Source organism: Kluyvera fluvialis (assembly GCF_059725275.1).
In genome coordinates, this window is record NZ_AP046142.1 from 3,843,653 (window position 1) to 3,958,995 (window position 115,343).

Sequence of the window (115,343 nt, forward strand, 5' to 3'; positions counted from 1 at the left end):
ATAATCAACGCAGAAGCGGGCGGACAATTCGCTAAAAGAGGCTCTTGATTCCGGTGAATTGAGAACCGTACTTAACGATGATATTTCTCACATACCCCCCTTTCATCTCCACTGCCGAATACGCGACAGATGACGGCCAAAGTCCGTGTGTTTGTCGATTATATGGCGGCAACCTTTGACAAATTCATGGTGAAATAACAAACAGGGAATAATCGCTAACAAACCTGTTCTCAATTTATAAATCCACTTAGATGTTGATAATGTCAGCGTCTCCCCCGCGTTTAAGCAAGAGTTTTCTCAACCGATTGTTGATAAGAGCGACTCATATCATAAAGCTCGGGTTAATACCTGAGTATCACGCCCTCTGCAACCCCTATAATACCCGAAGTACAGCGCATTATTGAGCTGAATAAGCCGTTTTGCCACCGGATGTGATGTTTCATCGTTATTAGGGGAAATCGTGCTGTTCTAACTGTAAAACCGTGGCAATATTATTCAACCACGACAAAAGAGAAAACTTAATGTTAACGAATAAATACATACTTACTAATGAAATAGATTTAACAATACGTCAACCTACTCATAGCGGAATAAGCCCGGTTATCATTCTTTGCCACGGATTTTGTGGGATTCAGGAAATCCTGCTGCCAAAGTATGCTGAGGCATTCTCTGATGCAGGCTATACAACCATCACGTTTGATTACCGAGGTTTTGGAGAAAGCGGTGGTGAGCGAGGCAGGCTACGCCCCCAAATGCAAATCGAAGATATCTGTAGCATTATTGACTGGATCAGCACCAAGCCTACGCTAGATAAAAATCGTATTGCTCTGTGGGGAACCTCACTAGGAGCCTGCCATGTATTTGGCGCGGCGGTGGCACGTCCACAAATAAAATGTATTATCAGCCAGATGGGCTTTGCCGATGGGGAAACTATCGTCACCGGCAAGATGGACGAAAATGAAAAGCAGGCTTTTGTTGGCACACTTGAAAAAATGGTCGAGAAGCGTGAGCGTTTAGGCAAAGAAATGTTTGTCGCCATCACCAAAGTCCTTGGGGATAAAGAGTCAAAAGCATTTTTTGATGACAATAAAGAAAAATATCCTTCAATGGATATAAAAATTCCATTTCTGACAGTCTATGAAACACTTCAGTACAAACCTTATCTGAATGCTCAACAAGTAACCTGCCCAACGCTTGTCGTTGTCGCTGGTGAAGATACCGTCAATAGTCCGCAACAAGGTATTGCATTGTACAAATCAGTGCGTTCAGAACAGAAAGAGTTATTTATCGAGAATGGTGCCAAACATTACGATCTATATGATGGTCAGCACTTTGATAACGTATCACTTAAACAAGTCGATTGGTTAAAGAAACATCTCTGACTCTAGTAAGTTAATATAAATAGCACTGGTACATTAAATCAATATATCGGTGTTATTTTACATCATTAAACGACCATAATTAAAACCAGGGGTTTCAATTCATGTCATTTATTTTAGAAGATAGTGGCCACTATCTATTTATTATGACCACTTTATAAGATTAAAAAATCTGCCATAATGACAGATTTCTTTAATTTATAATTAGAGATTCGCAACGTTATGATATACTTTTTGAACATCATCATCATCTTCAAGGGCATCAACAAGTCCTTCAAAGATTTCTAAATCTTCTGGTGAAAGTTCAACTTCTGATTGAGCAATCATTTCTAATTCTGTTGTTGAGAACTCAGTAATCCCAGCAGCTTTTAGAGCTGAAATACCTTTATGAAGATCTGTAGGCTCAGTATAAATAACGATGTTACCTTCTTCTTCGGTTACATCACGAACATCAACTTCTGCATCAAGCAAAATTTCAAAGACATGGTCAGGATCTGTTCCTTTAAATACAATCACACCCGTATTTTCGAACATATAGCTGACAGAACCCGCCGCTCCGATATTCCCGCCTTTTTTATTGAAAATTGTGCGGACATTAGCAATCGTGCGGTTAACATTTGAAGTCAACGTTTCAGCGATAACCATTGAACCATTCGGCCCAAAGCCTTCATAACGCCCTTGTACGAACGTTTCATCGCCGCCGCCTTTGGCTTTATCAATGGCTTTATCAATAACGTGTTTTGGAACTTGCGCTTGTTTCGCACGTTCAATAACGAATTTTAAAGATGTGTTTAATTCTGGGTCTGGCTCACCTTGTTTAGCTGCAGCATAGATTTCTACACCGAATTTTGCATATACTTTAGACGTTGCACCGTCTTTAGCCGTTTTTTTAGCAACAATATTGGCCCATTTACGTCCCACTGGAATAGTCTCCGCGAATATTTATTTACATTAATGGCAGATTAATAACCTGCGTATTTTCTCGCCGCATTATATCATAATATATAAATTTTCGTCCATGAGAAATAAAATAACCTAATTTTACGGAATGTTACTTTAATTTCATCAATAGTTAACATTACAGCCAAGCTATTTCCGAATTATTTTCTGGTTCTATTCTTTATTCTTAATAATGGAAGCGCAGCAATACCGTCCAGAATACCTCAGCGTTTGTTGAGGAAATTGCAAAAATGGTTAAGCGTAAGAATAGATACGTAAAGCACAACGATGTCTGCGGATGCTATCAGAACTGCATCGTCTTGGTTATCAGCATCTCAGGGGGATGCCTTACTTCAATGCTCAGGGGTTTGGGTTTGCAATCGCTCTTCGAAGCTATTTTGCCGAAAATGGTATTTCGATTCTTGCCGATAAAGCTTTCAGACGCCTTAGTGGCAATCACTGGTGCCGGTTGCCAACATCGCGGAACAGGGTAATCAACTCCTGTTGGCGAGCCTCAAAGGCATCGGATACATACTTCAGGAAGATGAGCCCCAGCACCACGTGCTTGTAGTTGGTGGCATCCATATTGACGCACAGTTTATCAGCGCTTTCCAGAATTTATTATCCAACTCGTTCAGAAACAGTTGTTCAGCGTTGTTCATGAAAATCCTCGGGGACGATCGCAGCCAGCATGCAATAACAGGCTGGCATCAATTCGGTATTGGAGTGCAGTTCGCAAAATCATCCCCGGAAAAGGAGTGATTACAAACGACATAACGTAAAGAAATTTGCATTTGATCAGCAAATAATAGGAAACTGAACCGCCGTTCTGTTTGCACAAATCAGCCCTGTCGCCTTCATCAGCAGCCCATCCTTTGCGCTACAAGGCCTGTCCTGCAATCATAGAAACGAAAAATTGAGAGATGTTTAGAGTGAGTAGCCGTATGAAGTTTTGATTAAAGGTAATCAAAATGTTGTCGATGGCTATTCTAACGTTACGTTTTTGAATATATAACAGGTAATACTATGTCGTGGCTTAATTCCGTTTTATTGGCACTTACCTCTGTGCAACCGTATATGGTGCCAGCAACCGTTATCGGCCTCGTCAGTTTTGCATTTGTTTGTTTTATTATTTTTTATCTTTATCGGTCTATTCGAATTGTTAACAGACTGAAAAAATACACACAGTCAATTAATAGCATCAAGAATAATGAGCCGGAGAATCAACTCGAGCATCTGAAAACCCTATTTGTTCAGCCTGAACTAAAGCATGCCTGGAGCGAGTTTGCCGAATCCCTGCACTCGCAGCATGAGCTGGTCGGCAGCGAAGAAAAAGTGGTTAAAATCCGTGCTACCGCGCCCAGTGCCAGCTATTTTTCAGAACAGCAACTGGTAGATATACCACTCAATACAGAATTTTTTAAACATCTGCCCGGTATTCTGACCGGTGTCGGGATTATCGGAACGTTCTATGGGTTGATGATTGGCCTGAATCATTTTGACCCCAGCACGCCGGAGCAAGTCACTAGCAGCGTCAATAATCTGCTGCACGATGTGCTGTATGCTTTCCTGGGGTCAGCATTCGCTATTTTCGCCTCTATTCTGATCACCTGGCTGGAAAAAATGTCCATCGCCTGGTGCTACAAACATCTTGAAAAGTTCACCGCAGCACTCGATTCCCTCTATGACAGCGGCGTTGGCGAGGAGTATCTCGCCTCGCTGGTGAAATCTAGTAACGAAAGCGCAACCCAGGCTCGTCACCTGAAGGAGAGTCTGGTCACCGATCTTCGTGACATGTTGCTGCATCTCGCCGAAAGTCAGAAAGTTGAAAATGAACGCCTCGCGAATACATTGAGCAACACCTATCGCGAATCAGGCGCACAGTTTGCTGACCAGGTGAGCGGCGCAATCGAAAATAGTCTGAAGTCACCGTTGGATAAAATTGCCGGTGCGGTTCAGACCGCCAGCGGCGATCAAAGCGGCATGGTTCAAAACATGCTGCAGGATGTGCTGACCGCATTTATGGCGAAACTCGATACCACGTTTGGCCAGCAGTTTACGAACCTCAACGAGATGATGGGCCAAACCGTGGGTGCTATCCAAACGATGCAAAGCGGTTTTTCTACCCTGTTGCAGGACATGCGTCAGGTCAGCGACGATTCCCGCCAGGGAAGCGCCCAGCTCATTGAACAGCTGTTATCTGAAATGAAGTCGGGCCAGCAAGCCATGCAGGCAGGCATGAACGACATGCTTGTTAGCCTTCAGGCATCCGTCGCTAAAATTGGGGCGGAAGGTGAAGGTGCGGGTGAACGTATGGCCCGTCAGCTTGAGAAAATGTTTGCCGATAGCGAAGCGCGCGAGAAGGCCCAGGCAGAACATATGTCCGCCTTTATTGAAGCCATTCAGAATTCAGTGCAGCAGGGCCAAAGTGCCACGATGGAAAAAATGGCAACGTCTGTTGAAGCACTCGGTGAGCAGTTGGGTAGCTTGTTTGGGCAAATTGATAAGGGCCAGCAGCAGATTTCGGCCAATCAGCAGGCTAATCAGCAGTCTCTACACCAACAGACCCAGCAGGTGATGAGTGAAGTGGACGATCAGATTAAGCAACTGATTGAAACGGTTGCCAGCCAGCATCAGGGGACGACAGAAACGCTCAACAAACTCGCAGAACAAACCAACCGACAGATTCAGGATATGCAAAACGGGGCCGATAAAATGCGTGTGGCGGCCGAGCGCTTTGAACATGCGGGCGATCGCGTATCGGAAGCCAATCACCTCACCGCAGATGTGCTGAATAAAGCGCAATCAGCCGGTTCATCGCTTTCCCTTGCCACCAGCGAACTCTCCTCCGTTGTGGCTGATTATCGAAACAATCGGGAAGCCGTCAGCAAATCCATTGCCATGCTGGAATTGCTTGCAGCCAATACGCAGTCTGAACAGACTACACGCAGCCAATTTATTACCGATCTCAAGCAGCACGGCGAGCGTTTGCAGAGCTATAACCGTGAAGCGCAAGACTTCATGGAGAACGTCAGCAACGTACTCGGCAAAGGCTTTGAAGACTTTTCCGAAGGTGTCTCACGCAGCCTGGATAAAACGCTAGGCAAGCTGGATGTTGAAATGGCGAAAGCCTCTAATCTGCTTGCCGGCTCTGTCGAACAGATTGGTGAAAGCGTCAGTGAGCTTGACGATGTTCTGTCACGCGTTCGAGCCTAAGGGGTGACGTCTGATGTTTGGAAATGCATTTGGCGTTAAAAAGCGCCGTGGTGATGAAGCTGAGAAGCCCTTCTGGATTTCTTACGCCGATCTGATGACTGCCATGATGGTCTTATTTCTAGTGGTGATGGTCGCGTCGCTGAGCTCCGTTACACAACGTATTCAACGCGCAGAGCAAGGGGAAAAAGTCAGGGGACAGGATATCGCCAGATTATGTGAGCGACTGGAGCTGCATGCCCGTAGTGTGAACAAAACCATCGTGGTGGATTGTCACGATAACCGCATCAGCTTTGGCGAGGCAGGTCGTTTCGATCACAACCGATTCTTCCTGAATGCCGAAGGGCAAAAAGCACTGCAGGATGTCGTTCCGCTGGTGCTGGAGGCATCCGATAGTGACGAAGGCAAAAAGTGGTTCAAGCAGATCGTCATCGAAGGTTTTACCGACACCGATGGCTCGTATCTTTACAACCTGCATCTCTCCCTTCAGCGCTCTGAATGGGTGATGTGCAGTTTGCTCGATAGCCGCAGTCCTCTGCAAAACAGCATTTCTGCAGAGCAGCAGATCCAAATTCGTAAGCTTTTCCTTGCTGGTGGCGTCTCATTTAACAACGCCAAAGAAAGCAAAGAAGCCAGTCGCCGCGTTGAGTTGCGCATGCAGTTCTTTGGGCTTAAGGATAAACGAGATGGGGCCGAAGAGGTAGATTTCCCTCCGGTGGTCAACAAAGAAGTTTGCCAGTTGGTAATGCCGCAATGACACCCGCGCTGAGTTCTCTATCGCAACGCATTGCAGCGAAGCTGTCTTCCAGACTGCAGGATGATAATTACCTGCGTAATGATTTTCACGCGCTGGCTTCTGCAGGCCGCGAGATGGAAACGCGGTTTGATAAAGCAGAGAAAATCCCGACACCTCCACATGAAATGCGGCTGGCAGCCCTGCGTCGTTTCCGCCTTGCGGAAGAACTGACTGAACGTGAATGGCGGATGGTGTTTTATGGCCTCGCCGATGCTGATCCGCTCTACCCCGACCAGCCAGTATTACTGGAGGATGATACATACTTCCCCCATGTCGACAGCGCTATCAAAAAACAGATTGAGTCTAAGACACTGAAGCGCAAGGACTGGGCAGCACTCTGTTCAAGTTATTTTGCCTACAAACACGAATCGCCAGAAAGAAACCCACACTGGTGTGTACTGCGCGGTCATATCGCCAAGGGATACCCCGTAGTAAAAGCCGCTATCCGTAGAGAAAAGTCGTGGATGAAAACTATTGAGTTTTATCACGACATTTTTACACCTCAGGCTGGCGGTGTAATATCCCAACAGCTCCTTTCCGGTGAGAGTAACTCTTTATCATCATTAGAAAAAATAGCACAAATCCCCGATAGCAGCTGGTTGTGGAAGCGTATTTTCACGGTGTTGCTGGCGCAGCTTGATACTCTGGATGATCCTCATTATCTGGAGAAAATCAGTTGGCTATTAGGTCTGGCGGCGCAGTGGATACGTTTTCGTGATGACATTATGACGGCGACGCTAACCCGCTATTATCATTCGATTTATCGTGATCAAGCACATTCAGCCTTGAAACAGGCGGCGCTGGAATTCTGGGATAACCCTCAGCTGAAAAGCCAGCAGAACAAGTGGCACCAGTATGTTTCTGAACCCGTCGCAGCGATGGTGCGGGGTTGGCTAGCAAAACAAGACCTGATGCACTTCTTTGAACTGCTTCGCGGCAATGGTGATGTTGATCAGGCACGACTCCACTATTGGCTGCGGTTTGCCAACCAGATGGGATTCACCCGCATCGTTATGGGGCCGGATGCCTGGCACGATCGTGGAGGTGATTTTGTGAAATTCCGTGAGGAAAACAAAGGTCGGTTAAGCTATTTACGAGGTGGACGTAACCTGGATAACGCCATGATTATGCAAATCAATGATTATCTGTTCGTTGAGTTTTCCGGAACAGGTAATGCAATGTATGCTTATCGGATCGGCCATTCTCCCTTTAACCCTGAATCACATACCCTGGACATCAACCATCTCAAGGACCAGGGACGCTGTGCGCTCCGCATGCCACATATGCCTCGAGCAGAGGGCTATAACAAGGTCCGTATCACCGGCTGGATGTTGAAATATGACGATGAACTGCGCAAGCTTGGTATCCGCTGGATGGCAGAAGAACCGGTGAAATTCATCGACAAAAAAGTACCTTCTTCGCCCTCTACATCTGAGCTCAAAATCATCAATCCGTTGCGTGATACGGCAATACAGCACCTGGTTGAAAACACCTCATGCATCGTCAGCGATAACCGGCAAAAAGGTGGGGTGCTGTCTGTTCAGCTCAAATCACCGAATGACACGACGGAAAGAGAGTTGCTCCGACTCGGTTTTGCCCCTGTGACTAAAGAACCACATCGCTACTGGATCAAATAATGCTCAAACGTCTGTTAAGTAAACTGACGGGAAACCGTCAGCAGATAGAACGCCATCTAAAGAATCAGTACCAGGTTGAGGAAAACGGCCTCAGTTTTCCTCAATCTTTGGTGAATGATCCTGATCTTTGGGCTCTGGCATCCTGGCTTGAGCAATTGGTTGAAGAAGACTATCTGATATCACTCAAAGACCGGTGGTTGTTGAGCTGGGAGGCGTTGTACCGCCTGCTGGAAGATCAAGAGCATGCAAGTAGCCTGCCTTTGATTGGCGTCCCTGAGGTTTTGCCATTACGCGCAAGTTTGAGTTCACGAGGGGCATTAAGCGATGGTGATTTTCGCGTCTGGATTACTGAATGGGCCACTCTTCCGACGCGCCACCCCATCCGTCTCAGCCGTACAGGTGCTATTTTTACCCATGAAAATAAGCAGCATTTGTTATCGCGGGAAAACTGGGCGCTCTTGCAGTCAGTTGAGCAACTCGGTGCATTGCAATTACAGTCTCCCGGTGAAACAACCAATCAGCTGGGATGGGCAGCTATCCGTAAATGCGCAAAACAAGCCGCCGCAAAATTTGATGATTATTTAGAAAAAACGCACGTCATCAAACCAACGTCATTATCGTTACGCCTGCGCAAAGCAACAATTGCTGATACTGCCGTTATCGAGATTGAACCTCACTTCGAGGACCAGCCCGTCAACTGGCTTGGCAGTTTTGACAAAAACTCGCAGGTTCATGATAGCTACCGCATCCCCGGGGAGAATGGCGAACTCAGCCATGTCATCATCCCTTCCGAAGTGAAAGACGTCCTGAATTCAATACACTCAATCCCAGGCCGTCGGGTGGCCGGTAGTGAAGCGCTTTCCTTTGTTCGCAACCCCTATACTTTCCTGGGTGAAGATGCCGCCAGTGTTATTTCCCCTGAAGAACATGAGCAGGCACTGTTTGATGCCCATATTTTCTTCCATCATTTCAGACTTCAACCCCGTGTAAATGATGAGAACAAGATAGACGATATTACGCTGGTACTTGAGCCAATCTCCCCCATGCCGCAACCAGAAGTGACATTTCTTTTCTCGGCACCGTGGGAACTGGATAAATTTGTACAGGCATTGGGGATCAGTGTTGCCGCACAAATGCCAGCGGGTTCCTGACAGGGTTACGAGCTGGAACTGAGCCAATTCACTGAACAGCAATGGCATGATTGCCAGTCGCTGTTGTCGCGCTGGCAACTGGAAGTCGAGGGTAAAGAATTTAATGATGTCCTGGATCTCGGTAAATATGGCGATCGCGTCATTGGCATTGGTGAGTTCGAAAAAATATCCTCCCCCTGGTTGACCAAGGCACAAAGCGAAAACTGGCTCCCTAATGACATCGATTTCTCTGCATTTTCGGTAGAAACACTCGATGGTTGGCAACCTGAAAACCTGCAGCATTTCGATGAACTGCAGGAGAGAATCGCCCAGGCTGAAGCGGCTGGCGAAACGCATATCATCGCTCCCTGGAATGAGACTGAACTGCCGCTGGATGCCGCGAAAACCTTCAGCAAGAACTGGGAAAAACAGCAGAACACAGCACATGAATCAGAGGGGAATATTGCAGATAAAGCAGCCCGCGCGGTCCTCAAAATTGAACAAAACATTGAAGAAGCGACCTATATCAAACAGCGCCGAGATTCACTCCTCAATGCACGCCATGCTGAACCTGAAATTCCGCTAAGTCTTAAAGAGCACATCCAACTCAAAGACCATCAGCGTGAAGGTGTGGCCTGGCTCCAGCAACTCTTCCTTCGTTCACCACAGGAAACGGCGGGTTGCCTGCTAGCCGATGATATGGGGCTGGGGAAAACGCTGCAGATCCTGAGCTTTCTGGTCTGGTTTATTGAAAAATTCCCTGATGAGCCACCAAGCCTCATCGTTGCCCCCGTTTCTCTTTTGGATAACTGGGAACGTGAGCTGGACAATTTCTTCTACACTGCCGGAATTCCTGTGATGAAATTATATGGTGACACCATTAAAGCGGTGAAATACCCGAAACAGGCTATTCCTGCTCATCTGCAATCTCAGGGGATCAAAAATCTGCTCAAACCCGGCTGGCAGGGTGAGGCGAAAATAATTCTGACAACCTACGAAACGCTTCGCGATCAGGAGTTCTCACTGGCCCGCCAGCCATGGTCCATCATGGTCTGCGACGAGGCACAAAAAATAAAGAACCCAGCAGCATTGATTACCCATGCCGCCAATGCGATACAAGCTAGGTTTAAAGTGGCATGCACCGGCACTCCTGTCGAAAACACGCTTGTAGACCTGTGGAGCCTCTTTGATTTCGCTCAGCCAGGTCTGTTAGGGGCGCTCAACGAATTTGGCAAACACTATGTTCGCCCTATCGAGAACGAAGCAGGCCGTGATACAGAACGACTGGAAAGTTTACGGGACTTGATTGAATCACAGACATTACGCAGAACCAAAGAAGAGGTCGCGCGCGATCTGCCGCAAAAAATTGAAGTCACCAGTTGTAAACAACTACCGTTCTCCGGCCCTCAAAAGCAACTCTACCTTTCTTCGATTGCCAACTGGCAACAGCAGCAGGCACTCAGTGAGGGGATGCAGCAGGCGGGCGCAGGGATGTTGGGGCTATTACATCGGCTCAAACTCATTTGTGCGCATCCGGCAGTGGTTAACCCGGAACCTCGCTACCAGGAAGGCTCGCCAAAACTCAACTGGATGCTGAAAACGCTGGATGAAATTAAGCACACCAGCAAAGACAAAGTTATTATCTTTACTGAACTGCGCGATCTCCAAAGAGAAATCCAGCATGCTGTCCAGCAGCGTTTTGGATTCCGTCCGGTGATAATCAACGGTGATACCAGCACGAAAAGTCAGAGCCAGAACAGCCGCCAGCGATTGATTGACGATTTCCAGGCCCAACCCGGCTTCGGCGTAATTATTCTCTCTACAGTCGCCGTTGGCTTTGGGGTTAACGTTCAGAAAGCCAACCACGTTATTCATTTCACCCGCTGCTGGAATCCGGCAAAAGAAGATCAGGCAACTGACCGCGCTTACCGTATCGGTCAAACAAAAGATGTGTATGTCTATTACCCGACGGTAAGAGACGCTGAAATCACAACGTTTGAAGAAACGCTAGACGAACTCCTTCAGCGCCGCCGGGCATTGGCCAGGGATATGTTGTGCTCAACACCGGACCTGAGCAGTACTGATTTTGAAAACATTTTAAAAGGGGCATAACCGCTCAAATTTCGCACTGAAAAGATGTTTAGGTCCATTTCAAAGACAAAAGCTGTTGCTGACCACCTTCACAAGAGGGGGGTAAATGCAGGGATAAAAACGGAACAAATACTGACCGAGCTGTTGTGCGAACTGGTCTGGTATTTCACGGCAGGACTCAAAGCCCCGCGCTGGCTGCGCACCGCCAATAGCGTGAAATTTATCGGCGAGGTGGCTGTATGACACAACAGGACTGGCACCCCGCCGACATTATCGCCGCGCTGAAAAAGCGGGGAACGTCTCTGGCGGCGCTTTCCCGCAAGGCGTTGCGCTGGAACACGCCTTACCTGTCGCAAAACAACGTGATGGCAAATTGATCGACAAACCCGATCTCAAAACAGCGATGGAACACTGGCACAAACAGGCGGCTAAAGTCTGGCTGACGGGCGAATGTTCCCCACACTCGCTGCGTTATGCGTGGGCGCTGGGTGAAACAGGTGTACGGCTACCGCTGGAAAGAGGAATAACGGCTTTCATGACTGGCGCGGAATAATGCGTTAAGCCGTAACGACGGCGGTATCTCTGATGCCCCCTCTGTACCGGATAAGGTTCAGGGGGCGAGCCAGTTTTGATGGCGCAAAATCAGACAGCGATAATGTATCTGGCGCAAATGCTCATAGCACATCCCTGGATAAACTAGCTGCACCACAAAGGGAAAGGGCATAAAGGTTTTAAGGGTAACAGCGCCTTACCGGAAAAGGCCAAACCTGAAGGGCCGGTACTGCCGCAGGCCTGAATATTTATGGGAGTAGAATATGCGTTTTGTTGCTCACTCCATTACCCAGCGCATACAGCCAGGCACCACACGGTGGTATTTTCCCAATCTGCATAAGCCACTGTTTATTAACTGACCGCATTTATCTTCATAGCCGCGACAACACATCCTGGGCTAGCGAGCTCATAGGTAGCCATACCATGTTAAACAAGTACACGGGAGGAGAAATAAGGTGATTTTTATGAAAGGGAATTTCGTAACTTATTGATTTCATGGTGCGATAATAGGAACATAACACACCACATATACTCTTTGATAAATATAACTATTTTCTTGTTTCATCTTTATAAATGCCCCCTTTTGTGCCCCCACCTTGTTTTTCATGCGACTCGATGAGACTTTCATCGAGTCGTTAATCTCATCAAATTCTTCACGTATCGTGGAAACCTTCGTAGATCTCCATCCCCTCACAGCCGTGATCGGCTAAGAACAATATTACTTACCTCCCTGTAAGAACACCGGCTCATCAGCCCGCACGCTTTCCTGGCTTGAAGAATGTCTGTCGCAGTCAAATATGGTGCTTGTACCTGAGAGGTAAATCCATTGCGATCAATACGAACTAACTCATATTTCTCTACCAGAAAGTTAACGGCATTAGCCAGAGTGATACCGGCATCGATATGCTCCTTTATAACGGTTTCATCGCTAAAAGGTGTGTCGCTTAGCATTAGGCCATAGTGCTGCTCAAGCAGACGAGTAAGTAACATTTGCCAGACTGCAACGGGCGACAGACAGGGCTTCGCCGCCCGCGAAATTATAGCAGGTAGGGTTTTCATGTTTGCTCTCGTGAAAGTAATTAGCGCTGAGTGGGATAAATGGCGATGTATACGTAGCCGCAACTACCAAGAGTATCGGCTTCGCAGGTAAAACCGTTGTGGTACAGGGTAACGCAGTGGGCATGACGGGGATTAAGTTCGCCAGTGGTCAGCACCGACTCTATCTGGCTGATAAAATGTGGAAATACCACATCCAGCTTAATACATTGGGCATCACTAAACTTACCGGTGATACTGGCCCGGTCATCGAGATAGTGCAGCCGGTTGCCCTCCTGCACCAGACGTGCTCCCAGGCGCGGCGTGATATCCCTCTGCAGGCCCCATGTGGTGTTGCTCATTTATAACCTCTTTATTGTCAGTTCAGGGTAATACTCATCAGGCAGGCATACGTTCTGTTGCGGTCCTGGCGACGTTAGGCGTATACCGCCAGCACGCCGGGAATGTCAGGAACTACCTTACCGGTGTAATGACAGACGCTACCGTGCCACTGATATTTTCCGGTGCAGTAGCGAAAGATTCGGGACTCAGGATGCTGGCGGTATATCGTCATTGCCCGGCGTTTACTGATAATTTTCATGTCATACCTCAAAGCAAACCGTGTTCAGCGAACGAATAGATTTGCCTGCCACCGACAATCAGATGGTCAGGGACTCGGATATCTACCAGTTGAAGTACCTGTACCAGCCGCTGCGTAAGGGCTTTGTCAGCCTGGCTGGGTGTTGTCTCACCAGAGGGATGGTTGTGCGCGAGTATCACCGCCGCCGCGTTGAAGTACAGGGCACGTTTCACCACTTCCCGGGGATGCACCTCGGTACGGTTAATCGTGCCTGTGAAGAGCGTCTCATGGGCAATCAACTGATTCTGGTTGTCCAGATACAACACACGGAACTCTTCCCGCTCAAGCGCGGCCATATGCAGTCGCAGCCATTCACGGACAGCATGTGAAGAGGTGAAGGCCACGCCGGGCTCATGCAGGTGTCGGTCCAGAGCCCTGAGTGCCCGCTGAATGAGACGCCGGTCCTGTGGTGTTATCTCGCCAGGTAAAAAGGAAAGCTGTTTCATTCGTTGTTCCTCCGGTCAGTCGATGATGCGCAGAATAGCGTGAGCTTCTGGATGTTGCAGGGCGTAGTCACGCAGGCGGTAAAAGTGTGCAGTTATCGCGTCACACTCTGTACGGCAGGCATGGTGACTGTACGCAATCATGCAGACAGCAATGCCCGCAGCTTCTGCGCTCATTTGGGCATCATTGCCGTTCATGCTGTTGAGCAGATGCCATTTATCGTCACTGTCAGCATCAGGGGCCATAAACGCGCCGCCATTGCTGAGGGTGTAGAACGACCAGATACCGCCGCTGTAGGTCGCACAGAAACGCTCCATCCAGGCAAAAATACGCGGCTCCAGGGTTAGCCATTGCGGGATAGTGCCAAAATGCTGCGGCCAGAAATCGATACGTTGTTCATCGGGGACCTGCGTGACGGTCAGTTCAAATTCGGGTTGGTTAGCGGGTGCGAGGTCGTACTGCGTCTGCGTTGTCATGGATATGTCTCCGTCAATAAAAACGCCAGCGGCGATGACTGGCGTATAGGGGAATAAAGGGTGTTCGGACAGGTGGAATGTTGCAGGTAAATGCTTCGCGGTCAGCGGGTGGACGTGTCTGTACAGATGCCTGAGGTGCGGATATAACGGTTAAGACCTTCACCGGCATCCGGCTCAAAATTCCATGCCCGCCAGACCATCCGGCCTTCAGTGTCACGAACCACCAGGCGGAAGTGACTGCCCTGGTCGTCTTCGAGTGTGATATTGCAGTATGTGGTAGTGACCGCTTGCGCTTGTCTCCGGGTGAAAGGCCCCGGTGGCAGTAACACGGATTGGGACATTTTCGGGCTCCTGATAAAAGAAAACCCCGGCAGCCTGATGGCTGTCGGGGTTGGTTTGCGTAAGGAGGAACGGCTTTCAGTCGTTACCGCAGTCTCCGGGAGTGGGCAGAACTTTCTCTGCGTTCTTCAGGTCCACAGTGAAAGTCCCTGCTTTACGGCCATTGACGTAAACGTCAAACTGCCCGGTCTTACGGATATCCATGATGAAGTCATACCAGGCGTTATCGCCGTTACGCCAACCAAGGGTTGAGGGAATGGCATATTGCTTATGGTCCATCACCACGGTGACTGTGGTGCCATCATCGTGCGAACTGACCATTCTGTTATCCGCCAGGGTAAGAAAAGCAGAATGTTGGTAGAAACCATTCTGGTCCTGGCTCCCTGTGCAGTTGATGGTAAATGTCTTCCCACTGGTATCGGTCACGCTGTATTCCGTATTGCCCTGGCCATAGCCCTGCTGCCAGAATCCGGGAACCGCAGAGGCTGTAAAGCTGGTAAACAGTGAACATGCCAGTACAAACCGGCTTAGTGAATCTATTGTCATTTCTGTCTCCTTTATCGTTGTTTTTATTCGTGGTTCTCAGGGTTTGAGGGTATCAGCAGTCGCCCCATCAGTTTGCCGTCATGGGCGTACTCAAAGTATCTTTCTTTGGTATACGGGTCCGTCACCTCCTGGTATTCCAGTTTGATGTTATCGGCAATACAAAGCGCATTCATCAGCGGCTGGACGGTTTTTTCCTGCATATCCGCGAGGTAGTAGTAACTACCGCCCTCGCAGCCATCGGGCGACTCACGGGTACGTAAGACCTGCAGGGTGAGACCAGATGAGAAGCCAACCTGTGACCATTCTTCGCTGACATCATCCTGGCGGCTGACCACATCGCTGAAGCGCGGCGGAGTGAGGTCCTTGAATTTGCTGATGGCCTTCAGTTCATCACTTCTGTCATCGCAGGCGCTCAGAAACAGAGTGGTGGCAACCAGTGCCAGCAGAGGCAGTGTTTTACGTTTCATTATTTTTTTCCTGAAATCAGTCGAACCACTTTGGCAAAGACATAAATGCCCACGAAAATACCCACCGGCACGCCGACGAACGGTGTCAGCGCGACACTGGCGGCACCTGCTGCACCTCCGCCCGTCAACAGTGCAGCAACGGTGGCAAGTGTCAGGGCCGTGAGGCTGTCGGACACCCCGGTTTTGTTCAGAATGATGACGATGACAACAATGGCGATAATGGCAATAACGGGCATAGGGCTCCTCCCAGTTGCCGGGTTGATAACAACGCTTGCGCTATTCTGGTGGGCTGTCGGCCGGAACAAACGTAAGCAGTGACTGCTGGATAAAGCGAAAATGGGGTAAGGTCTGAATAAATACCGGGTCTTCAACAAGACGACACAGACTGTCATTACGCCGGAAAGTCTCCTGCAGGGGCTGAACCAGATGGATTTCATCCAGGGTGAATACGGCGATATGTCCGTCGTGTTCAGCAACCAGATACCAGGCCTGCTGGTGGATGAGTAACCGGCAGGGAGCCAGCCGCTCACAGCGCTGCCCCTCGGCAATCAGCGTCACCCGCTTGCGCCCGGTAATAGCCTGAATCAGTCGCCAGAAACACAATGCGCCTGACGGCGAAGAAACCGGACTGGCTGGCGCTATTACGCAGGGGGACTCATCGCACATCAGCAGTGCGTTCACCAGACGACGGTCAAAACCTGGAAAAAGACCGGCCATCCCGCTGCGGTGGGCAAAGATAAGCACGTCGGGCACCATCTGCGTCTCACTGCCCGCAGTGCGTAAGCGGCAATATCCGGACTGATACTCCAGGTCCAGATACATCAGCCTCTCACGAAAATCACGCCGCAGCGTGCGCACCGACACACCAAACTCAGCGGCCAGCTTACGCACACTCAGCGTTTCCCCCGCCACCAGACGGCTGATTATCAGTGACAGTCTGACAGCCAGCCGGTCATGGCGGCGTTCTGCCTGTGTCATGAGACGTTCTCCGTGGAAGTTAACTGACTGAAAATGATGTGATTATTCTAAATAGAGGGGCGGACAGGGTATGGACACAGCAGAAACTATTTTTCATTTCTGCAAAAGCCAGATGTAGCGGGGGTTGCAGTACATCCCTCGGTGAGTGAGGACCGCCAGCACGTTGCAATGCGGACAGGTGGTGTCCGATATTAACAACGTGGCAACATGAAACGGTTACTGCAACTGAGTGAGCATCGCTTCCGCCATCACCCATAGTGCCCGGTTAAGTTTCACGTCCCCGTCAATACCGCGAACGGCACGGGTATGTGACCGTCCTCCTTTGGCGTTACGCCCACTGAGACCGCCCTTAATCAGGTTCTCCTGAATACACTGGTACGTGGTCCACAGGTCATTGCTCTCATCCTGCCAGCGACGCGGGGAGAGGATCTGCGACTCAGTAACTGGTTGGTGGTCTTCACCAAAGCGGTATGTGAGCGCAGCTTTTGCTAGTGCCTGCTGCGCCGGTGGTGGCAACAGCAACGACTGCATCGCATCCCGCTTTTCCTCCACTCGGTCAAAAATCCCCAGTACCTCATACGCTCCTTCAATCACCTGACTTACCACGTCCCCCTTGTGCGGCACACGCACCTCGCCAAACGACTCACCACAGACGAGCCCGTTCTGACAAACTGCACGAAATAGTCCCGGCAACATCTGGTACGAACTGGTGCCATCATGTGAATTCAGCAAAATGATTTCCGGCACCTGCTTACCGGTAATCTGCCCCTCCCGACGAAGGCGCAGCATATGCTTGGTGTGTTCCCGACGACCTGGGTCACGCACGCGGGTCTGACAGGCAAAGAACGGCTGTAAGCCTTCGCGCTGCAGGCTCTCCAGCAGGGAGATGGTCGGAATATAGGTATAGCGTTCACTGCGGGATTCGTGTTTATCCTCACTGAATACGCTCGGCACCACGCGAAACAGCTCCTCGCGGGTTAACGGGCGGTCACGGCGAATAAGATTTGCAGCGCCAAAGCGCGAAGCCAAACGGGTCATAAGCAGACTCCTCATAACGGGAAACAATAAAAGAAAGCCCTGTCGCACAGGCGACAGGGCTCAGGGATTAACAGGTTGGAATTAAATTCTCAGAAGAAGAAATCCCAGACGGCACGGGCCACGGACACCACGGAGGTGCGCACGGCCTGAATGACGAGCCGCACCGGGGCTGGTATCAGGGGAAAGGCACTGACTGTATCGAGCACAGCACCTACGGTTTCACCGAAATCGTCACGGGCCTGCTCCCGAACTACCGTAGTGCGAAAGGGATGTTGCAGTTGTGCCACCATCGGGCTGCTGGCTTCGCGTGGCAGACACTTAATCATCCGTTCAGCCATCACCCGTAGTCCCCACGGCAGACGGACAGACACCGCACAGACTGGATGCACAGGCTGGAACAGCTCATGCAGCAGACAGATTTTGCGGCTGACATTCTGCTTCTGCACGGTGGACAATAGTCCCCCATCGCTGGTGGGTTCGGCCTTATCCGACTGGCTGATAACAAACAGCACCTTATGCCGGTAAGCCTCACCAATCACCTGATGATAAAAATGTTCATCCACCGACAGCGCCCGGTCATCAGCTTTAATCAGCCACAGCACCAAATCGAGCCGGGGAAGCTGTTCACGGTACAGCGCAGCATACTCGGTATCGCGAACGCCACTTTCGCCCACGCCGGGTAGATCAACTAACGTCATAAAGCGGTCGCCAACCTGCAGGCGAAAGCGCAAAGGTTCGCGGGTGCAGGCTGCGACATCGCTGACTGGTGATACTTCGCCGACAAACAGGGCATTGCAAAGGCTACTCTTTCCCGCCCCGGTTTTACCCATAATGCCGATCACTGGCTCGTAATGGGTTAACTGATTTATCTGCTGCAATATACGTTCAGATACCCATTGCGGTAGACCGGAAAGCGAATGGTTTAGTGGCTGTAAGCCTCGTGGGTTATTCATGACTACTCCTGCAATAAATAAAACTAAAACGGCAGAACCGTGAAGTCCTGCCGTTATGCTGGTATATTCATGAAAATGATATATATCTGAATATGTTTTGAATGATGATTTTCTATTGAATCATCCTAAATACTTCCAGTACTCGTAAGGAAGGTTAATGGTGGCTTTAGGAGGATATAGTTGATTAGGCAACGCTTTATCGATATGCAAAGCTGCAACAAAAATAAACCCATCCCGAAAGGCCGCAACAGGAACCCATGAAAGATACGCTGTATGCAGATACTTCTTATTTCTCTGCATGTATTCATTAATTCCAATGTTGCAAAAATCAATAGCGCGAACATAGCAGATTGATTGGATATCAAACAAATACTTGTCAACAATGAAAAATGGAATTGTTATCTGGATTAAATCGAACTCGAACTTTTCAACAGGATGCTTTTTTATACATAAGTAAACATATTTAGATATACCATCATCTTCTGGCATATGAACTTCAATATTTTCTTCTATCTTTGCCTTAAATTCTTTTTTGTAAGAATCCCATTCATCAAACATTGGAAGAGAAAAGGACATTATTGGTTCAGATCGAATACGAAAAACAAGTTTCTCAGACAGCAGATGAAGATACTTCAGCGTGGAATCATCTTTATGCTGCTGCGTTTCGAAGTGACGAACCTCATGATAAAACATGCTAAAAAGCCTGCTTTCAACCTCCTGAGTAATTCTATTTTGATATGTCACAAAATCAAGAATAGGTGCAGTGGATCGTAATAACTCACATATTACTTTCGAACGTGACGTGCCATTGGATTCGGCATACCTGTCGATTGAGTTAATCGTTAAATTATCATCGGTATTAAATGTTATTCTCTTTATCATAATTGTTATGCATTTTGTTGATTATGCATAATAACTTATCATAGGGGACAGTAAAGTGCCAGATCGCACTGCAATACTTCAGATTTCACGCACACATTTCTTCCTATGTAAGGCCACCATGCGAACCTGCGATAGAATCCTTGAAACCATCTGTTCTTACTGAATTAAGGTTAATTAGTATTATCACCCGGAGTTAACCATCCCCCTCCTGTAATCAATGCTCATCCCTGTATAAAAAACACATCACACATCTATCTATTGAACCCCATTTAGTTTGAGGATAGATAATGAAAGAACCCTACAATGCCAACCCTAATTACCCTATGCATTGTTTTCTTCTCGAAGATATAAACCACCACCTGGATGAAATGTTTGAGCGTTATTCACGCTTACTGGCTTTTCGTATGGATTTTGGCTGGAAACAAGGAAGTGAACGCTCGCAGCGTAATCTCATGGATGAGATGGAGGGCGAGATACAGCATCTGATGGATGTAGTATTTGGCCGAAAGATGGTTATTGGGTACTACTGGGTAATTGAATACAGACAACGTAAGGGGTTGCATGTGCATGCCATGTTTTATCTTGATGGGCAGAAGCATCGGAAATTTTATCCGACCTCGCGTGCGATAGGGGAAGAATGGCGCAGATTGACTGACGATGAAGGTCTCTTTCATCTGTGTTCCAAGAAAAAGCATTTCGTTGCGAATTCCGGAACGATAGTGGATCACCGCAATAGGCAAGCAGTAGATGAACTACGTTACGTAATCAGTTACTTAGCCAAATCTGAGCAGAAGTCACGAGGGGTTATTGCAGGCATGAATGCTATACCACCACGAAGCCGTAGAGGCAGGCCCAGGAAGGAGTAGCGACTGGTAAACATTGAGCCGAAGTTTTTTTACAACAGAAGCCATTGATGTGGAGGAGCTGACGGTAATGATTGATTTACTAACAGCTCTGGTTATTCATCCTTAACCGGAACACATCAACATGTATACAAAACCTGCACTACTTGAAGATCAATTCATTGATATGAAATTCATTACCCAGCTTACTGGCCTGAGCGATAAATGGTTCTATAAGCTGATACAGGATGGGGTATTCCCTAAACCAATTAAGCTGGGCAGAGCTTCTCGTTGGTTAAAAAGCGATCTTGAAGAATGGTTATATTACCGTATCTACGAATCCAGAAAGTAAAGCGCTCTAGCCCAGAATTAGAAAACCAAAATCGTTATAATGTGTTTTCATCAATACTTAAGACATCAAGATCATTTACCTTCGATTTCGCATCCACCAAGCCCTACCCTAAGCCAGGGAATTAAACCTTGTAGAGGTAAAAGGTGTTCTTTCAGTGACCGCCGGAACTGACAAATCGAATACCTGTCCCTAAACAATACACCCTCTATCAAAACTTATAAGAATCAGATAACTCGAACTTGGTTTTCTCCATGAAATACACTATATTTCCACTATTCCAGAAATATAGAAATGAGATGCAAATGGAGCTTTCGAAAGCAGCAGAAACCCTGAAAGAGCTCGGTCATCCTACGCGCCTGAGCTTGTATAGAGAGCTGGTTAAAGCCGGGCATGAAGGTCTACCGGTTGGCGAGCTGCAGAAGCGGCTCGAAATCCCAGCGTCTACGCTGAGCCATCATCTTTCCTCGTTGATATCAGTTTCTCTGATAAGGCAGGAACGTCAGGGTAGAACGCTCTTTTGCCATGCTCGATATGAAAACCTTGAGGCTCTGATTGCCTTCCTGACAGAAGAATGCTGCTCAGGGACTGACGACTGCCTCACCATGTCCCAGAAGACGGAGAAGTAAAATGACAGGTGATCTTAAGAATGTTGATTCGGATTTGTTCGACACTTCAATCACAGAGGCAAGATTAGGTGTCCCTGCCGTTCCTCATCCTCCGCGAATCCTCATGCTATACGGCTCTGTACGTGAACGCTCTTACAGCCGACTGGCAACGGAAGAAGCGGCAAGGTTACTGACCGCCATGGGCGCAGAAGTGCGGATCTTCAATCCTTCTGGCTTGCCTCTTCCTGATGATGCGCCTGACTCGCATCCTAAAGTCATGGAACTGCGCGAGCTGGTTCGTTGGTCCGAAGGGATGGTGTGGTGTTCCCCTGAACGCCATGGTGCGATGACCGGCATCATGAAAGCCCAGATTGACTGGATACCACTTTCGGAAGGCGCTGTTCGCCCTTCTCAGGGAAAAACGCTGGCCGTAATGCAGGTCTGCGGTGGCTCTCAGTCTTTCAATGCCGTAAACCAGATGCGCATTCTTGGCCGCTGGATGCGGATGATCACCATCCCGAATCAGTCCTCTGTGGCAAAAGCCTGGCAGGAGTTTGATGAAGGTGGACGAATGAAACCGTCGTCTTATTACGACCGCATCGTGGATGTAATGGAAGAACTGGTGAAATTTACTCTGCTAACCCGAGGTAACTCAGCCTATCTCGTTGATCGCTACAGCGAACGAAAAGAGTCGGCAGAAGAGCTTTCCCGGCGGGTTAATCAGAGCAAAATTTGAGGGCTGCTATGAGTGATGTAACGGCATTCAACAACTGCATGAGCGTGTTCTGGCGGCAACATGAAGCCGAACTCTCTCGCTTTCTGACATCGAAGACAGGTAATAGCGAAAAAGCAGCAGACCTTCTGCAAGAGCTATTCCTGCGTGCCCGCGCTCATTCAGACAGTTTCTGCGAGATGGAGAATCCGCGAGCCTGGCTATATCGGGCGGCGAGGAATCTGCTGATTGATGAGTACCGCACCACCAGGGAGTTTGTTGAGCTGGAAGAAGATGCCCCATTAACAGACGCATCCCCTGATGCAATCTCAACGCTGGATATTTGCCTGCCTGAAACATTACAGGCTTTACCCGAAGATGAGCGATGGTTGATTGAAGAGTCCGACCTTAACCGGCGTCCCCAGCAGTCTCTGGCCGATGAACTGGGAATTACGCTTACGGCGTTTAAATCCCGACTACTTCGGGCCAGAAAACACCTGAAAGAGACGATGACAGAACTTTGTCAGATTGAGGCGGATGACACGTCTTCCGTCTGCTGCCACAAAAAAATGAATTAATCGCGCATCTTTTCCCCACCACCTTCGTTTACCTCAGTGTAAAGCCAAATGACTAAACACTGAGGTAAACAGTCCATGTCAAAAATTGAGATCTTTGAAGCAGCAGGCTGCTGTGCAACCAGCAGCGTTGTAGTCAGTGACGAAGCCGTCAAATGGAACGCCAGCGCCGAATGGGCGAAAAAGAATGGCGTTGATATACAGCGCTACAGCCTTGCGAAGAACCCGCAGCAGTTCCTGAATTCGCCGGTCATTAAAGAGTTTCTGAACACATCAGGGATGGAGTCTCTCCCTGTCACCTTGCTCGACGGCAAACTCGTGATGGCAGGCAAACTCCCGACTCGTGAAGATATCGCCCGTTGGGCAGGTATTCCGCTTAGTCAGGACTGGAGTGAAGACAGCACGCAACCGCGCTGCTGCAGCATTCCACGTATGCCTTAATTCCAGAGGAGCAATCACTGATGAATATGCCATTTTTAAAAGACATTCCCCCGTTCATCTTCTTCACTGGCAAAGGTGGCGTGGGTAAAACATCCCTGGCCTGTGCTACTGCGGTATGGCTGGCCGATCAGGGTAAGAGAACGCTTCTGGTGAGTACCGATCCGGCTTCCAATGTCGGCCAAGTCTTTAGCCAGACTATCGGCCACCGAATCACAGATATCAGTACCGTAGAAAATCTTGCCGCGATGGAAGTTGATCCGATGGCTGCAGCACAGGCATATCGTGACCGAGTACTCGACCCGGTTCGCGGGCTGATGCCAGCTGATGTGGTCAGCAGCATTGAAGAACAGCTCTCCGGTTCATGCACTACGGAAATCGCGGCATTTGATGAGTTTAGTGGTCTTCTTACCAACCATGAGTTGCGGGAAAAGTATGACCATATCGTATTTGATACTGCGCCAACAGGTCATACCATCCGTATGCTTGAGTTGCCGGGGGCCTGGAGCGGTTATCTCGAAGCGAACCCTGATGCCGCCGCTAACCTCGGGCCGCTGGTGGGGCTGGAGAAACAACAGCACCAGTACTCAGACGCGGTTAAGGCGCTGTCTGATGCAGCTCTCACGCGCTTGGTTCTGGTTGCCCGAGCCCAAGCTTCAACACTGAAAGAAGTCTCTCATACGCACGATGAGCTTTCTGCTATCGGTCTGCAGCATCAACACCTTGCCATTAATGGCGTGCTGCCGCCGTTTGCGGGTGAAAATGATCCACTGGCGCAAAGTATTCTGGCTCGAGAAGAAAAAGCATTACAGGCAATGCCAGAGAACCTGGCGAACCTTCCCCGCTCGCAGCTGTATCTGAAGCCATTTAATCTGGTCGGTCTGGAAGCCCTGCGTCAGTTATTTACGGAGAACAAAGCCTCGCTGCCGCTCCCTGCTACTACGCTGAATACTTTGGATTTACCGAAACTTGCCTCTCTGGTAGATGAACTCAGCCAGACAGGCAAAGGGCTGGTCATGACGATGGGTAAAGGCGGTGTGGGTAAAACGACCGTTGCGGCATCGGTGGCGGTATCCCTGGCTAAGCGCGGTCACAAAGTTCACCTGACTACATCCGATCCGGCGGCACATCTGTCTTACACGCTGGATGGCTCGCTGCCAAATCTGCAGGTCAGCCGCATCGACCCGAAGGTGGAGACAGAGCGTTATCGCCGTTTTGTACTGGAGAATCAGGGCAAAGGATTAGACGCTGAGGGACTGGCGGTGCTGGAAGAAGATCTCCGCTCGCCATGTACTGAAGAGATCGCCGTCTTCCAGGCATTCTCGCGGGTAATCAAAGAGGCAGACGATCATTTTGTCATTATGGACACCGCGCCAACGGGTCACACTCTTCTGCTACTGGATGCGACTGGAGCCTATCACCGGGAAATGGTGCGCCAGATGGGGCAAACACAAGACCATGTGATGACGCCAATGATGCAATTGCAGGACCCGGAAAAGACGAAGGTGATGATCGTGACGCTTGCCGAAACGACACCTGTACTGGAAGCCGCTAACCTGCAGCAGGATCTGCGTCGAGCTGGCATCGAGCCGTGGGCATGGGTTGTTAATAACAGCCTGGCAGCTGCTCAACCGTCTTCACCTTTCCTGAAGACCAGGGCGAACCGCGAGCTGCCTCTCATCTCTGATGTGGAAGAGCAGTATGCAAAGCGTATTGCATTAACAGCGCTACAGAGCGAAGAGCCGATTGGTATTGACCTGCTGGAAGAAATGGCGAAGTAATAATGAAGGGGGCAAATGCCCCCTTCATCTTTATTTCAGTCTTTTACCTGCATCATCAACGACTTTTTCACCATCTTCCTTGGTGAATGCCGCTTTCTGAGCATCTGGAAGGATATCCAGAACAACCTCCGAAGGACGGCAAAGTTTAGTTCCCAGTGGCGTCACTACGATCGGACGGTTGATCAGAATTGGATGCTGCAGCATAAAGTCGATGAGCTGGTCGTCAGTAAATTTATCTTCTGCAAGACCCAGTTCCTCATACGGCTCGACGTTCTTACGCAGCAAAGCACGGACGGAAATGCCCATATCCGCAATAAGTTTGACCAGCTCATCGCGTGAAGGTGGAGTCTCAAGGTAAAGAATAACGGTCGGCTCGATACCGCTGTTGCGGATCATCTCCAGCGTATTACGCGACGTGCCGCAGGCTGGGTTGTGATAAATGGTGATGTTGCTCATATCAGTATCTCATTACAAAGTGAAAGAGAGACGTAGCGCCAGCGCGGCCAGCGTTACAAACAGCACAGGCAGAGTCATGACGATCCCGGTACGGAAATAGTATCCCCAGGTGATGGTCATGTTCTTCTGTGAAAGGACATGCAGCCAGAGCAGCGTTGCCAGGCTACCAATAGGTGTAATTTTCGGTCCCAGATCGCAGCCAATCACGTTGGCATAAATCATCGCCTCTTTGATAACGCCTGTTGCGGTGCTGCCATCAATAGAGAGAGCACCAACCAGCACGGTAGGCATATTGTTCATGATGGAAGACAGGAAAGCCGTCAGGAAGCCGGTACCAAACGTCGCGGCCCAAAGTCCTTTATCTGCCAGCACGTTCAACACACCGGAGAGGTATTCTGTTAGTCCGGCATTACGCAGACCATAGACCACCAGATACATTCCCAGAGAGAATATGACGATCTGCCATGGCGCACCGCGAAGCACTTTGCCAGTGTTAATGGCATGGCCTCGCTTCGCCACCGCAAACAGAATGACAGCCCCTACAGCAGCAATCGCGCTGACCGGGATACCCAACGGCTCAAGGACGAAAAAACCAACCAGAAGAAGGATCAACACTATCCAGCCAGTTCTGAAGGTTGCCAGATCTTTAATCGCCTTTGCCGGTGCTTTCAGGAGAGCCAGGTCGTAAGTCGGTGGAATATCTTTGCGGAAGAACAGATGCAGCATCACCAGCGTGGCGATAATAGCGGCAATATCCACCGGCACCATTACCGACGCATACTCAGTGAAGCCCAGTCCAAAGAAGTCCGCCGAGACTATATTCACCAGGTTCGACACGATAAGCGGCAGGCTGGCCGTATCGGCAATAAAACCGGCAGCCATGACAAATGCCAGCGTGGTGCCTTTGCTGAACCCTAATGCCAACAGCATGGCGATGACTATCGGCGTCAGAATAAGTGCCGCACCATCGTTGGCAAACAGTGCCGCCACCGCCGCACCGAGCAGAACGATATACGTAAAGAGCAAACGTCCACGACCGCTACCCCAGCGGGAAACGTGCAGCGCTGCCCATTCGAAAAAACCCGATTCATCGAGCAGAAGGCTGATAATAATCACGGCAATAAAGGTCGCCGTCGCATTCCAGACAATATTCCACACTACAGGGATATCACCAAAATGGACTACGCCAGAGATCAACGCCAGTACTGCGCCCAGTGTCGCACTCCAGCCGATCCCTAATCCCTTCGGTTGCCAGATAACCAAAACGATGGTCAGGACAAAAATAGCGCCTGCCAGTAACATAAATCCTCCAGACAGGACGGCTCTGCCGCCCTGTATATACAAAAAAATTAAACGGCCAGCTCTCTGAGTTTCTCGATGCCAGTGGGTTCAGCAGCCATTACCGGTACTAACGCAATGCGGCTTACATGCTGGTTCTTCACAGCCTCGATTTGAGGAAGCTCTTGTCGGGCGCGCTGGCAAAGTAGTGGTGAATGCGTCTGTGCAATCGAAAGGCTGTTATTGATAATCCAGCCCCAGGGATGAATCCCCGCACGTTCAAGATCGTACTGCAGGTTTGCCGCTTCCAGTACAGGTGTGGTTTCAGGCAGAGTGACCAGCAAGACTTTGGTACGTTCCGGGTCCTGAAGCTGCATCATCGGAGTGGTAAAATGACCTTTATCCCCCATCTTCCGGGCAATCTCACGGTGATAAGCCCCGGTAGCATCAAGCAGTAATAGCGTATGCCCGGTAGGTGCCGTATCCATGATCACAAACCGTTTGCCTGCTTCACGGATTACGCGTGAGAACGCCTGGAACACCGCAATCTCTTCTGTGCAAGGAGAACGTAAATCCTCTTCGAGCAGCCGTTTCCCTGCCTCATCCAGATCCCTGCCTTTCGTCTCAAGAACATGCTGACGATAGCGTTCAGTTTCATCGTGAGGGTTGATTCGGCTGACCTGCAGATTTTTGAGGCTGCCATTGAGCGTTGTACTGAGATGTGCAGCAGGATCGGAGGTGGTGAGATGCACATCAAAACCCTTATCCGCCAGACTAACGGCGATAGCCGCAGCCATTGTGGTTTTACCCACACCACCTTTACCCATCAGCATAATCAAACCGTGTTCACTGCGGGCGATATCATCAACCAGGACAGACAACGACATATTCTCTGGCTTGTTCGGTATGCTTTGTTCAGGAAGCGATGTTATCTCAGCGTGTTCGTTGAGCAGGCCTTTCAATGCGGACACACCAACCATGTTCAGCGGTTGAAGGAATAGTGTATCTGTCGGCAAGCCAGATAACCCAGCAGGAAGATTTGCCAGCGCCTCTTGTTCCCGTTGCCATATTGTAGCGGCCAGGGCGTCACGTTCAGCTTCGGTTTTAGGCAGCACACCATTAATAACCAGGTACTGGTTTTTCAGGCCAATTGCGGCGAGTTCTTCATGGGTGCGGGCGACTTCCTGCAGCGTAGATTTTTGCAGTCGTGCAACCAGAACCAGGCGGGTACTTTCAGGATCGGATAACGCCTCTACCGCATGAGCATACTGCTCACGCTGCTTTTCCAGCCCCGCCATCGGCCCAAGACAGGAAGCACCATCTGGGTTACTTTCGATGAAGCTGCTCCAGGCTCCGGGAAGCTGAAGAAGGCGAATAGTGTGGCCCGTTGGGGCAGTATCAAAAATGATGTGATCGAAGCGGGTTAGCAGAGAAGCGTCGGTCAGTAAGCCCGTGAATTCGTCGAATGCCGCAATCTCTGTCGTACATGCCCCCGACAGCTGCTCGCTGATACTGGTGACGACATCATCAGGTAGAAGACCTTTAATTGGGTCAACGATTCTGTCGCGGTATTGCTGGGCGGCTTCCTGCGGGTCAATCTCCAGAGCCGAAAGACCAGGCACAGCAGTCACGGGCTGAATAGTGTTACCGATAGTCTGATCGAATACCTGACCGACGTTAGAAGCCGGGTCGGTACTGACAAGCAGAACACGCTTTCCCAGTTCAGCCAGACGTATAGCCGTTGCGCAGGAAATCGAAGTTTTTCCTACACCTCCCTTACCGGTAAAAAACAGGTAAGGCGGGATATTCTGTAAGAATTTCATATGTCCTCCTGACATACTCAACAACAGGAAGTTTTACCACTACAGCAGCTGGTAGAAGCTAACCCCACCTTTTCCAGCGGTATACCAAACCAGCGAGCCAGTTCTGCGCGTTTTGGGTATCGCCCGGCCATCACCGTTTCACCATCCAGTAACAGCAGTGGAAGCCCTTCGGCTCCAGAAGCTTCAAGGAATGCTTTCGCTTTTTCGTTCTCAACGAAGCTCATCGGCTGTTGCGCCAAGTTGTAACGTTCAACCTGTACACCACGTCCTTTCAGCCATTGAACATCAGCAGAAAAATCGACCAGAACCTGATCGACATCTGAGCCACAAACGCCGGTACTGCAGCACATCGCCGGATCAAACACCGTTAACGTTTTCATCTTTAACACCTCACATTCGTAAAAACATATATGTACAGGCAAAATTTTTAGATACAAACAGCCTTACCGCTGCCAGAGCAGTTGGCCGATGCCAGCTTACGGGCGATGGCCTGAACGTCGTCCTGTTGGCTTAACCAGGCCTGCTCAATCACCTGAGCAGCCCAGGAAGGAATATGCGGGGATAAGCGGTAGTGAACCCATTTCCCCTGCTTGCGATCCAGCAATAGGCCACTCTCCCGAAGCATTGCAAGGTGGCGGGAGATCTTGGGCTGTGACTGTTCTAGCGCAGTGCAAAGGTCGCACACGCACAGCTCTCCCATCTCTCTGAGCAGCAACACGATGCCCAAACGGGTTTCATCGGAGAGGTTTTTGAAGAGTTGTAATGCTATGATTTTCATCAAATTTAACGAAGCCTTGAAATTGTGTTGCTTAAAGAATAGATGCATTGAATATGGTAAATCATATATTTAACATGATAGTAGTCCCTTCGTTTAACCAAATCAACTAATAGATCTTCCGCAAAAAATGAGCAAAATTCGGTTGCATAGTTTACGTGATACCTCATCATGAAATAGATTTTTTACTTTAAAGAGGGATTTTAAGTTGGAAATATCATCTCTGAAACTCAAAGGTTTTAGAAACTTTAAAGATGCACACATCAATTTTAACTCAAATACTCTGGTCATCGGTGCCAATGATGTTGGCAAAAGTAATATGTTGCATTCGCTAAGAATGCTATTAGATAAAAGTATATCAGATTCAGAAATTGAACCAAATGAACTTGACTTTCATTTAGAAAATGGAAAATCATGTGAAGAATTTGAAATTATTATTCATTTTAAAGATATCAATGAAGATGCAGTACTTTCAATTTTGAAAGGGAATGTCAGTGACTCAGGTGAATCGTTCATTAAGTACATTGCACAAAAATCCGATCTCAGCTATAAACTTTTCATTGGTGAGTCTTTAGAGTCTTTACAAGAAATCAACTCTCGCTATTATCTTAAATTCGTTAATTTAAAATATATTCAATCACAACGAGATTTAGAGAGATTTATTCGTAAAGAAAAAAGACAACTATTAAAAATCGCACAGCAATCATTGAACTCTGAAGAAAGAGAAGAAGATGACGATTTGTTAGGAGAGATAAGTATAGATTTACAGTCTATTAATGATAAAATATCTCAACTTATATATGTAGAAAGAGCTACAAAAGATGTCAACGATGAGTTAAAAAAACTTGCGCATCATTACTCAGAGTATTCTGTGCAACTAGATACTGGGGCAATTGGAATAAATGACTTTATTGACAACCTACAGCTTGGAGCTAATACAAATGGTTCTAATGTTATGCTTGGAGGAGACGGGCGAAACAATCAAATATTATTAGCATTATGGAAAGCGAAAAGTATTAAGGAACATGATATCGAGAACGAGGTTATCTTCTATGTTATCGAAGAACCTGAAGCACACCTACATCCTCACCAACAAAGAAAACTGGCTGATTATTTGATATCAGAACTTCCAGGTCAAACGATCATTTCATCCCACTCACCACAAATAGCTGTAAACTTTGAACCAGGCTCAGTAATAAGGTTGCTTGACCGTGCTGGACACACAGTAGCCGCAAGTGAAGGGTGTTCTAAAGATATTTCGGATGGCTGGGAAGGAATGAGCTATCGGATGAGTATATTGCCAGCAGAATCGTTTTTTTCAAATGGAGTTTTCTTAATCGAAGGACCATCAGAAGTTTTATTCTACCATTCTTTAGCCGAAAATTTAAACATAGATTTTGATTATTTAAATATTTCACTGGTTTCAGTGGACGGAATATCATTTAAGATTTACGTAGCTATACTAGATGCTTTAGAGATCCCATGGGTAATGCGAACGGATAACGATATATCTAAACTTAAAGATCAAGACAAGTGGCAATATTCAGGTATAAACCGATGTTTAGATATAGCCGGTTTGGAAAAGTTTGAACATAGCGACATACAAATATTACCTATAGATACTCTGACCAGCGGTGATTGGCAAACAGTTTCTGAAGAAATAAATAAATGCGGGGTATATTTATCCAAAGTTGATTTAGAAACTGATCTGGTAGGAGAATTAAGCGCACCAATTTTAAACGCTTTAGGTAAGAAAAATGACCAAGGTGCGATAGAGTACTTACAAAAGAAAAAAGCATTAAGAATGCGTGAACTTCTTAAAGATATAAAAACAGACCTTCACAAACTTAATGCCGGTGAATTAATTAAACCGTTAAACCATCTTGTAAAAATAATTAGAGGTGAATGAAATGAGTACTTTCTCACCAACACCTCAGCAAACATTAGCCATTGACTACACCGGAAGCATGGTAATAACAGCATGTCCGGGAAGCGGTAAGACTACGGTTATAAAAGAAAAAATCAGAAATATTACCGACTGTCTTCCAGAGCATAAAGGGGTCATTGCAATTACATTCACAAAGAAAGCAAGTTCAGAACTGGAACGTAGATGCAAGGCTGAAGGACACAATGTAAAACATAGTTTCTTTGGTACTATTGATAGTTTTTGCTTAAAGGAAATAATTATTCCATTTCTTTCAAGGGTATGGGGAGGAACACCAACAGAATGCAAAGTCTTAAAGAAATTGGAATCTCCATATAACCATTTCATAGAAAGCAATTTTTCTGGCACACCATCAGTTATTAATATCAATGAGGACCCTGGATATAAAAAACTATACGATGAGGGAATACTTTGGATGGGGTCATTCTCGGCCTTAGCATTAAAAATAATTAATGAATCATCTGCTGCGAAGCGGTATATCAAAGCAAGATATAGCCATATATTCATAGATGAGTATCAAGATTCATCTTTATCTCAGCATGAGCTATTTCTAAAAATAAACGAACTTGGCTTATGCTCCATTGCTGTTGGTGATGTTCGGCAATCAATCTATGAATTTAGAGGAGGGAATTCGGAGCTTCTTTTAGAATTGGTAAGTAATACAGAATGCTTTAAGCATTTTGAGATAAATTTCAACCATAGATGCCACCCATCAATAAGCAATTATGCTTCAAGATTGCTTGAACCATCCTATGTTTTACTACCTGCGGATGAGATAAGAGTATTTAGGAGACGACTTAATGGAAATCTTAAAGATGCTGCTGTTACGATTTCCTCCTGGATTTCAGGATGGCTGAGTAGTGGCGAATGGAAGTTAGAAAAAGCAAATCAAATAGCAATTTTAGCAAGAAAAGAAAAATCACTAACATTATTCTGCTCTGGATTAAACTTAAACTTCAGGCTTTATGTTGACACACCTCTAGATAAAATTGGTACTGATTGCTCAGATCTATACAAAGATCTGTTAGCATACAAGTACGGCTCTATAAGTACAGCACAAGATTTTATTAACAAAGTTTTTGATGGGGTTATAGTAGATGATAACACTCTGCTCTTACTAAGAAAAAAAATAAAAACAATTAGAAATGAATTAACAAATGAAGATTTAATACATAAGTTTCATGATATTGCATATATTTTAGGGATAAATTCAACAGAACATACTGATGGGGCTGTAATAAGAACAATCTCAGACGATATTTTAGTCAAACAATTCAAACCATTAGATGATAATGAGATACAAGTAATGACCCTTCATAAATCTAAAGGTCTGGAATTCAAATTAGTATTTCACTTAGATTTAGATGAATGGTCCTTCCCATTTAGAGAATATAACAGCGAAGACAGATACACACCTCTATACCCGACGCTTAAACAAGAACTTAACCTCCACTACGTTGGTATAACCAGAGCTGAGAATTGTTGCATTCTTATTAACTCATCTCTCAGAGAAAATGCATCTGGGGACTTTAAAAACACAGATGAATCATATTTCTTCAAATTACCGCAGTTAAATGATCTGTATAGTTGAACTTTGTAATCATTTACATAGGAGGGATAATTCAAAAAACCCTCCTTTAATTTTAACACTCAACACACTAAGTGTAAAAATATGAACACCAACATGCTGATTATTAATTTTCGCAATTGGTTTATAAGGAGCAACATTCCAGAAGAACGGCTGCTAACTTAGCAGCCTGCAGAATTAAAGCTTAAAAAATTTATTATCTTGAGATAATTCAAGAATAATATAACGATTATATTTCTGGTAATCTTCTTTTATTAATTTATCAGACAGCATAGATACAATATGTTGCCCTGACAATTTAATCGACCCATCAAAAATTTTGCGAACGTGTTTAATATCGATTTCATCAATAGAATCGTGTAGTACAAAGTTAGGTCTCAAAGCTTTTTTATCACAAACGGTCTTGATATATGCTAGATCGAAAGTAACAACCTCAAGTCTCTTTAACCCACCTTCGTTATTTGACTCCACATCATCTACATGTGGGGTACATTCGCCCTTTTCTTGATCTAAATTGAGACTGAATTTGTACTCAACACCATAAAAATCACGAGTGTATTCTTTGAAATTATCTATGAATTTATCTTCGAAAGAGGTTACGCAAGTAAGTTCAGACTCCAGCTGCCCTGATAATTCAGTTAAGCTTTGCCTTTCTATAGCCAACTTTGAATCAATATCATCTTTTTTGTCAATTATGGCTGTCAGCTTGGCTAATTCTTTATCTAGTTTACCGATTTCCTTCATTGCATCAGAAATCTCTTCTATTTTCTTTTTAGATTTAAGCTCATCGAAAAGACTCTGCTTCTGATTTTTTAACTGACCGAACTTAACCGTTGCTTTTTCATGTTCAGCTTGAAGCTTATCCAACCCATGAGAAACAAATTCACGCTTAGTACTTAGAAGATGTGCGTGGAACGCAAGTGCTTGCCGGTAATCCTGAAGGGTAGATTCTATCTTAACTGATGCGTATTCATAAATTGCCTGTAATTCATCTAACAAATGAACTTGTTCATTACTCTTAAGTATTTCATTAGTTTCTAGGATGTTTTTTATTTTTAAATCTAACGACAATATTTCATCAGACAAGGCATTCTGCTCATCATCTACCCTATTAATTTTAGAGACTATTTCTAGCTTATCGATTCCTTTTTCAGACGATAAAAGAGACCTCTCCAACTTAGAAAGTTCTCGTCTCATATGGGTTATCGAACTAACAATCTTATCTTGAGAAATAACACTATTAAACGCTTTAAGGTTTCTTTCATAACCTTTTATAGCAGTCTTTAGTTTATGTATTTTGGTAAGTATTTCAGTGTCATTAAAGTTAAACAAATATAGAAAAACAGTACTAACATCTGACTTGGAAACATTCCTGCCATTGTCAAAGTTAACTGTTTTTGTCATACGGTGTTGCGTTGTTCTAAAGAATTTTGGAGCGAGTTTTCTAAGCGTTGGTTTAGCAGAGCTAACATTAAAAACACTACCCATGATATGATGGATATATTCTTTACTTGTTACTTCTCTCCCGTTTAAAATATAACTTTGCAAGTCTACATTAGTAGAGAGCCTACGCTTAATAATACTATACTGGTTGTCTAAACCTAAATATTCTAATGATACGTGCACTTCATTTCTAGTGAAAAGTTGTTCAATTTCTTTTTTAGGTGTTTGAAACTCTTCATCAATATAGATAGGCTTAATTGAGCCATCAAACAAATAGTCCAGAATCCTTCCCAACGTAGATTTACCAACACTATTACCAGGGTCATCAGACTCCTTTTTACTTGTTATTATATTTAAATTCTCGAAAAACGGTATCGAGCGTATTTCTTTTCCATCTATCTCCAATAAAAACCTAAGCAACTTCATTAATAAAAACCTCGTTCCGATCGTAGCTAATAGCTGAAATTATATACAACCAGTCCAGCGCTAAAATTATATGGTCTACAGAAACAGAAAGCTCTTTTTCCCCAGTTTTCATTAGTTGAGTGATCTTTATACGCCCTCTTTTGCATTCTTGTAGCTGCTTCAGAATGAATCCACCGATGTAGAGCACGTTCATCTCTGGATGAGATCCTTTAGTTGGTAGCATTATTTGGATTCTCCAAGACACAGCACTCTACAAAGGCATGCGCAACGACAACATTTAAGCCAATTTCCACTTGCTCTTTGTATTGAGTGACATTTGCTGAACTATAAACGAATTTCCTCAGTTGTTTAATTACATCACTGATTATGTCGTCAGCATGCTGTCGTACTTTTGTTATGTCTGGTTCAAAAGAATCGATCTCATACTTATCTAATGAATTACAGTACATTCCATTTAATAACTCCATAGCTGATTGTTTACCATTTATTATATTTTGTTCTGCAAGAGTGTAGGCTCTTTCAATATGAGAGGAGTAAGATTTGTATTGCAAAACTATACGACGCTTGCTATTAAGCATATTGTGTTCTATTTTTTTAGCAACATTAGCAGGGAAAGAACGATCACTTCGGTCGATATTAACTTTAGCTGATGCAATATCTCCAATTATAACATTGATAATAGAATCAACATTATTTTCTGAAGTTTCCACATTGTAGAAGTCACCTTCAATGTTATGAATGTCAAATCTTGTTTCATACATAGGTAAGCCCAGAAAAATTATTTATTGTAAATAAAGTCGCCTTTAATTACACCTTGGTTAAAATTATTTTTTCCGTGTTGATGCACTTCTTGATAATTATCATGAATATCATTTTTTTCGGTATTTATTATTTTCTGTTGTAGAATTGTATTCTGAACATTTAATTCATTGTTAGAGATTTCTAGAGTCTCAACTTTCTGTTTAAGAGTATTATTTTGAAATTTTAGGTCACTATGTGTAATGTGTAGGTCCCTGAATTTCTGTTCAATCTTGGTCACGTTGCTTTTTTGTACAAAGGCATATATGCAACTGGCAACGGTACAGATCCAAGCGATAGCTACGAAAGGTTCGCTGCCAAAGAGTTTCCAAAATTCTTGCATTTCTTATCTCGACGTCTATACATGTGAACATACATTGTACAATTCACACACATAGTGTGCCACTAAAAGGTGCATAACTTACTCATAACTATAAAAGAGTTCGTCTGAATTGCTCAGCGGAAAAGTGTTCCATCTTGCCCTCGTACAGAGTAAGACATTGAAGATGTTTTCTCTTTCTGCCCACGCTGCATCTGGCCTCTGATTGTCGCCCTTACACAACCAGCCATAGTCAGTAAACTCTTAGTTTAGCAGTAACCTGTCCCACATTAATTAATACAATGTGGTATGGGTAACCTTCGCTTCTGGTACTAAGCAGTGCCGTAATACGCAGATCTAACCTTTCTGAAGCAAGAGTAAATGCAACTCAGTAAAAAAAAGAAATTTTCTGTTATTGAACCCCTCCGTTTGGAGGAGTTCAGCTTGTGTTTTCATTCTATCTAACGAATAAGTAGCTAAGTTTTTAGGTGAAATTATGATGCTATGATTAGATTAAATTTACCAATGTTATCAATGTAATCCGCATACCACTGCATCATCTCCCTCCGCCCTTCCAGATACAACGCATGGTTGTACGTCCCACGAATCGCATTCTTATCGACATGCGCAAGCTGGGTTTCAATCCATGCCGTATTGAACCCTTCCTCGTGCAAAATCGTACTCATCGTGTGACGGAAACCATGCCCCGTTACCTTCCCCGTATACCCAATCCGTTTGAATACCTGATTAATACTCGCTTCACTCATCGTCTTGCGGGGATCATTACGTCCCGGGAACACCAGTGGATATTGCCCTGACATCACTTTGAGTTGCTGTACGATTTCCAGCGCTTGGGTAGAGAGGGGGACAAGGTGAGGCCGTTTCATCTTCATTCGGTCGGCAGGAATTTCCCACACCGCTTTCTCAAGATCAAATTCACTCCAGAAAGCACCTCGGAGCTCGCCGGTACGAACTCCCGTAAGGATCAGCAAACGAGCGGCAAGAACAACTAACGGGCTGCCTGTATAGCCAGAGAGAGCTTTAAAGAAGTCTGGTAACTCCTCAACTGTAAGGAAGGGATAATGCTTCGATTCATGTCCTGACATCGCGCTGGTTAGATCCGCCGCAGGATTGTATTCCGCACGACCGGTAACGATGGCGTAACGAAAGACTTCGCTGCAGCGCTGGCGAACCTTCTTAGCCTTCTCTGTCGCGCCACGGCTTTCCATTCGACGCAGCACATTCAGCAGAACCAGTGGTTTGATTTCATTCACCGGAAGTTGGCCGATATAGGGGAAAATATCTTTATTGAAAGCTTCGATAATGTCGGAGGCATAGCCTTCTGACCACCTACTCACTTTCGTACCGTGCCACTCAAGTGCCACAGACTGAAACGTGTTGTTGAGTTGCACATCGCGAACCAGCTTTTCTTCTTTCTTGGCAAAAGATGGATCGATACCCTCAGCCAGCTTTTTCTTGGCGTCGTCACGCAGTGCTCTTGCTTGCGCAAGCGACACTGCTGGATAGACACCGAAAGCCAGACGTTTCTCTTTTCCATTGAAGCGATACTTCATCCGCCAGTATCTGGAACCAGAGGGAACAACCTCAAGATACAAACCAGCACCATCTGCCAGCTTATAGGCTTTCTCTCTGGGTTTAGCTGCGTCTACCTGTCTCGCATTAAGTTTCATTGGGGGCATCTCCCTGGACCGAACACAGAATGCCCCCACTTATGCCCCCAACTGTGACTTGATTTCGGTTGAGTCCAGTTGATAACAGGAGATAAGATACGGGCCATGAACCGCAGTATACGGGCTTTTAGTTGATTTCGGTAGACTTGGGAAGAGTTTGAAATGGTGCCGATAATAGGAGTCGAACCTACGACCTTCGCATTACGAATGCGCTGCTCTACCAACTGAGCTATATCGGCCCTGCAAGAAGTGCTCACGAGTGTGAATCACGGTGTAGAAGGTTAAAACTAACCGAGCGATGCGTCAATAGTCAGGTTAATCAACCGCCTATTTTTGCATCGCTCGCGATTAATTACGCACGAATGGTATCTTCGCCGAAGCCTATCCACTTGTAAGTGGTCAATGCTTCCAGCCCCATTGGGCCACGGGCGTGCAATTTCTGCGTGCTAACCGCCACTTCCGCGCCCAGGCCAAACTGACCGCCATCGGTAAAGCGGGTTGAAGCGTTAACGTACACTGCAGAAGAATCCACTTCATTGATGAAACGGTTAGCATTGCTCAATGTGCGGGTCAGAATGGCGTCGGAGTGCTGCGTGCCGTGTGCACGGATATGCGCAATCGCCCCGTCCATATCGGGAACCACCACCACATTCAAATCCAGCGACAGGAACTCGTTGTCCAACTCTTCCGGCTTCAGCGCGACCAGGTTAGGCGCACCTTTCAGCTTCTGCATGACCGTTTCATCACCGTGCAACGTTACGCCACTGGTCGCCATCTGTTGGCTTAAGGCTGGCAGGAAACGGTCGGCAATGGCCTGATTTACCAGCAGAGTTTCTACGGTGTTGCAGGTGCTCGGGCGCTGGGTTTTGGCGTTAACGATAATCTTCAACGCAGGTTCAATTTCAGCAGTATCATCAACATAAATATGACACACGCCGATACCACCGGTGATAACCGGAATCGTCGCCTGCTCGCGGCATAGTTTGTGCAGCCCCGCGCCCCCGCGAGGGATCAGCATGTCGATATATTTGTCCATGCGCAGCATTTCACTGACCAGCGCACGATCCGGGCTTTCAATCGCTTGCACTGCCGCTTCCGGCAGGCCGCACTCTTTTAACGCGCGCTGAATAACGCCGACCGTAGCCGCGTTGGTGCGATAAGTTTCTTTACCGCCGCGCAGAATCGCCGCGTTGCCGGTTTTCAGGCACAGCGCCGCGACATCAACGGTGACGTTCGGGCGCGCTTCATAAATAACACCAATCACGCCAAGCGGGACACGACGGCGTTCAATTCGCAGGCCGCTGTCGAGCAGGCCACCGTCAATCACCTGACCTACAGGGTCGGCTAATGTGCAAACCTGGCGGACATCGTTGGCGATCGCCGACAAACGAGCCGGAGTCAGCGCCAGACGATCAAGCATCGCTTCACTCAGGCCGCTTTCGCGAGCCTGGGCCAGATCATCAGCATTCGCGCGCAGGATGTCGTCACTTTGCGATTCCAGATAATCAGCAATTGTTTCCAAAACCCGATTTTTTTCGCGGCTGGATAACAGCGCCAGTTTGTAAGAGGCCTGCTTTGCCGCAATGCCCATTTGTTCCAGCATGTTGAACTCCTTAACGGGTGATCATGTCATCGCGGTGAACCGCTACAGGGCCGTACTCATAGCCGAGGATTGCGTCAATTTCCTGCGAGTGGTGTCCGGCAATCAGGCGCAGCGCGTCGCTGTTATAGCGGCTTACACCGTGGGCGATGTCGCGGCCTTCAAGATTGCGAATACGGATCACTTCACCACGAGAGAAGTTGCCTGTCACGTTTTTAATGCCTTTTGGAAGTAATGAACTCCCCCGTTCCAGAATCGCGGCGGTAGCCCCTTCATCGACAATCAGTTCACCCGCCGGTGGCGCGCCGAAAATCCAGCGTTTACGGTTCTCAAGCGGTGTGTCCTGGGCATGGAAACGCGTACCCACGGAGATATTCGCCATAACGTCACCAATCACGCCCGGCAGGCTGCCTGCGGCAATAATGGTGTCGATACCCGCGCGGCAAGCCACGTCGGCGGCCTGTAACTTAGTGCCCATGCCGCCAGTGCCCAGGCCAGAAACGCTGTCCCCAGCGACGGCACGTAGCGCGTCGTCGATGCCGTGAACATCTTTAATCAGCTCTGCATCAGGGTTGCTGCGCGGATCGGCAGTAAATAATCCCTGCTGATCGGTCAGCAGCAGCAGTTTATCCGCCCCTGCGAGGATAGCCGCCAGCGCGGAGAGGTTGTCGTTATCACCGACTTTGATTTCCGCCGTGGCGACGGCGTCATTCTCATTAATGACCGGCACGATGTTGTTATCCAGCAGCGCACGCAGCGTATCGCGCGCATTGAGGAAGCGTTCACGGTCTTCCATGTCCGCGCGGGTCAGCAACATCTGGCCGACGTGGATGCCATAAATAGAGAACAGTTGTTCCCAGAGTTGAATCAGGCGGCTTTGGCCGACGGCGGCCAGCAGTTGTTTGGAGGCGATAGTCGCGGGCAGTTCAGGGTAACCCAGATGCTCACGCCCGGCGGCAATCGCTCCTGACGTTACAATGACGATTCGGTGCCCAGCTGCATGAAGCTGAGCGCACTGGCGAACCAGTTCAACAATGTGCGCGCGATTCAGGCGGCGCGATCCGCCCGTTAAAACACTGGTGCCCAGTTTGACCACCAGCGTCTGACTATCACTCATGATTCTCTGCCGTTAATAAAGAGGAAATTTTAATACCAGGCAGACGTTGTAGCAGGAGTCAGGCCGCTTGCCAACAGGCAGCGCTGAAAGCGGGCGGTTTTGTTGCGCAGGATCAGGCAGCCTAGTGGAGATTATTGACAATTTTATGACAGAAAAACGTATTCATAATTTTTTATATTTTCTCGGAGATTGTCATAAATTTTTAACACGCGCGGGATAAAAACGTTCCTGTTTTATCACAGTGGTCTTTCACAGCAAATTTAAAACATAAAAATCGGGATTGAGAAATGCAAAAAACAACGTTGGCATTAACGATGATGGGTATTATTGCGTCTTCTTCAGCTATGGCGGCTGAAGTTTATAACAAGGATAGTAATAAACTGGACGTTTATGGCAAAGTAAGAGCAATGCATTACATGAGCGATGATGCCAGTTCCGATGGCGATAAAACATACGTTCGTTTTGGTATTAAAGGCGAAACAAAAATCAATGACCAACTGACCGGCTATGGTCGTTGGGAATCTGAATTTTCCGGTAATACTGATGAAAGTACCTCAACTCAGAAAACGCGTCTGGCATTTGCGGGCCTGAAATTAAAAGATTTCGGCTCTTTTGATTATGGTCGTAACCTCGGTGCGCTGTACGATGTTGAAGCCTGGACCGATATGTTCCCAGAATTCGGCGGTGACTCCACCGGCAAGACCGACAACTTCATGACCAAGCGCTCCAGCGGCCTGGCAACCTACCGCAATACGGATTTCTTCGGCGTCATCGATGGCCTGAATTTAACCCTGCAATATCAAGGCAAAAACGACCGTAGCACCTATGCCACCGCCAACGGTGACGGCTTTGGTAGCGCCCTGACCTACGATTTCGGCGGTAGCGATTTCGCTATCAGCGCCGCCTACACCAACTCCGATCGCACCACCGTACAGCAGGCAAAATCGCTGGCGAAAGGTGGTCAGAATGCGGAGTCCTGGGGAACAGGTGTAAAATATGACGCCAATAATATTTATCTGGCGATGATTTATACCGAAACTCGCAATATGACGCCAATTAAGGGTTTAGTCAGCGCAGATCAGGGTTTTGCTAATAAAGCGCAGAACTTCGAAGCCGTGGCACAATATCAATTCGATTTCGGCCTGCGCCCATCTTTGGGTTATGTGCAGATGAAAGGCAAAGATCTGGATAATGGGATCGGCGATCAGGATCTGATGAAATATGTGGATGTTGGCGCGACCTATTATTTCAACAAAAATATGTCAGCGTTTGTTGATTATAAAATCAACCTGATTGACGAGTCTGCGGTCACTAAGCGTCTGGCGATTATGACCGATGACGTGGTTGCGGTTGGTATGACCTACCAATTCTAAGGGTAATATAAAGGCCAGCAACGCTGGCCTTTATTAATGCTCGCCATATTACGCAAAATCCTTCATGCGGCCAGGCTGCATGAAGGATTTTGTGTTTATGCCGTACGTTTCATGGCTTCGTTGGCAAAACCATCCGCCGGTTCCAGCGGTAACTCTAATGTTGCCAATAAATCCTTCGCTCGCTCGTGAAAACCGCGTAACGTTTGTTGCAGACGCTCAACCACTTCAGGATCGTTGATGGCTATAGCCTGCCATTTGCCATCTTTATCAAACAGACCGAATTGGTAGCTGTAGGTAAAGCGATGCGCTTCGGCTTCCATTTCCATCCACCAGCCCCAGAACTCACGCTTCTCCGGCGCGGGTTTTACGTTAACGCAAACGGCTAAACAGTCGAAAAAAAAGCGGTTATCTTCACACTGTTCTTCGCGAATATAGGGGCCAAGCGCAGCAAATTTCTTGATCAGTCTACTCTTCGGGTGTCCACTCGGTAACGTCATTGCGATCTCCTTTAGTGATGCAACTGTTTTACCAAATCAATAGAATTTAGCAATATATTAACAAAATCTATTATTGATCCACTCGGCAATTTCTTTCAGCGCTTTGTCAAAGTTGCGATACACCGGATTAAACGGGATCGGCATCAGTTTCCCTTGCGCCGATGACGAAACAATTAACCGTGACTCTTCTTCCGGGCTAAATGGATCGTTATTCCAGAAACCAGAAAGCATCGGAGTTGGACAACGGCGGCCCAGCAGCCCCTGAGTTTTCAGGGAGTAGCGGTTAAGCTCCACGCGCAGCGCTTCGTCAGAGGCATCGTGCATTCCCAGACGGGAGGCCAGCACATCCAGATACATTTCCGGTACGCGCCCTTGATGCAGGGGATCATTCAGCAAGCCGTGAACCACCGGTCCTAAACAGGCTACAGCTTTCAGATGCGGGGCTTCCAGATATGCCAGGCGCACGGCAATATTCGCGCCGAAACGGAAACCAAACGCCGCCACACGCGTGTGATCAACCCACGGAATATGCGGCAGTTCGCGGATAACGTGTTGATGCAACAGGCTGGAATCCTGAGTGAGCTTCCATTTTGAAGAGAAGCCAATCGACGGCATATCCACCGTCAGCATCGCAATTCCCAGTGGGGCAAAATAGTGTTCATACAAGCTGTAGTAGTCGGTCTGTAAGCCGTCCAACCCGCCACACATCAACACCGTCGGGAATGGGCCGTTGCCTTTCGGCATATGTAAGAAGCCCTTTATCGGCGAACCGCCGGGGATCGTAAACTCTAGTTCACGCATTTCGCCCGGCAGGCGTTGCGCGGCTTCTTCATAGGCGCGGTTAGCCAACGCCTGCGCCTGTTCTGCAAGGTCATCGCCTTTAAGATGCGGATAAGCCGCGATGCTGTAAAGATTGGAGGCGTGCAGCCAGTGGCGACCGCTGAGGGTTTCATCCTGCTCCTGGTTCGCTTTTTGCTGCCAGAGCATGGCCTGAGACGACCATTCGTAAATCCAGTTACCACCGCGATAACCCACGACGGTGTCGTACAGTTCATCGTCAGTGCGTTCGGCGGTGCTCATCACGATGCGCGCTTGCACGTCGAGAATTTCCTGGGGCGTTACGCCGCGCCAGATCCACATCAGCCGGTTAATCATGCGATACCAATGCGGCACGTTATTTCCGCTAAGCGCAGACTGCATACGAGAAGTATCGCCAGTGCTAAACCGACGCACTAGCGTTGACGTTTCAGGGTGTTTAAAGCGCGGTTTGAATAGCGTTTCGCTGAGATTAGCTTCTGGCATCACAAAACCTCCGTGGATACGATCTTTGGTCTTATTGTAACGCGTGGGGCGTTAAAAAAAACAACGCCCGGCATAACCGGGCGTGAGAAGCGCATTTATTGATGAATCAACGTCCAGAAATAGGCGGTACGAATACCACGCCCATATCCCATGGCTGTTCAATCCAGGTATCCTGTGGGATATCAATAACATAATCATTAACCAGCGGACGACCAGCCGGTTTAGCAAAAATGGTCACGAAATGCGCTTTTGGATACATTTCGCGAATCGCCACCGCCGTACCCCCGGTATCCACCAGATCATCAATAACGATAAAGCCTTCGCCATCGCCTTCAGCGCGCTTCAGAACTTTCAGTTCACGCTGGTTGTCGTGGTCATAGCTGGAGATGCATACGGTATCGACATGACGAATGCCCAGTTCACGTGCCAGCAGTGCTGCTGGTACCAGGCCACCACGGCTAACGGCAATAATGCCTTTCCATTGTTCAGAAGGCATCAGGCGTGCAGCCAGTTTGCGCGCGTGAATCTGCAACATGTCCCAGGTGACGACGTATTTTTCGCTCATTGTGAAGTTGTCCCAGCCTGTTTTATACGGCTTAAAAAGTGTTCAAGGGGGAAATGGGTTGCGCGAGATTATAGAGATCTGGCGCACTAAAAACCAGTGTTAAGCTGAATCCACGGCTCTTTTTACGTGGTTTGTTCTACCGGAAAGGGCAGAAAGTGGTATTCTCAACCCCATCGCGCAAGCCAGTCTTGTGGTATATGTATGTGCTAACCCTTTCCCTGCAAGCGACTTTTGCAGAAAGCCGTAAGGAGACTCATCGTGTCTGAACTGTCTCAATTATCCCCGCAGCCGCTGTGGGATATTTTTGCCAAAATCTGTTCTATCCCACACCCATCCCATCATGAAGAGCAGCTCGCTGCACACATCATGGGCTGGGCGAAAGAAAAAGGCCTGCACGCAGAGCGCGACCAGGTTGGCAACATTTTGATTCGCAAAGGCGCAACACCTGGGATGGAAAACCGTAAGCCGGTCGTCCTTCAGGCGCACCTCGATATGGTGCCACAGAAAAATAACGATACCGTACACGACTTCGCGAAAGACCCGATTCAGCCGTATATCGACGGTGAGTGGGTAAAAGCACGCGGCACTACGCTGGGTGCGGATAACGGCATTGGTATGGCGTCTGCGCTGGCGGTGCTGTCCGACGAAACCGTTGAGCATGGCCCGCTGGAAGTGTTGCTGACCATGACCGAAGAAACCGGTATGGACGGTGCGTTTGGTCTGCAAGCTAACTGGTTGCAGGGCGAGATTCTTATTAACACCGACTCTGAAGAAGAAGGTGAAATTTACATGGGTTGCGCAGGGGGTATCGACTTTACCACCAATCTGCCGCTGACCCGTGAAGCTATCCCGGCTGGGTTCCAGACCTTCAAGCTGACGCTGAAAGGCCTGAAAGGCGGGCACTCCGGTGGTGATATTCACCTCGGTCTGGGCAACGCGAACAAACTGCTGGCCCGTTTCCTGGTGGCTCATGCCACGGAGTTGGATCTGCGTCTGGTTGATTTCACTGGTGGTACGCTGCGTAACGCGATTCCGCGTGAAGCCTTCGCCACTCTGGCTGTCCCGGCAGATAAAGTTGATGCACTGAAAGGCCTGGTAGACACCTACCTGCACATCCTGCAAAACGAGCTGTCAGCAAAAGAGAAGAACCTGAACCTGGTGCTGGAAACCCTCACCCTCGACGGTAAAGCGCTGACTTCAACTTCCCGCGACGCGTTCATTCAGCTACTGAACGCAACGCCAAACGGCGTGATTCGTAACTCTGATGTCGCTAAAGGGGTCGTTGAAACGTCTCTGAACGTCGGCGTGGTTTCCTTCACTGAAGATACCGCAACCATTCACTGCCTGATTCGTTCTCTGCTCGACAGCGGTAAAGATTATGTCGTGAGTATGCTGGAATCTCTGGGCGCGCTGGCGGGTGCTAAAACTCAGCCGAAAGGCGGCTACCCAGGCTGGCAGCCAGATGCTAACTCTCCGGTGATGCACCTGGTGCGTGAAACCTATCAGCGCCTGTTTAACAAGACGCCGAACATTCAGATTATCCACGCGGGTCTGGAATGTGGTCTGTTCAAAAAACCGTACCCGAACATGGATATGGTTTCTATTGGGCCAACTATCACCGGGCCACACTCCCCGGATGAGCAGGTTCATATCGAAAGCGTTGGCCAATACTGGCAACTGCTGACTGAACTGCTGAAAGCGATTCCGGCGAAGTAAGTCACTCTCCCGGCGGCGCAATGTCGCCGGGTATTTTTCCCGCCTATCTGATTTTTTCCATCCGATAATTCACAAACCGCTCTCCGCGCACTTCCACTTCTTGTTCCGCCACGACATGAAATCCCTGACGTTCAAAGCACGGCCTTGCCGTAATGCTGGCGTCAACGGTTAAGGTTCCGTTCGGGATGTCGGTGAACAGGCGGTTCAACAACGCGTTGGCAATGCCTTGTCGGGAGAAGTCTGGCGCGACGAACAGCAAATCAATGTAACCCTCAACGGCGGTAATAAACCCAACGGGCTGTGAGTCTATCGTCGCCACTTGCACATACGAGCGGGCTAAACGCTGACGCCAGCGGGTTTCATCAAGCTGCGCCCAGGCATCTATTTGCGCGGGGGAGTAGTGCTGGCTGGCGGTTTCTCGCACCGCATGCAGAAAAATTTGGCACAGAGCGGGGAAATCATCGTCACGATAACAACGGATATGCATAGTTAAATTCCTAACAGCAGTTGTCGTTCCAACTGTGGGTCTAACAGCGTAACGTGCAGGCCAACAAGCCGCACACCGCGCCCAGCCCGCCGTTCAAGCCACGATTTCTGTGCCGTGGCAATTAAGTCATCTTTGTTGAGCTGCGGCCAGACATGTTCCTGCGTAGTGAGTTGGAAGTCATTAAATTTGAGCTTTACCCCCTGACGAGCAACGCGGAGATCGGGCCTGACTTTCGCCAATCGCCGTTCCAGCTCAGGGTACAGGCGTTCAATAATCGCCTCGCAGTCCGCCCAGTCGTGAATATCTTCTTCCAGAGTGCGTTCTACGCCAATGGATTTTCGCTGCCGACTGTTATTGATTTCGCGTTCATCAATCCCCTGGCTGCGCTCCCACAGCACACGACCAAACTTGCCAAAACGTTTGAGCAGCATCGCGAGATCGCTTTTCTGCACATCAGCACAGGTGCGCAGCCCCATACTCTCGAGCTTCGCCGCCGACACTTTGCCCACGCCGGGAATTTTGGCCAACGGCAGCGTTTGCAGAAAAGCCGGAACGTCGGCGGGAGTCAGGACAAACTGCCCATTGGGCTTATTGAGATCGGAGGCGATTTTCGCCAGGAATTTCACCGGCGCAACGCCTGCTGAAGCGGTCAGCGCCAGTTCATTGAAAATCGTCTGGCGAATTTCCTGCGCCATTAGCGTTGCCGAGCCGTGGCAATGTGTACTGTCGCTAACGTCCAGATAGGCTTCATCCAGCGAAAGCGGTTCAATAAGCGAGGTATAACGGGAGAAGATTTCCCGAATATGATTCGAGGCTTCGCGATAGGCTTCAAAGCGCCCGGGCAGCAGCGTGAGGTGCGGGCATAGTTTTAGGGCCATCGCCGTCGGCATGGCGCTGCGCACGCCAAATTTGCGCGCGGGATAGTTTGCCGTGCTGATAACGCCACGCTGCACCCGGCTGCCGCCAATGGCAACAGGAATATCGCGCAGCGCGGGGTTATCACGCATTTCCACCGCTGCGAAGAAGCAGTCCATGTCGATATGGATTATTTTGCGCATACGTCGCCCTCGAACATTACTGGACAAGTATACAGTATAATTATCGCCAATGAGAAGGGGATGGTTGGGTGCGGATATCGAACGGCACGATGCTTATCCGGCCAGCGATAAAGGGAAAGCCGGGTAAGCATTTGCGTTACCCGGCAAAAATTACAAGATGCGGTTCTGTTGGCGCTGTGCTTCGCGAGCCATGCGTTTTTTACGCGCATCGCACGGTTCTGGGCAGTCGCACACTTTCTCTAACCCCAGCGAAGAGATACCGCCACAGCTACCCTGTAGGCTTTTTCGCTTCACCAGATACCCCAGCGACATCCCAAGAATGACCAGGGCAAAAATACAGAATGTCGCCAGAAAGACCGTTAACATCATCAGCCTCCAAAGTCGTCGAGCATGATGTTTTCATCTTCGACGCCCAGATCTTTGAGCATTTTGATAACCGCTGCGTTCATCATCGGCGGCCCACACATGTAGAACTCGCAATCTTCTGGCGCAGGGTGGTCACGCAGGTAGTTCTCATACAGGACGTTATGAATAAAGCCCGTGTAGCCCGTCCAGTTATCTTCCGGCTGCGCGTCGGAGAGCGCAATATGGAAAGTGAAGTTCGGGTTTTCCCGCGCTAATTGTTCAAATTCTTCTGCGTAGAACATTTCACGCAACGAACGCGCGCCGTACCAGAAGCTCATTTTACGCTGGCTATGCAGGCGTTTGAGCTGGTCAAAAATATGCGAACGCATAGGCGCCATACCGGCGCCGCCGCCGATAAACACCATTTCAGCGTCGGTGTCTTTCGCAAAGAACTCACCAAACGGGCCGGAGATGGTGACCTTATCGCCCGCTTTTAGCGACCAGATATAGGAGGACATAATCCCCGGAGGTGCATCAGGCGCAGATGGTGGCGGCGTCGCGATACGCACGTTGAGCATGATAATGCCCTTCTCATCCGGGTAGTTTGCCATCGAGTAGGCGCGCAACGTTGGCTCTTTGACATCAGAAACATAGCGGAAGAGATTAAATTTATCCCAATCGCCACGATATTCATCCGGCACGTCGAAATCAGCATAGGCCACTTTATGCGGCGGGCATTCAATTTGAATATAGCCCCCAGCGCGGAACGGCACACTCTCACCGGCAGGAATCGCCAGCTTCAGCTCTTTAATAAAGGTCGCTTTATTATCGTTGGAGATAACTTCGCATTCCCATTTCTTAACGCCAAACACCTCATCCGGCAGCTCGATTTTCATGTCCTGGCGCACGGCAACCTGACAGGCCAGACGGCAGCCCTCTTTCGCCTCACGCTTGGTGATATGCGAAAGCTCGGTTGGCAGAATATCACCGCCGCCCTCTTTCACCGTCACCCGACACTGACCACAGGAGCCACCGCCGCCGCAGGCGGAGGAGATAAAGATACCGTTGCTCGACAGCGTATTCAGCAGCTTGTCACCCGCCGGGGTTTTAATCTGCTTGTCCGCTTCGTTGTTAATTTCAATCACCACGTCACCGGAATTTACCAGCTTCGATTTAGCGAACAAAATAAGCAGCGAGAGCACCAGTACGATAAGCGTAAACATGACTACGCCCAGTAAAATTTCCATGATTAACGGCCCTTATAGCTGCACACCGGAAAATGACATAAAACCTAATGCCATCAGCCCTGTGGTGATAAAGGTGATCCCTAAGCCGCGCAGTCCCGCTGGCACATTTGAGTACTTCATTTTTTCGCGAATCCCCGCCATTGCGACAATCGCCAGCGTCCAGCCAATGCCGGAACCAAAGCCATAAACGATCGATTCGCTAAAGTTGTAGTCGCGCTGCACCATGAATGATACGCCACCGAAGATGGCGCAGTTAACGGCAATCAGCGGCAGGAAGATACCCAGCGCGGTGTACAGCGACGGGAAGTATCTATCGAGGATCATTTCCAGAATCTGCACCAGTGCGGCAATAACACCGATAAAGGTGATGAAGTTCAGGAAGCTAAGATCAACCCCTTCAACTAACGCACCGTCGCGCAGTACCAGGTTATAGACCAGGTTGTTTATAGGGACAGACAGGCCAAGCACGACCGTGACCGCTACGCCCAGGCCAAACGCGGTAGAGACTTTCTTTGATACCGCAAGGAAAGTACACATCCCAAGGAAGAAGGCCAACGCCATGTTTTCGACAAACACCGCACGGACAAACAGGCTAATGTAATGAGCCATAATCGGTTACTCCTTTTCCTGCTGTTCCGGCTTCCAGCTACGCAGCGCCCAGATCAGCAAACCGATAATGAAAAACGCGCTCGGTGCGAGCAGGAACAAACCGTTCGGCTGATACCAACCGCCGTTCTGTACCGTTTCCAGCACCGTGACACCAAACAGCTTGCCGCTACCAATCAACTCACGCAGGAAGCCAACAATCAGCAGGATTGCGCCATAGCCCAAACCGTTGCCGATACCGTCCATAAAGCTCGCCAGCGGCGGAGATTTCATGGCGTAGGCCTCAGCGCGCCCCATCACAATACAGTTGGTAATGATAAGCCCAACAAACACCGACAACTGTTTTGAGGTTTCGTAGGCGAAAGCGCGTAGCAGCTGATCGACAACGATCACCAATGAGGCAATGATCGCCATTTGCACGATAATGCGCACACTGTTCGGAATGTGGTTGCGAATCATGGAGATAAACATGCTGGAAAACGCCGTGACCAGCGTAACCGCAATGGTCATCACAAACGCGGTTTCCAGCTTGGTGGTGACCGCCAGCGCCGAGCAAACGCCAAGCACCTGTAACGCAATCGGGTTATTGGCGATAAGCGGGCCAACCAGCACACGCTTCATCTCTTTCATATCACCCTGCTCAGCCATTGTTCAGCCCTCCTTCACGCACCTGTTTCAGGAACGGGCCAAAGCCCATTTCCCCCATCCAGAAATCGAAACTGTGCTGCACACCTTTTGCGGTAAGCGTAGCGCCAGACAGCCCATCAACCGCATACAAATCGCCGGGCTGAGCCGCGCCTTTCATCACTTTCAGCGCCGGTTTGCCGTTGTCATCCAGCACCCGTTTGCCAACAAACTGCGCTCGCCAGTTAGGGTTTTCGATTTCACCGCCCAGCCCTGGGGTTTCTCCCTGGTCGTAATAGGTGATGCCTTTAAGGGTGCGTCCATCGGTATCCAGCGCCACAAAGGCGTACATCATCGACCACAGACCTTTGCCATACACAGGCAGAACGATTTCCTGCACTTTTTGCTGTTCATCTTTAATCAGATAAATTTCCACCACGTTGCTGCGACGGCGGATACCGGCAGGGTCTTCGCTGGAGGCCAACGCGACGCTTTGCTGTGGGTCTTTCAGCGCCTGACTTTGGTTGAATTTCACAGGGTCGCTGTCTAACAGCGCGCCGCTTTTTAAATCCAGCAGCCGAGGGGTGACGCGGCTGGCATACACTTGCGCGATCGCCTCAGTAGACATGTTGTCGTGCATCAGCCCTGCCACCGCCAGGATATTGCGCTGTTTATCCAACGCGCGCTGTTCCTGCTGAAGCGGTTTCAACCCGACGGCTGAACCCGCCACCACAATGGAGCAGACCAGGCAAAGCACCAGCACCACCAGCAGTGTTTTGCCGATGCTATCGTTACTTTTATGTTCAGCCACGCGACTTCCTCCGCTTAATATTGGCCTGCACCACCAGGTAATCGAACAGCGGCGCAAAGAGGTTGGCGAACAGAATCGCCAGCATCATCCCTTCTGGATAGGCTGGGTTTACCACGCGAATCAGCACACACATCACGCCAATCAACGCGCCGTAGCACCATTTTCCTTTGTCAGTAAACGAGGCGGAAACCGGGTCGGTCGCCATAAACATCATGCCGAAGGCAAAGCCGCCCAACACCAAATGCCAGTACCACGGCATCGCGAACATCGGGTTAGTGTCGGATCCAATCAGGTTAAACAGCGTGGCGCAGGCAATCATACCGAGCATAACCCCGGCGACGATGCGCCAGGAGGCTACGCGCCCAAAGATAATCAGCGCACCGCCAAGCAAGATCATCAGCGTCGAAACTTCACCAATGGAGCCTGGGATTTTGCCGATAAAGGCATCCATCCAGCTCACCGGCTGGCCGCTGACGACATTTACCAGCGCCTCGCCACCTCGGCTTGCCCACTGAGATAACGGCGTAGCCCCGGAGAAACCGTCGGCTGCCGTCCATACCAAATCGCCGGAGATTTGTGCTGGGTAAGCGAAGAACAAGAAGGCACGACCGGCTAACGCAGGGTTAAGGAAGTTACGCCCCGTACCGCCGAAAATCTCTTTCGCAATAACGACACCAAAAGAGATCCCCAGCGCTGCCTGCCACAACGGCATGGTTGGCGGGACAATCAGCGCAAACAGAATCGACGTGACAAAGAAGCCTTCGTTAATTTCGTGCTTGCGCACAATCGAAAACAGCACTTCCCAGAAGCCGCCCACCAAAAATACCGTGGCGTAGATAGGGACGAAGAACACCGCCCCTAGCATCATCATGCTGAGCCAGCCAGCATCGGGGGCGAAACTAACACCCAGCGCTTGCGCCACGCTGTAGTGCCAGTTGCTGGCAATCACCTGTTGTAACTGTTCTGCGCCGTACATTTTGTGCAACGCTGGAATGGTTTGCAGACCGACGTTGTACATTCCCCAGAACATCGCCGGGAATACGGCGAACCAGACGAGGATCATCATCCGCTTCAGGTCGATAGCGTCACGCACGTGCGCCGCGCCTTTGGTGACATGGCCCGGCGTGTAGAGCAACGTCGCCGTCGCCTCGAACAGTGGATAGTATTTTTCGAGTTTGCCGCCCTGTGTGAAATGCGGCTCAACTTTATCTAATAACTGCTTTAAGCCCATCACTTAGCCTTCCTGCTCTATTTGCGTTAATACGCTGCGCAATACCGGCCCGTATTCATATTTGCCGGGGCAGACATAGGTACACAGCGCCAGGTCTTCTTCATCAAGCTCCAGACAGCCCAACGCCTGCGCGCTGTCGGAATCACCGGCCAGTAAGTCACGCAGCAGCATCGTCGGCAAAATATCCATCGGCATCACACGTTCGTAGTTGCCGATAGGTACCATCGCGCGCTCGCCGCCGTGGGTATCCGTAGAGAGATTGAAGAGTTTTTTCTTTAAGAAGTGACCGACCGTGGTGCGGGTAATGGAGAATTTATCGCGCCCCGGCGCAACCCAGCCCAGCAGCTCTTTTTCACGCCCCTCTTTGAGCACGCTCACCTGAAGGTGAAAGCGCCCCAGAAATGCCTGAGGCCCAACGGCCTGAGTGCCGTTTAATACCGAGCCGGACAGGATACGATTTTCGCCGTCTTGCAGTTCGCCCACCAGCATTTCATCAAGACTTGCGCCCAGGCAGGTGCGCAGAAGACGCGGGTGTTTAACCTGCGGGCCACCTAGCGCAATCACGCGTTCAGTCCATAAAATACCGTCGAGGAACAGTTTACCGTAGGCGATAACATCCTGATAATTCAGGTGCCAGACCTGTTTATTAAGGCTAACGGGTTCAAGGAAATGAATGTGCGTGCCCACTAAACCTGCCGGGTGCGGGCCAGTGAACTGGTTAAACGTCACCTGCCCCTGCGGATGACCGCCCAGTTTGCCGCCACTGCTCTGGCAAACATGCACTTTGCCGCCGGTCAGGCGCGTGAGCACCGTTAAACCCGCATAAAAAGCCTCGCGCTGGGCGAGGATAATCGGCTGTGGATCTGCCGCCAGTGGGTTGGAGTCCATCGCGGTGACAAAAATTGCTGCTGGTTCCGTACCTGGCGCTGGCGTTTTGCTGAACGGGCGCGTGCGCATTGCTGTCCACAGACCTGATTCAATCAACTGTGCCGCCACAGTTTCACGCGGTAACGTGGCTAATTCATCTGGGGCGTATGGGGTGAATGTCACGGCATCGTTACCGTCAACCTCAATCACCACCGATTGTAAAACCCGGCGCTCACCACGATGAATTGCGCTGACCGTGCCACAGGCCGGTGATGTGAACCGTACCCCTGGAATTTTTTTATCTTCGAAAAGCAGTTGCCCTTTAATGACCCTGTCGCCTTCTTTGACCGCCATAGAAGGACGAAGCCCGATATACTCTTCACCTTTAATCGCCACACGCGTGACGGTAACATCATCAATGCGTTGCTGATCGGGCAGGCCAGCAATGGGCAGATCAAGGCCTTTGGTTATTTTAATCATACTGTTTGCAGGTATCCGTTAACGACGACGTCAACTCAGCGCTGAGGCCAGCGTTTTGGTTAACGAAACAAAAGAAAGGCGTTACACCTGAAGCCCAAAAACATTCCATGCTTGGGTATAGCGGGAAATTGAAGCATCCTTTCTTGTACTGTTTGAGAGTGACTCTATTAACCATCCGCAGCTTTGATTCCATAGCGAATGGTTACGTAACGAAAGTTTACCATTTTCTCCTTCTCCGATGCAGCAGTTCCGCTTTTCAAGCCGCTAAATTGCGAGCTAATACGCAAAGTTCTACGGATTCAGATAAAGATAGCCAGTGAATCATTAGCTTATCCTACACTCTCTTTAGCCACGGCGCGCTGGACGGCAAACAGCACAACGCACCGGGTTGTGGCGGGAATGCAAGATCAAATCGTGAACGCCAAACTCCCCACTTGCGAAAAAATGCGGTGGTGCTAAGGTGAGCGCTCAAAAAACAGATTTGTCTGCTTTTGCTCTCAGTTGCCTTCCTGGCGTGTAGTTATTTTTTTATCAAGGAATATGTAGTATGCGCAAAATCGCATTTTTTATTGCGATGCTTCTGATGCCGTGCGTTTCGTTTGCTGGGTTATTGAGCAGCAACACCCCGACGACGCCCGTCAGTAAAGAATATAAGCAGCAAATGATGGGTTCACCGGTCTATATCCAGATTTTCAAAGAAGAGCGCACGCTCGATCTTTTCGTGAAAATGGGTGAAACCTACCAACTCCTCGATAGCTATAAAATCTGTAACTATTCCGGCGGCCTGGGGCCAAAACAGCGTCAGGGCGATTTTAAAAGCCCGGAAGGATTTTATTCGGTGCAGCGCAGCCAGCTAAAGCCGGATAGCCGTTTCTATAAAGCGATTAATATCGGCTTCCCGAACGCTTATGACCGCGCTCACGGTTATGAAGGGAAATATCTAATGATTCACGGTGCTTGTGTGTCGATTGGCTGCTACGCCATGACCGACTCCGGTATTGATGAGATTTTCCAGTTTGTTACTGCGGCTCTGGTCTTTGGGCAGCCAAACGTGCAGGTGAGCATCTATCCGTTCCGCATGACCGATGCCAACATGCAGCGCCACAAATTCTCATACTACAAAGATTTCTGGCAGCAGTTGAAGCCCGGTTATGACTACTTCCAGCAGACGCACAAGCCGCCTATCGTGTCGGTTGTTGATGGCCGCTACACGGTGAGCAAGCCATTGAGCCATGAAGTCGTTCAGCCACAGTTGGCGTCAAACTACACGCTCCCCGAGACAAAATAAGCGCCATTCGCCTGGCATAATCTTGTGCCAGGTTTCATTCCCCGTCAGCGGTTGGGTTGCAATAACCGTCACCACATCGTTGGCGGTGGTTTCCTGCTGAAAATCGATTTCGACATCCTGGTCTAAGAGTTTAGCGACGCCAAACGGTGCGCGACGCGTTATCCAGTACAGATTAGTCGAACAGAACGCCATCACGTAGCGCCCATCGGACAACAGCATGTTGAACACGCCCTTCTCACGCAACTCGTCCGCCAGCGATGCAATAAACTTGAATACCGCCTGCATATTGCCCGGCGTGCGCGGGTAGCGCTCGGTCAGTTTATGCAGCAACCAGCAGAAGGCTTTTTCACTATCGGTTTCGCCAACGGGACGAAACTGCCCTGTTTCCAGTGATTTGTAGCCGGTAAGCTGCCCGTTGTGGGCATATGTCCAGTTGCGCCCCCACAGCTCACGGGTAAACGGGTGGGTGTTTTCCAGCGCGACCATGCCTCGGTTGGCCTGGCGAATATGCGCAATCACCGAGCAGGATTTGATAGGGTAATCTTGTACTAGCCTGGCGATAGGCGATTGGTAGCTGGGCTGCGGATCTTTAAATGTGCGACAACCTTTGCCTTCGTAGAAGGTAATTCCCCAGCCGTCTTTATGCGGCCCAGTGCCGCCACCGCGCTGTACCAGTCCGGTGAAACTAAAGCAGATATCGGTTGGCACATTGGCGCTCATCCCGAGCAATTCGCACATATCATACTCCCGCAGCAATCGGGGCCGAAGCCCCGTAAGACTTATGCCTTAACCATTTCTTTTTCAATCAGCATGATAAGAATATGGATAACTTTAATGTGGATCTCTTGTACGCGGTCAGCGTAGCCAAAGTGCGGAACACGAATTTCGATATCCGCAGAACCCGCCATTTTACCGCCATCTTTCCCGGTCAGGGTGATCACTTTCATCCCCTGTGCACGCGCTGCTTCAATCGCTTTAATGATGTTGCCAGAGTTACCAGAGGTAGAAATCCCCAGCAGAACATCACCTGCACGGCCAACAGATTCAACATAGCGAGAGAACACATATTCATAACCGAAATCATTGCTCACGCAGGAGAGATGGCTAACGTCGGAAATCGCAATTGCCGGGTAGCCCGGACGGTTTTCACGATAGCGCCCGGTCAGCTCTTCCGCGAAGTGCATTGCGTCACAGTGGGAGCCACCGTTACCGCAAGAGAGCACTTTACCACCGGCTTTAAAGCTGTCCGCCAGCAGCACTGCTGCGCGCTGAATGGCGTGGATATTGGCTTCGTCTTTCAGGAAGTTTGCCAGTGTATCGGCGGCTTCATTCAGTTCGTTACGAATAAGATCCTGGTACATGAGGATAATCCTTCAGCATTAATAAAATTGTCATGGCTAGTGTACCGGATAGCGTCAGTACAGAGAAGCAAGCGCCAATCTATTCAGCGGGAGTTTGAATTTTTGGTGCGCTAAAAACCACCAACAATGTGAGCGAGGTTGTAATTATTTTGTAAACACATTGCTAATTAAATTCACATCAACTACAACCATATCATCACAAGTGGTCAGACCTCCTACAAGACAGGGGCATTTCTCTATGATGATTTTGAGTATTGTTTTAACTATTGCCGTACTCGGTGCACTCTTCTATCACCGTATCAGTTTGACACTCAGCAGCCTGATTCTGCTGGCCTGGACTGCGGCGCTTGGCGCTGCTGGGCTGTGGAATCTGTGGCTGCTAGTGCCGCTGGCTATCATTCTCGTGCCGTTTAACTTTACCCCTATGCGTAAGGCGCTTATCTCTGCACCGGTCTTCCGCATGTTCAGTAAAGTGATGCCGCCAATGTCGCGTACAGAAAAAGAAGCGATCGACGCGGGTACAACCTGGTGGGAAGGCGACCTGTTTCGCGGCAACCCAGACTGGAAAAAACTGCACAACTACCCTCGTCCACAGCTAACCGCCGAAGAGCAGGCCTTTATTGATGGCCCAGTGGAAGAAGCTTGCCGCATGGCGAATGACTTCGAGATAACCCATGAGATGGCTGACCTGCCGCCGGAGCTGTGGGCGTATCTGAAAGAACACCGTTTCTTCGCGATGATCATTAAGAAAGAGTACGGCGGCCTGGAATTTTCAGCATATGCCCAGGCGCGCGTGCTGCAAAAACTGTCCGGCGTTTCCGGTATCCTGGCGATTACCGTCGGCGTGCCGAACTCTTTAGGGCCGGGCGAACTGTTGCAGCATTACGGTACTGAAGAACAAAAAAATCACTATCTGCCACGTCTGGCGCGCGGTCAGGAAATCCCGTGTTTTGCGCTGACCAGCCCGGAAGCCGGTTCTGATGCGGGCGCTATCCCCGATACGGGCGTCGTTTGCATGGGCGAATGGCAAGGCGAGCAGGTTCTGGGGATGCGTTTGACCTGGAACAAGCGCTATATCACCCTTGCACCTATCGCGACCGTGCTGGGGCTGGCGTTTAAACTTTCTGACCCAGACAAACTGCTGGGCGGCGCTGAAGAATTAGGTATTACCTGTGCGCTGATCCCAACCAACACCCCAGGTGTGGAAATTGGTCGTCGTCACTTCCCACTGAACGTGCCGTTCCAGAATGGCCCAACCCGTGGCCAGGATATTTTCGTGCCGATCGATTACATCATCGGCGGGCCAAAAATGGCCGGACAAGGCTGGCGTATGCTGGTTGAATGTCTGTCCGTAGGCCGTGGCATTACCCTGCCGTCCAACTCGACCGGCGGCGTGAAATCTGTAGCGCTGGCGACCGGTGCTTATGCACACATTCGCCGCCAGTTCAAAGTGTCTATCGGTAAAATGGAAGGCATCGAAGAGCCGTTGGCACGTATCGCGGGCAACGCCTATGTGATGGATGCAGCGGCAACACTGATTACCTACGGGATTATGCTGGGCGAAAAACCTGCCGTGCTGTCGGCTATCGTGAAATACCACTGTACCCACCGTGGGCAGCAGTCAATCATCGATGCGATGGATATTACCGGCGGTAAAGGCATTATGCTGGGTGAAGGCAACTTCCTGGCGCGTGCTTATCAAGGTGCGCCGATTGCCATTACCGTGGAAGGTGCCAACATTCTGACCCGTAGCATGATGATCTTCGGCCAGGGGGCAATTCGTTGCCATCCATACGTGCTGGAAGAAATGGCGGCGGCACAGAATAAAGATGTGAATGCGTTCGATAAGTTGCTGTTTAAACATATTGGCCACGTGGGTAGCAACAAAGTACGTAGCTTCTGGTTAGGTATCACACACGGTTTAACCAGCCCGACGCCAACTCGCGATGCGACCAAACGTTATTATCAGCATCTGAACCGTCTGAGCGCCAACCTGGCTCTGTTGTCTGATGTTTCCATGGCGGTGCTGGGTGGCAGCCTGAAACGCCGCGAACGTATCTCTGCCCGTTTGGGGGATGTGTTAAGCCAGCTGTATCTTGCCTCTGCGGTGCTAAAACGCTATGACGATGAAGGCCGTAACGAAGCGGATTTACCGCTGGTGCATTGGGGCGTACAGGATGCGCTGTATCAGGCAGAGCAGGCAATGGACGATTTACTGAAGAACTTCCCGAATCGGTTTGTAGCTGGTGCAATGCGCGTGGTTATCTTCCCAACTGGCCGCCATTACGATGCGCCGTCGGATAAGCTGGATCACAGCGTAGCGAAGATTCTGCAAACACCAAGCGCCACTCGCTCGCGTATTGGGCGTGGTCAGTATCTGACGGCAAGCGCACACAATCCGGTGGGTCTGTTGGAAGAAGCGTTGGTTGACGTGATGGCCGCCGACCCTATCCACCAGCGTATCTGTAAAGAGATTGGTAAAAATCTGCCGTTTACCCGACTGGATGAACTGGCCCGTAACGCGTTAGCGAAAGGCTTGATTGACCAGGCCGAGGCAGCGATTTTGACGAAAGCGGAAGAGAGCCGTCTGCGTAGCATTAACGTTGATGACTTCGCGCCCGATGCGCTGGCGACCAAACCGGTAAAGTTGCCGGAGAAAGTCCGCAAGACTGAAGCCGCGTAAGACAAAAAACGGAGCCGATTGGCTCCGTTTTTACTATCAAACCAGCCGCGCATTACTTGTAGTTAAACGCGTCCGGGTGGTTTTCCAGGCTGCCGCTTAATGCTGCAAACAGTACCGTTTTACCGTCGATAGAAAGCTCATCGCTGACGTTAAGCCAGGTCAGTTTCTCCTGAGAGGTTTTTTCATCCACCGTTGAGAAAACGCCAGACATTTGATGTGATTTTTCTGACCACAGCACCGCAACTCGCTCCGCACCACAATCGTGCGGTTTACAAGCACTCAGCACCTGCCAGGACTCATCGCCCAGCGTAACGGTTTTCGCCGGTGAGAACGTGCCACCGTTGCTGACCCACGCTGGCAGTTTATGTCCTTTAACCATCTGGTTAAAGGCGGCTTTGGTGGTATCACCTTTCGCCAGGCTGCTGATAGTCACGTCACTCTGCGCCAGAGCACTGGATGCCATCACCAGCGCGGCGATAGCGGTAATTGCTTTTAACATCATTCCTCCTGAGCTGATCCTGCTCTTGTTATTCATCTCGTTAAGAGTGGGCGGCAATGCCAAAAATGCAAATCGGTGATTTCTGATAAACGCTTTTTTTATCAAAATACTCCGTAGGGATGCAACGGCCTGATAAGGTGTTAGAGTTAAAAATAGTCCCGTAAAACAGGAGTCGAGCGCCGTGGCTGGTTTAAAGATTACCCTTTTACAACAACCGCTGGTGTGGATGGACGGCCCAGCTAACCTGCGCCATTTTGCCAGACTGATGGAAGATATCACCGGGCGAGATGTCATTGTGCTACCAGAGATGTTCACGACCGGTTTTGCGATGGAAGCCGCTGCACAGTCGATGGCAGAAGAGGATGTTGTCGCCTGGATGCGCGAGCAAGCACAACGGACACAGGCGCTGATTGCGGGTAGCGCCGCGTTGCAAACGCCGCGCGGGGCGGTCAATCGCTTCTTGTTGGTTGAGCCGGAAGGCCGAGTGCACGCTTACGATAAGCGCCACCTGTTCCGCATGGCGGATGAACATCATCATTATATTGCCGGTGATAGCCGCGTGGTGCTGGCGTGGCGTGGCTGGCGTATTCTGCCGCTGGTGTGCTACGACCTGCGCTTCCCGGTGTGGTCGCGCAACCGCAATGATTACGACCTGGCGCTATACGTCGCCAACTGGCCAGCGCCACGCTCGCTGCACTGGCAAGCGTTGCTGACCGCACGGGCAATTGAGAACCAAGCCTATGTCGCTGGATGTAACCGCGTGGGAACCGACGGTAACGGCCATCATTATCGTGGTGACAGCCGGATAATCACACCGCAGGGTGAAATTCTGGCTACAGCCGAACCTCATCAAGCCACGCGTATCGATGGCGAGTTATCCATGACGCTGCTGCAAGAATACCGAGAGAAATTCCCCGCCTGGCAGGACGCTGACCCATTCGCGCTCGGCTAGAGTTGAGATAAACATTCGTAGCGTACAGCGCCACGCTCGATTACCGCACCTTGTGCCCATCACGCTGGAAAAGCCGTAAAACCAGCGATGCTGGTGTTTATCGAGTGTAGGGAGGAGATGCTGGCCCAGAGGAAATACACAAGGCTGAAACGACGAAAGCCTGAATCATTGCTGATTCAGGCTTTCTTAATGTGGCGGAACGGACGGGACTCGAACCCGCGACCCCCTGCGTGACAGGCAGGTATTCTAACCAACTGAACTACCGCTCCGCGTTTGTTCCCGTGGGAACGAGGCGAATATTACGGATTCCCCAGTCCACCGTCAACGATTTTTATCTACTTTTGAATCGTTTGCTGCAAAAATCGCCCAGTCGTTTATTTTCACAGCAAAAACAGGTGTTTTACGCCCGCCAGAGACAGCTTCCGCCCTTCTTCTGCACCAGATCGAGCCGTGATTCATGATTCATCAGCTCCTCATCAGTGGCATAAACAACGCGTAGCTTGCTGGCCCCTCGCACAATGCGCTGAATTCCGGTAGCGCCAGCCTGCTGTTGCCCCTCACCTTCCATCGTAAACTTGATAGAGGTTTGCCCGCCGGTCATCGTCAGGTAGACGTCTGCCAGAATTTGGGCATCGAGTAATGCGCCGTGCAGCGTACGCTTGGTGTTGTCTATTTCGTAGCGTGAACATAACGCATCGAGGCTGTTACGCTTGCCGGGGAACATCTTCCTCGCCAGCGCCAGGCTATCGGTGACCTTGCAGAAGGTATCGGTTTTTGGAATACCGCGATTGAGCTTACTAAACTCATAGTCCATAAAGCCGATATCGAACGATGCGTTATGGATGACCAGCTCCGCGCCACGGATGTAATCGATAAACTCATCGGCCGCCTCGGCAAAGGTGGGCTTATCCAGCAAAAACTCATCGGCAATACCGTGAACGCCGAACGCTTCCGGGTCCACCAGCCGGTCTGGTTTGAGGTAAACATGGAAGTTGTTGCCGGTTAAACGACGGTTAATCACCTCGACGGCACCAATCTCAATAATCTTGTGGCCTTCGTAGTGGGCACCGATCTGATTCATACCGGTGGTTTCGGTATCGAGGACTACTATCCTGTCAGTATCTATAGTACTAATGATAACCTCCTAAATATTCCTACCCCGATAAGAGTAAAGGGAAAAACCCTACAACGCTCATCGTTACACTCGCAAAGACAGGTCAACAATGAATCAACTCTCCCTCGCGACGCGAGGCAATAACCGTATATTATGCGTTCTGGAGGGAGGGTATCACAACTGTAGAAGCGAGTCGGTATAAGAAAAAGCCGCGTAGCGCTATCCGCACCATCAACTGTCTGACCTTACTGACGATAACCTACGCCAACGGGATCAGCGCTTGAAGAGGTATTATGCGATGGACACAATCTGATATTTGCCACCGCGCTCGAGCACGACCTTATAGCTATCAAACACAATGCTGCCTGGCGTGACAGTGCGTGTTTTATTATTAAAGCGGACAGTGACGCGTACTCCGCCAGCCCCCCGAGAAACCAACACCACCCTAGGCTGAGCATCAGTTTGTATCTCCACAGGCGAACGATCGGCGCGTGTCAGCAACGGAGTATTGTTCAGCAGAGGCTGCGGGTCGAGAGCGACGCCCCGCCAGGCGATTTCCAGATGTAGATGGGGACCGGTAGTTAAACCACTGCTTCCTGATGTCGCTATCTCATCACCCGCAGACAGCTTTTCGCCTTTATGCACTCTTACTGAGGAGAGGTGAAAATAGCGGCTCAGCCAGCCATCTGCATGGCGGATAGCTAAAAAGTACCCAGCGTTACGATTGTAACCGCTCTCCACGACTTCACCATCGGCTACCGCATGAACGCTGCTGCCCATTGGCAAGGGGATATCCAATCCTTTATGCGCCATGATACGCCCCAGCACGGGATGTAAGCGGAATCCGAACCCTGAACTTATCTGCTGGTGCGCGACAGGCCAGACAAAGTGCACCATGGCATTATCATCGGCAATCACCACATCAGCAGACGGCATTCTCAGGTTTCCCTGTGACCACTCGGTGGACACCTGCAGGGAAGGCACTAACTCTTGCTGCCAGGCCTGCTCGCAACTGCTTGTCGCCAGTGGCGCCATCGTCAGCCATACACTCCATATCAAACAGGACATGCTTACCTCGCTCAGAGCAGCAGTAAAAATGCGGCCAGCGCAATAGCCGGGCCAAACGGGATATAAAAGCGTTGGTTGCTATCCGCATCACGACAAACTAAACGAACGCAGGCGTAAAACAGCAAACCTGCCAGCGCAGAAAAACAGAGTAAGTCCGGTAACTGCTGCCAACCAAGCCATGCTCCGCAAGCGGCATAGAGTTTGACATCACCGTAGCCCAGACCATCATGTTTGCTGAATTTTTCCCATAATTTCATCACTCCCCACAACAGCAGCCAGGCGATGACGACACCATATACAGCATCCTTAACTCGGATGGGCGAATAGCCAGCGGCGGCAAGCAACAAACCGCCCCATAGCACGGTGAATACCAGCCCATCTGGCAGAATGAGGTGTTTAAAATCAATAACAGCAGCGGTATACAGCAGCATAAATAACAGTGCATAGGCGAGCGTAAGCTGAAGGGATAAGTGCGGTAGGCAAAACCATGCCAGCCCTCCCCAGACTAATCCCATCGCCAGCTCAGAAATCGGATAAATAATCGGAATCGTCACACCGCACTGACGGCATTTACCTTTCAGTAGCAGCCAACTGACCACTGGGATATTATCCCAGGGCTTAATATCGGATTGACATACCGGGCAATGCGACGGAGGCCACCATAAATTCACCGATGAACTGGCGGAGTCATTGCCTTCAGTTACGCCAAGCATCAACGGCAGACGATAAATGATTACGTTGGCCAGGCTGCCAAACAGCAGCCCCAGCGGAATAAAAATCGCCGTCATCCACGGCATCAACAAGTCCATTGTTTAAAATTCCTAGAAAGATCCGCTAGCACCCATCGCCGCCAATTTATCGCTAAGCGAAAACAGCGCAGCAAATACCCAAATTACGCTCCCCCCTAATATCAACGTAGAGAGTGCTTTTAATAAACCGGAGAGTTTATTGATATATTCACGAATGTGTTCTCGTGATTTATTCGACACCGCCAGCAGCACTTCATTAAATGAAGGCAATGCAGCATAAAGGCTAATATTGAGCAGAGTTTCCGTATTCAATAAACCCGAGTTAAGCGCCTCCCCATAACTAACCCCTGCAGCCATCTTTCTCTGCATACCAGCTAGGTGCCAGCGTAACCAGCGGGAAGAGTTAAGGCTGATAATACTGAGTGCATCGTTTAATGGAATACCATTTTTTAACATCAGCGCCAGGTTATTGAGAAAGATTGATGCAGTGAGTTGTTTATAGGTAGAAAACGGCATAACCCGGTCAAGAATCTGATTACGGATATTTCCCGTCATTTTACTCATTGCCATTTTTATTACAGTCACAACGACAATAAAACCAATGAGGATATAAATCCACAGCCCTTTACATAGCGCCATGCCAAAAAGATATAGTGCCTGAGTGACACCTGGCCATTTTTCCACGGGTACAACACCTTCAAATGCTGGAAAAACCTTATAGGCATAACCGGCAATGACGATCAACGAAAGCACCATCATAATTAACGGGAAGGTAATAGCACCGACGATTTTCTTTCTGAGTTCACTATTGTAATTAATAACATTAACCAGCGTAATAAAACCATCTGCCAGGCTACCGCTGCGTTCTGCCGCGTTAATCACGCTTAATTCCGAGTCAGGCACCAGTCCTTCAAAAACCATCGCAATTGAGGTCGTCTTTGCCATTTTACTGGTCAGTTCATCCAGCCGTTTGACAAATCCTTTGCCTAATAACTTAACCCCTTCCGCACGTAACTTTTGCAACGCATCATAAAGGGGAAGTTCGGCATTAATCATATCCGCGCAGAATTGATAAAGATAAATCCGCTGTTTTTTACCGAATTTTTTCAACTATGACCTCCAGCTCTTCCTGAACCACATGTCCAAACTCCATCTGAAACCAGGTAGCGCACACGCGTCCCTGTAATACTGCCGCCATCGTTTTTTCTTTAATTTCGAATCCTTCGCTCAGGCTGGTCTGTTTAAGGCGTTTTTCGCGCCAAATGGTATAAACTTTGAGCCACTTCTGTTCGGCGATCGCTTCCAGCTCGTCATATACTGGTAACAGATACTCCATGACCAACTGACGCCCGCCAATACCGGTCCGCTTGCAGGCGGGGCAGCCCTGCGGATTCTTTTCATACAGCTGAAATTCACGTCCCTTGATAGCTGTGGGACCTAAAGATATTTTGCACTCAGGGCACAGCACGGGTATCAACTTCTGGCACTGCAAGCCCGCAATAAACCCGGGTGTTGAAAGTTTATCGCTGGTAATTCCCAGCGCGGAGAGACGCTGCAACAAAGAAACAATGTTGCCTGCGTGCACTGTGGTAAAACAGTAGTGACCACTTTCTACCGCGCCAGCCAGAGCGTTAGAAGAGATATTGTCACGGATCTCCCCCACCATCAGCACATCTGGGTCGCGACGTAATGAGGATTTGATCGCCGAATGGAACCCACCTGATTCACCACTTAATACCGAGCTTTGCGTCGCGCCGTAAATCTGATATTCGACCGGATCTTCGACCGTCAGGAAACAGCCGCGATTGTCATAGCGGTTGATCTGCATCCATTCCATCAGGTTTTTGAGTGTGGTTGATTTTCCCGAACCGGTGGTTCCTGCGATGATATAAGCACCGTAAGGGTTACTCAGGATCTTTTTAAGATCGCTAATTTCCGCCTCGGAAACCCCCAGTTTATCCAGACTCGCGACGCTGGCTTTATCCAGACCCGAAGGAATAATACGCAGCACGACGTGATAGCAATCACTGGTTTCGCCAAATATAGGATAATGCGCATAACGGAAACGATAGCTTTTCCCCTCTAGCGAATAGAGGATATTCGCATTTTGCGCAATATTACGGTTCCAGGTGGTATCACGCGTACTAGCCTCAACGTTGTAAAGCACAAAGACCAGTTCGTCGCAACGTGAAGCTTTCATCTGTAGAAACGGGCAGAGCACACCGTTAATGCGCAACTCTATATTCGCCACCATATCATTACGGGTGATATGTAGATCGCTGGCCCTTAGCGCTACGGCCTTTTTCAGCATCTCCTCCAGCGCGAGTTGCGTATTACTGCTTTCTTGCTCTAGCAGCTTATTTTCTTTCGACAGTAGCTGTTCGACAATCAGGTAATAATTTATCTCGCTGACCTGCGCGATCCCTTTAACCTGAACGTTATGCGCAACCTGCAGACGGTAGATCACCGCCTGCATTGGCGCAAGATTATCAATCAGAGGGGTGGACACCAGTAACCAAGCTTCATCCGCATGTTCAGCAACCAGGATATCGCCATCATACTCTTGAAATTGCCACTCCTGAGAATGAATGTTCTCCTCGGTAAACTGGATATAATCAATCACTGACCAACAACCTCTACCGTAACGTCATTCGCCTGGTTATGACGAGCAATATAGCTATGGCCGCCGTAGTTAAAACGTTGATTCAGCGCGACCATTTTGACCGCACCGTCTACGCCGGCAATCGCCACACGTTTTTGACCCGCGATTTCTGAGATGAGCAGCGGTCGTAAGGCTGGTGCCGACGCTGACTCCGTAGCGGGCGCTTCATTGAAATTATCAACAGCACTACTGGCTGCAAGCATTGGGACAGCGGCAGTTGCAGCTCCCGCGCTTTTTTCACCACGCAATTTGCGTAACTCACTGCGTAGTTTTTCCAGAGCGACTTGATTATTCAATTCACGATACTGATTCTCAAAGGTGAAATCTTTTTCCATCATATCAACAACGTGTTCTTGCATTGGCGATGCGCTACCAGACGGCGGTGCGCTTGGCGCTTGTACAATCTCTTGCGCTGGGGTGATTTGCGTTGTGCCTGCGGCGTAAAGAGCAGGTGAAAGCGTCAACACTATTCCCGCAATGATTAATTTCCCTTTTTGCATGCCAGTCCTCCGGTAACAAGCGTTGATTTTTCATTGAACTCTATTGATTTAATAATAAATGCGTCAGCAAAAGGTTGTTTGTTCAACACTAATGACGCACCTACAATATCCATTTTGCTCGGTAATGTTATCTTCCAGCCAGCAAACAGCATCCCAAACGAGGTGACGGCGCTTTTCAGCGCACTTTCATTATTCTCAACGGAAGAAGCTGGCATTTTTGTTAATACTAACGCAACATTTCTCCCGCCTAATGAGTTCCAAGTACTGATATAACTCAAAATATCGGTGCAAGCTGGAAGATTAACTTTTTCTTTTTCTTGCCAGGCAGTGAACCAAGGGTGCTTATTTAGCCTGGAGTCGATCCCCGTATAGTCCAATATGTTTTTAGAAAAACTTGGCGAATACACTTTATCCCAAACATTAATATCCAGAACACTAAATACGCGACCAGGATCCAGCATATAGCTGAATGAGCACCCCGTGCTGCTGCACTTGATACTTTTCGCGGAAAAACCAAGTTGAGACACTTTTCTATTCGCCAGTAAAATCTGTTCCAACAAGCGGTTGGCATCAGCAATACTGCCACCGGTCAGCGAATTCCGATAAAAATCCTCGATCGCTTTGATTTTTTTCTGACGATCCGCTTGTTCAGCTTTGACTTTAGCCAGCCGTTCCTGTTCCGGTTTCCAGATAAAATAGTAATAGCCAGCCCCGCCGCCGCCCACTAATAAAACGAGGAGTATAGCCACCCAAGTGATGGCGCTACTTCCTCGTCCGGTAGGTGCGCCTCCCATGTTACGACGCTTCCAGAAATAGAGATTTTCAGAGACCGCCACTCGCTCATCCTCTTATAAATAATTTCAGCAGTGCCATAAACACCAATAAGAATATAATGCCGCCCAATGTCAGCACGCCAATCATCAACTGCCGCCGTTTTTTCTGCCGCAACTGATGCTCTGTACAGCGTTCAATCACTGTTGCAACATGCTGTTCGGTTAATTGAACTAACGGCAAACCAGCATATTGTGGAGCCTCTTTTAACTGCTCTTTCAGCTTCATCCTGAACCGTCTGGACACCAGAATGTCACTGCCCGAAACGGGGACACCGTGCGAAATAATCAGGTAATAATAACTTTCAGCCTGTTCATAATAATAAATACCGTCGCCGTATAAGTCTTTCATCCAGAGAGCAAAAGGCTCATACAAGGTGGAGTATTTACTGCAAAAACCCTCGACGGTTTTCCCCTCGTCTGACTGGCTATTTAGCTGGCGGTGAGTTCGCCGCAAATGAGATAACCAGTCAATAAACCAAGGTTCATGAGATACAGGCTCATAGCTCCAGACCAGATTAATTAATATCCGATTCTCTGATAAGCGATTAAGCATAAGAACCTCATCGGGTCTGCGTTGGGGCACGGTAATTATCAATACCCACAACCATGACTACGGTCTCAACATGCTCATTATTAGTGACTGAACCAGCCAGCACCGACCATCCTTGCCCATCGGAATCCTCTTTCGCTTCGTATTTACTCACCAGCAGCAGGCTACCCGGCGTAATGGTGGAAATATTGAACATTTCGGTCGTACTCACTGACGGTAACTGCACTTCGTCAAAAGTATCGATTGAATTGAGATAGCGCTTGGTAAAGCCGCTGGCCACTTCAATTCGGCCATCAGTTAAAATACGTGGGGTCAGAATAAAACTGGTACCGGTGACCAGTTCGGTGGTTTCAACCTCTGTACTAACGTCTCCCGAATTGGAGTCTTCTTCCCGGGTACGGCTGGAGACATAATATTGCGAGGTGGTCATGTTTAACGGAATAGGAATGTTATTACGGGTGATAAAAGAACCACTCTGAATAATTTTGCTGCCGGTGAGTTCATATAGGGCATCTAGTTGAGAGCTAATGTCCATGTGCTGATTAGTCCACCCTGCGGTTAAGCCACCAGAGAGCTTCATCAACATTTCTGAACTGTCGATACCAAAAGAAGATGTCCCATCGTTAAACGTCATATTGACCCCACCGCCCAACTCTTTGGCTTTACGCTTATCAAGGGTGAATATTTTGTAGGTCACGACAAATTGGCGGGTATTATCTGCCTGGAATTTTTTCAGCGATTCATTTAATGCATGATATTCCGAAGGGCGAGCGGTGATAGTCAGAATAGAAGCATCTTTGAAAATACTGTAAATACCGCTGGAGACGAATTTATCAGCCATATCCTCAACGTCATCCCAGAAACTGGATTCAAATTTGGTTTCAGCTTTACCTTTCAGGCCACCGCCCGTCGTCGCTTCATTACCGGACAGGTCAAGACTGGTTTCAAACTTATTATCTTCACCGTAAAAATCAAGTTTCAGTACGTAATTTTGGTAATAAGAGACTAACAGCACACCGTTGTTATCCAACACTGGACTCACGTCATACAGTGCAGAAATATAACGAGTGAATTCCTCAAAAGTCCCATCAAATTTCACGCTACGGAATTCAGGCTCCACCGTATCGGTTTTACCACTGCCCGCGGTAGTATTGATACGATAGCTAATACCGGTCTGTGCTGTTACCGCTTCCAGAATTGTTGCCAGGTCAGTTGGCTCGTAAGACTGAATACTCACCTGCTTACGCAACAGAGCCTGCTTGCGCGAGTTATATTCAACTTTTTTGCCTAAATATGGCTCGTTGTATTTCATATAACCCGTCGTTTTCATGTCATCAGAGGTCGTCGGGTTGCCGGTTTCCTGTGGGACAATACTTTTATCGTATTTGGTGTCAATGGACGTACAACCCTGAATTGCCAGCGTCAACGCCAGAAGCGAAATTTTAATATTCATAGCATTTTTCCCTTGCGCTACTACTGCTCATCAATGATCAGTACGTTATTAACCTGGTAATCTTTAATCACTAAGCCGTAATTTTCAGAGGTAAAAACCTGCCCCAATTTAATCAAGACATCCTGCAATGATTTACCTTGCAGATGTATTGCTTTATAAATGACAAAATCAGTTGAACTGTTCCAGAGTAGCTTATAACCATTTTGCTGCGCCCATTTACTCAACTGCTGGCTCAACAACTCCTCTTCCAGCAAATCAATTTTTATTTCTGGTGCAGTGGACACAGGCGCACTAACAGAGGCAACGCTACCTGCTGTATTCCCCTCTGAAAACGGATTTCGCGGTGCAGAAGGAGCGGCTTGCGTCGGAGCAGTTTGCACAGGTGCGGTTTTCAGCATACCGGAGTCAGTTTTTTGCCCCGCTGGCGCGGTAGCGGCAAAAGCTACCTGACTGCATAATAGAGCTGATACCGCAGCCCCAGTTATCCATGTTGTTTTCATATTGTTCTTCCAATGATTAATAGGTGTTTCTCTCATGGTCTGGAAATTCAATTTCAGAACCACCATTATTGTCATAAAATTTAAGGTCGGTATCTTCCGCCACCAGCGAATGAAGTAAGAATTTATGTGGTTCGTTTACCCCCCAGCCGCCGTTACTTTCTGATGAGATCATCCCACCCTGTGGAATGGTGCTACACCACTGGTTAATAACAACCGAGAGCGACTGTGGGTTAATTTTATTTGTACCGTTGCCATCGGGATCAATCGTTGCTGAGGTGGCACTAATTAACCAGAATGGCTCGTCTTTGTCGTCTGTACCGCTAAACCATTCATCCGCAATCCAATCCTCAAAGGTTCCACCCGTCAGATCTTGCTTCTCTGGAATATTATTTGTGGCAATATCCTGGTTAACCACAATATTTGACTGAATCGCCACACCCGCTACCGCCCCCATTTGATTCTTAGAGGCAAAGGTATTCGCACGAGTCGCCCCCTGCTGGGTATAGTTGTTATAACCTTCATTTTTTTCCGCACCCGCATCATCATCAGCAGCGACAGAAGATATTGAGACCGATAAACGGGGATATAATTGCCGCATCAGAGGCTCACCATTGTTATTTTCTTCACGCGTCACAATTCCTGCGACTTTAGGGCATTTTTGCAGCGGTAAGCGAATCACACCAGGTTCACTTAATAGATCGTTATAATTGTTACTGCTATTGGCTTTGCCATATATATCATCGGCGTTACCCGGCCCCATACCTTTCGGATAGTCATTTTTAAACGACTGATAAAAGGTAATCGTAGGCGTCACCAGCTCATACTGACCCCGGAATGCATCAGAGAATTCAAGAGATGAATTATCATCATTCTGTTTACCATCTTTAAGTGCCTTGGCTTCGGTACTATCATACGCAACATGCCATTTTTCTGGATGCCGGCGCGACGTATTTTCCATCACGATATTGGCATACAGCGTCCCGGTTGTTCCTTTTAGTGAACTCGGCGCGGATGGGAATTCTGTGTTATCAGAGCTGGTACGTAAATGCAGAATACGATCGTCTGGGTTCTCCTCATCAGGGTTCACACCGTTGCTGTCCATCGCCGCAAGACACAGCGTGCTCTCTTTTTGTTCTTTGCTCCAGCACATCGCTGGTTCATCTTTATCTTTACCTTCCGCATCACTGCTGGTAATCAACAGACGGTCTTCATCCAGCGCCGTAATGCACGGCCCTGCCTCGCCTTTAGCGTCGTTCCAACACATTTTTGCCGCAGGGATTGAACCATCAGCAGGAAGATCTTCACTGCTTTTATTTAAACTGAGGCGGATGCCATAACGCCCATTGGAATCCAGTAAATCCATATTGTTAGGGACTTCACCCATTTGCAGCGGTTGGCCAGCCGCATTTTTTACTAACTTAAACGTTTTGCCATTACCGCTACCACTAACACTCACCACCACGGCCTGAAGGTAGCCGAGATCAGCGCTTTTTAATGCTTTTTCCAGCGGTTTGATAAACCCAGCAAAATGCAGGCCTTCGTTCTCAGCTTCGGTCTGGTAGGCGATATAGAAATCAACACGCTCAATCCCTGGCCCGCTGGTGCTGGTGTTTTGCTGGATATTGTTAACAAAATCGACACGTTCCAGCACCAGTTCCAGAGAGTCAGCCCCCGCACGCAGTTCGCAAGGCAGCATGGTGTCGGTGAGCTTAAAGGGCAGCGCCCCTTTCACACCTTCACTGCCACTACATTCCTGCCCCAGGAATAGGTAGCGGGAACCTCTATCAGGGGCTGCGTCACTGCCTTTAGTGATGTTGGTAGACCAGCCAGAATAAAAATAATTCGAGTTACTCTCTGGCTCATCTTGTAATGTTTTATTGGTTACGCGGTTATCATAAAAACCAGGGATAACGGCCGTATTTTTCGTTGTATATAAAGGGTTAGATTCAGTGCCACTGCCACCAACAATATTCAAACTGGTCTGCGCAATAAAGCGCATCACGCCGGAAATATCACGGACAACCATATCAGCAACAATAAGTTGATGGCTTTGCTGTGCTTCTTTTCGTTTATAATTAGCATAAGTCATCAGGCACATGCCGATAATGGCAAGCACAATAATCATTTCGAGGAGGGTAACCCCTGCCTGCCGTTGGTCAATTTTCGCGTTGCGCTTGCTCATCACGTATTAAATCCATTTAGCAAAACTGCCCCCAGATGGAAAGGGGGCAGAATAAGTTCAGCATTAAATACAAATAGTATTAACGGCTACCCAAGACTAAAGCATTGGTTGAGTCGCCAGCATCACAGAAACCAGCGGAAACGATAGATGCCGGTGTCAACGCGTCAGCTTTGAGGCTTTTCAGAACCGCAGTACCCGATGCAGCATCGGCATCCATAGCAACAATCCCCAGATTAGCCCGTGTACCCGCGCCAGCTGTGGCACTAGCAACATAATCCCATTGTGCACCTACCTGCGATGCCAGGTTACGACAGTCTTCAACATCCAGTCCGTTAACGACGACATAGAAACCTTTAGCTGCACCAGCAGCACCTTCAGGACCATCAGACGCTAACGTTGCAGCACCGATTTCAAACGCATCGCTGGAAATTCCGTTAAAGGCTTCAGCTGCGTCAAGTTTGCCCAATTTCACCAAGGTAACAATTGGTGCATCAGCCGATGACGTCGCGATAGTGGCTTTTGTCAAACTAGTGACATCGAAGGTCGAACTTGGATAAGTTGACTCATCTTTATACGCTTCAGCCATCGAAACACGAACAGAGTTAGTGTTTTCAATTACGTCAGAAATATCCTGCGCTGTAAACGCACGCTGTGCCAGAATTACCACGCCTGCGGCGATGATACCAATGATCCCCAGTACGATAATGATTTCAAGCAGCGTAACGCCTTTCTGTTTTTTCAGCTCGCGATACTGAGCTGCTTTCTTTTTCCATGAATGAATCATGCTTTTCATTTAGCTAGTCCTTTAATAGATATTAAATAATAATCTTTTCTTACTTTGTAATACAAAAATCCCACGCACTCATGCGCTGAAGAAATTATATGAAACAATTTGTTTAAAAGACCACACATTTTAGATGACGGAAGGAGTAATAAGAATCGCGAACACTGGTATGACCAAATCATTTAAATATATACCACACATCATATAAATTCACGTCAATAATATATTTCAGCGTTACACCAATGGACATCATTAACAAAATTGTCTTTTATTGCCTTCATCGTTCCATTAGGATACATAATACGCAAGGATTACACTGTGAAACCTGAAAATAAAGTGGATGTCTGGCAACTATTTTTAGGCGTTTAGTAATTCAGTAATGTAATGGAAAGTATTTTATTATTTTTTAGGGAATTGATATGTTGAAATTTCGATTATTCATTAGAATAATAGTTGGCATACTCCTTGCCACGCTATTCAATGCCAATGCTGAAGAGCCTAGTACGGGTCACTTCGGTTTTCAAGAGCGCGCCCCTTCAATGTTAAGCGAACGTTTTGTTAGCCTTCGAGTTCAGTTAGCAGGGAAAATGCCAAATGAAGACGATGGAAATCAGGCCCTTGGTGTTAATGTTTACTGGAAAACGAAGAATAAAAATGTGCTGCAAGGGCGGACATTAGATTCCCAACTTATGCCTAATTTACCAAGGCCAGAGCAGAACTTCTATTCTACTAATTGGTACAAAGATCACTTGGGTGATACGCCTAACGCAGAAAATATCGAAATGCTCTTCTTTACTAAGGGCTTTGTTCAAAGTGGCGTTATAGACGGTAGCCTAATAGAGGCGTTGGATCTTGATTATGGATGCCAACCTGCCCCAGGATATTTTCGTACTCAATTTTATTATTATCGATTTCCTAATGGTGGTTATGACGTTGTGAGCGGTGGCGGCGGGGATCGCTGTAATAAATATGGGAATTTCACTATATTAAAAGAAAATGAAGATCCCGATGTTGCATTGACATCTTTTGTCTTTACACATAATGAAGAAATATGTATTAAGCTTAATGCCGATACACAATTTCCAGTTTGTGTCGGCTGGAAAGGTAATGGCGGCAACCTTCTTGTAAAAGATATTTTAATCCCATCGAATAAACTTGATTTTCTCATTATTGAGGTTATTGGCTTCAAATATAATACAGAGCAGATAGACAGACTTTATCAGGCGTTTCCCGTCCAGGTACTTAAATTTGAGCCTGGCACAGAGAAGGGGAAAATGCGCTTATCTATCGCAGATGCCGATGATCCTGGCGCTTATGATGGCTTTGGGAATACCGGGCCTAATTTTGAACAGTTTGGTGCGGGCCCAGACCGCAGAGAAGGATTCGGATTCTACAGTTGGCGCGATAGCCGTTATTATAGGGGCCAAGGCTACACTGATGAATGCCCTAAAGCATCTGACGACGCGACAGTGAATTGTGATTATGACTTCGTAAGTCTGGATTCACTCACGGTTAGCTTAAACTATGCCGCTCCCAATAGGATTCCATCCAATTTATCCCCCGTTGAAAGTGGTATTCAAATCCAACTTACGCCAACCTATCTGGATGAAAACTGCCAAAAAGACAGCAGGAATTGCCAGTATCCTCGGCCTAAGAATCCCTGACTCTGTTGTTCAGTGATAGCGTGTATACCGTGCGCATTTATACAGGACCGCCTCTGCGGCCCTGTATTTATTGTGTTTGAGTCGAGCACCTTATCTGTTCGCTTAAAAAATCAATAAATGCCCGGATACGAGTGCTAACCGCCCGATCGCTGTAGTAAACCGCGCTGAAAGGCATTTCAACTAACAGGCGTTTATCGGCTAATAGCTCTACCAACTCTCCGCGCGCAATTTCCTTATCAATCATATAGTCCGACAGGCAGGTAATACCGTTACCGCTAAGGCACAACTGTTTTAGGGTTTCACCACTGTTGGAAGACAGCCCGCATTCAATCTCGTAGAGCTGCCCGTCGCAACAGGCAATAGGCCAGGTATTGAGTGAAACCGGTTCAGTGAACCCCAGGCAGTGGTGGTGCTTAAGATCTTCTACCGTTTCGGGTTTACCCATGCGCGCAATATACTCTGGCGAAGCAATAATTTTACGGTAGCTGGTGAATAACGGACGAGCGCGCAGGCTTGAATCCGTTAGTGCTCCCACGCGTATTGCTACATCCACCTTTCGTTCAATCAGGTTGATAAATGTTTCAGAAGAAACCAGGGACAGAGTGATATCAGGATAACGCTCACGGAAGGGTTTGATTAGCGGCAGCAGGAAGTGCAAAACAACCGGTGTGGCAGCATCAATGCGCAGTAAACCGCGTGGCGTATTACGTGACTCCATGATTTCGGTTTCCGCAGCGGCCATCTCCTGCAAAATCGACTGCACGCGACGAAAATAGCGCTCCCCTTCCTCCGTCAGGCTTAGCTGGCGGGTTGTGCGATTCAGCAGCCCCACCCCCAGCTTCATCTCCAGCTTTTTTACCGAGCGGCTGACTGCGGAATTAGCCAGCCCGAGTTGCTCTGCGGCACGACTAAAACTCCCACTCTCGACTACCGCAACAAAGATGGAGAGCTCTTCTGAGGTTGCTTTCATGATTATTGCACCTAAAGCAAAATTGGATGAATATTTGTGTGATTAAAGCATCATGGTCTACCGGTTGTCATCTGATTACGGACGATATGGGTTATTAGCCCTGACTCTCGGGTGCTAAGCACTTAGTGTAAGCGCTCACTCACAAAACAAACTGCAATTGTTCGTTGAAAGTGAGTGCTAAAATCCCTATAACAGAAGAACTAGCCCGGCTGCGGGCTGGTTGACGTTACAGAGGTTTGAAAGTTTAAAGTGCAAAAAAAAACCTATGCCATGCGCTATGTTGCCGGACAACCCGTGGAGCGGATTTTACCGCCAGGGTCGTTTGCGAATATTGGCCAGGCATTACCCGCAGGCGCGCCGTTAAGCAGTGAAGACCGCATTCGCGTCCTGGTGTGGAATATCTTTAAACAGCAGCGCGCTGAGTGGCTGTCGGTGCTGAAGAACTTTGGCAAGGACGCGCATCTGGTTTTATTGCAGGAGGCGCAAACCACGCCTGAGCTGGTACAGTTTGCAACCACTAACTATCTTGCAGCCGATCAGGTTCCCGCCTTTGTACTGCCGCAGCATCCCTCTGGCGTCATGACGCTCTCAGCCGCCCATCCTGTTTACTGCTGCCCACTGCGCGAGCGTGAGCCGATTTTACGGCTGGCAAAATCAGCGCTGGTCACGGTGTACCCGCTGCCTCATTCTCGCTTATTAATGGTGGTCAATATCCATGCGGTTAACTTCAGCCTTGGCGTGGATGTTTATAGTAAGCAGTTACTTTCTATTGGCGATCAGATTGCCCATCACAGCGGCCCTGTGATTATGGCCGGTGATTTCAACGCCTGGAGCCGTCAACGCATGAATGCGCTGTACCGCTTTACGCGGGAAATGTCGCTGCGCCAGGTGCGCTTTAGCGACGATCAACGCCGACGCGCCTTTGGCCGCCCTCTCGATTTTGTCTTTTATCGTGGTTTGAATGTCAGCGAGGCCTCAGTGCTGGTTACACGCGCATCTGACCACAACCCGCTGCTCGTTGAATTTAGCCCCAACAAGCCAGAGTAATAACGCGATATCAACCCGTCAGTGATACTGCTGTTCTGTATGTTTCACGGCAATACACCCGCGCTGCGCGCCCGCTCAAGGCGCATAAAACCAAATCGCAGACAATAAAAAAGGCACCGGGGGAATCGGTGCCTTTGTCGTTATGCTTTGTCAGGAGTCCGGCATACCGCTGTTTTTCACAAACAACGTTAGCCGATCGCCAGGCTGTAGATTGTCAGTATCAGTGTTCCAGCGCATCACATCCTTGATGTTAACCCCGTGGCGTTTGGCAATGCTCGCAAGCGAGTCACCTTTACGCACACGATAGGTAATGCTATCGCTGTTATTCGCCAGACGCTGCGCGCTGCTTCCAGCCCCTACCGTTAAGCTTTGGCCCACTTTCAGGTTAGATCCGCGCAGATTGTTCCACTGCTTAAGATCTGCCGCGCTCACGCCAAGACGTGAAGCGATGCCAGAAAGCGTATCGCCAGAGCGAACTTTGTAGCTTTGGCTGTTCAGCGGCGAGTTATCCGCAACCAACGTTGGCTGCACAGCGGCAATTTCGCCTGAAGCCAGAGACTCACGCAGCTTCTCCGCATGTTTCTTTGGCACCATTACGTATTGCGGGCTGCTAGCACCCAACGTGGAGCCTTTCACGCCAGCATTGAATGTCTTCAGCTTGCTAACGGAAATTCCCGCCATATCGGCAACCTGAGCCATCTCAACCGGGCTATTCAGGCGAACACGCGCCAACGCACGGCTTTCGTCTGTTGTTGGCAGACGTACACCATAGCGTTTGCTGTTTTTGAGAATATCACTCAATGCCAGCATTTTAGGCACATAGACCTTCGTTTCCTGAGGCAAAGGCAGCGACCAGAAATCCGTGGACTTGCCACGCGATTTGTTCGCTTTGATTGCCTTCATCACGCGACCTTCACCGCTATTATAAGCAGCAACGGTCAACAGCCAGTCGCCATCAAACATCTTGTTCAGACGCTGCATCATGTCCAGCGCGGCAGTGGTGGAAGCCACAATATCGCGACGTGCATCATAACTGCGGGTCTGCTTTAAACCATAATTGCGCCCCGTGCTCGGAATGATCTGCCAAATACCTGCGGCATTGGCGCCAGACGTTGCGTGAGGATCAAAAGCGCTCTCCACTATGGGTAGTAGTACCAGTTCCATAGGCATGTTACGTTTCTTAACTTGCCCGGCTATCCAGTACATATACGGCTCTGCCCGTAAAGTTACATCGTGGAGATAGCTCTTATTACGTAAATACTTCTGTTTCTGTTCGCGAATCCGGGTATTTTCCGGAATTCCCATCTTTAGCTCGTCACCAATGAAAGCCCACAAGTCCTGTTCAGCTGCGATAGATGTTCCATCGTCCATCCATCGCGCCTGACTTGAAAACTTTCCTGCTTCCCCTTGACCAGCCGCAGAAAGGCTCTGTGCGTGCTGTTGGACGTTACCAGTATTCTGGCACCCAACAAGCAGGACAGAGGCGAGTAATATCGCTTTTGCCTTCATGTGTGTGTCAATAGTTGCTTAAAAGACGACCGATCATAACGGCGAAGTTCGTAAAAGGCAACCCAGAATTGTCAGAACGTGTCTTTCTTTGACCTTAACCAGGCAAAACGCTCCTCAGGCTGTTGCAATATTGTTTCTTTGTTTATTTCATCAATTAAATCAGTATCTTCCATTCTCAAAAAAAGATTATTTCGTCGCTCATTTTTCAGAATTACGGGGAGTGTCATTTGTTTTTTTGCACGTAACTCATTAACTTTACGATAATATTCATTTATGAACGAATCGTGCGGTAGGATGCTTAAGGCAAATCTCATATTTGCTAACGTGTATTCATGCGCGCTACACACAAGCGTGTCGTCCGGAAGCGCACTTATTTTTCTAAGTGATTGATACATCTGTGAAGCGGTGCCTTCAAAAAGCCGGCCACAGCCACCGGAGAAAAGCGTATCGCCGCAAAATAAGTAAGGATGACTAAAGTAGCAAACATGTCCTAAAGTGTGGCCAGGGGTGGCAAAAATACTAAATTTATGCCCTAAAACGAGAACGGTATCACCATCTTCGACTACACGCGTTGTTCCCTTATCTTGTGTTTCAGCCGGCCCATAAACCACTATGTGCGGAAAATGTTGCACGATTTCTTTCACACCTCCGACGTGATCCTGGTGGTGATGAGTCAGAAAAATGGCTTCAGGGATCCAATTATGATCAGCAATGGCTTTTAATACCGGCGCCGCTTCGCCTGGGTCTACGATCAGGCAATGGTTTTCATTATTTGTCAGAACCCAGATGTAATTGTCCTGAAATGCAGGAATACTGTTAAGATTCATAGATTACCTCTCACTGCGTAACGGAAGATTGTGATGAAACCAGCAAGGCTCCCTCAGACTCTCTTAGCGCCTGTTCACTGGGATGATTTACCTTGGGGCGAGTACTATCGTGAGGCGCTGGAACATCAGCTTACCCCGTGGTTTGCAAAAATGTACGGTTTTCACCTGCTTAAGATTGGTAATTTAAGCGCAGAAATCAATTCTGAAGCGTGTGCGGTTTCTCATCAGGTCAATGTTTCTGAGCAAGGCTCACCCATACAAGTGCTGGCTGACCCTCTCCAACTGCCCTTTGCGGATAAATCTGTCGATGTCTGTTTGCTGGCCCATACGTTACCCTGGTGTGCCGATCCACATCGATTGCTGCGGGAAGCTGACCGTGTACTCATTGATGATGGCTGGTTGATATTGAGCGGATTCAATCCCGCAAGCCTGATGGGGTTGCGTAAGCTGATACCGGTATTACGTAAAAAACCGCCCTATAACAGCCGAATGTTTACGCTGATGCGCCAATTAGACTGGCTCTCGTTGCTGAATTTTGAAGTGCTGCACTATAGCCGTTTTCACGTTTTACCCTGGAGAAAACAGGGGGGGAAAATGTTAAGTGCGCATATTCCTGCGCTGGGATGTATGCAACTCATTGTTGCGCGCAAGCGAACGATTCCGCTTACGCTAAACCCGATGAAACAAAACAAAAGTAAGGCACGTATTCGCCAGGCCGTGGGGGCAACCCGGCAATATCGTAAGCCGGACGCTTAAGGCTCGGCCTGATATCCAACGTCATCCTGAGTGGGGTTCATCGCAGCGGCGCGTGCAAGCTCATCACAGCGTTCGTTTTCCGGATGGCCCGAGTGGCCTTTGACCCATTCCCATTTAATTTGATGCTGTCCCAGGGCAGCATCCAGGCGTTTCCAGAGATCAACGTTCTTTACCGGTTTTTTATCTGCCGTTTTCCAGCCGCGTTTTTTCCAGTTGTGGATCCACTGTGTAATGCCCTGACGGACATACTGGCTGTCGGTGCTGAGTACCACTTCACACTGTTCTTTTAGTGCTTCCAGCGCCACGATTGCCGCCATCAACTCCATGCGGTTATTAGTAGTAAGGTTGTACCCTTCGTTAAAGGTTTTTTCCCGCCCACGATAGCGCAAAATGGCTCCGTAACCACCGGGACCGGGATTGCCCAGACACGAACCATCGGTGAAAATTTCTACCTGTTTAAGCATCTCTGGTAGAGTTCCTGTTTTAGAGATCGATGTAAACGACAAGTCTGACATAAATGGTCGCTATGAGCACTAGAATTACTTTTTAGCGCAGAGAGATATGACCATTATGGCGTTCATCCCTCAGGCTGTTTGGATTATTTTATTACAGACGAAAAAAAACCGTATCGCTTTAAAGACGATACGGTTTTTTTCTTATCAAGATGTACAAGAACACCCTGAGAAATGTAAGTGGCGGAACGGACGGGACTCGAACCCGCGACCCCCTGCGTGACAGGCAGGTATTCTAACCAACTGAACTACCGCTCCACCGAATTTCTTTGTCACTACCCGGATTTTTATCCCGGTTTACTGCAATTTGATGCCTGGCAGTTCCCTACTCTCGCATGGGGAGACCCCACACTACCATCGGCGCTACGGCGTTTCACTTCTGAGTTCGGCATGGGGTCAGGTGGGACCACCGCGCTACTGCCGCCAGGCAAATTCTGTTATCAGACCGTTTTTCACGTTCTGATGTTATCTGTATCAAGCTGAATTTCGATGTCTCTTTCGCCAAAACATCTTCGGCGTTGTAAGGTTAAGCCTCACGGTTCATTAGTATCGGTTAGCTCAATGTATCGCTACACTTACACACCCGACCTATCAACGTCGTAGTCTTCAACGTTCCTTCAGGACTCTCAAGGAGTCAGGGAGAACTCATCTCGGGGCAAGTTTCGTGCTTAGATGCTTTCAGCACTTATCTCTTCCGCATTTAGCTACCGGGCAATGCCATTGGCATGACAACCCGAACACCAGTGATGCGTCCACTCCGGTCCTCTCGTACTAGGAGCAGCCCCCCTCAATTCTCCAGCGCCCACGGCAGATAGGGACCGAACTGTCTCACGACGTTCTAAACCCAGCTCGCGTACCACTTTAAATGGCGAACAGCCATACCCTTGGGACCTACTTCAGCCCCAGGATGTGATGAGCCGACATCGAGGTGCCAAACACCGCCGTCGATATGAACTCTTGGGCGGTATCAGCCTGTTATCCCCGGAGTACCTTTTATCCGTTGAGCGATGGCCCTTCCATTCAGAACCACCGGATCACTAAGACCTGCTTTCGCACCTGCTCGAGCCGTCACTCTCGCAGTCAAGCTAGCTTATGCCTTTGCACTAACCTCCTGATGTCCGACCAGGATTAGCTAACCTTCGTGCTCCTCCGTTACTCTTTAGGAGGAGACCGCCCCAGTCAAACTACCCACCAGACACTGTCCGCAACCCGGATTACGGGTCTACGTTAGAACACCAGCCATTAAAGGGTGGTATTTCAAGGTTGGCTCCACGCAGACTGGCGTCCACGCTTCAAAGCCTCCCACCTATCCTACACATCAAGGACCAGTGTTCAGTGTCAAGCTATAGTAAAGGTTCACGGGGTCTTTCCGTCTTGCCGCGGGTACACTGCATCTTCACAGCGAGTTCAATTTCACTGAGTCTCGGGTGGAGACAGCCTGGCCATCATTACGCCATTCGTGCAGGTCGGAACTTACCCGACAAGGAATTTCGCTACCTTAGGACCGTTATAGTTACGGCCGCCGTTTACCGGGGCTTCGATCAAGAGCTTCGCGTTACCGCTAACCCCATCAATTAACCTTCCGGCACCGGGCAGGCGTCACACCGTATACGTCCACTTTCGTGTTTGCACAGTGCTGTGTTTTTAATAAACAGTTGCAGCCAGCTGGTATCTTCGACTGAGTTCAGCTCCACGAGCAAGTCGCTTCACCTACCATCAGCGTGCCTTCTCCCGAAGTTACGGCACCATTTTGCCTAGTTCCTTCACCCGAGTTCTCTCAAGCGCCTTGGTATTCTCTACCTGACCACCTGTGTCGGTTTGGGGTACGATTTGATGTTACCTGATGCTTAGAGGCTTTTCCTGGAAGCAGGGCATTTGTTACTTCAGCACCGTAGTGCCTCGTCATCACACCTCAGCGTTAATAAGGTTCCGGATTTACCTGGAACCTCCGCCTACATGCTTAAACCGGGACAACCGTCGCCCGGCTAACATAGCCTTCTCCGTCCCCCCTTCGCAGTAACACCAAGTACAGGAATATTAACCTGTTTCCCATCGACTACGCCTTTCGGCCTCGCCTTAGGGGTCGACTCACCCTGCCCCGATTAACGTTGGACAGGAACCCTTGGTCTTCCGGCGTGCGGGTTTTTCACCCGCATTATCGTTACTTATGTCAGCATTCGCACTTCTGATACCTCCAGCAAACCTCACAGTTCACCTTCAACGGCTTACAGAACGCTCCCCTACCCAACAACACATAGTGTCGCTGCCGCAGCTTCGGTGCACAGTTTAGCCCCGTTACATCTTCCGCGCAGGCCGACTCGACCAGTGAGCTATTACGCTTTCTTTAAATGATGGCTGCTTCTAAGCCAACATCCTGGCTGTCTGAGCCTTCCCACATCGTTTCCCACTTAACTGTGACTTTGGGACCTTAGCTGGCGGTCTGGGTTGTTTCCCTCTTCACGACGGACGTTAGCACCCGCCGTGTGTCTCCCGTGATAACATTCTTCGGTATTCGTAGTTTGCATCGGGTTGGTAAGTCGGGATGACCCCCTAGCCGAAACAGTGCTCTACCCCCGAAGATGAGTTCACGAGGCGCTACCTAAATAGCTTTCGGGGAGAACCAGCTATCTCCCGGTTTGATTGGCCTTTCACCCCCAGCCACAAGTCATCCGCTAATTTTTCAACATTAGTCGGTTCGGTCCTCCAGTTAGTGTTACCCAACCTTCAACCTGCCCATGGCTAGATCACCGGGTTTCGGGTCTATACCCTGCAACTTAACGCCCAGTTAAGACTCGGTTTCCCTTCGGCTCCCCTATTCGGTTAACCTTGCTACAGAATATAAGTCGCTGACCCATTATACAAAAGGTACGCAGTCACCCCATAAAGAGGCTCCCACTGCTTGTACGTACACGGTTTCAGGTTCTGTTTCACTCCCCTCGCCGGGGTTCTTTTCGCCTTTCCCTCACGGTACTGGTTCACTATCGGTCAGTCAGGAGTATTTAGCCTTGGAGGATGGTCCCCCCATATTCAGACAGGATACCACGTGTCCCGCCCTACTCTTCGAGTTCACAACCTGTGCATTTTGGTGTACGGGACTATCACCCTGTACCGTCGGACTTTCCAGACCGTTCCACTAACACACAAGCTGATTCAGACTCTGGGCTGCTCCCCGTTCGCTCGCCGCTACTGGGGGAATCTCGGTTGATTTCTTTTCCTCGGGGTACTTAGATGTTTCAGTTCCCCCGGTTCGCCTCGTTAACCTATGTATTCAGTTAACGATAGTGCAACGAATTGCACTGGGTTTCCCCATTCGGACATCGCCGGCTATAACGGTTCATATCACCTTACCGACGCTTTTCGCAGATTAGCACGTCCTTCATCGCCTCTGACTGCCAGGGCATCCACCGTGTACGCTTAGTCGCTTAACCTCACAACCCGAAGATGTTTCGTAAAACACCATCAGTGTTGCGAAAATTTGAGAGACTCGAACACACCGCTTATCTGTTCTTATTACGGAGAACAGACACAGTGTGTCGTTTCAATTTTCAGCTTGATCCAGATTTTTAAAGAGCAAAACTTCGCAGTGAACCTTTTCAGGTACACTCTGAAGTTTTCTTGTGTTTTTCGCAGTAAAAGGATGGTGGAGCTATGCGGGATCGAACCGCAGACCTCCTGCGTGCAAGGCAGGCGCTCTCCCAGCTGAGCTATAACCCCATCGCAAAAACTTAATCTCTGTTACCCTAATTCGTTTCCGGGCAAGGCGTGGTGATGCGAAGCATACTTATGTATGTGAGCATCGCCATAACGCAGAACGGAGGCGAATTTGGTAGGCCTGAGTGGACTTGAACCACCGACCTCACCCTTATCAGGGGTGCGCTCTAACCACCTGAGCTACAAGCCTGCAGAGATTCTTACTGCTATTTTTCATCAGACAATCTGTGTGGACACTTCAACAAACGTTTCTTTAAGGTAAGGAGGTGATCCAACCGCAGGTTCCCCTACGGTTACCTTGTTACGACTTCACCCCAGTCATGAATCACAAAGTGGTAAGCGCCCTCCCGAAGGTTAAGCTACCTACTTCTTTTGCAACCCACTCCCATGGTGTGACGGGCGGTGTGTACAAGGCCCGGGAACGTATTCACCGTAGCATTCTGATCTACGATTACTAGCGATTCCGACTTCATGGAGTCGAGTTGCAGACTCCAATCCGGACTACGACATACTTTATGAGGTCCGCTTGCTCTCGCGAGGTCGCTTCTCTTTGTATATGCCATTGTAGCACGTGTGTAGCCCTACTCGTAAGGGCCATGATGACTTGACGTCATCCCCACCTTCCTCCAGTTTATCACTGGCAGTCTCCTTTGAGTTCCCGGCCGAACCGCTGGCAACAAAGGATAAGGGTTGCGCTCGTTGCGGGACTTAACCCAACATTTCACAACACGAGCTGACGACAGCCATGCAGCACCTGTCTCACGGTTCCCGAAGGCACTAAAGCATCTCTGCTAAATTCCGTGGATGTCAAGAGTAGGTAAGGTTCTTCGCGTTGCATCGAATTAAACCACATGCTCCACCGCTTGTGCGGGCCCCCGTCAATTCATTTGAGTTTTAACCTTGCGGCCGTACTCCCCAGGCGGTCGACTTAACGCGTTAGCTCCGGAAGCCACGCCTCAAGGGCACAACCTCCAAGTCGACATCGTTTACAGCGTGGACTACCAGGGTATCTAATCCTGTTTGCTCCCCACGCTTTCGCACCTGAGCGTCAGTCTTCGTCCAGGGGGCCGCCTTCGCCACCGGTATTCCTCCAGATCTCTACGCATTTCACCGCTACACCTGGAATTCTACCCCCCTCTACGAGACTCAAGCTTGCCAGTTTCAAATGCAGTTCCCAGGTTGAGCCCGGGGATTTCACATCTGACTTAACAAACCGCCTGCGTGCGCTTTACGCCCAGTAATTCCGATTAACGCTTGCACCCTCCGTATTACCGCGGCTGCTGGCACGGAGTTAGCCGGTGCTTCTTCTGCGAGTAACGTCAATTGCTGCGGTTATTAACCACAACACCTTCCTCCTCGCTGAAAGTACTTTACAACCCGAAGGCCTTCTTCATACACGCGGCATGGCTGCATCAGGCTTGCGCCCATTGTGCAATATTCCCCACTGCTGCCTCCCGTAGGAGTCTGGACCGTGTCTCAGTTCCAGTGTGGCTGGTCATCCTCTCAGACCAGCTAGGGATCGTCGCCTAGGTGAGCCATTACCCCACCTACTAGCTAATCCCATCTGGGCACATCCGATGGTGTGAGGCCCGAAGGTCCCCCACTTTGGTCTTGCGACGTTATGCGGTATTAGCTACCGTTTCCAGTAGTTATCCCCCTCCATCGGGCAGTTTCCCAGACATTACTCACCCGTCCGCCACTCGTCACCCGAGAGCAAGCTCTCTGTGCTACCGTTCGACTTGCATGTGTTAGGCCTGCCGCCAGCGTTCAATCTGAGCCATGATCAAACTCTTCAATTTAAGTTTGATGCTCGTGAATTAAACTTCGTAATGAATTACGTGTTCACTCAGAGACTTGGTATTCATTTTTCGTCTTGCGACGTTAAGAATCCGTATCATTGAGTGCCCACACAGATTGTCTGATAAATTGTTAAAGAGCAGTGCAACGCGGCGTTAAGCTCACCGTTGCGAGGTGGCGTATATTACGCCTTCCTCCTTCAGAGTCAAGCGTTTATTTTCGCTTTTCTCCGGCGGCATTCCCGAAGGAGGCCTTCTGACCCGGCGGCTTGTTTGCCGTTGTTCCGTGTCAGTGGGAGCGCATTATAGGGAGTTATTTCAGGCTGACAAGGGGAAAAATGAATTTTTCTTTCAACCGCTCACCTTTTCATCGTTACGTTGATTATTTATGCTTTTTGATAGCAGCAGGCAGCTCTGCAAGGCTATTAATCACCCAATCCGCGGCTTTTTCCGCCTCTTCAGTGACCGGTTTGCCTGTACGCACCAGAACTTTAGTTCCGACATTCGCCGCAGCCGCAGCCTGCATATCTTCTATTTTGTCACCGACCATATAAGAAGAAGCCATATCAATGTGCAGATATTCCTGCGCTGACTTGAACATTCCCGGATGTGGCTTACGGCAGTCGCACACCTGGCGGTATTCTTCTACTGTTCCCTGTGGGTGGTGCGGGCAATAATAGATACCATCAAGATCGACACCACGGTCAGCCAAAGACCAGTCCATCCACTCCGTCAGCGTTTCGAACTGCGCTTCGGTAAATTTCCCGCGAGCGATACCGGACTGGTTGGTCACCAGTATCAGGGCATAGCCCATTTCTTTTAATTCACGCATAGCGTCAATAACGCCATCGATAAATTCAAAATCATCTATTTCATGAACATAGCCATGATCGACATTAATCGTGCCATCACGATCGAGAAAAATAGCGGGTACGGACTTTGCCACCGTGTTGCTCCTGAATAAGGCATGTGCCCTTAGTATCGCATGTTTCGCCAGGCAAGAAAGCGTCGATCGCATAAATCAGATTGATTTAGACGTCTAGATGCCTTAACATCCATTTTGTTGACGGTCATTTCCCGTCTATAGCAGAAGAAAATGCCACGGATAACAGCTAAGCGATAATAAATAATCCAATGATTAAACTTTCGAATATTACCAAAGTGTTCCAGCAGGGCCACCGCACAATACAGGCGCTGAACAACGTCAGCCTGCACGTGCCTGCTGGGCAAATTTATGGCGTCATTGGCGCATCTGGTGCTGGCAAAAGTACGCTGATTCGCTGCGTGAACCTGCTTGAGCGCCCAACTGAAGGCAGCGTTCAGGTAGACGGCCAGGAACTGACTGCGTTATCTGAGACGGCGCTGACTAAAGCACGTCGCCAGATTGGCATGATTTTCCAGCACTTTAACCTGCTGTCATCACGCACCGTGTTTGGCAACGTGGCGCTGCCACTGGAACTGGACAACCTGTCGAAGGAGGAAATCAAGCGCCGCGTCACTGAGCTGCTGGATCTCGTTGGTCTTGGCGACAAACACGATAGCTACCCGTCGAACCTGTCCGGCGGTCAGAAACAGCGTGTGGCGATTGCCCGTGCGCTGGCGAGCAACCCGAAAGTGCTGCTGTGCGATGAAGCCACCAGCGCGCTGGACCCAGCCACTACCCGCGCTATTCTGGAGCTGCTGAAAGACATTAACCGTCGTCTGGGGCTGACGATTCTGCTCATCACCCATGAAATGGACGTCGTGAAGCGCATTTGTGACTGCGTAGCCGTTATCAGCAACGGTGAACTGATTGAACAAGATACGGTTAGCGAAGTGTTCTCGCATCCGAAGACGCCGCTGGCGCAGCAGTTCATTCAATCCACGCTGCATCTGGACATCCCGGAAGATTACCTGGCACGTCTGAAAGCAGAACAGAATGCCGACAGTATGCCGATGCTACGCATGGAGTTCACCGGTCATTCTGTCGATGCACCGCTGCTGTCGGAAACGGCACGTCGCTTTAACGTTAACAACAACATTATTAGCGCGCAGATGGATTACGCAGGTGGCGTGAAGTTCGGCATTATGCTGACGGAAATGCACGGTACGCCTGAAGATACACAAGCAGCCATCGCCTGGTTGCAGCAGCACCATGTAAAAGTAGAGGTATTGGGTTATGTCTGAGCCGATGATGTGGTTATTGGTGCGCGGCGTTTGGGAAACGCTAGCCATGACATTCGTGTCAGGCTTTTTCGGCTTCGTGATTGGCCTGCCGGTCGGCGTACTGTTATACGTTACACGCCCAGGGCAAATTATCGAGAACGGCAAGCTCTACCGCGTACTCTCTGCGCTGGTTAACATCTTCCGTTCCATCCCGTTCATTATTTTGCTGGTATGGATGATTCCATTTACCCGCATTATCGTCGGGACATCTATCGGCCTACAGGCGGCAATCGTTCCGCTGACCGTGGGTGCAGCACCGTTTATCGCCCGTATGGTAGAAAACGCCCTGCTGGAAATCCCGACTGGGCTGATTGAAGCTTCCCGCGCCATGGGGGCAACGCCGATGCAGATCATACGTAAAGTTCTGCTGCCTGAAGCGATGCCTGGCCTGGTGAATGCGGCAACTATCACCTTGATCACGTTAGTTGGCTACTCTGCTATGGGTGGGGCCGTCGGTGCCGGTGGTCTGGGTCAGATTGGCTATCAGTATGGTTACATTGGATATAATGCAACTGTGATGAATACAGTGCTGGTATTGCTGGTCGTTCTGGTCTATTTAATTCAAGTATCTGGCGATCGTATCGTTCGGGCAGTGACACATAAATAGCGTTACACACAACACAACTCAAAAGTTTAAGGAAATAAGCATGGCGTTCAATTTTAAAACCTTTGCGGCAGTTGGGGCTCTGATCGGTTCTCTGGCGCTCGTCGGTTGCGGTCAAGATGAAAAAGATCCAAACCATATTAAAGTCGGTGTGATTGTCGGTGCTGAGCAGCAGGTTGCTGAAGTTGCGCAGAAAGTCGCGAAAGAAAAATATGGTCTGGATGTTGAGCTGGTCACCTTTAACGACTACGTTCTGCCGAACGAAGCATTGAGCAAAGGAGACATTGACGCCAACGCCTTCCAGCACAAACCTTACCTCGACCAGCAGATCAAAGATCGCGGCTACAAACTGGTTTCTGCCGGTAACACTTTCGTTTACCCAATCGCGGGCTACTCGAAGAAAATCAAATCGCTGGACGAGCTACAGCCGGGTTCTCAGATTGCCGTTCCAAACGACCCGACTAACCTTGGCCGTTCCCTGCTGCTGCTGCAGAAAGTTGGCCTGATCAAACTGAAAGACGACGTTGGTCTGCTGCCAACGGTACTGGATGTCACTGAAAACCCGAAAAACCTGAAGATTGTTGAGCTGGAAGCCCCACAGCTGCCACGTTCCCTGGACGATGCGCAGATTGCTCTGGCCGTTATCAACACCACTTACGCCAGCCAGATTAACCTGACTCCGGCGAAAGACGGTATCTTCGTTGAAGGCAAAGACTCTCCGTACGTAAACCTGATCGTTACCCGTGAAGACAACAAAGACGCGGAAAACGTGAAAAAATTTGTTCAGGCTTACCAGTCTGACGAAGTGTACGAAGCAGCGAACAAAGTCTTTAACGGCGGTGCGGTTAAAGGCTGGTAATCACCTTACCTCCAGCAATTACTTATAAAGACGGGCGTATGCCCGTCTTGTCATTTATGCAAGCACCTGATTCAATAGCGCCACTGGTCTACCCTATATCGAGGAAATACTATGCGTGCTTTACCGGTCTGTTTATTAGCACTCATGTTAGGTGGCTGTTCCATGCTAAACAGATCTCCTGTTGAACCCATCCAAAGCACCGCGACCCCCGTCAAAACGGAGAGCGCAAAACCTAAAGCGCCACGCGCTACGCCGGTAAGAATCATTACCAATGCTGAAGACCTGGTCGGTAAGCCATTCCGCGACCTGGGCGAAGTCACCGGGGAATCCTGCCAGGCGACCAACCAAGATTCACCGCCGAATATTCCAACGGCTCGCAAGCGTATGCAGATTAACGCCTCTAAAATGAAAGCCAATGCCGTACTGCTGCACAGCTGTGAAGTGACCAGCGGCACGCCAGGCTGCTACCGTCAGGCCGTATGTCTGGGTTCCGCGCTTAACATTACGGCGAAATGAGCAGCTTCTCATTCGAGCAAATCGGGGTAATTCGCTCTCCTTATAAGGAGAAGTTCGCCGTGCCTCGCCAACCGGGGCTGGTCAACAGCGCCAGTGGCGAGCTGCATTTGCTGTCGCCGTATAACCAGGCCGATGCCGTGCGCGGCCTGGAAGCCTTTAGCCACCTGTGGATCCTGTTCGTTTTCCATCAAACGATGGAAGGCGGCTGGCGTCCTACAGTGCGCCCTCCCCGGCTCGGCGGTAACGCGCGTATGGGCGTATTTGCTACTCGTTCAACTTTCCGCCCCAATCCCATTGGGATGTCGCTGGTTGAGCTGCGAGATATCCGCTGCCATAAAGATCAGGTTATTTTGCAATTAGGCGGCCTGGACTTAGTGGACGGCACGCCAGTGGTAGACATTAAACCATATCTGCCATTTGCCGAATCTCTGCCGGACGCGCGCGCGAGCTATGCGCAACACGCACCACAAGCCGATGTGGCCGTCACCTTCAGCGAGGAAATCGCCCAACAGATTAGCGGGCTGGAAAAACGCTACCCACATCTGCGGCAGTTTATTACGGAAGTGCTGGCGCAAGACCCGCGTCCGGCCTACCGTAAAGGTGAGGAAGAAGGGAAAACCTATGCCGTGTGGCTACTGGATTTTAACGTCCGCTGGCGCGTAACGCCGTCTGGATTCGAGGTCTTTGCGCTCGAAGCCCGGTAATTTCTCTGTGCTCTCTTTTGACATCCCTTTCTCGCTGGTAAACTAAATCACTTTTGTTTTTGTGCCAGGCTCGTTTTGAGCCTGTTTTGTCTTCCAACTGGAACCGTAACAACATGCGTACTAGCCAATACCTGCTCTCCACTCTGAAGGAGACACCTGCCGACGCCGAGGTTATCAGCCACCAGCTGATGCTGCGCGCCGGGATGATCCGCAAGCTGGCCTCTGGGTTATACACCTGGCTGCCGACCGGCCTGCGCGTCCTGAAAAAAGTCGAAAACATCGTGCGTGAAGAGATGAACAACGCCGGTGCTATCGAGGTGTCTATGCCGGTGGTTCAGCCTGCTGACCTGTGGCAAGAGAGTGGTCGTTGGGAACAGTACGGCCCGGAACTGCTGCGTTTTGTTGACCGTGGCGAGCGTCCGTTCGTACTCGGCCCAACGCACGAAGAAGTCATCACCGACCTGATTCGTAACGAGCTGAGCTCTTACAAGCAGCTGCCGCTGAACTTCTTCCAGATTCAAACTAAGTTCCGTGACGAAGTACGCCCACGTTTTGGCGTCATGCGCTCCCGTGAGTTCCTGATGAAAGATGCATACTCTTTCCATACTTCTCAGGAATCTTTGCAGGAAACCTACGACGCGATGTACGCCGCGTACAGCAAAATCTTCAGCCGTATGGGCCTGGATTTCCGTGCAGTGCAGGCTGACACCGGTTCTATCGGCGGTAACGCTTCTCACGAATTCCAGGTACTGGCACAGAGCGGTGAAGACGACGTTATCTTCTCTGACTCCTCTGATTACGCAGCAAACATCGAATTTGCTGAAGCCGTTGCGCCAAAAGAGCCACGCGCGGCTGCCACTCAGGAGATGACGCTGGTTGATACGCCAAATGCCAAAACCATCGCCGAGCTGGTTGAGCAGTTCAACCTGCCAATCGAAAAAACCGTTAAAACCCTGCTGGTGAAAGCGGTTGAAGGCAGCAAATCTCCGCTGGTTGCGCTGCTGGTTCGTGGCGACCACGAGCTGAACGAAGTTAAAGCTGAAAAACTGCCGCAGGTTGCCAGCCCGCTGACCTTCGCAACCGAAGAAGAAATTCGCGCGCTGGTTAATGCTGGTCCTGGTTCTCTTGGCCCAGTAAACCTGCCGATTCCAGTGGTTATCGACCGTACCGTTGCCGTCATGAGCGATTTCGCAGCGGGCGCTAACATTGACGGTAAACACTACTTCGGCATTAACTGGGATCGCGACGTCGCTACCCCAGAGGTTGCAGACATCCGTAACGTAGTTGCGGGCGATCCTAGCCCAGACGGTAAAGGCACTCTGCTGATTAAACGTGGTATCGAAGTCGGTCACATTTTCCAGCTGGGGACTAAGTACTCTGAAGCGCTGAAAGCCTCTGTTCAGGGTGAAGACGGTCGTAACCAGATCCTGACTATGGGTTGCTACGGTATCGGGGTGACTCGCGTGGTCGCGGCAGCTATCGAGCAGAACTTTGACGATCGCGGCATTGTTTGGCCAGAAGCTATCGCACCGTTCCAGGTTGCCATTCTGCCAATGAACATGCACAAATCTTACCGTGTGCAGGAGCTGGCGGAGAAACTGTACGCCGAGCTGCGCGCTCAGGGTGTCGAAGTGCTGATGGACGACCGTAAAGAGCGTCCAGGCGTGATGTTCGCGGATATGGAGCTTATCGGTATTCCTCACACCATCGTGCTGGGCGACCGTAACCTCGACAACGACGATATCGAATACAAATACCGTCGTAACGGTGAAAAACAGCTGATTAAAACCGGCGACATCGTTGATTACCTGGTAAAAGCCATCAAAGGCTAATAGCCCAGTGGAAATGCCCGATGCGCCAGCGCATCGGGCCAAGCGATAAAAAAAGGCCTCGCATTGTGCGAGGCCTTTTCTTTTATTGCTTACAACCTTTGCCGGGAACAAACTTCGCCCCACCGTCTGGTGCGAGAGTTTTCACCATCTCACCGCTGTCCGGGTTTGGCTCAAGGGTAAAGTGCCCCTCAACCACCAGCAGGATTGGCTTGCTTTCTCCGCCGCCCGCGGCAGCATAATCACGTTCCAACTGCGCGTTATTCGCGACCGCCACGCGCTGGCCGGTTGCACAATCGGTAAAGATTGCCGCATCCGCCATATAGAAATACATCCCGCGCATCGCCATTGGCGTCGTCGGCAGGCTGGCTTTTACCGGCTCCAGCGTGTAGTTCATCGCCGACTCGATCGGATTTCCTTCACGGTCGAGCATCTGTAATTTTTCGCCATTAGCACGGTAATACGATTTCTCGCCTTTGCTGTCGGTCAATACCAGCTTATCGGCGGTGCGCGCCCAAGTACCATAGGAGGCGAACGATGATGGCTCACGACTCACACCCTGATAGCGCTCGTTCATTACCCATGTGCCGTCTTTGGCGAGGAACAGCGAGGTTTCAATACCTTCGCAATCAGCGCACGGTAACACGCCACTCCAGCTTTGCTGCATTGGCGTTAGCTCGGCTGGCTGGGTCGGCTTCAGCGCCGCCACATCGGCATTATTGCAGCCGAATAATCCAAACAACATCCCCGTAGCCGCAATGGCCAATATCGCTTTTTTCACCCTCAATTCCTTATTCTTTTACATCTACGTCCGACTAGAAGCGAACTTTTCCACGCAACGATTTCACGGAGCCTTTTTGCGCTTTGGAGGTTAACCGACGCTCTTTTGAGGCCCGCGTCGGGCGCGTCGGGCGTCGGTTTTTTTGTTCTGCCGTTAACGTCTGGATTACCGAAACCAACCTGGCGATTGCCGCCTCGCGGTTCATCTCCTGGCTGCGGTATTCCTGAGCCTTAATAATAATCACACCATCCGCAGAAATTAAATGGTGGCTGGCAGCAAGTAGACGCTCCTTATAATACTCTGGCAGGCTAGAGGCCCGGATGTCAAAACGCAAGTGAATCGCCGTTGAGGTTTTATTCACGTGCTGACCGCCCGCCCCCTGCGCCCGAATAGCGGTGATCGTCAGCTCATCATCCGGGATACTCACCTGCCGGGACAGCGTAATCATGCAGGCATCTGCCACGGCGTCAGATGAATTTCCAGATTATTCTGAGCGTCAGACAGCCAAATTGACCCTTCCTGCAACGTCGCTTGTAAAGTCATGGTGCGCTCGGCAAAAGCGCTGAGCTTCGCCAGTTGTTCATCATCAAGATACCAAATGCTCAGGTTCTTAAAGCCCGCCATTTTGCTTTGGTTCTGCTGCCACCAAATTTCCGCCGCGCGGCTGTTGTACGTAAACAGCGCTACGTCTTGCGACTGGCTACAGGCCTTTTTAATTCGCCGTTCATCCGGCAGGCCAAGCTCAATCCACAGATCGATCCCTAAATGATCGTTACGCAGCCACACTTCTGGCTCATCTTCCGAGGAGAGGCCACGGGTAAATTGCAGCCGCTCGTCGGCGTACTTAATCCACGCCAGCAGGCGCAGCATCATACGTTCCTGCGTTTCTGATGGGTGGCGGGCCAGCGTTAAAGACGCATCCAGAAACTGGTTGCGGTCGATATCCGCGACATTGACCACCGCTTTATAAATTGTTGCTTTCAGCGCCATGACAAACTCCTGCGAAAAATGGGGGTCATTGTAGCGAAATCGGGGCCAAAAGGCTGTTGCGAATTACATCTGCCGCCGCTCATCCCGCTGATAATGCTTAAATGAGTATGATATAGTCACCTTGCTAAACAGAGATTATCTTCATAGGCTTAATTGAAGCGCTGACAGGAGGGCATGTGGGCAACTATTGTGAGTTAATTCGTCAACGCTATGCGGAAATTGCCAGCGGTGATTTAGGGTATATCCCGGATGCGCTAGGTTGTGTACTGAAAGTTTTGAACGAGGTCGCGGCGGATGACGCCCTTTCTCCGTCAGTCAGGGAAAAAGCTGCCTATGCAGCGGCAAACTTACTGGTGAGCGATTATGTCAATGAATGATACTTATCAACCCATCAATTGCGATGACTATGACAATCTTGAGCTTGCCTGCCAGCACCATCTCGTCCTGTCACTGGAGCTGAAAGACGGCGAAGTGCTGCAAGCCAAAGCGCATGATCTGTTATCCCGTAAAAACGTGGAGTATCTGGTCGTCGATAGCGCGGGCGAACTTCGCGAGCTGCGTCTCGACCGAATTGCCAGTTTTAGCCACCCTGAAATCGGTACAGTGGTGGTCAGCGAGTCATAATTTAGAAACGGGCGGCCTGGCTGCCCGTTTTTTTCCACACAAACCGCAACCCAGAACCCGACATCGCCGCCCCTTCTTGCGTAACAAACCGCCCCGCCGCCGCGATAAGCACATCATTATAAAACAGCAGCGGTGTAGTATCGCGCAGCCACGGCGGAACCCCCTGCTCTTGCCAGATTTTCTTCAGCTTACGCCCGCCCTGTCGGCCAACAATATGCAGTTGGCCCGGCGCTTTAAAACGCACGCTCACGCTTTCATCACTGTGCGGCGGGCGTATATCGCCACCGTCAATAAGTTGCACCACGCCCAACGCATCCGGCAACGCCAACGGCTGCTGCCAGCACGACCATGAAACGACCGTTTCACTTTGTCCGGCAATAACCGGTATCCACCACAGTTGTGACTGGTAGCGGCGAATCTCGTAATCGCCGAAACGCAGGCAAGGAGTGGCATCTTCCCGCGCCATCACCACTTCCGCCCAGATACGCGCCAGCGCATCGCGCGAAGGCATTGGCGCATTTAATGAATCCAGCCAGCGGCGCAGAATAGCTGAGCGGCGCGGAGTGCTCATCGCCAATAATGGTGCGATAGAAAGTGAGCCTTGCGGCGTAATGCAGTGCGCCAACTCTTCTGCCAACAACGTATCTAACAGTTGCTCCTGCTCGCCGCAAAGCTCAGCGCTGCGCGACACCGCGCGGGTGAAATGCGGCCAGCGCTGCTGCAACAGAGGGACAACACGCAGGCGCAGAAAATTACGGTCATAGCTGTCGTCCTGATTGCTTTCATCTTCAATCCAGGACAAACCGTGCTCCCGCGCCCATTGTTCCAGTTGACTACGCGATTGCGTCAACAGCGGGCGTACCAGTTGCGTGTTAGCAAACGTTGAAGTTTCCGCCATTGCAGAAAGCCCCGCCGGGCCGCTGCCGCGTTTTAGCGCCAACAGAAAGGTTTCACACTGGTCATCAAGATGCTGCGCCGTGACTAAAATCTCATTGGGTAACAGCGTATCAGCAAAGGCTTGATAGCGCGCCCGCCGCGCATGTGCTTCTACGCCTAGCCCTTCATCCTGAAGCTGTACCCGCGTAACCGTCAAAGGGACTTGCCATTGCTGGCATACGGTTTCGCAGTGTGCCACCCAACTGTCGGCATGAGCGCTTAAGCCATGATGAATATGAATCGCGCGGAGAACCACGTCGGGGTGTTGCGCCCGCCATTGCACCAACTGGTGCAACAACACCGTAGAGTCCAGACCGCCGCTAAAAGCGACCAAAATGTGGCGAGAGGTGAGAAGTGAAGTATTCAGCGTAAGTGCGAGCATAATGAGTGTTTACCGTGATATTGCCCGGAACGATACCGAGCAAGTATCACAATGACAAGCCTTACTGCTCATACAGTTCGAGCGGCAGGCCGTCAGGATCGTTGAAAAAGGTAAAGCGTTTATCGGTGAACGGGTCAACGCGGATCGCCTCACAGGCGATGCCGTGAGCCTGTAAATGCGCCACGGCGGCCTCGATGTTATCAACGCTGAACGCTAAATGGCGCAGGCCGCAAGCCTCTGGTCGGCTAGGGCGCAGTGGCGGAAACGGGAACGAAAACAGCTCAATCACATACTGGCCGTTAAGCGCCAGGTCGCCTTTCCACGAATCACGTGCTTCGCGGTAAACCTCACTTTGCAGCGTAAAGCCTAAGATATCGCAGTAGAACGACTTACTCGCCGCATAATCCGTCGCAATAATGGCGATGTGATGAACCTGTTTTAACCCCAGCATCGTTTTTCTCCGTTGACCGTTTCCAGCACGTTACCCGCGCCAGCTATTAGCGCGCAAGCCCTCAACCGTTTTTTAGGACTCTCACCCGATAGACACCGTTTTCATCGCGTTTTGCCCCGTGGATATCGGTTTCAAAGCCCGGATAATGTCGTCCAATGGAACAGAGCATCAGCAAGAAATCTAGCACCGAGCGGCTTTGTTCGGTGATCATCTCTCCTGGCATTAGCAACGGTACGCCAGGCGGATACGGTAGAATCATATTGGCGGAGATTCGCCCGACCAAATCCTCCAGCGCGACCGTCTCTACCTCGCCTTTAATTTGCTGTTGCCATGCCCGATGCGGCGTCAGTTTCATCTCCGGCAGGACATCAAACGCCCGCAGCATTAAACGCGGCAAGTCATGCTGGCGAATCAGTTTATGAATACCCTGCGCCAAATCCTGGATGCGCATATTACGGTAGAAATCGGGATCTTCGGCGTACAAATCCGGCAGCATATTTTTGACCCGCAAATTGAGGTCATAGGCGCGCTTAAACTCGGTTAACCCCCGCAGCAGCCCCATCGCGCGCGTTTTATCGATGCCAATGCTGAATAAGAATAGCAGGTTGTATGGGCCTGTTTTCTCTACCACCACGCCATGCTCGTCGAGGTATTTCGCCACCAGCGCCGCCGGAATACCGTCGTCGCTCATGTTGCCTTGCTCATCCATGCCCGGCGTCAGAATCGTCACTTTTACCGGGTCGAGATACATATGCTCAGCGTCGGCATCGCTAAAACCGTGCCACGTTTCGCCAGGCGAAACCGGCCAGCATTCGGCCTCATCAATTTCTTCCGGCTGCCAAATATCGAAGAACCAGCTATCCGACTCTTCACGCAGTCGCTGTACCTCTTTGCGAAAATGCAGCGCTCGCTCCACCGAGCGGTTAATCAGCCGCTTGCCAGAATTACCGCGCAGCATTGCCGCCGCTGTCTCAATTGAGGCGACAATCGGATAGCTCGGCGACGTTGAGGTATGCATCATAAAGGCTTCGTTGAAGGTATCTTCATCGTAGTCGCCCTTGATGTGAATCAGCGAGGCCTGCGACAGCGCCGCCAGCATCTTGTGCGTGGACTGGGTTTCAAAGAACACTTTTCCCGGTACTCGCTCGCCGCTCATGCCGCTTTTGCCCTGGTAAATCGGGTGGAAGTGAGTATAAGGAACCCAGGCAGAATCAAAATGAATCGACGGTACGTCGAGCGTTTGTTTTATCCAGTTGGTGTTGTACAGCAGGCCGTCATAGGTGGAGTTGGTGATCACCGCATGTACCGGCCACTGCGCGCCTTCGGTGGCATCGACTTTGCGCTGCAGACTGCCGCGGGTAAATTCCTGCTGTGGAATGCCGCCCAAAATTCCCAACGCGTTACGCGTCGGTTTCAACCACAGCGGCACAACGTCGCTCATCATCAGCAGATGCGCCAACGATTTATGGCAGTTACGGTCAATCAGTAACGTGCTGCCGCTGGGCGCGGCGTACATGCCGACAATTTTATTTGATGTCGATGTGCCGTTCGTCACCATGTAGCTCTGCTCGGCTCCGAAAGTACGAGCAATATATTCTTCGGCTTCCAGATGTGGGCCAGTATGGTCGAGCAGCGATCCTAGCTCAGTCACCGAAATAGAAACGTCAGCTTTCAGCGTATTCGCGCCAAAAAAGTCGTAAAACAGGCAGCCTACCGGGCTTTTCTGATAAACCGTTCCCGCCATATGCCCCGGAGTGCAGAAGGTATATTTCCCTTCGTTCACATAGGTAAACAGCGCTTTGGTAAACGGCGGCGTAATGTTATCGAGGTATTCATCAGTGTACTGGCGGATACGGCTGGCGATATCTTCAGCCTGGCCCAGAGCGTATTCAAAGAACCACAGCGCCATACGCATATCATGTGCGCTTACGTCCATTGTGGAATGGGTATTGATGAACGCATATAGCGGCAGGTATTCATTTAACTGGTTAATCTCACCGCACAGATCGGTGTTGTATTCGTCCCAGTCAAATATCACCCCGCAGATACGCGGGTTGTGCTCAATAAATTTCAGCAGGTCGGCACTGTTTTGTGGCCAGATGATTTTGAAGCCCTGCGCCAGCAGCGCGTCCGCCAGCTCCTTGATAGGCTCGTCTTTGTAGTAGACGCCGTGTGGCCCCATAATGGCGATAATATTCATGCTTCCCTCCGGGATAAACCTGGTAAAAGCATAACAGCAATCACGCCAATGCATTGCATTGGCGTGATAATTCACCTTACATCGCCTTCCATGCATCTCCCCATGCCAGACCTACGCCCGGTTCGTAATAACTCGGTGCGACGTTACACCATGCGCCAACAGGCAACGGTTTGCATTGATACAGCGCGCCGTGGTTGTTGACGATGTCGCCCGCTTTCCAGGTCTGGCTGCTGCTCCAGGATGGATAGTTGATAACATCGCCATCGTTACCATCTTTCGTCTCATCTGCCGCTTCATCTGCGGCTTTCGCCTTCACGTTAAGGGTGTAGGTGGTGGTACTGGACAAGACGCCATCACTCACCGTAAGGCTCACAACATACTGACTGTCCACCGTATTTTGCGGAGCCGTGAAAAGGATAACCGCTTTATCTTCGCCGCTGACCCGTTGACCATCCTGAGACATCCAGCTGTAGCTCAGCTTGTCTCCGTTAGCATCGGTAGAACCTGCGGCACTGAGTGACACCTGGCTACCGGCTTCAACCGCCCCCACTGGCCCTGCAATACGTGCGACTGGCGCAATATTTACCGCTGGCGCTGGCGCGGTGTCTTCATCGGTATCGGTAGTTGGCGTAACTGGCGCGCCGTTATCATTAACAACTTCGACATTAAAATGATGCTGAACACATTTCGTATAATCACCTTCTTTAAAAGCGGTATACGGTGTTTGATAACCCACTAACTGGCAGGCATTGGCCTGGCCATCTGGGGTATCAGCACTCCATCCCCAATCCTCTTCCCAGTAAATAGGCAGAGCACCCGCACCACCGGCATCAAACTGCTTCATGTTTTTGCAGCCCATCACTTCATCGTCAGCAACAGGGACGTTCAGATAATGCGCAAACTCTTTATAATAGGTGATTCGGTTCAACGACTGGGCATTCTCCGCCGAACCGCCACATTCAACACCACCGTTAATAATCTGAGTGGTGACGCCAAAGCCTGGAACCAGGCCATTTGCCTTGTCACGATCGTTTGGCTGCCATGTACCATCAATCACATGCAGCATAGACGGCTTCGGCGGCTGCGGATAAACAAAGAAGAAGACCGCACTCGCCAGGTTCATCCACGTATCGGCCACGATTTCCGGTTTATCCAGCAGCGGACGAACGTCGCCGTACATCGCATCGGAGAATGGACCATAGTTGTAGTTATAGGAGAGCTGTTTCGCACCGCGACCAAAGTAGCTGACGAAATCACCGTCTTTGTCTTTACCGCACGGCCACGTTTGCCCCTGCCAAACGTCCGGGTTGCACTCTCCGTTGTAGCCGCCCTTCTGCCCTTCGGTCCAACCCAGTTCTCGCAGGTAGACCAGAGCCTGACGCCATTCAGGAATATCACGCCAGTTTTCATGACCGCCGGTTTCCTGGGCAAAGTGCGCAAACATCGTCGCGAGTGACTTACGGCAAATTGCATCGCTGTCACGACCATCTGAATAGGTTCCGCAGACCGCAGGGAATTTGCCAATGGCCTTCAGGAAGTTAGAGTAGGTATATTCAGGCGCTCGCATTGGGAATAAGAAATCCCAGCTCTCTTCGGTTAGCACACTTTCAACGCGCTTCACGTTAGCCGGATTACTGGCGCGGCCTGGTTCGATTTTTTCGACTTCACTGTTAGGCAGGGTCTGGATAGATGATTTCACCGCATTCATCAATGGGAAATCGGTTAACGCTTTTTCTTTAGCAGCCAACTCGCTCGCCTGCATCGTCGTTGCCTGTGTCGCGCTCAACAACGGAGCCGCGTGTGCTGCCCCCAGACTTAACATGATCCCTGTCGCTACGGCGCTCAATGTAATAGCTTTATGTAATGCCATGGTATTCTCCTTTTATCCTTGTTAGCTGCCAGTTTCGGCCAGATGCCGGGCAGTTAACGCAGTGTTGCCGGAGAACAGCATCATCGGCTAATCACATAACCTCATCGTCTATCAATAAACAGCACATAAAGAAAAAGGCCGGAATATCCGGCCTTTAGAGGTAAAAATGATGTTGATAATCAGGCGTAGCCGTAGCTCATCAGGCGCTGATAGCGGCGGTTGAGCAGGTCTTCTTTGCTCAGCACGTCGAGATCTGCAAGGTCAGCCAGCAGTTGTGCTTTCAGCGAAGCGGCCATGACTTCTGGGTTACGATGTGCGCCGCCCAGCGGTTCTGGAATGATAGAGTCGATAAGTTTCAGCTCTTTCAAACGCGGTGCAATAATACCCATTGCTTCTGCTGCCAGCGGGGCTTTATCCGCGCTTTTCCACAGAATAGAGGCACAACCTTCTGGGGAGATAACGGAATAGGTGCTGTATTGCAGCATATTCACTTTATCGCCCACGCCAATCGCCAGCGCGCCGCCGGAACCGCCTTCACCGATAACGGTACAAATCACCGGTACGCTCAGATGCGACATTTCACGCAGGTTACGTGCGATAGCTTCAGACTGACCACGTTCTTCTGCGCCCACGCCAGGGTATGCGCCTGGGGTGTCGATGAACGTGATGATTGGCATGTTGAAGCGCTCAGCCATTTCCATCAGACGCAGTGCTTTACGGTAGCCTTCTGGTGCTGGCATCCCGAAGTTACGACGGATTTTTTCTTTGGTTTCACGGCCTTTCTGATGACCAATGATCATCACCGGACGACCATCCAGACGCGCGATGCCGCCGACGATAGCTTTATCATCAGCATAAGCGCGATCGCCCGCCAGTTCGTCAAATTCATCAAACGCCAGACGGACATAATCCAGGGTGTACGGACGCTGTGGATGGCGCGCCAGTTGGGCTACCTGCCATGCGCCGAGATCGGCAAAGATTTTGCGCGTCAGCTCTACGCTTTTTTCGCGCAGACGATGCACTTCTTCATCGATATTAATATCCAGTTTCTCATCCTGACGGCTAACCGCAGTCAGAGAATCGATTTTCGCTTCCAGCTCTGCAATCGGCTGTTCAAAATCAAGGAAATTCAGACTCATAGTATTCCTGTATTAGTCAAACTCCAGTTCCACCTGCTCCGAACCGATGAGGCCACGCAGATCGTTGAGTAAACGATCGCTCGGAGAGACACGCCAGGTTGCGCCGAAACGCAATCGCGCACGTGCATCCGCCCTCTGATAGTAGAGATGTACTGGAATGGTTCCCGAACGGTGGGGTTCCAGAGACTGACGGAGTCGGTTTAAAAGCTGGTCATCAATTTGCCTGTCCGTCAGCGAGATAGCAAGCCCGCGAGCGTATTTTTCCCGGGCTTCGTCAATGTCCATCACTTCACGGGCCATCATTTTAAGGCCGCCGCTGAAGTCATCAAAACTGACCTGTCCGCTGACGATAAGTATGCGGTCTTTTTCCAGCAAATGCTGGTACTTCTCCAGAGCTTCGGAAAATAACATCACCTCCAGCCGCCCGGAACGGTCATCCAGCGTACAGATGCCGATACGATTGCCGCGCTTGGTGACCATAACCCGCGCCGCAATCACGAGCCCCGCAGCCGTGGTCACTTTACCACGTTCTGTTGGATGCATGTCTTTGAGTCGATACCCGCCGACATAGCGCTCGATTTCTTTTAAATACTGGTTGATAGGGTGGCCGGTCAGGTACAGACCTAACGTTTCACGTTCCCCATCAAGCACCACCTGCTCAGGCCACGGCTGGCAGTTGGCATACGATTTTTCAACCTGCTCAGGTTCTTCCGCCAATACGCCAAACATATCTGCCTGGCCAATGGCTTCTGCTTTTGCGTGCTGATCCGCCGCTTTCAGCGCATCGCCTAGCGAGTTCATCAGCGCAGCACGGTGCGGGCCAAGGCGGTCAAACGCCCCAGACATGATCAGTTTTTCCAGCACCCGGCGATTCAATTTTTTGGTATCAGTACGCGCACAAAGGTCGAACAGCTCGCGGAAATAGCCGCCGTTGTTACGCGCTTCAATGATGGCTTCAATCGGGCCTTCACCGACGCCTTTAATCGCGCCGATACCATACACGATTTCCCCGTCATGATTAACGTGGAAATGATATAAACCGGAATTGATATCTGGCGGCAATATTTTCAGCCCCATGCGCCAGCATTCATCCACCAGACCCACCACTTTTTCGGTGTTGTCCATATCGGCGGTCATGACCGCCGCCATAAACTCGGCGGGATAGTGCGCCTTCAACCACAGCGTCTGATAAGAGACAAGCGCATAGGCCGCAGAGTGCGATTTGTTAAACCCGTAACCGGCGAACTTCTCCACCAGGTCGAAGATTTTCATCGCCAGTTCGCCGTCAATGCCGTTCTTTCTAGCACCTTCTTCAAACGCGCCGCGCTGCTTAGCCATCTCCTCTGGCTTTTTCTTACCCATCGCACGACGCAGCATGTCCGCGCCGCCGAGGGTATAGCCAGACAGCACCTGCGCAATCTGCATGACCTGTTCCTGGTACAGGATGATGCCATAGGTTGGCTCCAGTACCGGTTTCAGGCATTCATGCTGCCACTGCACGTCTGGGTAGGAAATCTCTTCGCGCCCGTGTTTACGGTCGATAAAGTTATCTACCATCCCTGACTGAAGCGGGCCAGGACGGAACAGGGCTACCAGTGCAATCATGTCTTCGAAGCAGTCAGGCTGTAGACGTTTAATCAGGTCTTTCATGCCGCGCGATTCAAGCTGGAATACCGCTGTGGTTTCGGAGCGTTGCAGCATGTCGAAACTTTTCTTGTCATCCAGCGGGATGGCGGCGATATCGAGCGGCGGCTCGCCGTTACGTTCACGGCGGGCATTGATCATCTCCAGTGCCCAGTTGATGATGGTCAGCGTACGCAAGCCGAGGAAGTCAAACTTCACCAGCCCGGCATATTCCACGTCGTTCTTATCAAACTGGGTAACCGGGTGCAGCCCCTGTTCATCACAGTACAGTGGCGCAAAGTCGGTGATTTTGGTCGGTGCGATAACCACACCACCGGCGTGTTTACCGGCGTTACGGGTGACGCCTTCAAGCTTACGCGCCATATCAATCAGCGCGCGAACTTCTTCATCCGCCTCGTAAATTTCTGGCAGTTGTGGTTCAGCCTCAAAGGCTTTAGCCAGCGTCATGCCTGGGTCTGGCGGCACTAGCTTAGAAATACGGTCAACGAAACCATACGGATGCCCCAGTACACGGCCCACGTCACGGATAACCGCTTTCGCCGCCATTGTACCGAAGGTAATAATCTGTGATACCGCGTCGCGACCGTACATTTCCGCCACGTGTTCAATAACCTGGTCGCGTTTCTCCATACAGAAGTCAACGTCGAAGTCGGGCATCGAGACACGTTCTGGGTTAAGGAAACGTTCGAACAGCAGATCCAGTTCCAGCGGGTCGAGGTCGGTAATTTTTAGCGCATACGCCACCAGAGAACCCGCACCAGAACCACGACCAGGGCCAACCGGCACGCCGTTATCTTTCGACCACTGGATAAACTCCATCACGATGAGGAAGTAGCCAGGGAAGCCCATCTGGTTGATAACCTGTAGCTCGATATCCAGACGTTCGTCATATTCCGGGCGGCGCTTGGCGCGCTCTTCAGGGTCAGGGAACAGGAACTCTAGGCGTTCTTCCAGCCCCTCTTTCGACTTCGCCACGAGGAAGTCTTCGGTGGTCATATCGCCAGTCGGGAACTGCGGCAGGAAGTATTCACCGAGGCGCACTGTGACGTTACAACGTTTGGCTATTTCAACGGTGTTTTCCAGCGCTTCCGGGATGTCAGAAAACAGCTCGCACATCTCGTCTTCGCTGCGCATATATTGCTGAGCGGAATAGTTACGCGGGCGTTTTGGGTCATCAAGCGTGAAACCATCGTGAATGGCGACGCGAATTTCGTGCGCGTCAAAATCACCGGTCTCCAAAAATCGTACGTCGTTGGTGGCAACCACCGGCAGGCCACGCGATTCAGCCAACGCGACCGCAGCGTGCAGGTACGCTTCTTCGTCCTGACGTCCTGTGCGGATCAGTTCAAGGAAATAACAGTTCGGGAAGTGCTCTTCGTAAAACTCAACACACTGCTCAACCAACGCCATATTACCGCGCAACAGGCTCCGGCCTACGTCGCCCATGCGCCCGCCGGAAAGCAGAATCAGCCCTTCTTTCAGCTCAATCAGCCAGTCGCGGTCGATAATCGGCCCCGCCGCGCCGTAGCCGCGCTGATAGGCTTTGGAGATAAGCAACGTCAGGTTTTGATAGCCGGTATTATTGGCAGCCAGCACCGTTAAATGCGTCAGCTCATCGCCCAGCAGTTCACTTTGAACGTGAAAATCTGCCCCGACAATGGGTTTAATCCCGGCTCCGTGGCCCGCTCCGTAGAACTTCACCAGGCCACACAGGTTGGTAAAATCGGTGATCGCTAGCGCAGGCATCCCCAATGAGGCCGCCTTTTTCACCAGCGGCCCGGTTTTCGCCAGCCCATCGATCATGGAGTAGTCGCTATGCACCCTCAGGTGCACGAAACGTGGTTCAGCCATTTTTAAATTCCGGTTTACTTATCTCGGCACACGAATCAGGACGCCAGTCCCAGCGCGCGTTTGACGGGAGCAAAGCTGCGTCGGTGATGCTCAGTAGCGCCATACTGCGCGAGCTTTTCCAGATGAAAAGCGGTTGGATAGCCTTTGTGTTGGGCAAAGCCGTACTGCGGGAAAACAGCATCCAGCGCGGTCATTTCCGCATCTCGCGTCACTTTAGCGAGAATAGACGCGGCGCTGATTTCCGCCACTCGGCTATCGCCTTTCACCACCGCCATCGACGGCATCGGCAGCGCTGGGCAGCGGTTGCCGTCAATCAGCACATATTCCGGGACAATAGATAGCCCAGCGACTGCGCGCTGCATCGCCAGCATCGTGGCGTGCAAAATATTCAGCTCGTCGATTTCATGCGGTTCTGCGCGGCCAAGGCTCCAGCACAGCGCTTTCTCTTTGATTTCGTCGAACAGCGCCAGACGGCGTTTTTCACTTAATTTTTTGGAGTCATTCAGCCCAATAATCGGGCGCGCGGGGTCAAGAATCACCGCTGCCGTCACTACCGCGCCAACCAGCGGGCCGCGACCCACTTCATCCACACCAGCAACTAAATGGGTATGGGGATAAACAAATTCAATCATTGTGCTAGCTCCAGCACCGCATCAGCGGCCTGTTCATCAGCATTACAGCGGATCTGCAGGTGCAGGTCGCGGAACGTATCATGCATCGCGTGGCTGGTTTTACCGTTCGCCAGCAGTGGCTGTAGCGCGTCGGCCAACGCTTGTGGCTGACATTCGTCCTGCAACAGCTCTTTCACCAGCTCACGACCGGCGAGCAGGTTTGGCAGGGAAACGTAGTCGGTTTTCACCAGGCGCTGAGCCAGCCAGAAAGTAAAGGGCTTCATGCGATATCCCACCACCATTGGGCATTTCGCGAGCATACACTCTAGCGCCGCTGTGCCGGAGGCCAGCAGTGCGGCATCGCTGGCAATCATCGCCTCGCGCGCCATGCCATCCAGCAGGTGCACCGACAAATCTGGCGCAACTTCCGCTTTGATGCGTTCAAACTGTTCGCGACGTTTTGCATTCACCAGCGGCACGACCACTTCCAGGTCGGGGTACTGCTGGCGCAAAATCTGTGCGGTTTTTAAAAAGTCGGCGCTGAGCATTTCCACTTCTGCGCCACGGCTGCCGGGCAACAAGGCCAGACAGTGGGCGTCATGGGCAATACCCAGCGTATCCCGCGCGGCGTTTTTATCCGGGTCTAACGGCATTGCATCTGCCATGGTGTGACCGATAAAACGGCACGGGACGTTAAATTTGTCGTAAAACGCTTTTTCAAAAGGCAGAAAAGCGAGCACCAGGTCAGTAGCTCTGCCAATTTTGAAGACGCGTTTCTGGCGCCAGGCCCACACGGACGGGCTGACGTAATGAATAGTTTTGATCCCCTGCTTCTTCAGGTTGCCCTCAAGAGTGATATTGAAATCGGGGGCATCAATGCCGACAAAGACATCGGGCTTGAGGTCGGTAAAGCGTTTGGTCAGGTCGGCACGAATGTGCAGCAAGCGACGCAGCCGCCCCAGCACTTCGACAATGCCCATCACTGCCAGCTCTTCCATTTCGTACCAGGCTTCACAACCTTCCGCCTGCATACGAGGCCCTGCAACGCCGACAAAACGAGCGTTGGGTACTCGCGTCTTGAGGGCGCGAATCAGGCCGGCGCCTAGAATATCGCCGGAGGTTTCTCCGGCGACCAGGGCAATCGTTAAAGGACGCTGCTCAGTCATTAACGAATCAGGCCGCGCGTGGAGCGGGCAAAGAAATCGCTAAATGGCTGAACTTCCGGATACTGCTTTGCCAGCTCGGCAATTTCCGGTTTCGCTTCGTCCAGCGTCTTGCCGCTGCGGTACAACGCTTTGTAAGCGTTGCGAATAGCGGTGATCGCTTCACGGCTAAAGCCGCGACGCTTCAGGCCTTCGATGTTGACGCCAAACGGTGTCGCGTGGTTGCCCTGAGCAATAACGTATGGCGGAACGTCCTGAGCAACGCCAGAACAGCCGCCAACCATCACGTGTGCACCGATAATGCAGAACTGGTGCACGGCGGTCATGCCGCCGATGATAACAAAATCATCCAGCGAGACGTGGCCCGCGAGGGTGGCGTTATTCGCCAGGATACAGCGGTCGCCTACTGTGCAATCGTGCGCCACGTGGGCGTTGATCATCAGCAGGTTATCGCTGCCCACCTTCGTCAATCCACCGCCCTGTACTGTGCCGCGATGAATGGTGACGCTTTCGCGAATGCGGTTGCGATCGCCAATTTCGACGCGAGTAGGTTCACCAGCATATTTCAGATCCTGGTTAACTTCCCCGATAGAGGCGAACTGATAGATCTCGTTATCACGGCCAATTTTGGTATGGCCGTTAACCACAACGTGAGACTTCAGTACGGTGCCTTCGCCGATTTCGACGTTCGGCCCCACAATACAAAACGGGCCAATGTGGGCGTTAGCGCCGATAACGGCCCCGTCTTCCACAATGGCGGTAGGATGAATAAAGGCGGTTTTATCAATCACGGATTAGGACTCCCGGCTACGCGCACACATCATCGTCGCTTCGCAAACCACTTTACCGTCAACCAGCGCAACGCCTTTAAAGCGAGTCAGGCCACGACGGGTTTTTTCGAAGGTGACTTCCATAATCATCTGATCACCAGGCACGACTGGACGCTTAAAGCGCGCTTCATCAATACCCGCAAAGTAGTACAGCTCGCCAGGCTCCAGTTTACCAACGCTTTTAAACGCCAGAATACCGGTTGCCTGTGCCATAGCTTCCAGAATCAGCACGCCCGGTAAAATCGGTTTGCCAGGGAAGTGGCCCTGGAAAAACGGCTCATTTACGGAAACATTTTTCACTGCGCGCAGAAAACGACCTTCTTCAAAATCCAGCACGCGGTCAACCAGTAAGAATGGGAAACGGTGCGGCAGAAGTTCTAAAATCTCTTCAATGTGCAGAGTATGAGTGTCAGTTGTCAAAATACTCTTCCTGTCAAAATATACTAAGGGGCAATAATAACACGGCCTGCCGGATTACAAGAATGCCGACAGGCCGGAAAACGAAATGCGAGACGATGATGATTAATCTTGCTTATCAAGCTTGCGTTCTACAGCCTTGAGACGCTTACTCATTTCATCAATATTCATCACCAGTGCAGCAGTTTTGCGCCAGGTCTTGTTAGGCTGGAGCGGAATACCAGACGAGTAAACGCCAGGTTCAGTAATCGGACGCATTACCATCCCCATACCAGTCACTGTCACTTTGTCACAAATTTCCATATGGCCGTTAATCACGCTGGCACCGCCAATCATGCAGTAACGACCAATTTTCAGGCTACCGGCCATGATAACGCCGCCTGCGACTGCGGTATTGTCGCCAATCACCACGTTGTGTGCAATCTGGCACTGGTTATCAATGATAACACCGTTGCCAATCTGCGTGTCGTCAAGCGCGCCACGGTCGATCGTCGTACAAGCGCCGATCTCCACGCGATCGCCAATAATCACTCGGCCAAGCTGGGGGATCTTCACCCAGTTACCGCGATCGTTGGCATAGCCAAACCCATCCGAACCGATAACGGTGCTGGATTGGATCAGGCAATTCTCACCGATCTCGACTTCGTGGTAAATGGTCACGTTCGCCCACAGGCGAGAACCGGCACCAATTTTGGTTTTTTTACCAACGAAACACCCCGCCCCAATCACAACGTTATCGCCAAGCACAACGTCAGACTCAATGACGGCGTTCGCGCCGATCGAGACGTTGTGACCAAGCGTTGCAGTCGGGCTAACGACCGCGCTCGGTGCGATATCCTGCGCCGGTTGTGGCGTGGTATCTAAAATTTGCGCCATGCGTGCGTATGTCAGGTAGGGATTCTTCACTACCAGCGCAGCGCCTTTGGCAAAAGGAAGTAAATCTTGCGTCAGGACAATCGCCGACGCTTCGCAAGCGGACAGGTGCTCACGATACTTAGGGTTAACCAGGAACGTGATATGACCCGCCTTAGCGGATTGCATGGACGCGACAGCGGTGATGACGATATCGCCATCACCGTGTAATTCCGCATCCAACTGCTGAGCTAAATCAGCCAGTCGAATTGAAGGCATTACTTATTTAACCTGTTTCAGTACATCAGCGGTGATATCTTTTACATCGCTGCTGTTGAATGCAACGGCGTTAGCGTCAACCACCAGGTCGATGCTCTGGCTAGCAGCAACGGATTTCACAGCAGTCTGGATACGAGTAACCAGTTTGCCGCGTTCTTCGTTAGTACGACGTTGACGATCCTGCTCGAAAGCCTGTGCTTTCTGAGAGAAAGTCTGGCGCTGAGCAGTGATGTCTTTTTCCAGCTTGGTGCGATCGCTACCGGCTTTCATAGACTGGAGACGCTGCATTTTAGATTGCAGGTCGCCTTCCATACGCTGAAGTTCACCAGCACGGCCTTTGAATTCGTTTTCCAGAGTACTGGAAACGCCGGTTTTCTGTGCAACTTGCTGGAACAGGCTACCCATGTTAACAATTGCAATTTTGTCTGCTGCCTGAGCAGAAGCTGCCATCGCTAAACCCAGACCTGCTGCGACTAACCACTTTTTCACAATAATACTCCTTACCATCCCATGTGTACCCGAAGGTACTGTTCTTTTGGTGGCCCTAAGGCCACCTGACGCTATCGCCTAAATACCAGCAAACCTACACTGAATACGCATTCCCTTGCGAAGAGCAATTACCAGGTTTTACCAATGTTAAACTGGAACTGCTCGGATTTGTCTCCATCGTATTTTTTATACGGCTGGGCGTAGGAGAAGACCAACGGCCCCAGTGGGGACATCCATTGTAATGCGATGCCCGCAGACATACGGATGTTGCTCGGGTCGCTGTAGTCAGGAACGCCCGCGTTTTTCATTGCGGAGGTGTTCTGCCAGTTGGTATCCCAAACGGTACCAGCATCCCAGAAGAACGACGTACGCACTGAGTTCGCGTATTTATCGCTGATAAACGGCGTAGGCACAATCAGCTCAAGGCTGGCGACAGCCATGGCGTTACCGCCGACGGCGTCATCAGACTTACAGTAACCACCTTTCTGGTCACAGTTATCCAGGCCTGATGCACCATAGTAAACCGCTTTCGGGCCGATGGTATTGGACTGGAAGCCACGCACGGTGCTAGAGCCACCAGCATAGAAGTTTTCATAGAACGGCAGTTCTTTGCCGCCTAAACCATCACCATAACCCCACTTGGTACGGCCCAGAACAACCCACTGATGATCGTTATCAATTGGGAAGTAAGACGCTGTATCCAGCGTGACTTTGTAGAACTCGTTATCAGAGCCAGGAATCGTCACTTTACCGTTCAGGTTGACACGCGAACCGTCCGTCGGGAAGAACCCACGGTCAAGTTTGTTATATGTCCAACCATAGTTGAAGGTGAAATCATCTGCTGAGAAGCCGTTGTCATCACTGGTTTTACCCGCCGTTTGGCCGATAGAGTCCAGATAACGCCACATCGCCACCTGCGGTTCCATGTTGGACAGGTCGTTGTGGACATAGCCCAGACCCGCGCGCAGTGAGTTGTATTCGTTAATCGGGAAGCCCAGCGTACCATCTACACCATAACTTTTGTTGGTATAGGACGACAGGTCAGCATCATCTGCTTTAAAGTCATTGTAGAAGACACGGCCACCAAGGCTAACACCATCCACCGTAAAGTACGGGTTGGTCACAGAAAGCTCGGTATAGGTCTGGTAATCGTTCTTGGTGCCGTTGATACCAACGGAATAACCCGTACCTAACCAGTTATCCTGCTGAACGCCCGCCTGGAAGCTCACACCACTTTCAGTACCGTAACCGACACCGAAGTTGAAGCTACCCGTGTTGCGTTCTTTCACCTTGTAGACCACATCCACCTGGTCCGGGCTGCCCGGCACACGTTGGGTTTCGGTATCGACAGTTTCAAAGTAGCCCAAACGGTTCAGACGATCTTTACCCTGGTCAACTAAGTCACCGCCCAGCCACGCCCCTTCCATCTGGCGCATTTCACGGCGCAGAACGGAATCTTTAGAGGTGTCGTTACCCACGAAGCGAATGTTACGCACGTAGAAACGGTTACCGGCATCAACGTTGATATGCAGCTTAACGGTTTTATCCGTGTCGTTGATTTCCGGCTGAGACTGCACGCGCGGATAGGCATAGCCGTAGCGACCAAGAAGTTTCTTGATGTTATCTTCCATTTTGGTCACTTTCGCGCCGTTATAGAGTTCGCCTGGCTCAATCTTAGTCAGGCCCTCAATTTCAGCGGAATGTCCGGCCAGGTTCCCCGTCACCTGCACACCAGAAAGCTTGTACTGATCGCCTTCAGTGATGTTCACGGTGATGTAGATACCTTTTTTATCCGGCGTCAGGCTAACCTGCGTGGAATCAATGTTGAAACGGGCATAGCCGCGATCCAGATAGTAGCTACGCAAGGTTTCAAGGTCACCCGCCAGCTTCTGTTTCTGGTATTTGCGATCGCCAACCACGTTCCACCACGGCACTTCGTCGCGCAGTTGGAATGTTGAGATCAGATCGTCGGTGCTGAACGCATGGTTACCGACGATATTGATCTGTTGAATTTGTGCCGAGACACCTTCCTGGAAGACCAGCTTCAGGTCAACACGGTTACGCGGCAACGGTGTAACCACCGCCTTCACGCTCGCGCTGTACTTACCGACGCTGTAGTAGAAATCTTCCAGACCTTTCTCGATATCAGAGAGAGTGGTACGGTCGAGAGATTCGCCGACACGAACGCCAGAGGCCTCAAGGTTTTGCTTGAGCATGTCATCTTTTACCGACTTGTTGCCGGAGAAGGTGATGCTCGCAATCGTTGGGCGCTCTTTAACCTGCACCAGTAACACATCGCCGTCTCTCAGAACGCGAACGTCCTCAAAGTTACCCGTCGCAAACAGGGCGCGAATAGTGTTACTGATATCATCATCAGTGACGGTGTCGCCAGGACGGACTGGCATACTTAGAAGGGCCGCACCAACAGCGACACGCTGCAAGCCTTCGAAATGAATGTCCTTCACCACGAACCCGTCAGCACCGTATACGGTCGCGCTGCTAAACAGCAGCGACGCTATAAGCAACTTTTTCATCGCCATCGTTATTATGCGTTCTTCCTAACTAACTCTCTTACAACCGAGAGAAATCATTGAAAAGTGCAAGCCCCATTAACAGCATCAGCAGAATCGAGCCGATGCGATAACTAAAGTCTTGAACTCGCTCGGATACCGGGCCGCCTTTCAGCTTCTCAATCGCCAAAAACAGCAAATGTCCCCCATCTAATACAGGGAGCGGGAACAGGTTGATTATGCCTAAATTCACGCTGATGAGTGCAAGAAACATCAGGTAGTAAATCAGCCCATACTCCGCAGACATCCCAGCCCCCTGGGCGATCGAAATCGGCCCACTGAGGTTGTTCAGTTTAACGTCACCGGTGATCAATTTTCCCAGCATACTGACCGTCAGCTTCATCAACTGCCCGGTTTTTTCCGTGGCTTCGACAATCGCACTAAACGGCCCATACTGGCGCACTGTTTTATATTCCTCAGGCAGCGGGATAACCTTTGGTACTACCCCTGCAAACCCTTCCGCTTTTTCGCTACCGTGTTTTGTATCCGGTATCAGGGTCAAAGACAAGAGACTGCCCTGCCTTTCAACGCCTAGCTGTAATGCCTTACCAGGATTATCACGAACCAGCGTAACAAACGTCATCCATTGCGTCAGCGGTTGACCGTTGACTGTAACGATCCTATCCCCTGCTTGTAAACCGGCTTTACGCGCCGCAGAGTCAGATTGCACTTCTGCCAGCACCGATTCTATCTGCGCGCCGCGAGGGCGAATACCGAGCGATGTTACCGGATCTTCTTTATCCGGCTCAAACGCCCAGTGACGCAGGTTGAGGATTTTATCCTGACGCTGGTCGCTTCCGAAAGGGGCAACGGTAAGAGTGGTACTTTCATCACCGATTTTTGCCACTAACGCCATGCGCACAGCATCCCAGTCAGGCGTTTCGATACCGTCAACGGCTTTTAGTTCCGTGCCTGGTGCAATTTGTGCTTGCGCCGCAATCGAGTTGGCGGTTATTTCACCAACAACCGGACGAACGCCAGGGACACCGATGATAAACACCAGCCAATAGGCAAAAATAGCAAAGAGGAAGTTGGCGATGGGGCCGGCGGCGATGACGGCGGCACGCTGACCGACCGTTTTATTATTAAACGCCATATGGCGCATTTCTGGCGTAACCGCCTCGACGCGCTCATCGAGCATTTTAACGTACCCGCCCAAAGGGATAAGGGCGAGCACAAATTCAGTGCCACGTTTATCAACGCGACGCCAGAGCGCTTTGCCAAAACCAATAGAAAAGCGCTCTACACGGATGCCACAACGCCGAGCAACCCAGAAATGACCAAACTCGTGTACGGTGATCAATACGCCCAGAGCAACGAGAAAAGCAACCAAGTTCCAGATAATGCTCAGCATAATTCCATCCGTTAAATCGTCCTGAAAACCAGCAACAACAGGCAGGCAAAGACCGGAACCGCCGCCGTCAGGCTATCGATACGGTCGAGAATCCCGCCATGTCCAGGGATCAGATGGCCGCTGTCTTTAATGCCCGCTTCACGCTTGAACATACTCTCAGTGAGATCGCCCAATACAGAAGCCAGCGCAGCCACAATGGAACAGGTTAACAGCACGGAAGGTGCAACGTCCAGATTTGCCCACACACCGTATACCCAGGAGATAACCGCTGCGGTCACCAATCCGCCGAAAAAACCCTGCCAGGTTTTGCCCGGCGAGACCTTCGGTGCCAGCTTATGTTTGCCAAACAGTTTGCCAAACATATACGCGCCGGAATCTGCGCCCCACACCAGAATCATCACGTAGAGCAGCCACAGCGCACCGCTGTAGTGGTTCTCATCGTAATGCCAGGCGCGAAGTGCCAGCATACCCCAGAAAAACGGCACGATGGTGACAATGCCGAAAATCAAGCGCAGCGTCTTTGACTGACGCCAGCACGCCGCAGAAGCCGGATAAAAAAGGACTAAAACCAGAGCCACCGCCCACCAGACCAAAGAGGCCCAAAGCGATGTTTCCACCATCGGTTGATGAATATTATGATGATATTCCGGAATCAAAAAGAGCATCACCGAAAGCAGCAGGCCGCACAATACCGCCAGCCACACACGTTGAGTGCGCGAAGTGAAACCGCTCAATTGCCCCCATTCCCACGCAGCCAGCATACAGACGACCAGCGTCACAATAGCAAAACCGCCGGGAGGCAGTAAAAATAGGGCTGCAATGACAACCGGTATTAAAATTAATGCAGAAATCAGGCGATACTTCAGCAAGAGCTACCCCCATCAGGCCTTGTCGCCACCAGGCTCGGTGCCGCCGAAACGTCGCTCTCTGTTTGCAAAAGCATGCAGCGCACCCTCAAAGTCTTGTTCATCGAAATCGGGCCAAAGAACATCTGTAAAGTAAAGTTCAGCATAGGCAATTTGCCAGATAAGAAAGTTACTGATCCGATGTTCTCCCCCGGTCCTAATCACTAAATCAACGGGAGCCAGTTCATGCATGCAGATCTGCTGGTTGAGCAGTTCTTCACTAATTTGATCGGGGCGGAGCTCCCCTTCCTGAACCTGTTCGGCTAAGCGCTGAACTCCCTGAACAATATCCCATCGACCACCGTAATTGGCAGCAATGTTCAACGTTAACCCCGTATTATGTTCCGTAAGCGCTTCCGCTTTGCGGATCCGCTCTTGCAGGCGCGAGTTAAATCGGCGGGTGTCGCCAATAATTCGCAGCCGAACGTTATGGCGGTGCAGGCTCTTTACTTCGCTGTCCAGTGCCCAGACGAACAGCTCCATCAACGCACTCACCTCTTGCTCAGGGCGATTCCAGTTTTCACTGCTGAATGCGTAAAGCGTTAATGCCTCAATACCGTTGTTCGCAGCGTAAGATACGGCGCGGCGCACGGCTTTCGCCCCGGCTTTATGTCCAAAGGCGCGAATCTTACCTTGCTTTTTCGCCCAGCGGCCATTGCCATCCATAATAATCGCCACATGGCGGCAACCGTGGGCAGGCAGCTTATCGCTGGTTGGTTGATTAGCAGACAACATAACGCGTTTTTAATCCATGAAAAGGGATGAGCGGTACCCCGGAATACAGCTATACACTTTACCTTTCAGGTTATCCTGAATGATTTTACGTATCTTTGTCTCGCAAAAAAGCCGTGCTAAATCACGGCTCTCCCGACCACATTGCAAGAATACAGCGCAATCGGGTGGCGCAGACTATATCACTGAAGCCAGACGCTAACAAATGCCATGACGGTTTGCATGCTGATTCTGCTCTCATTACCTGACGAAATGTTTCGTCTGTGTAGCCGCCTCTT

General features: G+C 49.9%; 106 protein-coding genes, 5 tRNA genes, 3 rRNA genes and 6 pseudogenes (1 of these 120 cut by a window edge). 33 read left to right on the top strand and 87 right to left on the bottom strand.

All coding sequences use genetic code 11. From position 1 onward, the window contains the following. Nucleotides 1-521: 521 nt before the first annotated feature. Nucleotides 522-1,382, top strand: coding sequence for a UilS family quorum-quenching N-acyl-homoserine lactonase (gene uilS, locus AC6I4B_RS18240; RefSeq protein WP_497767203.1), 861 nt, complete (start codon nucleotides 522-524; stop codon nucleotides 1,380-1,382). A gap of 201 nt (nucleotides 1,383-1,583) precedes the next feature. Here uilS and AC6I4B_RS18245 read toward each other — a convergent pair whose 3' ends face one another. Both AC6I4B_RS18245 and AC6I4B_RS18250 read right to left on the bottom strand, forming a co-directional pair. Further along, entirely contained in the window at nucleotides 1,584-2,300 is a 717-nt protein-coding gene (locus AC6I4B_RS18245) for a YebC/PmpR family DNA-binding transcriptional regulator (protein WP_497767205.1), read from the bottom strand. A gap of 486 nt (nucleotides 2,301-2,786) precedes the next feature. Beyond that, a pseudogene (locus AC6I4B_RS18250) lies at nucleotides 2,787-2,980 on the bottom strand (type I restriction-modification system subunit M N-terminal domain-containing protein); the annotation flags it as partial. A gap of 364 nt (nucleotides 2,981-3,344) precedes the next feature. Between AC6I4B_RS18250 and zorA1 the strand changes: the two are divergent. From zorA1 to AC6I4B_RS18280, 6 genes and pseudogenes are all read left to right on the top strand, one after another. Further along, nucleotides 3,345-5,534: a type I Zorya anti-phage system protein ZorA1 gene (zorA1, locus tag AC6I4B_RS18255; RefSeq protein WP_497767206.1), complete on the top strand. Its 2,190-nt coding sequence runs from the start codon at nucleotides 3,345-3,347 to the stop codon at nucleotides 5,532-5,534. 13 nt (nucleotides 5,535-5,547) lie between these two features. After that, entirely contained in the window at nucleotides 5,548-6,288 is a 741-nt protein-coding gene (zorB1, locus tag AC6I4B_RS18260) for a type I Zorya anti-phage system protein ZorB1 (RefSeq protein ID WP_497767208.1), read from the top strand. Continuing rightward, complete coding sequence (gene zorC / locus AC6I4B_RS18265; RefSeq protein WP_497767209.1) at nucleotides 6,285-7,964, top strand: type I Zorya anti-phage system protein ZorC; 1,680 nt, start codon at nucleotides 6,285-6,287, stop codon at nucleotides 7,962-7,964. Before zorB1 ends, zorC begins: the two co-directional genes overlap by 4 nt. Further along, a pseudogene (gene zorD, locus AC6I4B_RS18270) lies at nucleotides 7,964-11,206 on the top strand (type I Zorya anti-phage system protein ZorD). The gene zorC and the pseudogene zorD overlap by 1 nt, the downstream one beginning before the upstream one ends. Before the next feature lie 218 nt (nucleotides 11,207-11,424). After that, nucleotides 11,425-11,511: pseudogene (gene xreR2 / locus AC6I4B_RS18275) on the top strand (cell morphology transcriptional regulator XreR2); the annotation flags it as partial. A gap of 2 nt (nucleotides 11,512-11,513) precedes the next feature. Next, nucleotides 11,514-11,712 (top strand): annotated as a pseudogene (locus AC6I4B_RS18280) (integrase domain-containing protein); the annotation flags it as partial. Nucleotides 11,713-12,427: 715 nt separating this feature from the next. Here the strand turns inward: AC6I4B_RS18280 and AC6I4B_RS18285 are convergent. The 13 genes from AC6I4B_RS18285 to AC6I4B_RS18345 all read right to left on the bottom strand — a co-directional run bounded on the left by AC6I4B_RS18285 (nucleotide 12,428) and on the right by AC6I4B_RS18345 (nucleotide 19,535). After that, nucleotides 12,428-12,796 carry a TA system toxin CbtA family protein gene (locus AC6I4B_RS18285; RefSeq protein WP_064793341.1) on the bottom strand — a complete coding sequence of 123 codons (369 nt, stop codon included), beginning with the start codon at nucleotides 12,794-12,796 and terminating at the stop codon, nucleotides 12,428-12,430. Nucleotides 12,797-12,816: 20 nt separating this feature from the next. Next, a complete protein-coding gene (locus tag AC6I4B_RS18290; protein WP_064793340.1) occupies nucleotides 12,817-13,134 on the bottom strand; it encodes a type IV toxin-antitoxin system YeeU family antitoxin in 318 nt (105 codons plus the stop codon). A 74-nt stretch (nucleotides 13,135-13,208) separates the two neighbouring features. After that, on the bottom strand, nucleotides 13,209-13,373 hold the full coding sequence (locus AC6I4B_RS18295; RefSeq protein WP_072025243.1) for a DUF987 family protein: 165 nt from the start codon (nucleotides 13,371-13,373) through the stop codon (nucleotides 13,209-13,211). An 8-nt stretch (nucleotides 13,374-13,381) separates the two neighbouring features. Continuing rightward, entirely contained in the window at nucleotides 13,382-13,858 is a 477-nt protein-coding gene (gene radC / locus AC6I4B_RS18300; RefSeq protein ID WP_063844627.1) for a RadC family protein, read from the bottom strand. Nucleotides 13,859-13,873: 15 nt separating this feature from the next. Next, entirely contained in the window at nucleotides 13,874-14,332 is a 459-nt protein-coding gene (locus tag AC6I4B_RS18305; protein WP_481786578.1) for an antirestriction protein, read from the bottom strand. 101 nt (nucleotides 14,333-14,433) lie between these two features. After that, nucleotides 14,434-14,673, bottom strand: a complete 240-nt coding sequence (locus AC6I4B_RS18310) for a DUF905 domain-containing protein (protein WP_063844625.1) — start codon at nucleotides 14,671-14,673, stop codon at nucleotides 14,434-14,436. Between the two features lie 76 nt (nucleotides 14,674-14,749). Next, nucleotides 14,750-15,217 (bottom strand): YfjT/YkfB family phage-associated protein, encoded by a 468-nt coding sequence (locus AC6I4B_RS18315; protein WP_497767212.1) that lies wholly within the window; start codon nucleotides 15,215-15,217, stop codon nucleotides 14,750-14,752. A gap of 23 nt (nucleotides 15,218-15,240) precedes the next feature. Then, on the bottom strand, nucleotides 15,241-15,684 hold the full coding sequence (locus AC6I4B_RS18320; protein ID WP_029039038.1) for a YfjS/YafY family lipoprotein: 444 nt from the start codon (nucleotides 15,682-15,684) through the stop codon (nucleotides 15,241-15,243). After that, nucleotides 15,684-15,920, bottom strand: a complete 237-nt coding sequence (gene ypjK, locus AC6I4B_RS18325) for a protein YpjK (protein ID WP_032181217.1) — start codon at nucleotides 15,918-15,920, stop codon at nucleotides 15,684-15,686. Before ypjK ends, AC6I4B_RS18320 begins: the two co-directional genes overlap by 1 nt. 40 nt (nucleotides 15,921-15,960) lie before the next feature. Beyond that, on the bottom strand, nucleotides 15,961-16,662 hold the full coding sequence (locus tag AC6I4B_RS18330) for a DeoR family transcriptional regulator (protein ID WP_172729040.1): 702 nt from the start codon (nucleotides 16,660-16,662) through the stop codon (nucleotides 15,961-15,963). A gap of 216 nt (nucleotides 16,663-16,878) precedes the next feature. Next, nucleotides 16,879-17,700, bottom strand: coding sequence for a DUF932 domain-containing protein (locus AC6I4B_RS18335; RefSeq protein ID WP_481786568.1), 822 nt, complete (start codon nucleotides 17,698-17,700; stop codon nucleotides 16,879-16,881). Between the two features lie 89 nt (nucleotides 17,701-17,789). After that, the gene (locus tag AC6I4B_RS18340; RefSeq protein WP_497767214.1) at nucleotides 17,790-18,653 is read right to left on the bottom strand and encodes a GTPase family protein; all 864 of its coding nucleotides are present in this window, start codon (nucleotides 18,651-18,653) and stop codon (nucleotides 17,790-17,792) included. A 120-nt stretch (nucleotides 18,654-18,773) separates the two neighbouring features. Beyond that, a complete protein-coding gene (locus AC6I4B_RS18345) occupies nucleotides 18,774-19,535 on the bottom strand; it encodes a YagM family protein (protein WP_200110467.1) in 762 nt (253 codons plus the stop codon). Nucleotides 19,536-19,822: 287 nt separating this feature from the next. Here AC6I4B_RS18345 and AC6I4B_RS18350 point away from each other — a divergent pair, with 287 nt between their 5' ends. From AC6I4B_RS18350 to arsA (AC6I4B_RS18380), 7 genes are all read left to right on the top strand, one after another. Beyond that, a complete protein-coding gene (locus tag AC6I4B_RS18350; protein WP_200025898.1) occupies nucleotides 19,823-20,401 on the top strand; it encodes a YagK/YfjJ domain-containing protein in 579 nt (192 codons plus the stop codon). A gap of 121 nt (nucleotides 20,402-20,522) precedes the next feature. Continuing rightward, nucleotides 20,523-20,729: a helix-turn-helix transcriptional regulator gene (locus AC6I4B_RS18355; RefSeq protein ID WP_047620701.1), complete on the top strand. Its 207-nt coding sequence runs from the start codon at nucleotides 20,523-20,525 to the stop codon at nucleotides 20,727-20,729. A 302-nt stretch (nucleotides 20,730-21,031) separates the two neighbouring features. Beyond that, nucleotides 21,032-21,355 (top strand): ArsR/SmtB family transcription factor, encoded by a 324-nt coding sequence (locus AC6I4B_RS18360; protein ID WP_004129363.1) that lies wholly within the window; start codon nucleotides 21,032-21,034, stop codon nucleotides 21,353-21,355. Between the two features lies 1 nt (nucleotide 21,356). Continuing rightward, on the top strand, nucleotides 21,357-22,070 hold the full coding sequence (gene arsH, locus AC6I4B_RS18365; RefSeq protein ID WP_200025895.1) for an arsenical resistance protein ArsH: 714 nt from the start codon (nucleotides 21,357-21,359) through the stop codon (nucleotides 22,068-22,070). 8 nt (nucleotides 22,071-22,078) lie between these two features. Then, nucleotides 22,079-22,624 carry a sigma-70 family RNA polymerase sigma factor gene (locus tag AC6I4B_RS18370; RefSeq protein ID WP_497767216.1) on the top strand — a complete coding sequence of 182 codons (546 nt, stop codon included), beginning with the start codon at nucleotides 22,079-22,081 and terminating at the stop codon, nucleotides 22,622-22,624. 75 nt (nucleotides 22,625-22,699) lie between these two features. Next, a complete protein-coding gene (locus AC6I4B_RS18375) occupies nucleotides 22,700-23,062 on the top strand; it encodes an arsenic metallochaperone ArsD family protein (RefSeq protein ID WP_032620707.1) in 363 nt (120 codons plus the stop codon). 20 nt (nucleotides 23,063-23,082) lie between these two features. Beyond that, nucleotides 23,083-24,840: an arsenical pump-driving ATPase gene (gene arsA / locus AC6I4B_RS18380; protein ID WP_497767218.1), complete on the top strand. Its 1,758-nt coding sequence runs from the start codon at nucleotides 23,083-23,085 to the stop codon at nucleotides 24,838-24,840. Between the two features lie 30 nt (nucleotides 24,841-24,870). Here the strand turns inward: arsA (AC6I4B_RS18380) and arsC are convergent, their stop codons facing one another. The 5 genes from arsC to arsR are packed head-to-tail and all read right to left on the bottom strand — an operon-like array spanning nucleotide 24,871 to nucleotide 29,175. Then, nucleotides 24,871-25,296 (bottom strand): glutaredoxin-dependent arsenate reductase, encoded by a 426-nt coding sequence (arsC, locus tag AC6I4B_RS18385; protein ID WP_039556180.1) that lies wholly within the window; start codon nucleotides 25,294-25,296, stop codon nucleotides 24,871-24,873. Between the two features lie 12 nt (nucleotides 25,297-25,308). Beyond that, on the bottom strand, nucleotides 25,309-26,598 hold the full coding sequence (gene arsB / locus AC6I4B_RS18390) for an arsenite efflux transporter membrane subunit ArsB (protein WP_497767220.1): 1,290 nt from the start codon (nucleotides 26,596-26,598) through the stop codon (nucleotides 25,309-25,311). Between the two features lie 47 nt (nucleotides 26,599-26,645). Next, nucleotides 26,646-28,397: an arsenite efflux transporter ATPase subunit ArsA gene (arsA, locus tag AC6I4B_RS18395; protein WP_497767222.1), complete on the bottom strand. Its 1,752-nt coding sequence runs from the start codon at nucleotides 28,395-28,397 to the stop codon at nucleotides 26,646-26,648. Nucleotides 28,398-28,414: 17 nt separating this feature from the next. Further along, entirely contained in the window at nucleotides 28,415-28,777 is a 363-nt protein-coding gene (gene arsD / locus AC6I4B_RS18400) for an arsenite efflux transporter metallochaperone ArsD (RefSeq protein WP_497767224.1), read from the bottom strand. A 47-nt stretch (nucleotides 28,778-28,824) separates the two neighbouring features. Further along, nucleotides 28,825-29,175 carry an As(III)-sensing metalloregulatory transcriptional repressor ArsR gene (gene arsR, locus AC6I4B_RS18405; RefSeq protein ID WP_039272869.1) on the bottom strand — a complete coding sequence of 117 codons (351 nt, stop codon included), beginning with the start codon at nucleotides 29,173-29,175 and terminating at the stop codon, nucleotides 28,825-28,827. A gap of 205 nt (nucleotides 29,176-29,380) precedes the next feature. On the opposite strand from arsR, the gene AC6I4B_RS18410 reads away from it, so the two are divergent. Continuing rightward, entirely contained in the window at nucleotides 29,381-31,081 is a 1,701-nt protein-coding gene (locus AC6I4B_RS18410) for an ATP-dependent nuclease (RefSeq protein ID WP_497767226.1), read from the top strand. A 1-nt stretch (nucleotide 31,082) separates the two neighbouring features. Continuing rightward, complete coding sequence (locus AC6I4B_RS18415) at nucleotides 31,083-32,708, top strand: UvrD-helicase domain-containing protein (RefSeq protein WP_497767227.1); 1,626 nt, start codon at nucleotides 31,083-31,085, stop codon at nucleotides 32,706-32,708. Between the two features lie 174 nt (nucleotides 32,709-32,882). Here the strand turns inward: AC6I4B_RS18415 and AC6I4B_RS18420 are convergent, their stop codons facing one another. The 8 genes from AC6I4B_RS18420 to proB form a co-directional block, all read right to left on the bottom strand. After that, on the bottom strand, nucleotides 32,883-34,574 hold the full coding sequence (locus tag AC6I4B_RS18420; RefSeq protein WP_497767229.1) for a DUF2326 domain-containing protein: 1,692 nt from the start codon (nucleotides 34,572-34,574) through the stop codon (nucleotides 32,883-32,885). Beyond that, on the bottom strand, nucleotides 34,561-34,797 hold the full coding sequence (locus AC6I4B_RS18425) for an ABC-three component system middle component 6 (protein WP_015461032.1): 237 nt from the start codon (nucleotides 34,795-34,797) through the stop codon (nucleotides 34,561-34,563). Before AC6I4B_RS18425 ends, AC6I4B_RS18420 begins: the two co-directional genes overlap by 14 nt. After that, nucleotides 34,784-35,284, bottom strand: a complete 501-nt coding sequence (locus AC6I4B_RS18430) for an ABC-three component system protein (RefSeq protein ID WP_497767231.1) — start codon at nucleotides 35,282-35,284, stop codon at nucleotides 34,784-34,786. The genes AC6I4B_RS18425 and AC6I4B_RS18430 overlap by 14 nt, the downstream gene beginning before the upstream one ends. 68 nt (nucleotides 35,285-35,352) lie before the next feature. Beyond that, a complete protein-coding gene (locus tag AC6I4B_RS18435) occupies nucleotides 35,353-35,715 on the bottom strand; it encodes a hypothetical protein (protein ID WP_039556197.1) in 363 nt (120 codons plus the stop codon). 470 nt (nucleotides 35,716-36,185) lie between these two features. Continuing rightward, a complete protein-coding gene (locus AC6I4B_RS18440) occupies nucleotides 36,186-37,382 on the bottom strand; it encodes a tyrosine-type recombinase/integrase (RefSeq protein ID WP_497767232.1) in 1,197 nt (398 codons plus the stop codon). 163 nt (nucleotides 37,383-37,545) lie between these two features. Beyond that, nucleotides 37,546-37,621 (bottom strand) — tRNA-Thr (locus AC6I4B_RS18445). Nucleotides 37,622-37,734: 113 nt separating this feature from the next. Then, nucleotides 37,735-38,985, bottom strand: coding sequence for a glutamate-5-semialdehyde dehydrogenase (gene proA / locus AC6I4B_RS18450; RefSeq protein ID WP_497767234.1), 1,251 nt, complete (start codon nucleotides 38,983-38,985; stop codon nucleotides 37,735-37,737). Between the two features lie 10 nt (nucleotides 38,986-38,995). Then, complete coding sequence (proB, locus tag AC6I4B_RS18455; RefSeq protein ID WP_497767235.1) at nucleotides 38,996-40,099, bottom strand: glutamate 5-kinase; 1,104 nt, start codon at nucleotides 40,097-40,099, stop codon at nucleotides 38,996-38,998. Between the two features lie 287 nt (nucleotides 40,100-40,386). Between proB and phoE the strand changes: the two genes are divergently transcribed. Then, nucleotides 40,387-41,472, top strand: coding sequence for a phosphoporin PhoE (gene phoE, locus AC6I4B_RS18460; RefSeq protein WP_497767237.1), 1,086 nt, complete (start codon nucleotides 40,387-40,389; stop codon nucleotides 41,470-41,472). 95 nt (nucleotides 41,473-41,567) lie between these two features. Here phoE and crl read toward each other — a convergent pair whose 3' ends face one another. From crl to gpt, 3 genes are all read right to left on the bottom strand, one after another. After that, entirely contained in the window at nucleotides 41,568-41,969 is a 402-nt protein-coding gene (gene crl, locus AC6I4B_RS18465) for a sigma factor-binding protein Crl (RefSeq protein WP_497767238.1), read from the bottom strand. Nucleotides 41,970-42,026: 57 nt separating this feature from the next. Continuing rightward, nucleotides 42,027-43,271: an esterase FrsA gene (gene frsA / locus AC6I4B_RS18470; RefSeq protein ID WP_497772238.1), complete on the bottom strand. Its 1,245-nt coding sequence runs from the start codon at nucleotides 43,269-43,271 to the stop codon at nucleotides 42,027-42,029. Nucleotides 43,272-43,377: 106 nt separating this feature from the next. Further along, nucleotides 43,378-43,836 carry a xanthine phosphoribosyltransferase gene (gene gpt, locus AC6I4B_RS18475; protein ID WP_042395309.1) on the bottom strand — a complete coding sequence of 153 codons (459 nt, stop codon included), beginning with the start codon at nucleotides 43,834-43,836 and terminating at the stop codon, nucleotides 43,378-43,380. A gap of 258 nt (nucleotides 43,837-44,094) precedes the next feature. Between gpt and pepD the strand changes: the two genes are divergently transcribed. Beyond that, nucleotides 44,095-45,552: a cytosol nonspecific dipeptidase gene (pepD, locus tag AC6I4B_RS18480; RefSeq protein ID WP_497767240.1), complete on the top strand. Its 1,458-nt coding sequence runs from the start codon at nucleotides 44,095-44,097 to the stop codon at nucleotides 45,550-45,552. Nucleotides 45,553-45,595: 43 nt separating this feature from the next. Here the strand turns inward: pepD and AC6I4B_RS18485 are convergent, their stop codons facing one another. The 9 genes from AC6I4B_RS18485 to AC6I4B_RS18525 all read right to left on the bottom strand — a co-directional run bounded on the left by AC6I4B_RS18485 (nucleotide 45,596) and on the right by AC6I4B_RS18525 (nucleotide 53,308). Beyond that, on the bottom strand, nucleotides 45,596-46,039 hold the full coding sequence (locus AC6I4B_RS18485; RefSeq protein WP_497767242.1) for a GNAT family N-acetyltransferase: 444 nt from the start codon (nucleotides 46,037-46,039) through the stop codon (nucleotides 45,596-45,598). Nucleotides 46,040-46,041: 2 nt separating this feature from the next. Next, complete coding sequence (gene dinB, locus AC6I4B_RS18490) at nucleotides 46,042-47,097, bottom strand: DNA polymerase IV (protein ID WP_497767244.1); 1,056 nt, start codon at nucleotides 47,095-47,097, stop codon at nucleotides 46,042-46,044. Nucleotides 47,098-47,247: 150 nt separating this feature from the next. Then, nucleotides 47,248-47,463 (bottom strand): (Na+)-NQR maturation NqrM, encoded by a 216-nt coding sequence (gene nqrM, locus AC6I4B_RS18495; RefSeq protein WP_064547684.1) that lies wholly within the window; start codon nucleotides 47,461-47,463, stop codon nucleotides 47,248-47,250. A 2-nt stretch (nucleotides 47,464-47,465) separates the two neighbouring features. Beyond that, nucleotides 47,466-48,689, bottom strand: a complete 1,224-nt coding sequence (gene nqrF / locus AC6I4B_RS18500) for an NADH:ubiquinone reductase (Na(+)-transporting) subunit F (protein ID WP_497767245.1) — start codon at nucleotides 48,687-48,689, stop codon at nucleotides 47,466-47,468. A 12-nt stretch (nucleotides 48,690-48,701) separates the two neighbouring features. Continuing rightward, complete coding sequence (gene nqrE / locus AC6I4B_RS18505; RefSeq protein WP_497767247.1) at nucleotides 48,702-49,298, bottom strand: NADH:ubiquinone reductase (Na(+)-transporting) subunit E; 597 nt, start codon at nucleotides 49,296-49,298, stop codon at nucleotides 48,702-48,704. A 6-nt stretch (nucleotides 49,299-49,304) separates the two neighbouring features. After that, nucleotides 49,305-49,943: an NADH:ubiquinone reductase (Na(+)-transporting) subunit D gene (locus AC6I4B_RS18510; protein WP_497767249.1), complete on the bottom strand. Its 639-nt coding sequence runs from the start codon at nucleotides 49,941-49,943 to the stop codon at nucleotides 49,305-49,307. After that, complete coding sequence (locus AC6I4B_RS18515) at nucleotides 49,936-50,730, bottom strand: Na(+)-translocating NADH-quinone reductase subunit C (protein ID WP_497767250.1); 795 nt, start codon at nucleotides 50,728-50,730, stop codon at nucleotides 49,936-49,938. The genes AC6I4B_RS18510 and AC6I4B_RS18515 overlap by 8 nt, the downstream gene beginning before the upstream one ends. Beyond that, entirely contained in the window at nucleotides 50,723-51,961 is a 1,239-nt protein-coding gene (locus AC6I4B_RS18520; protein ID WP_497772240.1) for an NADH:ubiquinone reductase (Na(+)-transporting) subunit B, read from the bottom strand. Before AC6I4B_RS18520 ends, AC6I4B_RS18515 begins: the two co-directional genes overlap by 8 nt. A gap of 3 nt (nucleotides 51,962-51,964) precedes the next feature. Beyond that, complete coding sequence (locus AC6I4B_RS18525; protein ID WP_497767252.1) at nucleotides 51,965-53,308, bottom strand: Na(+)-translocating NADH-quinone reductase subunit A; 1,344 nt, start codon at nucleotides 53,306-53,308, stop codon at nucleotides 51,965-51,967. A gap of 547 nt (nucleotides 53,309-53,855) precedes the next feature. Here AC6I4B_RS18525 and dpaA point away from each other — a divergent pair. Beyond that, a complete protein-coding gene (gene dpaA / locus AC6I4B_RS18530) occupies nucleotides 53,856-54,596 on the top strand; it encodes a peptidoglycan meso-diaminopimelic acid protein amidase (protein WP_497767253.1) in 741 nt (246 codons plus the stop codon). On the opposite strand, the gene AC6I4B_RS18535 is transcribed toward dpaA, so the two are convergent. Further along, nucleotides 54,567-55,334: a class II glutamine amidotransferase gene (locus AC6I4B_RS18535; protein WP_497767255.1), complete on the bottom strand. Its 768-nt coding sequence runs from the start codon at nucleotides 55,332-55,334 to the stop codon at nucleotides 54,567-54,569. The genes dpaA and AC6I4B_RS18535 overlap by 30 nt on opposite strands. Before the next feature lie 41 nt (nucleotides 55,335-55,375). Then, entirely contained in the window at nucleotides 55,376-55,957 is a 582-nt protein-coding gene (lpcA, locus tag AC6I4B_RS18540; RefSeq protein WP_497767257.1) for a D-sedoheptulose 7-phosphate isomerase, read from the bottom strand. Between the two features lie 238 nt (nucleotides 55,958-56,195). Between lpcA and fadE the strand changes: the two genes are divergently transcribed. Beyond that, a complete protein-coding gene (gene fadE / locus AC6I4B_RS18545; RefSeq protein ID WP_497767258.1) occupies nucleotides 56,196-58,640 on the top strand; it encodes an acyl-CoA dehydrogenase FadE in 2,445 nt (814 codons plus the stop codon). Nucleotides 58,641-58,692: 52 nt separating this feature from the next. Here fadE and ivy read toward each other — a convergent pair whose 3' ends face one another. Beyond that, nucleotides 58,693-59,139, bottom strand: coding sequence for an Ivy family C-type lysozyme inhibitor (gene ivy, locus AC6I4B_RS18550; protein ID WP_497772242.1), 447 nt, complete (start codon nucleotides 59,137-59,139; stop codon nucleotides 58,693-58,695). 181 nt (nucleotides 59,140-59,320) lie between these two features. On the opposite strand from ivy, the gene AC6I4B_RS18555 reads away from it, so the two are divergent. Further along, nucleotides 59,321-60,091 (top strand): amidohydrolase, encoded by a 771-nt coding sequence (locus tag AC6I4B_RS18555; protein WP_497767260.1) that lies wholly within the window; start codon nucleotides 59,321-59,323, stop codon nucleotides 60,089-60,091. Nucleotides 60,092-60,124: 33 nt separating this feature from the next. Then, nucleotides 60,125-60,208 (top strand): annotated as a pseudogene (locus tag AC6I4B_RS18560) (hypothetical protein); the annotation flags it as partial. 75 nt (nucleotides 60,209-60,283) lie between these two features. Here AC6I4B_RS18560 and AC6I4B_RS18565 read toward each other — a convergent pair. The 13 genes from AC6I4B_RS18565 to AC6I4B_RS18625 form a co-directional block, all read right to left on the bottom strand. After that, nucleotides 60,284-60,360, bottom strand: a tRNA-Asp gene (locus AC6I4B_RS18565). A 131-nt stretch (nucleotides 60,361-60,491) separates the two neighbouring features. Further along, nucleotides 60,492-61,217, bottom strand: a complete 726-nt coding sequence (gene dnaQ / locus AC6I4B_RS18570) for a DNA polymerase III subunit epsilon (protein WP_497772243.1) — start codon at nucleotides 61,215-61,217, stop codon at nucleotides 60,492-60,494. A gap of 279 nt (nucleotides 61,218-61,496) precedes the next feature. Further along, nucleotides 61,497-62,273: a M23 family metallopeptidase gene (locus AC6I4B_RS18575; RefSeq protein WP_497767262.1), complete on the bottom strand. Its 777-nt coding sequence runs from the start codon at nucleotides 62,271-62,273 to the stop codon at nucleotides 61,497-61,499. Between the two features lie 11 nt (nucleotides 62,274-62,284). Beyond that, entirely contained in the window at nucleotides 62,285-63,082 is a 798-nt protein-coding gene (locus tag AC6I4B_RS18580; RefSeq protein WP_497767263.1) for a prepilin peptidase, read from the bottom strand. Nucleotides 63,083-63,094: 12 nt separating this feature from the next. Continuing rightward, nucleotides 63,095-64,132 (bottom strand): type II secretion system F family protein, encoded by a 1,038-nt coding sequence (locus AC6I4B_RS18585; RefSeq protein ID WP_497767265.1) that lies wholly within the window; start codon nucleotides 64,130-64,132, stop codon nucleotides 63,095-63,097. Beyond that, a complete protein-coding gene (locus AC6I4B_RS18590) occupies nucleotides 64,116-65,642 on the bottom strand; it encodes an ATPase, T2SS/T4P/T4SS family (protein WP_497772245.1) in 1,527 nt (508 codons plus the stop codon). The genes AC6I4B_RS18585 and AC6I4B_RS18590 overlap by 17 nt, the downstream gene beginning before the upstream one ends. Then, a complete protein-coding gene (locus AC6I4B_RS18595; protein WP_497767266.1) occupies nucleotides 65,642-66,184 on the bottom strand; it encodes a hypothetical protein in 543 nt (180 codons plus the stop codon). The genes AC6I4B_RS18590 and AC6I4B_RS18595 overlap by 1 nt, the downstream gene beginning before the upstream one ends. Further along, nucleotides 66,166-67,020 carry a hypothetical protein gene (locus AC6I4B_RS18600; RefSeq protein ID WP_497767268.1) on the bottom strand — a complete coding sequence of 285 codons (855 nt, stop codon included), beginning with the start codon at nucleotides 67,018-67,020 and terminating at the stop codon, nucleotides 66,166-66,168. The genes AC6I4B_RS18595 and AC6I4B_RS18600 overlap by 19 nt, the downstream gene beginning before the upstream one ends. 4 nt (nucleotides 67,021-67,024) lie before the next feature. Beyond that, entirely contained in the window at nucleotides 67,025-67,570 is a 546-nt protein-coding gene (locus AC6I4B_RS18605) for a hypothetical protein (protein ID WP_497767269.1), read from the bottom strand. Between the two features lie 7 nt (nucleotides 67,571-67,577). Next, nucleotides 67,578-69,020: a type II and III secretion system protein gene (locus tag AC6I4B_RS18610; protein ID WP_497767271.1), complete on the bottom strand. Its 1,443-nt coding sequence runs from the start codon at nucleotides 69,018-69,020 to the stop codon at nucleotides 67,578-67,580. Nucleotides 69,021-69,040: 20 nt separating this feature from the next. Then, nucleotides 69,041-69,520 carry a TcpQ domain-containing protein gene (locus AC6I4B_RS18615; protein ID WP_497767273.1) on the bottom strand — a complete coding sequence of 160 codons (480 nt, stop codon included), beginning with the start codon at nucleotides 69,518-69,520 and terminating at the stop codon, nucleotides 69,041-69,043. A gap of 16 nt (nucleotides 69,521-69,536) precedes the next feature. Beyond that, on the bottom strand, nucleotides 69,537-71,702 hold the full coding sequence (locus tag AC6I4B_RS18620; RefSeq protein ID WP_497767275.1) for a prepilin-type N-terminal cleavage/methylation domain-containing protein: 2,166 nt from the start codon (nucleotides 71,700-71,702) through the stop codon (nucleotides 69,537-69,539). A gap of 79 nt (nucleotides 71,703-71,781) precedes the next feature. Beyond that, entirely contained in the window at nucleotides 71,782-72,495 is a 714-nt protein-coding gene (locus AC6I4B_RS18625; RefSeq protein ID WP_497767277.1) for a type IV pilus major pilin, read from the bottom strand. 410 nt (nucleotides 72,496-72,905) lie between these two features. On the opposite strand from AC6I4B_RS18625, the gene AC6I4B_RS18630 reads away from it, so the two are divergent. Next, nucleotides 72,906-74,150: a hypothetical protein gene (locus AC6I4B_RS18630; RefSeq protein WP_497767278.1), complete on the top strand. Its 1,245-nt coding sequence runs from the start codon at nucleotides 72,906-72,908 to the stop codon at nucleotides 74,148-74,150. A gap of 67 nt (nucleotides 74,151-74,217) precedes the next feature. On the opposite strand, the gene yafC is transcribed toward AC6I4B_RS18630, so the two are convergent. Then, the gene (yafC, locus tag AC6I4B_RS18635; protein ID WP_497767280.1) at nucleotides 74,218-75,120 is read right to left on the bottom strand and encodes a DNA-binding transcriptional regulator YafC; all 903 of its coding nucleotides are present in this window, start codon (nucleotides 75,118-75,120) and stop codon (nucleotides 74,218-74,220) included. A 249-nt stretch (nucleotides 75,121-75,369) separates the two neighbouring features. Between yafC and AC6I4B_RS18640 the strand changes: the two genes are divergently transcribed. After that, nucleotides 75,370-76,167 carry an endonuclease/exonuclease/phosphatase family protein gene (locus AC6I4B_RS18640; RefSeq protein WP_497767282.1) on the top strand — a complete coding sequence of 266 codons (798 nt, stop codon included), beginning with the start codon at nucleotides 75,370-75,372 and terminating at the stop codon, nucleotides 76,165-76,167. A 150-nt stretch (nucleotides 76,168-76,317) separates the two neighbouring features. On the opposite strand, the gene mltD is transcribed toward AC6I4B_RS18640, so the two are convergent. Together mltD and gloB are read right to left on the bottom strand one after the other, a co-directional pair. After that, on the bottom strand, nucleotides 76,318-77,676 hold the full coding sequence (gene mltD, locus AC6I4B_RS18645; RefSeq protein ID WP_497767284.1) for a murein transglycosylase D: 1,359 nt from the start codon (nucleotides 77,674-77,676) through the stop codon (nucleotides 76,318-76,320). A 71-nt stretch (nucleotides 77,677-77,747) separates the two neighbouring features. Next, nucleotides 77,748-78,503, bottom strand: coding sequence for a hydroxyacylglutathione hydrolase (gloB, locus tag AC6I4B_RS18650; protein WP_497767285.1), 756 nt, complete (start codon nucleotides 78,501-78,503; stop codon nucleotides 77,748-77,750). A 33-nt stretch (nucleotides 78,504-78,536) separates the two neighbouring features. Here gloB and AC6I4B_RS18655 point away from each other — a divergent pair, with 33 nt between their 5' ends. Continuing rightward, nucleotides 78,537-79,259, top strand: coding sequence for a class I SAM-dependent methyltransferase (locus AC6I4B_RS18655; protein WP_497767287.1), 723 nt, complete (start codon nucleotides 78,537-78,539; stop codon nucleotides 79,257-79,259). Here AC6I4B_RS18655 and rnhA read toward each other — a convergent pair. The 8 genes and pseudogenes from rnhA to gmhB form a co-directional block, all read right to left on the bottom strand. Then, nucleotides 79,256-79,793 (bottom strand): annotated as a pseudogene (rnhA, locus tag AC6I4B_RS18660) (ribonuclease HI). The gene AC6I4B_RS18655 and the pseudogene rnhA sit on opposite strands and share 4 nt — an antisense overlap. Before the next feature lie 159 nt (nucleotides 79,794-79,952). Then, nucleotides 79,953-80,029, bottom strand: a tRNA-Asp gene (locus AC6I4B_RS18665). Nucleotides 80,030-80,083: 54 nt separating this feature from the next. Next, a 5S ribosomal RNA gene (gene rrf / locus AC6I4B_RS18670) occupies nucleotides 80,084-80,199 on the bottom strand. Nucleotides 80,200-80,293: 94 nt separating this feature from the next. Beyond that, a 23S ribosomal RNA gene (locus AC6I4B_RS18675) occupies nucleotides 80,294-83,199 on the bottom strand. Nucleotides 83,200-83,409: 210 nt separating this feature from the next. Further along, nucleotides 83,410-83,485 (bottom strand) — tRNA-Ala (locus AC6I4B_RS18680). A gap of 110 nt (nucleotides 83,486-83,595) precedes the next feature. After that, nucleotides 83,596-83,672, bottom strand: a tRNA-Ile gene (locus AC6I4B_RS18685). 69 nt (nucleotides 83,673-83,741) lie between these two features. Further along, nucleotides 83,742-85,281 (bottom strand): 16S ribosomal RNA (locus tag AC6I4B_RS18690). Together the 16S, 23S and 5S rRNA genes with 3 tRNA genes alongside form the textbook arrangement of a ribosomal RNA operon. 379 nt (nucleotides 85,282-85,660) lie before the next feature. Next, nucleotides 85,661-86,224: a D-glycero-beta-D-manno-heptose 1,7-bisphosphate 7-phosphatase gene (gene gmhB, locus AC6I4B_RS18695; RefSeq protein WP_497767288.1), complete on the bottom strand. Its 564-nt coding sequence runs from the start codon at nucleotides 86,222-86,224 to the stop codon at nucleotides 85,661-85,663. A 188-nt stretch (nucleotides 86,225-86,412) separates the two neighbouring features. Between gmhB and metN the strand changes: the two genes are divergently transcribed. The 6 genes from metN (at nucleotide 86,413) to proS (ending at nucleotide 91,998) form a co-directional block, all read left to right on the top strand. Continuing rightward, nucleotides 86,413-87,444 carry a methionine ABC transporter ATP-binding protein MetN gene (gene metN, locus AC6I4B_RS18700; RefSeq protein WP_497767290.1) on the top strand — a complete coding sequence of 344 codons (1,032 nt, stop codon included), beginning with the start codon at nucleotides 86,413-86,415 and terminating at the stop codon, nucleotides 87,442-87,444. Continuing rightward, complete coding sequence (locus AC6I4B_RS18705) at nucleotides 87,437-88,090, top strand: methionine ABC transporter permease MetI (RefSeq protein WP_497767292.1); 654 nt, start codon at nucleotides 87,437-87,439, stop codon at nucleotides 88,088-88,090. The genes metN and AC6I4B_RS18705 overlap by 8 nt, the downstream gene beginning before the upstream one ends. Nucleotides 88,091-88,130: 40 nt before the next feature. Further along, nucleotides 88,131-88,946, top strand: a complete 816-nt coding sequence (gene metQ / locus AC6I4B_RS18710) for a methionine ABC transporter substrate-binding lipoprotein MetQ (RefSeq protein ID WP_497767294.1) — start codon at nucleotides 88,131-88,133, stop codon at nucleotides 88,944-88,946. A gap of 111 nt (nucleotides 88,947-89,057) precedes the next feature. Beyond that, nucleotides 89,058-89,462: an envelope stress sensor lipoprotein RcsF gene (gene rcsF, locus AC6I4B_RS18715; protein WP_497767295.1), complete on the top strand. Its 405-nt coding sequence runs from the start codon at nucleotides 89,058-89,060 to the stop codon at nucleotides 89,460-89,462. Beyond that, the gene (tsaA, locus tag AC6I4B_RS18720) at nucleotides 89,459-90,166 is read left to right on the top strand and encodes a tRNA (N6-threonylcarbamoyladenosine(37)-N6)-methyltransferase TrmO (protein ID WP_497767297.1); all 708 of its coding nucleotides are present in this window, start codon (nucleotides 89,459-89,461) and stop codon (nucleotides 90,164-90,166) included. The genes rcsF and tsaA overlap by 4 nt, the downstream gene beginning before the upstream one ends. 113 nt (nucleotides 90,167-90,279) lie before the next feature. After that, on the top strand, nucleotides 90,280-91,998 hold the full coding sequence (gene proS, locus AC6I4B_RS18725) for a proline--tRNA ligase (RefSeq protein WP_497767298.1): 1,719 nt from the start codon (nucleotides 90,280-90,282) through the stop codon (nucleotides 91,996-91,998). An 82-nt stretch (nucleotides 91,999-92,080) separates the two neighbouring features. On the opposite strand, the gene nlpE is transcribed toward proS, so the two are convergent. From nlpE to AC6I4B_RS18740, 3 genes are read right to left on the bottom strand one after another with little or no spacing between them, the layout of a single operon-like run. Next, the gene (gene nlpE, locus AC6I4B_RS18730; protein WP_497767300.1) at nucleotides 92,081-92,776 is read right to left on the bottom strand and encodes an envelope stress response activation lipoprotein NlpE; all 696 of its coding nucleotides are present in this window, start codon (nucleotides 92,774-92,776) and stop codon (nucleotides 92,081-92,083) included. Nucleotides 92,777-92,810: 34 nt separating this feature from the next. After that, nucleotides 92,811-93,224, bottom strand: coding sequence for an alternative ribosome rescue aminoacyl-tRNA hydrolase ArfB (gene arfB / locus AC6I4B_RS18735; protein ID WP_497767301.1), 414 nt, complete (start codon nucleotides 93,222-93,224; stop codon nucleotides 92,811-92,813). Beyond that, nucleotides 93,221-93,766, bottom strand: coding sequence for a YaeQ family protein (locus AC6I4B_RS18740; protein WP_497767302.1), 546 nt, complete (start codon nucleotides 93,764-93,766; stop codon nucleotides 93,221-93,223). Before AC6I4B_RS18740 ends, arfB begins: the two co-directional genes overlap by 4 nt. Before the next feature lie 176 nt (nucleotides 93,767-93,942). Between AC6I4B_RS18740 and AC6I4B_RS18745 the strand changes: the two genes are divergently transcribed. Together AC6I4B_RS18745 and rof are read left to right on the top strand one after the other, a co-directional pair. Next, nucleotides 93,943-94,143, top strand: coding sequence for a YaeP family protein (locus AC6I4B_RS18745; protein ID WP_497767304.1), 201 nt, complete (start codon nucleotides 93,943-93,945; stop codon nucleotides 94,141-94,143). Beyond that, nucleotides 94,130-94,390 carry a Rho-binding antiterminator gene (rof, locus tag AC6I4B_RS18750; protein WP_497767305.1) on the top strand — a complete coding sequence of 87 codons (261 nt, stop codon included), beginning with the start codon at nucleotides 94,130-94,132 and terminating at the stop codon, nucleotides 94,388-94,390. The genes AC6I4B_RS18745 and rof overlap by 14 nt, the downstream gene beginning before the upstream one ends. A 1-nt stretch (nucleotide 94,391) precedes the next feature. Here rof and tilS read toward each other — a convergent pair whose 3' ends face one another. From tilS to ispC, 17 genes are all read right to left on the bottom strand, one after another. Next, entirely contained in the window at nucleotides 94,392-95,708 is a 1,317-nt protein-coding gene (gene tilS, locus AC6I4B_RS18755) for a tRNA lysidine(34) synthetase TilS (protein ID WP_497767307.1), read from the bottom strand. A gap of 61 nt (nucleotides 95,709-95,769) precedes the next feature. After that, nucleotides 95,770-96,159 (bottom strand): VOC family protein, encoded by a 390-nt coding sequence (locus tag AC6I4B_RS18760; RefSeq protein WP_497767309.1) that lies wholly within the window; start codon nucleotides 96,157-96,159, stop codon nucleotides 95,770-95,772. Between the two features lie 61 nt (nucleotides 96,160-96,220). Further along, entirely contained in the window at nucleotides 96,221-98,359 is a 2,139-nt protein-coding gene (locus AC6I4B_RS18765) for a lysine decarboxylase LdcC (protein ID WP_497767311.1), read from the bottom strand. A 76-nt stretch (nucleotides 98,360-98,435) separates the two neighbouring features. Then, nucleotides 98,436-100,229: a glycoside hydrolase family 19 protein gene (locus AC6I4B_RS18770; protein WP_497767313.1), complete on the bottom strand. Its 1,794-nt coding sequence runs from the start codon at nucleotides 100,227-100,229 to the stop codon at nucleotides 98,436-98,438. A 179-nt stretch (nucleotides 100,230-100,408) separates the two neighbouring features. Continuing rightward, nucleotides 100,409-101,368, bottom strand: a complete 960-nt coding sequence (gene accA / locus AC6I4B_RS18775) for an acetyl-CoA carboxylase carboxyl transferase subunit alpha (protein ID WP_497767314.1) — start codon at nucleotides 101,366-101,368, stop codon at nucleotides 100,409-100,411. A 12-nt stretch (nucleotides 101,369-101,380) separates the two neighbouring features. Further along, nucleotides 101,381-104,863: a DNA polymerase III subunit alpha gene (gene dnaE / locus AC6I4B_RS18780; protein WP_497767316.1), complete on the bottom strand. Its 3,483-nt coding sequence runs from the start codon at nucleotides 104,861-104,863 to the stop codon at nucleotides 101,381-101,383. A gap of 35 nt (nucleotides 104,864-104,898) precedes the next feature. Next, complete coding sequence (gene rnhB, locus AC6I4B_RS18785) at nucleotides 104,899-105,495, bottom strand: ribonuclease HII (protein ID WP_497767318.1); 597 nt, start codon at nucleotides 105,493-105,495, stop codon at nucleotides 104,899-104,901. Next, nucleotides 105,492-106,640, bottom strand: coding sequence for a lipid-A-disaccharide synthase (gene lpxB / locus AC6I4B_RS18790; protein WP_497767319.1), 1,149 nt, complete (start codon nucleotides 106,638-106,640; stop codon nucleotides 105,492-105,494). Before lpxB ends, rnhB begins: the two co-directional genes overlap by 4 nt. Continuing rightward, the gene (lpxA, locus tag AC6I4B_RS18795) at nucleotides 106,640-107,428 is read right to left on the bottom strand and encodes an acyl-ACP--UDP-N-acetylglucosamine O-acyltransferase (RefSeq protein WP_497767321.1); all 789 of its coding nucleotides are present in this window, start codon (nucleotides 107,426-107,428) and stop codon (nucleotides 106,640-106,642) included. The genes lpxB and lpxA overlap by 1 nt, the downstream gene beginning before the upstream one ends. 3 nt (nucleotides 107,429-107,431) lie before the next feature. Then, nucleotides 107,432-107,887: a 3-hydroxyacyl-ACP dehydratase FabZ gene (fabZ, locus tag AC6I4B_RS18800; RefSeq protein ID WP_062772193.1), complete on the bottom strand. Its 456-nt coding sequence runs from the start codon at nucleotides 107,885-107,887 to the stop codon at nucleotides 107,432-107,434. A gap of 102 nt (nucleotides 107,888-107,989) precedes the next feature. Further along, nucleotides 107,990-109,015 carry a UDP-3-O-(3-hydroxymyristoyl)glucosamine N-acyltransferase gene (gene lpxD / locus AC6I4B_RS18805; RefSeq protein ID WP_497767322.1) on the bottom strand — a complete coding sequence of 342 codons (1,026 nt, stop codon included), beginning with the start codon at nucleotides 109,013-109,015 and terminating at the stop codon, nucleotides 107,990-107,992. Between the two features lie 3 nt (nucleotides 109,016-109,018). Next, nucleotides 109,019-109,504: a molecular chaperone Skp gene (gene skp, locus AC6I4B_RS18810; protein WP_497767324.1), complete on the bottom strand. Its 486-nt coding sequence runs from the start codon at nucleotides 109,502-109,504 to the stop codon at nucleotides 109,019-109,021. 128 nt (nucleotides 109,505-109,632) lie between these two features. Further along, complete coding sequence (gene bamA / locus AC6I4B_RS18815; protein ID WP_497767325.1) at nucleotides 109,633-112,044, bottom strand: outer membrane protein assembly factor BamA; 2,412 nt, start codon at nucleotides 112,042-112,044, stop codon at nucleotides 109,633-109,635. A gap of 31 nt (nucleotides 112,045-112,075) precedes the next feature. Continuing rightward, a complete protein-coding gene (gene rseP, locus AC6I4B_RS18820; RefSeq protein WP_497767327.1) occupies nucleotides 112,076-113,428 on the bottom strand; it encodes a sigma E protease regulator RseP in 1,353 nt (450 codons plus the stop codon). Between the two features lie 11 nt (nucleotides 113,429-113,439). Continuing rightward, complete coding sequence (cdsA, locus tag AC6I4B_RS18825) at nucleotides 113,440-114,297, bottom strand: phosphatidate cytidylyltransferase (RefSeq protein WP_497767329.1); 858 nt, start codon at nucleotides 114,295-114,297, stop codon at nucleotides 113,440-113,442. Between the two features lie 12 nt (nucleotides 114,298-114,309). Next, nucleotides 114,310-115,068 carry a (2E,6E)-farnesyl-diphosphate-specific ditrans,polycis-undecaprenyl-diphosphate synthase gene (gene ispU, locus AC6I4B_RS18830; RefSeq protein WP_497767330.1) on the bottom strand — a complete coding sequence of 253 codons (759 nt, stop codon included), beginning with the start codon at nucleotides 115,066-115,068 and terminating at the stop codon, nucleotides 114,310-114,312. A 237-nt stretch (nucleotides 115,069-115,305) separates the two neighbouring features. Next, on the bottom strand, nucleotides 115,306-115,343 hold the final stretch of the coding sequence (gene ispC / locus AC6I4B_RS18835) for a 1-deoxy-D-xylulose-5-phosphate reductoisomerase (protein WP_497767332.1). Its footprint extends 1,159 nt past the window's final position; 38 of the gene's 1,197 nt are visible here — the last part of the coding sequence; its start codon lies beyond the right edge, outside the window; its stop codon occupies nucleotides 115,306-115,308.

Coding starts and splice junctions, on each gene's coding strand:
- radC (WP_063844627.1), bottom strand. CDS start 13,858: ATGAAACAGCTTTCCTTTTTACCTGGCGAGATAACACCACAGGACCGG.
- AC6I4B_RS18330 (WP_172729040.1), bottom strand. CDS start 16,662: ATGACACAGGCAGAACGCCGCCATGACCGGCTGGCTGTCAGACTGTCA.
- AC6I4B_RS18345 (WP_200110467.1), bottom strand. CDS start 19,535: ATGATAAAGAGAATAACATTTAATACCGATGATAATTTAACGATTAAC.
- AC6I4B_RS18350 (WP_200025898.1), top strand. CDS start 19,823: ATGAAAGAACCCTACAATGCCAACCCTAATTACCCTATGCATTGTTTT.
- AC6I4B_RS18340 (WP_497767214.1), bottom strand. CDS start 18,653: ATGAATAACCCACGAGGCTTACAGCCACTAAACCATTCGCTTTCCGGT.
- fadE (WP_497767258.1), top strand. CDS start 56,196: ATGATGATTTTGAGTATTGTTTTAACTATTGCCGTACTCGGTGCACTC.
- arfB (WP_497767301.1), bottom strand. CDS start 93,224: ATGATTACGCTGTCCCGGCAGGTGAGTATCCCGGATGATGAGCTGACG.
- AC6I4B_RS18630 (WP_497767278.1), top strand. CDS start 72,906: ATGTTGAAATTTCGATTATTCATTAGAATAATAGTTGGCATACTCCTT.
- AC6I4B_RS18375 (WP_032620707.1), top strand. CDS start 22,700: ATGTCAAAAATTGAGATCTTTGAAGCAGCAGGCTGCTGTGCAACCAGC.
- arsC (WP_039556180.1), bottom strand. CDS start 25,296: ATGAGCAACATCACCATTTATCACAACCCAGCCTGCGGCACGTCGCGT.
- gloB (WP_497767285.1), bottom strand. CDS start 78,503: ATGAATCTTAACAGTATTCCTGCATTTCAGGACAATTACATCTGGGTT.
- rnhB (WP_497767318.1), bottom strand. CDS start 105,495: ATGATTGAATTTGTTTATCCCCATACCCATTTAGTTGCTGGTGTGGAT.
- AC6I4B_RS18440 (WP_497767232.1), bottom strand. CDS start 37,382: ATGAAACTTAATGCGAGACAGGTAGACGCAGCTAAACCCAGAGAGAAA.
- AC6I4B_RS18285 (WP_064793341.1), bottom strand. CDS start 12,796: ATGAAAACCCTACCTGCTATAATTTCGCGGGCGGCGAAGCCCTGTCTG.
- AC6I4B_RS18580 (WP_497767263.1), bottom strand. CDS start 63,082: ATGGACTTGTTGATGCCGTGGATGACGGCGATTTTTATTCCGCTGGGG.
- uilS (WP_497767203.1), top strand. CDS start 522: ATGTTAACGAATAAATACATACTTACTAATGAAATAGATTTAACAATA.
- AC6I4B_RS18770 (WP_497767313.1), bottom strand. CDS start 100,229: ATGGCATTACATAAAGCTATTACATTGAGCGCCGTAGCGACAGGGATC.
- gpt (WP_042395309.1), bottom strand. CDS start 43,836: ATGAGCGAAAAATACGTCGTCACCTGGGACATGTTGCAGATTCACGCG.
- AC6I4B_RS18360 (WP_004129363.1), top strand. CDS start 21,032: ATGGAGCTTTCGAAAGCAGCAGAAACCCTGAAAGAGCTCGGTCATCCT.
- AC6I4B_RS18290 (WP_064793340.1), bottom strand. CDS start 13,134: ATGAGCAACACCACATGGGGCCTGCAGAGGGATATCACGCCGCGCCTG.
- tilS (WP_497767307.1), bottom strand. CDS start 95,708: ATGCTCGCACTTACGCTGAATACTTCACTTCTCACCTCTCGCCACATT.
- AC6I4B_RS18535 (WP_497767255.1), bottom strand. CDS start 55,334: ATGTGCGAATTGCTCGGGATGAGCGCCAATGTGCCAACCGATATCTGC.
- metN (WP_497767290.1), top strand. CDS start 86,413: ATGATTAAACTTTCGAATATTACCAAAGTGTTCCAGCAGGGCCACCGC.
- AC6I4B_RS18485 (WP_497767242.1), bottom strand. CDS start 46,039: ATGCATATCCGTTGTTATCGTGACGATGATTTCCCCGCTCTGTGCCAA.
- dpaA (WP_497767253.1), top strand. CDS start 53,856: ATGCGCAAAATCGCATTTTTTATTGCGATGCTTCTGATGCCGTGCGTT.
- nqrF (WP_497767245.1), bottom strand. CDS start 48,689: ATGGAAATTTTACTGGGCGTAGTCATGTTTACGCTTATCGTACTGGTG.
- lpxB (WP_497767319.1), bottom strand. CDS start 106,640: ATGACTGAGCAGCGTCCTTTAACGATTGCCCTGGTCGCCGGAGAAACC.
- AC6I4B_RS18310 (WP_063844625.1), bottom strand. CDS start 14,673: ATGTCCCAATCCGTGTTACTGCCACCGGGGCCTTTCACCCGGAGACAA.
- AC6I4B_RS18295 (WP_072025243.1), bottom strand. CDS start 13,373: ATGAAAATTATCAGTAAACGCCGGGCAATGACGATATACCGCCAGCAT.
- ivy (WP_497772242.1), bottom strand. CDS start 59,139: ATGTTAAAAGCAATTACCGCTATCGCCGCGCTGGTGATGGCATCCAGT.
- accA (WP_497767314.1), bottom strand. CDS start 101,368: ATGAGTCTGAATTTCCTTGATTTTGAACAGCCGATTGCAGAGCTGGAA.
- mltD (WP_497767284.1), bottom strand. CDS start 77,676: ATGAAGGCAAAAGCGATATTACTCGCCTCTGTCCTGCTTGTTGGGTGC.
- AC6I4B_RS18705 (WP_497767292.1), top strand. CDS start 87,437: ATGTCTGAGCCGATGATGTGGTTATTGGTGCGCGGCGTTTGGGAAACG.
- arsB (WP_497767220.1), bottom strand. CDS start 26,598: ATGTTACTGGCAGGCGCTATTTTTGTCCTGACCATCGTTTTGGTTATC.
- AC6I4B_RS18320 (WP_029039038.1), bottom strand. CDS start 15,684: ATGAAACGTAAAACACTGCCTCTGCTGGCACTGGTTGCCACCACTCTG.
- AC6I4B_RS18370 (WP_497767216.1), top strand. CDS start 22,079: ATGAGTGATGTAACGGCATTCAACAACTGCATGAGCGTGTTCTGGCGG.
- AC6I4B_RS18595 (WP_497767266.1), bottom strand. CDS start 66,184: ATGCAAAAAGGGAAATTAATCATTGCGGGAATAGTGTTGACGCTTTCA.
- AC6I4B_RS18610 (WP_497767271.1), bottom strand. CDS start 69,020: ATGAATATTAAAATTTCGCTTCTGGCGTTGACGCTGGCAATTCAGGGT.
- zorA1 (WP_497767206.1), top strand. CDS start 3,345: ATGTCGTGGCTTAATTCCGTTTTATTGGCACTTACCTCTGTGCAACCG.
- zorB1 (WP_497767208.1), top strand. CDS start 5,548: ATGTTTGGAAATGCATTTGGCGTTAAAAAGCGCCGTGGTGATGAAGCT.
- lpxD (WP_497767322.1), bottom strand. CDS start 109,015: ATGCCTTCAATTCGACTGGCTGATTTAGCTCAGCAGTTGGATGCGGAA.
- arsR (WP_039272869.1), bottom strand. CDS start 29,175: ATGAAAATCATAGCATTACAACTCTTCAAAAACCTCTCCGATGAAACC.
- crl (WP_497767238.1), bottom strand. CDS start 41,969: ATGACGTTACCGAGTGGACACCCGAAGAGTAGACTGATCAAGAAATTT.
- tsaA (WP_497767297.1), top strand. CDS start 89,459: ATGAGCAGCTTCTCATTCGAGCAAATCGGGGTAATTCGCTCTCCTTAT.
- arsA (WP_497767222.1), bottom strand. CDS start 28,397: ATGAAATTCTTACAGAATATCCCGCCTTACCTGTTTTTTACCGGTAAG.
- AC6I4B_RS18625 (WP_497767277.1), bottom strand. CDS start 72,495: ATGAAAAGCATGATTCATTCATGGAAAAAGAAAGCAGCTCAGTATCGC.
- AC6I4B_RS18575 (WP_497767262.1), bottom strand. CDS start 62,273: ATGTCCTGTTTGATATGGAGTGTATGGCTGACGATGGCGCCACTGGCG.
- arsD (WP_497767224.1), bottom strand. CDS start 28,777: ATGAAAACGTTAACGGTGTTTGATCCGGCGATGTGCTGCAGTACCGGC.
- AC6I4B_RS18415 (WP_497767227.1), top strand. CDS start 31,083: ATGAGTACTTTCTCACCAACACCTCAGCAAACATTAGCCATTGACTAC.
- AC6I4B_RS18510 (WP_497767249.1), bottom strand. CDS start 49,943: ATGGCTGAGCAGGGTGATATGAAAGAGATGAAGCGTGTGCTGGTTGGC.
- AC6I4B_RS18315 (WP_497767212.1), bottom strand. CDS start 15,217: ATGACAATAGATTCACTAAGCCGGTTTGTACTGGCATGTTCACTGTTT.
- frsA (WP_497772238.1), bottom strand. CDS start 43,271: ATGCCAGAAGCTAATCTCAGCGAAACGCTATTCAAACCGCGCTTTAAA.
- AC6I4B_RS18525 (WP_497767252.1), bottom strand. CDS start 53,308: ATGATTAAAATAACCAAAGGCCTTGATCTGCCCATTGCTGGCCTGCCC.
- rcsF (WP_497767295.1), top strand. CDS start 89,058: ATGCGTGCTTTACCGGTCTGTTTATTAGCACTCATGTTAGGTGGCTGT.
- AC6I4B_RS18615 (WP_497767273.1), bottom strand. CDS start 69,520: ATGAAAACAACATGGATAACTGGGGCTGCGGTATCAGCTCTATTATGC.
- AC6I4B_RS18335 (WP_481786568.1), bottom strand. CDS start 17,700: ATGACCCGTTTGGCTTCGCGCTTTGGCGCTGCAAATCTTATTCGCCGT.
- lpcA (WP_497767257.1), bottom strand. CDS start 55,957: ATGTACCAGGATCTTATTCGTAACGAACTGAATGAAGCCGCCGATACA.
- nqrM (WP_064547684.1), bottom strand. CDS start 47,463: ATGTTAACGGTCTTTCTGGCGACATTCTGTATTTTTGCCCTGGTCATT.
- AC6I4B_RS18655 (WP_497767287.1), top strand. CDS start 78,537: ATGAAACCAGCAAGGCTCCCTCAGACTCTCTTAGCGCCTGTTCACTGG.
- ypjK (WP_032181217.1), bottom strand. CDS start 15,920: ATGCCCGTTATTGCCATTATCGCCATTGTTGTCATCGTCATCATTCTG.
- AC6I4B_RS18760 (WP_497767309.1), bottom strand. CDS start 96,159: ATGCTGGGGTTAAAACAGGTTCATCACATCGCCATTATTGCGACGGAT.
- AC6I4B_RS18425 (WP_015461032.1), bottom strand. CDS start 34,797: ATGCTACCAACTAAAGGATCTCATCCAGAGATGAACGTGCTCTACATC.
- zorC (WP_497767209.1), top strand. CDS start 6,285: ATGACACCCGCGCTGAGTTCTCTATCGCAACGCATTGCAGCGAAGCTG.
- rof (WP_497767305.1), top strand. CDS start 94,130: ATGTCAATGAATGATACTTATCAACCCATCAATTGCGATGACTATGAC.
- nqrE (WP_497767247.1), bottom strand. CDS start 49,298: ATGGCTCATTACATTAGCCTGTTTGTCCGTGCGGTGTTTGTCGAAAAC.
- AC6I4B_RS18420 (WP_497767229.1), bottom strand. CDS start 34,574: ATGAAGTTGCTTAGGTTTTTATTGGAGATAGATGGAAAAGAAATACGC.
- phoE (WP_497767237.1), top strand. CDS start 40,387: ATGCAAAAAACAACGTTGGCATTAACGATGATGGGTATTATTGCGTCT.
- proA (WP_497767234.1), bottom strand. CDS start 38,985: ATGCTGGAACAAATGGGCATTGCGGCAAAGCAGGCCTCTTACAAACTG.
- AC6I4B_RS18520 (WP_497772240.1), bottom strand. CDS start 51,961: ATGGGCTTAAAGCAGTTATTAGATAAAGTTGAGCCGCATTTCACACAG.
- dnaE (WP_497767316.1), bottom strand. CDS start 104,863: ATGGCTGAACCACGTTTCGTGCACCTGAGGGTGCATAGCGACTACTCC.
- rseP (WP_497767327.1), bottom strand. CDS start 113,428: ATGCTGAGCATTATCTGGAACTTGGTTGCTTTTCTCGTTGCTCTGGGC.
- arsA (WP_497767218.1), top strand. CDS start 23,083: ATGAATATGCCATTTTTAAAAGACATTCCCCCGTTCATCTTCTTCACT.
- AC6I4B_RS18435 (WP_039556197.1), bottom strand. CDS start 35,715: ATGCAAGAATTTTGGAAACTCTTTGGCAGCGAACCTTTCGTAGCTATC.
- AC6I4B_RS18740 (WP_497767302.1), bottom strand. CDS start 93,766: ATGGCGCTGAAAGCAACAATTTATAAAGCGGTGGTCAATGTCGCGGAT.
- proS (WP_497767298.1), top strand. CDS start 90,280: ATGCGTACTAGCCAATACCTGCTCTCCACTCTGAAGGAGACACCTGCC.
- bamA (WP_497767325.1), bottom strand. CDS start 112,044: ATGGCGATGAAAAAGTTGCTTATAGCGTCGCTGCTGTTTAGCAGCGCG.
- arsH (WP_200025895.1), top strand. CDS start 21,357: ATGACAGGTGATCTTAAGAATGTTGATTCGGATTTGTTCGACACTTCA.
- ispU (WP_497767330.1), bottom strand. CDS start 115,068: ATGTTGTCTGCTAATCAACCAACCAGCGATAAGCTGCCTGCCCACGGT.
- yafC (WP_497767280.1), bottom strand. CDS start 75,120: ATGAAAGCAACCTCAGAAGAGCTCTCCATCTTTGTTGCGGTAGTCGAG.
- AC6I4B_RS18305 (WP_481786578.1), bottom strand. CDS start 14,332: ATGACAACGCAGACGCAGTACGACCTCGCACCCGCTAACCAACCCGAA.
- proB (WP_497767235.1), bottom strand. CDS start 40,099: ATGAGTGATAGTCAGACGCTGGTGGTCAAACTGGGCACCAGTGTTTTA.
- AC6I4B_RS18605 (WP_497767269.1), bottom strand. CDS start 67,570: ATGCTTAATCGCTTATCAGAGAATCGGATATTAATTAATCTGGTCTGG.
- metQ (WP_497767294.1), top strand. CDS start 88,131: ATGGCGTTCAATTTTAAAACCTTTGCGGCAGTTGGGGCTCTGATCGGT.
- dinB (WP_497767244.1), bottom strand. CDS start 47,097: ATGCGCAAAATAATCCATATCGACATGGACTGCTTCTTCGCAGCGGTG.
- AC6I4B_RS18620 (WP_497767275.1), bottom strand. CDS start 71,702: ATGAGCAAGCGCAACGCGAAAATTGACCAACGGCAGGCAGGGGTTACC.
- AC6I4B_RS18765 (WP_497767311.1), bottom strand. CDS start 98,359: ATGAATATTATCGCCATTATGGGGCCACACGGCGTCTACTACAAAGAC.
- AC6I4B_RS18355 (WP_047620701.1), top strand. CDS start 20,523: ATGTATACAAAACCTGCACTACTTGAAGATCAATTCATTGATATGAAA.